Source organism: Bremerella volcania, assembly GCF_007748115.1.
Lineage (GTDB): Bacteria > Planctomycetota > Planctomycetia > Pirellulales > Pirellulaceae > Bremerella > Bremerella volcania.
Genome location: NZ_CP036289.1, coordinates 3,746,729 through 3,862,071, shown reverse-complemented (window position 1 = coordinate 3,862,071; position 115,343 = coordinate 3,746,729). Strand labels below are relative to the sequence as shown.

At 56.9% G+C, this 115,343-nt stretch carries 80 protein-coding genes and 1 riboswitch (1 of these 81 cut by a window edge); of the genes, 37 read left to right on the top strand and 43 right to left on the bottom strand.

Annotated features, from left to right (window positions below; all coding sequences use genetic code 11):
* Positions 1–194 carry the 3' end of a 3-oxoacyl-ACP synthase III gene (locus Pan97_RS15320; protein ID WP_144973989.1) on the top strand. The gene continues 925 nt to the left of window position 1, outside the view, so the window shows 194 of its 1,119 coding nt (coding positions 926–1,119); the start codon falls outside the window, past its left edge; its stop codon occupies positions 192–194.
* Between the two features lie 170 nt (positions 195–364).
* Here Pan97_RS15320 and Pan97_RS15315 read toward each other — a convergent pair whose 3' ends face one another.
* From Pan97_RS15315 to Pan97_RS15305, 4 genes are all read right to left on the bottom strand, one after another.
* Complete coding sequence (locus Pan97_RS15315) at positions 365–1,084, bottom strand: hypothetical protein (RefSeq protein WP_144973987.1); 720 nt, start codon at positions 1,082–1,084, stop codon at positions 365–367.
* Between the two features lie 102 nt (positions 1,085–1,186).
* Complete coding sequence (locus Pan97_RS26310; RefSeq protein WP_165698779.1) at positions 1,187–1,345, bottom strand: hypothetical protein; 159 nt, start codon at positions 1,343–1,345, stop codon at positions 1,187–1,189.
* A gap of 48 nt (positions 1,346–1,393) precedes the next feature.
* Positions 1,394–1,981 carry a DJ-1/PfpI family protein gene (locus Pan97_RS15310; RefSeq protein WP_144973985.1) on the bottom strand — a complete coding sequence of 196 codons (588 nt, stop codon included), beginning with the start codon at positions 1,979–1,981 and terminating at the stop codon, positions 1,394–1,396.
* 30 nt (positions 1,982–2,011) lie between these two features.
* Positions 2,012–2,260 (bottom strand): acyl carrier protein, encoded by a 249-nt coding sequence (locus Pan97_RS15305; RefSeq protein WP_165698778.1) that lies wholly within the window; start codon positions 2,258–2,260, stop codon positions 2,012–2,014.
* Positions 2,261–2,680: 420 nt separating this feature from the next.
* On the opposite strand from Pan97_RS15305, the gene Pan97_RS15300 reads away from it, so the two are divergent.
* The gene (locus tag Pan97_RS15300; RefSeq protein ID WP_144973981.1) at positions 2,681–3,205 is read left to right on the top strand and encodes an RNase H family protein; all 525 of its coding nucleotides are present in this window, start codon (positions 2,681–2,683) and stop codon (positions 3,203–3,205) included.
* Between the two features lie 81 nt (positions 3,206–3,286).
* Positions 3,287–5,497 (top strand): 1,4-alpha-glucan branching protein GlgB, encoded by a 2,211-nt coding sequence (gene glgB, locus Pan97_RS15295; RefSeq protein WP_144973979.1) that lies wholly within the window; start codon positions 3,287–3,289, stop codon positions 5,495–5,497.
* A 96-nt stretch (positions 5,498–5,593) separates the two neighbouring features.
* Here glgB and Pan97_RS15290 read toward each other — a convergent pair whose 3' ends face one another.
* Positions 5,594–8,062: a hypothetical protein gene (locus tag Pan97_RS15290; protein WP_144973977.1), complete on the bottom strand. Its 2,469-nt coding sequence runs from the start codon at positions 8,060–8,062 to the stop codon at positions 5,594–5,596.
* A 476-nt stretch (positions 8,063–8,538) separates the two neighbouring features.
* Here Pan97_RS15290 and topA point away from each other — a divergent pair, with 476 nt between their 5' ends.
* Positions 8,539–11,298 (top strand): type I DNA topoisomerase, encoded by a 2,760-nt coding sequence (gene topA, locus Pan97_RS15285; RefSeq protein WP_144973976.1) that lies wholly within the window; start codon positions 8,539–8,541, stop codon positions 11,296–11,298.
* 150 nt (positions 11,299–11,448) lie between these two features.
* Here the strand turns inward: topA and Pan97_RS15280 are convergent, their stop codons facing one another.
* Positions 11,449–13,089 carry a hypothetical protein gene (locus Pan97_RS15280; RefSeq protein WP_144973974.1) on the bottom strand — a complete coding sequence of 547 codons (1,641 nt, stop codon included), beginning with the start codon at positions 13,087–13,089 and terminating at the stop codon, positions 11,449–11,451.
* Positions 13,090–13,395: 306 nt separating this feature from the next.
* On the opposite strand from Pan97_RS15280, the gene Pan97_RS15275 reads away from it, so the two are divergent.
* The 4 genes from Pan97_RS15275 to Pan97_RS15260 all read left to right on the top strand — a co-directional run bounded on the left by Pan97_RS15275 (position 13,396) and on the right by Pan97_RS15260 (position 17,837).
* The gene (locus Pan97_RS15275) at positions 13,396–14,409 is read left to right on the top strand and encodes a lysylphosphatidylglycerol synthase transmembrane domain-containing protein (protein ID WP_144973972.1); all 1,014 of its coding nucleotides are present in this window, start codon (positions 13,396–13,398) and stop codon (positions 14,407–14,409) included.
* A 25-nt stretch (positions 14,410–14,434) separates the two neighbouring features.
* Complete coding sequence (locus tag Pan97_RS15270) at positions 14,435–15,403, top strand: glycosyltransferase family 2 protein (RefSeq protein WP_144973969.1); 969 nt, start codon at positions 14,435–14,437, stop codon at positions 15,401–15,403.
* The gene (locus tag Pan97_RS15265) at positions 15,387–16,985 is read left to right on the top strand and encodes a hypothetical protein (RefSeq protein WP_144973968.1); all 1,599 of its coding nucleotides are present in this window, start codon (positions 15,387–15,389) and stop codon (positions 16,983–16,985) included. Before Pan97_RS15270 ends, Pan97_RS15265 begins: the two co-directional genes overlap by 17 nt.
* A 126-nt stretch (positions 16,986–17,111) precedes the next feature.
* Positions 17,112–17,837, top strand: coding sequence for a peptidylprolyl isomerase (locus Pan97_RS15260; RefSeq protein ID WP_196782113.1), 726 nt, complete (start codon positions 17,112–17,114; stop codon positions 17,835–17,837).
* On the opposite strand, the gene Pan97_RS15255 is transcribed toward Pan97_RS15260, so the two are convergent.
* The 8 genes from Pan97_RS15255 to Pan97_RS15225 form a co-directional block, all read right to left on the bottom strand.
* Complete coding sequence (locus Pan97_RS15255) at positions 17,814–18,470, bottom strand: hypothetical protein (protein WP_144973966.1); 657 nt, start codon at positions 18,468–18,470, stop codon at positions 17,814–17,816. The genes Pan97_RS15260 and Pan97_RS15255 overlap by 24 nt on opposite strands.
* 341 nt (positions 18,471–18,811) lie before the next feature.
* Positions 18,812–18,964 carry a hypothetical protein gene (locus Pan97_RS26305; RefSeq protein ID WP_165698777.1) on the bottom strand — a complete coding sequence of 51 codons (153 nt, stop codon included), beginning with the start codon at positions 18,962–18,964 and terminating at the stop codon, positions 18,812–18,814.
* 384 nt (positions 18,965–19,348) lie between these two features.
* On the bottom strand, positions 19,349–20,626 hold the full coding sequence (aroA, locus tag Pan97_RS15250) for a 3-phosphoshikimate 1-carboxyvinyltransferase (protein ID WP_144973964.1): 1,278 nt from the start codon (positions 20,624–20,626) through the stop codon (positions 19,349–19,351).
* Positions 20,627–20,670: 44 nt separating this feature from the next.
* Positions 20,671–21,885, bottom strand: coding sequence for a PQQ-binding-like beta-propeller repeat protein (locus Pan97_RS15245; protein WP_144973962.1), 1,215 nt, complete (start codon positions 21,883–21,885; stop codon positions 20,671–20,673).
* Positions 21,886–21,908: 23 nt separating this feature from the next.
* Positions 21,909–23,048: a hypothetical protein gene (locus Pan97_RS15240; protein ID WP_144973960.1), complete on the bottom strand. Its 1,140-nt coding sequence runs from the start codon at positions 23,046–23,048 to the stop codon at positions 21,909–21,911.
* A gap of 101 nt (positions 23,049–23,149) precedes the next feature.
* A complete protein-coding gene (locus Pan97_RS15235) occupies positions 23,150–24,802 on the bottom strand; it encodes a hypothetical protein (protein ID WP_144973959.1) in 1,653 nt (550 codons plus the stop codon).
* Positions 24,799–26,772 carry a multiheme c-type cytochrome gene (locus Pan97_RS15230; RefSeq protein WP_144973957.1) on the bottom strand — a complete coding sequence of 658 codons (1,974 nt, stop codon included), beginning with the start codon at positions 26,770–26,772 and terminating at the stop codon, positions 24,799–24,801. Before Pan97_RS15230 ends, Pan97_RS15235 begins: the two co-directional genes overlap by 4 nt.
* A 226-nt stretch (positions 26,773–26,998) precedes the next feature.
* The gene (locus tag Pan97_RS15225) at positions 26,999–29,428 is read right to left on the bottom strand and encodes a hypothetical protein (protein ID WP_144973955.1); all 2,430 of its coding nucleotides are present in this window, start codon (positions 29,426–29,428) and stop codon (positions 26,999–27,001) included.
* A 453-nt stretch (positions 29,429–29,881) separates the two neighbouring features.
* Between Pan97_RS15225 and Pan97_RS15220 the strand changes: the two genes are divergently transcribed.
* Positions 29,882–36,073, top strand: a complete 6,192-nt coding sequence (locus tag Pan97_RS15220) for an alpha-2-macroglobulin family protein (protein WP_144973953.1) — start codon at positions 29,882–29,884, stop codon at positions 36,071–36,073.
* Positions 36,074–36,149: 76 nt separating this feature from the next.
* On the opposite strand, the gene Pan97_RS15215 is transcribed toward Pan97_RS15220, so the two are convergent.
* Entirely contained in the window at positions 36,150–37,562 is a 1,413-nt protein-coding gene (locus Pan97_RS15215) for a sulfatase-like hydrolase/transferase (protein ID WP_241676310.1), read from the bottom strand.
* A gap of 154 nt (positions 37,563–37,716) precedes the next feature.
* Here Pan97_RS15215 and Pan97_RS15210 point away from each other — a divergent pair, with 154 nt between their 5' ends.
* Positions 37,717–38,460, top strand: coding sequence for an SDR family NAD(P)-dependent oxidoreductase (locus Pan97_RS15210; protein WP_241676309.1), 744 nt, complete (start codon positions 37,717–37,719; stop codon positions 38,458–38,460).
* A 12-nt stretch (positions 38,461–38,472) separates the two neighbouring features.
* On the opposite strand, the gene Pan97_RS15205 is transcribed toward Pan97_RS15210, so the two are convergent.
* The 3 genes from Pan97_RS15205 to Pan97_RS15195 form a co-directional block, all read right to left on the bottom strand.
* Positions 38,473–39,714, bottom strand: coding sequence for an NAD(P)/FAD-dependent oxidoreductase (locus tag Pan97_RS15205; protein WP_144973949.1), 1,242 nt, complete (start codon positions 39,712–39,714; stop codon positions 38,473–38,475).
* A 33-nt stretch (positions 39,715–39,747) separates the two neighbouring features.
* Positions 39,748–40,179, bottom strand: a complete 432-nt coding sequence (locus Pan97_RS15200; RefSeq protein WP_241676308.1) for a MarR family winged helix-turn-helix transcriptional regulator — start codon at positions 40,177–40,179, stop codon at positions 39,748–39,750.
* A gap of 233 nt (positions 40,180–40,412) precedes the next feature.
* Positions 40,413–40,619: a hypothetical protein gene (locus Pan97_RS15195; protein ID WP_144973945.1), complete on the bottom strand. Its 207-nt coding sequence runs from the start codon at positions 40,617–40,619 to the stop codon at positions 40,413–40,415.
* A gap of 276 nt (positions 40,620–40,895) precedes the next feature.
* Between Pan97_RS15195 and nrfH the strand changes: the two genes are divergently transcribed.
* The 3 genes from nrfH to Pan97_RS15180 all read left to right on the top strand — a co-directional run bounded on the left by nrfH (position 40,896) and on the right by Pan97_RS15180 (position 44,019).
* Positions 40,896–41,453, top strand: coding sequence for a cytochrome c nitrite reductase small subunit (gene nrfH / locus Pan97_RS15190; RefSeq protein WP_144973943.1), 558 nt, complete (start codon positions 40,896–40,898; stop codon positions 41,451–41,453).
* 12 nt (positions 41,454–41,465) lie between these two features.
* Positions 41,466–43,055: an ammonia-forming cytochrome c nitrite reductase subunit c552 gene (locus Pan97_RS15185; protein WP_144973941.1), complete on the top strand. Its 1,590-nt coding sequence runs from the start codon at positions 41,466–41,468 to the stop codon at positions 43,053–43,055.
* Between the two features lie 217 nt (positions 43,056–43,272).
* Positions 43,273–44,019: a 2-oxo acid dehydrogenase subunit E2 gene (locus Pan97_RS15180; RefSeq protein WP_144973939.1), complete on the top strand. Its 747-nt coding sequence runs from the start codon at positions 43,273–43,275 to the stop codon at positions 44,017–44,019.
* Here the strand turns inward: Pan97_RS15180 and Pan97_RS15175 are convergent.
* The 3 genes from Pan97_RS15175 to Pan97_RS15165 form a co-directional block, all read right to left on the bottom strand.
* Entirely contained in the window at positions 44,016–44,558 is a 543-nt protein-coding gene (locus Pan97_RS15175; protein WP_144978442.1) for an HD domain-containing protein, read from the bottom strand. The genes Pan97_RS15180 and Pan97_RS15175 overlap by 4 nt on opposite strands.
* Positions 44,559–44,840: 282 nt before the next feature.
* Entirely contained in the window at positions 44,841–45,293 is a 453-nt protein-coding gene (locus Pan97_RS15170; RefSeq protein WP_144973937.1) for a carboxypeptidase-like regulatory domain-containing protein, read from the bottom strand.
* 50 nt (positions 45,294–45,343) lie between these two features.
* Entirely contained in the window at positions 45,344–46,411 is a 1,068-nt protein-coding gene (locus tag Pan97_RS15165; RefSeq protein ID WP_144978440.1) for a DUF1559 domain-containing protein, read from the bottom strand.
* A 386-nt stretch (positions 46,412–46,797) separates the two neighbouring features.
* Here Pan97_RS15165 and Pan97_RS15160 point away from each other — a divergent pair, with 386 nt between their 5' ends.
* Positions 46,798–47,235: a hypothetical protein gene (locus Pan97_RS15160; RefSeq protein WP_144973935.1), complete on the top strand. Its 438-nt coding sequence runs from the start codon at positions 46,798–46,800 to the stop codon at positions 47,233–47,235.
* 205 nt (positions 47,236–47,440) lie between these two features.
* A complete protein-coding gene (locus Pan97_RS15155; protein ID WP_144973934.1) occupies positions 47,441–48,562 on the top strand; it encodes a vWA domain-containing protein in 1,122 nt (373 codons plus the stop codon).
* Between the two features lie 9 nt (positions 48,563–48,571).
* Here Pan97_RS15155 and Pan97_RS15150 read toward each other — a convergent pair whose 3' ends face one another.
* Positions 48,572–49,345, bottom strand: coding sequence for a helix-turn-helix domain-containing protein (locus Pan97_RS15150; RefSeq protein WP_144973932.1), 774 nt, complete (start codon positions 49,343–49,345; stop codon positions 48,572–48,574).
* Between the two features lie 238 nt (positions 49,346–49,583).
* Between Pan97_RS15150 and Pan97_RS15145 the strand changes: the two genes are divergently transcribed.
* Positions 49,584–50,348, top strand: coding sequence for a hypothetical protein (locus Pan97_RS15145; RefSeq protein WP_144973929.1), 765 nt, complete (start codon positions 49,584–49,586; stop codon positions 50,346–50,348).
* 109 nt (positions 50,349–50,457) lie between these two features.
* Here Pan97_RS15145 and Pan97_RS15140 read toward each other — a convergent pair whose 3' ends face one another.
* The 3 genes from Pan97_RS15140 to Pan97_RS15130 form a co-directional block, all read right to left on the bottom strand.
* Positions 50,458–51,180: an SGNH/GDSL hydrolase family protein gene (locus Pan97_RS15140; protein ID WP_144973927.1), complete on the bottom strand. Its 723-nt coding sequence runs from the start codon at positions 51,178–51,180 to the stop codon at positions 50,458–50,460.
* A gap of 423 nt (positions 51,181–51,603) precedes the next feature.
* Positions 51,604–55,062, bottom strand: a complete 3,459-nt coding sequence (locus Pan97_RS15135) for a class I SAM-dependent DNA methyltransferase (protein WP_144973925.1) — start codon at positions 55,060–55,062, stop codon at positions 51,604–51,606.
* Positions 55,063–55,141: 79 nt separating this feature from the next.
* A complete protein-coding gene (locus tag Pan97_RS15130) occupies positions 55,142–56,314 on the bottom strand; it encodes a XylR family transcriptional regulator (protein WP_144973923.1) in 1,173 nt (390 codons plus the stop codon).
* Positions 56,315–56,758: 444 nt separating this feature from the next.
* Between Pan97_RS15130 and Pan97_RS15125 the strand changes: the two genes are divergently transcribed.
* The 16 genes from Pan97_RS15125 to Pan97_RS15050 all read left to right on the top strand — a co-directional run bounded on the left by Pan97_RS15125 (position 56,759) and on the right by Pan97_RS15050 (position 77,701).
* The gene (locus tag Pan97_RS15125; RefSeq protein WP_241676307.1) at positions 56,759–59,155 is read left to right on the top strand and encodes a PSD1 and planctomycete cytochrome C domain-containing protein; all 2,397 of its coding nucleotides are present in this window, start codon (positions 56,759–56,761) and stop codon (positions 59,153–59,155) included.
* Between the two features lie 65 nt (positions 59,156–59,220).
* A complete protein-coding gene (locus Pan97_RS15120) occupies positions 59,221–60,696 on the top strand; it encodes a DUF1501 domain-containing protein (protein ID WP_144973919.1) in 1,476 nt (491 codons plus the stop codon).
* Positions 60,697–60,857: 161 nt separating this feature from the next.
* A complete protein-coding gene (gene pckA / locus Pan97_RS15115) occupies positions 60,858–62,456 on the top strand; it encodes a phosphoenolpyruvate carboxykinase (ATP) (protein ID WP_144973917.1) in 1,599 nt (532 codons plus the stop codon).
* A gap of 121 nt (positions 62,457–62,577) precedes the next feature.
* The gene (locus Pan97_RS15110) at positions 62,578–64,026 is read left to right on the top strand and encodes a sulfatase (protein WP_144973915.1); all 1,449 of its coding nucleotides are present in this window, start codon (positions 62,578–62,580) and stop codon (positions 64,024–64,026) included.
* Positions 64,027–64,136: 110 nt separating this feature from the next.
* Positions 64,137–65,498 carry a nucleoside permease gene (locus Pan97_RS15105; protein ID WP_144973913.1) on the top strand — a complete coding sequence of 454 codons (1,362 nt, stop codon included), beginning with the start codon at positions 64,137–64,139 and terminating at the stop codon, positions 65,496–65,498.
* 351 nt (positions 65,499–65,849) lie between these two features.
* Positions 65,850–65,927: riboswitch (cyclic di-GMP riboswitch) on the top strand.
* Between the two features lie 180 nt (positions 65,928–66,107).
* Positions 66,108–66,308 carry a Flp family type IVb pilin gene (locus tag Pan97_RS15100; protein ID WP_105359717.1) on the top strand — a complete coding sequence of 67 codons (201 nt, stop codon included), beginning with the start codon at positions 66,108–66,110 and terminating at the stop codon, positions 66,306–66,308.
* 345 nt (positions 66,309–66,653) lie between these two features.
* Positions 66,654–67,220 (top strand): A24 family peptidase, encoded by a 567-nt coding sequence (locus Pan97_RS15095; protein WP_144973911.1) that lies wholly within the window; start codon positions 66,654–66,656, stop codon positions 67,218–67,220.
* Positions 67,221–67,360: 140 nt separating this feature from the next.
* On the top strand, positions 67,361–67,735 hold the full coding sequence (locus tag Pan97_RS15090) for a TadE/TadG family type IV pilus assembly protein (RefSeq protein WP_196782111.1): 375 nt from the start codon (positions 67,361–67,363) through the stop codon (positions 67,733–67,735).
* 187 nt (positions 67,736–67,922) lie between these two features.
* Positions 67,923–69,107, top strand: coding sequence for a Flp pilus assembly protein CpaB (gene cpaB / locus Pan97_RS15085; protein ID WP_144973906.1), 1,185 nt, complete (start codon positions 67,923–67,925; stop codon positions 69,105–69,107).
* Between the two features lie 59 nt (positions 69,108–69,166).
* Positions 69,167–70,807, top strand: a complete 1,641-nt coding sequence (locus Pan97_RS15080; RefSeq protein ID WP_144973904.1) for a type II and III secretion system protein family protein — start codon at positions 69,167–69,169, stop codon at positions 70,805–70,807.
* 95 nt (positions 70,808–70,902) lie between these two features.
* Entirely contained in the window at positions 70,903–72,150 is a 1,248-nt protein-coding gene (locus Pan97_RS15075; RefSeq protein WP_144973903.1) for a nucleotide-binding protein, read from the top strand.
* A gap of 315 nt (positions 72,151–72,465) precedes the next feature.
* Positions 72,466–73,785 (top strand): CpaF family protein, encoded by a 1,320-nt coding sequence (locus Pan97_RS15070; protein ID WP_144973901.1) that lies wholly within the window; start codon positions 72,466–72,468, stop codon positions 73,783–73,785.
* Between the two features lie 26 nt (positions 73,786–73,811).
* A complete protein-coding gene (locus tag Pan97_RS15065; RefSeq protein ID WP_144973900.1) occupies positions 73,812–74,777 on the top strand; it encodes a type II secretion system F family protein in 966 nt (321 codons plus the stop codon).
* A 7-nt stretch (positions 74,778–74,784) separates the two neighbouring features.
* Positions 74,785–75,756 (top strand): type II secretion system F family protein, encoded by a 972-nt coding sequence (locus Pan97_RS15060; protein WP_165698776.1) that lies wholly within the window; start codon positions 74,785–74,787, stop codon positions 75,754–75,756.
* 159 nt (positions 75,757–75,915) lie between these two features.
* Positions 75,916–76,446 (top strand): hypothetical protein, encoded by a 531-nt coding sequence (locus Pan97_RS15055; protein WP_144973898.1) that lies wholly within the window; start codon positions 75,916–75,918, stop codon positions 76,444–76,446.
* A 199-nt stretch (positions 76,447–76,645) separates the two neighbouring features.
* Positions 76,646–77,701: a tetratricopeptide repeat protein gene (locus Pan97_RS15050; RefSeq protein WP_144973896.1), complete on the top strand. Its 1,056-nt coding sequence runs from the start codon at positions 76,646–76,648 to the stop codon at positions 77,699–77,701.
* Positions 77,702–77,705: 4 nt separating this feature from the next.
* Here Pan97_RS15050 and Pan97_RS15045 read toward each other — a convergent pair whose 3' ends face one another.
* Positions 77,706–79,142 (bottom strand): hypothetical protein, encoded by a 1,437-nt coding sequence (locus Pan97_RS15045; RefSeq protein ID WP_144973894.1) that lies wholly within the window; start codon positions 79,140–79,142, stop codon positions 77,706–77,708.
* A 198-nt stretch (positions 79,143–79,340) separates the two neighbouring features.
* Here Pan97_RS15045 and Pan97_RS15040 point away from each other — a divergent pair, with 198 nt between their 5' ends.
* Entirely contained in the window at positions 79,341–79,961 is a 621-nt protein-coding gene (locus Pan97_RS15040) for an RNA polymerase sigma factor (RefSeq protein WP_144973892.1), read from the top strand.
* Positions 79,962–80,280: 319 nt separating this feature from the next.
* Here Pan97_RS15040 and Pan97_RS15035 read toward each other — a convergent pair whose 3' ends face one another.
* Entirely contained in the window at positions 80,281–81,339 is a 1,059-nt protein-coding gene (locus tag Pan97_RS15035) for an SHD1 domain-containing protein (RefSeq protein WP_144973890.1), read from the bottom strand.
* A 338-nt stretch (positions 81,340–81,677) separates the two neighbouring features.
* On the opposite strand from Pan97_RS15035, the gene Pan97_RS15030 reads away from it, so the two are divergent.
* From Pan97_RS15030 to Pan97_RS15020, 3 genes are all read left to right on the top strand, one after another.
* Entirely contained in the window at positions 81,678–83,114 is a 1,437-nt protein-coding gene (locus Pan97_RS15030; RefSeq protein WP_144973888.1) for an aldehyde dehydrogenase family protein, read from the top strand.
* A 165-nt stretch (positions 83,115–83,279) separates the two neighbouring features.
* Positions 83,280–84,635, top strand: coding sequence for a Gfo/Idh/MocA family oxidoreductase (locus Pan97_RS15025; RefSeq protein ID WP_144973886.1), 1,356 nt, complete (start codon positions 83,280–83,282; stop codon positions 84,633–84,635).
* Positions 84,636–84,690: 55 nt separating this feature from the next.
* On the top strand, positions 84,691–85,416 hold the full coding sequence (locus Pan97_RS15020) for a 3-keto-disaccharide hydrolase (protein ID WP_144973884.1): 726 nt from the start codon (positions 84,691–84,693) through the stop codon (positions 85,414–85,416).
* Positions 85,417–85,587: 171 nt separating this feature from the next.
* On the opposite strand, the gene Pan97_RS15015 is transcribed toward Pan97_RS15020, so the two are convergent.
* The 15 genes from Pan97_RS15015 to Pan97_RS14945 all read right to left on the bottom strand — a co-directional run bounded on the left by Pan97_RS15015 (position 85,588) and on the right by Pan97_RS14945 (position 112,938).
* Positions 85,588–86,763, bottom strand: a complete 1,176-nt coding sequence (locus tag Pan97_RS15015) for a helix-turn-helix domain-containing protein (protein ID WP_144973882.1) — start codon at positions 86,761–86,763, stop codon at positions 85,588–85,590.
* Between the two features lie 308 nt (positions 86,764–87,071).
* On the bottom strand, positions 87,072–87,980 hold the full coding sequence (locus tag Pan97_RS15010) for a DUF58 domain-containing protein (protein ID WP_144973880.1): 909 nt from the start codon (positions 87,978–87,980) through the stop codon (positions 87,072–87,074).
* A gap of 30 nt (positions 87,981–88,010) precedes the next feature.
* Complete coding sequence (locus Pan97_RS15005; RefSeq protein ID WP_144973878.1) at positions 88,011–89,042, bottom strand: AAA family ATPase; 1,032 nt, start codon at positions 89,040–89,042, stop codon at positions 88,011–88,013.
* Positions 89,043–89,103: 61 nt separating this feature from the next.
* The gene (locus Pan97_RS15000) at positions 89,104–92,736 is read right to left on the bottom strand and encodes a hypothetical protein (protein ID WP_144973876.1); all 3,633 of its coding nucleotides are present in this window, start codon (positions 92,734–92,736) and stop codon (positions 89,104–89,106) included.
* On the bottom strand, positions 92,733–94,406 hold the full coding sequence (locus tag Pan97_RS14995; RefSeq protein ID WP_144973874.1) for a DUF4175 domain-containing protein: 1,674 nt from the start codon (positions 94,404–94,406) through the stop codon (positions 92,733–92,735). The genes Pan97_RS15000 and Pan97_RS14995 overlap by 4 nt, the downstream gene beginning before the upstream one ends.
* A complete protein-coding gene (locus tag Pan97_RS14990; protein ID WP_196782110.1) occupies positions 94,403–96,877 on the bottom strand; it encodes a hypothetical protein in 2,475 nt (824 codons plus the stop codon). The genes Pan97_RS14995 and Pan97_RS14990 overlap by 4 nt, the downstream gene beginning before the upstream one ends.
* 10 nt (positions 96,878–96,887) lie before the next feature.
* On the bottom strand, positions 96,888–99,317 hold the full coding sequence (locus tag Pan97_RS14985) for a BatA domain-containing protein (RefSeq protein WP_144973872.1): 2,430 nt from the start codon (positions 99,315–99,317) through the stop codon (positions 96,888–96,890).
* Positions 99,318–99,353: 36 nt separating this feature from the next.
* Complete coding sequence (locus Pan97_RS14980) at positions 99,354–100,496, bottom strand: prenyltransferase/squalene oxidase repeat-containing protein (protein WP_174819547.1); 1,143 nt, start codon at positions 100,494–100,496, stop codon at positions 99,354–99,356.
* Between the two features lie 199 nt (positions 100,497–100,695).
* Complete coding sequence (locus Pan97_RS14975; RefSeq protein ID WP_144973870.1) at positions 100,696–104,958, bottom strand: outer membrane protein assembly factor BamB family protein; 4,263 nt, start codon at positions 104,956–104,958, stop codon at positions 100,696–100,698.
* Complete coding sequence (locus tag Pan97_RS14970) at positions 104,951–105,604, bottom strand: RNA polymerase sigma factor (RefSeq protein ID WP_144973868.1); 654 nt, start codon at positions 105,602–105,604, stop codon at positions 104,951–104,953. Before Pan97_RS14970 ends, Pan97_RS14975 begins: the two co-directional genes overlap by 8 nt.
* 186 nt (positions 105,605–105,790) lie before the next feature.
* The gene (locus Pan97_RS14965) at positions 105,791–107,143 is read right to left on the bottom strand and encodes a Gfo/Idh/MocA family protein (protein ID WP_144973866.1); all 1,353 of its coding nucleotides are present in this window, start codon (positions 107,141–107,143) and stop codon (positions 105,791–105,793) included.
* Between the two features lie 267 nt (positions 107,144–107,410).
* Positions 107,411–108,760, bottom strand: a complete 1,350-nt coding sequence (locus Pan97_RS14960) for a tRNA modification GTPase (RefSeq protein ID WP_144973864.1) — start codon at positions 108,758–108,760, stop codon at positions 107,411–107,413.
* Between the two features lie 24 nt (positions 108,761–108,784).
* Complete coding sequence (locus Pan97_RS14955) at positions 108,785–111,121, bottom strand: YidC/Oxa1 family insertase periplasmic-domain containing protein (RefSeq protein ID WP_144973863.1); 2,337 nt, start codon at positions 111,119–111,121, stop codon at positions 108,785–108,787.
* A gap of 259 nt (positions 111,122–111,380) precedes the next feature.
* A complete protein-coding gene (locus Pan97_RS14950) occupies positions 111,381–112,130 on the bottom strand; it encodes a metallophosphoesterase family protein (RefSeq protein WP_144973861.1) in 750 nt (249 codons plus the stop codon).
* 55 nt (positions 112,131–112,185) lie between these two features.
* Entirely contained in the window at positions 112,186–112,938 is a 753-nt protein-coding gene (locus Pan97_RS14945) for a metallophosphoesterase family protein (protein WP_144973859.1), read from the bottom strand.
* A gap of 330 nt (positions 112,939–113,268) precedes the next feature.
* Here Pan97_RS14945 and tsaB point away from each other — a divergent pair, with 330 nt between their 5' ends.
* A complete protein-coding gene (tsaB, locus tag Pan97_RS14940) occupies positions 113,269–113,949 on the top strand; it encodes a tRNA (adenosine(37)-N6)-threonylcarbamoyltransferase complex dimerization subunit type 1 TsaB (protein WP_165698775.1) in 681 nt (226 codons plus the stop codon).
* A 27-nt stretch (positions 113,950–113,976) separates the two neighbouring features.
* Here tsaB and hemL read toward each other — a convergent pair whose 3' ends face one another.
* Positions 113,977–115,266: a glutamate-1-semialdehyde 2,1-aminomutase gene (hemL, locus tag Pan97_RS14935; protein ID WP_144973855.1), complete on the bottom strand. Its 1,290-nt coding sequence runs from the start codon at positions 115,264–115,266 to the stop codon at positions 113,977–113,979.
* Positions 115,267–115,343 lie beyond the last annotated feature (77 nt).

Sequence of the window (115,343 nt, the reverse complement as noted above, 5' to 3'; positions counted from 1 at the left end):
CCGCCTTGCCGAACACGCTGGCCCTGGCGGCTCAAACGCAGTTCATCGAAGCCGGCCAGAACGTCGCCCTGCTGGGAATCGGTTCCGGCATCAACTGCGTGATGATCGGCGCCCAGTGGCAAACGACGATGGTCAGCGGCACCGGCGATATGCCGGCAGGCATGGAGCGATCCGGGGCGCTTTCGGCCAGGTAAACAATCCACCGCGCAAGTGGGTGGACGCAGGCCACAAGCGGCTCATGCATCGAGCGTGAACTCAGTGGAAAGTTCTTATCTTCGGTAACGTCGGTCCATGAGCCGCTTGTCGGCTTTGCCGACCCAGAGAGGAATCTCTCTAGGCCACCCAATGAGAAGAGTATTGCGAGCTACGGATTTTCCTCCGGTGCCAGCCACGCCGTAATTTCCGTTGACTCTTTGGTTGCCTTGCCAGGTGCTCCGGTTTTGGGGTCCTGCTTTTCGCGGCCGTGGGCAGTCATCTTCAGCAGGGTGACGTCCTGATCAGGCTGGAAGACTTTGGTTCCTTCCGATCGCATCAGGCCGCTGCTTGAAGTCGTCGCGTTGTTCAGCCAGCTCATGAAATCCTCGGGCAGTTGCCCCGAAGAAGAGGACGTGCTGGGGCCGTGGATGACGGTGATCTTCTGTTTCCACTCTCCTTCGGGGCCGCGGTAGATGGCCAGTTCAATCTGGTTCTCTCCTTCGCCGAGCTGCGAGGTGGAGGTCATCGAGCCGCCGGTCGAACGTTTGACGCTCATGTGCGACTTCATCGTCACGCCGTCCGGCACAAACACTTTCCAGCGCCAAACCAAATCTTCGTGCGTCGGTGCGGCGACGACATGAACCAGCGACTCGTCCGAGATCTCCAGATAGCCAGCCTCCTTGCGAAGCTTGGCGAGTTCGGCCTCCATGGTGGCCATCGCCTGGTTGTTCTCGTCCATCTGCCACGACATGCGGACGTGCGAGATGCCCAAAGCGGCGATCGTCAGTAATAGCAGAATCGTGAGCAGCGAGAAGCTCGTCCAGCGGTTTCGCTTGGGGCGGACCGACTCTGCAGTGGCTTCGTGGGCTTGTTGTTCGCTGGAGTTCATCTAGAAGTATTCGTCTCGACGGTTCTAGCGGAGCACGAGAGGTGACTACCAACTAAGCTACACGACCGCCGCGCACTATCAAGAGCCCACAGGGCTGTGGTATTATTCCATTTGTGGATCCATGGCATTCGTCGGATCGAGGCCATGTTCGGCGATGAACTGCCCAAGGTTCACCGGGCCTTCGAATTCGTTGGAATGAATTTCCGATCCGTCGTTCAGGGCCAACGTGAATCGCAGGAAGGTAGCGACTGTCTTAAACATCAAGCGGGTACTAAGCATTCGACCCGCGACACACAGCCCCTACGTTACCTACGGCTCGATCTTCGTCCCCAGGACTTCCAGGAACGAGCGGATCCACGCGGGGTGGGCTGGCCAGGCAGGGCCGGTGACGAGCTTGCCGTCGACATGCGCGTTGTCGAACGTGTCGCTTGGCGGGATGCTCTCGCCACCGCCGATGACCACTTCTGGACCGACGGCAGGGTAGGGGCAAACGGTCTTCCCTTTCAGCACGCCGGCAGCTGCCAGAATTTGCGGGCCGTGGCAGATCGCGGCGATTGGTTTGTCGTTGTCGGCGAAGTGCCGCACGACGTCGAGGACCTTGCCGTTCAATCGCAGGTACTCCGGTGCCCGGCCGCCGGGGATGACCAGGGCGTCGAACGAGGCGGCGTCGATCTCGTCGAACGTCGCATTAAGGCGGAAGTTGTGCCCTGGCTTCTCGCTGTAGGTTTGATGCCCCTCGAAGTCGTGGATGGCGGTGGCGACCGTGTCGCCTGCCTTCTTGTCGGGGCAGACGGCGGAAACATCGTGCCCGACCATCAGCAGCATTTGGAACGGAACCATGACTTCGTAGTCTTCCACGAAATCGCCCACGAGCATCAGTATTTTCTTGGCTGCCATAACAAGGTGTCTCTACTGAGGGAGGTTTTTTTAACGCGCCGCGCTATGATGTTGGATGAAATCGACGACGTCGCCTACCGACTGAATCTCGGCGAAGTCATCGTAGTTAATCGAGAACCCAAACTTCTTCTCGATCTCGCAGACCAGTTCGATCAACTCGAACGAGTCTGGCACCAGGTCTTCCGCGAGCGAGCTTTCCATACGAACGTTTTCAGGTCGGATGCGGCGAGTCTGCGAAATTTTCTCGCGCAACCATTCGAACACTTCACGATCTTGCACGGCGTAGGTCCTTTTGTCCAACGGCATCGGTGGGTATCGCCCGATGGGACGACCTCTCGCCTACGGCTGGCCGGGAGCGTAGTACGAGAGCATATCAGCAATTTCATTTTACCCATCGCGCTGTGGTTGGCCGCGAAGCCGCCCGCGCGATTGCTCTTGGGAAATCGCATAAAGGAAGTGGTCGGCATGATTTTAGCAGATCTTCTCCCATACTTTCGAGCCAACGTGATAGCGTTGGAAGCAGGTTTCCGCGATCCAATCGTGGAAACTAGGCTAAAAAGGTAAAGAAAAACGATTAGATAGAGTGTTGCGTGTAGGACATGGCTGCCGATAAGCAAGGCGTGGGAGCCAGCTTTGCTAGCAATTGGTGCGAAGGCGACCACATATGACGATTATTCCATCCCCCCTGGAAGAAAACCGATGAGAGAGAGCACTCCCCAATATCTCCTCGCAACCGGCTCGCGAAGTGACATTGAAGGTGGGCGTTGGCAGTTCGTGCTGCGGAGTTCCGACCGCACGTTCGAGATCGCCGAGTCCGACTTCGAGGCGAATCACTTTGGCGACCGTGTGGCGCTGTTGGCCGTGGTCCGCGGCCTGGAAGCCATCCCGGAGCCAAGCCGAGTGATGCTGCTGACCCCTTCACGCTACATCCTCAATGGGATTCGCCACGGGCTTTGCACCTGGGAAGACCAAGATTTCAAGATCGAACGACTCGGACGGCGTATCGCGGTTCGTAACCACGACCTGTGGTCGCGCGTCGCCCATGCCCGCCAGTTTCATCGTATTTCGGCCAAGTACTGCCGGTCGTCGCTCTCAGAAAACGAAGTCGCCGACACGTGGTCAGCGAGAACTTCGCTGGTCGACGACATCCAGCTGGCCCTGCGAAATGCCCAGCATGAGATAGAGGCCGGCTCGACACTAAATTCATTGGCTACGTGTGCTTAGGCCAGTTTTTAACTGCATACATCAATTGATCTCCCCCTAAGAGAAATCACTGACAGCCGGGGCATCGGCAAGGAGTAGGACGTGCATACCATTGGTAGTTTGGGTAAAATAACGGATATTATTGACGGCTGTTCAGACAGTCCGAGTCGGTTTCTGGGTCCTCACCCGGTCGAAGGTTCGGGCAACACAAAATCCGCGGCGGTTCGTGCCTACCTGCCGGGAAAAGAGCAAGCTTGGCTGTTCCATCCAGGACACGGTCAGAGCGTGCCGATGAAAATGATTCATCCGGCTGGACTGTTCGAAGTCATGTGTCCCATGGACGGGGTAACGGAAAAGGGCCAGTATCAATTACGAGTCGACAGCGGAAGCGGCCAGATGAAAACCTTGCACGACCCCTACGCATTTCCTTCGTACTTCACCGGTTTCGACCTTCACCTGTTAGGGGAGGGGAAGCATTGGAATTCGTACGACAAAATGGGTGCCCACATCCGCACCGTCAACGGCGTGACCGGCGTGAACTTCGCCGTCTGGGCTCCGAATGCCAAAGCCGTTTCGGTCGTCGGAGATTTCAACGACTGGGATGCTCGCAGCCATCAGATGAACCGCATCGGCAGCAGCGGCATTTGGGAACTCTTTATCCCAGGCATGGTCGCCGGAGAGAAGTACAAGTATCGCGTTCGCCAGTCCGATCGCGCGGTGGATAAGTGCGATCCTTACGGCTTTGCTGCTGAAGTGCCTCCCAAGACGGCTTCGGTCGTGGTGGATCTGAGCACCCACCAGTGGAAAGACCAAGCATGGATGGAGCAGCGTGCCGCCGAAGATCAACTCTCCAGGCCGATGTCGGTCTATGAAGTCCACCTGGGAAGCTGGCAGCGAAACCTGGAAGAGGAGCACGGCTGGTTCAACTACCGCCACCTGGCTCACGAATTGGTGAAGTACTGCCAGAAGCAAAACCACACGCACATCGAACTGATGCCCGTTTCCGAGCATCCGTTCACCGGAAGCTGGGGTTATCAAACCGTTGGCTACTATGCGATCACCAGCCGTTACGGTAGCCCGGAAGACTTCATGTACTTCGTCGACTACTGCCACCAGCATGGCTTGGCGGTGATTCTCGACTGGGTGCCGGCTCACTTCCCGAAAGATGATCATGGTCTGCGTCGCTTCGACGGAACGGCTTTGTACGAACACGACGACCCTCGTCGCGGCGAACACCCGGACTGGGGCACGTTGATCTTTAACTACGGCCGTAACGAAGTTCGCAACTTCCTGGTCTCCAACGCGTTGTTCCTGTTCGACAAGTACCACATCGACGGTCTTCGCGTCGACGCGGTGGCTTCGATGCTGTACCTCGACTACAGCCGCGAAGGGGGCAACTGGCTGCCCAACGAATATGGCGGCCGCGAAAACCTGGAAGCGATCTCGTTCCTCAAGGAATTCAACGAGCAGTCGCACCTGCAGCATCCCGGCGTGATGACGATCGCCGAAGAGTCAACCGCTTGGGGTGGTGTTTCCCGTCCGACGTTTGACGGCGGTCTGGGCTTCAGCCTGAAGTGGAACATGGGGTGGATGAACGATACCCTTCGCTACATGCGGAAGGATCCGATCTACCGCAAGCATCATCACGGCGAACTGACGTTCAGCTTGATCTACGCGTTCACCGAGAACTTCATCCTGCCGCTGTCGCACGACGAAGTGGTGCATGGCAAAGGCTCGCTGCTGGATCAGATGCCCGGCGACATGTGGCAGCGCTTCGCGAACCTGCGATTGCTGTTTTCATACATGTGGACGCATCCCGGTAAGAAGCTGATTTTCATGGGGGATGAAATCGCCCAGTGGAATGAATGGAATCTCGAAGCGGGTCTGCAGTGGGACCTTTTGGAATGGGAATCGCACCAGGGGATGCAGAAGCTGATTTCCGACCTGAACGCGATGCTCGTTCACGAGCCTGCTTTGCATGAGGTCGACTTCCAAGGGGATGGCTTTGATTGGATCGACTGCAACGACTGGCAGAACAGCACGATCAGCTATATCCGCAAAGGAAAGAATCCGGAAGACTTCGTCGTGGTGGTGTGCAACTTCACGCCTACCTCGCGAGAAGATTACCGCATGGGTGTTCCAATGCCAGGCACCTACAAGGAAGTCTTCAATTCGGACAACTCGCGTTACGCCGGTAGCGACGTGATCAATACCGATGAAGTCCACTCCGACAACATCGAATGGAACGGCCGCGAGAACTCGATCCAGTTCCGACTGCCACCACTGGCGACGGTGGTGCTGAAACGCGTTTAAAAAAGTAGGGCCCGCGACACGCTGGCCCTACACCTGCAATCCATAAAAAAGGGCCGGCAAATTTGCCGGCCCTTTGCTGTTTCTTGCAAGTGCGTTTTACGAACGCGACTCGAGATCCATCGGGTCGATCTTCCAATCGATACGCTTGGGATCGAAGAAGTCGAGCAGGATGGCTCGCGTCACGAGGTTCTCTTCCTGCGAGGCGTACTGCGAAACGCTGGCGGGCAGGGTGCCTTGGATGGCGGCCATCATGTTTTCTCGAAGCTCTTCGTTGGTTTCCGCTTCGGCGGTGATGAAGGCGACGTAGTAGACGTCTTCACCGACGTTCGGAGCGACCGTCGTGCTTTCGACTGGGGCGCTGAAGAGCGCTTCCATCGTCATCTGGCCAACGTCATCCACGCCAGGGATCGTCCCCAGCGACAGGCCCTGACCACCGGAAAGCTGATTGAAGTAGGTGATGTTCTCGGCCACGATCACCCCGGCCTTTCGCTCGGTGGCGGCCTTGTTCAGGTCTTCCTTCGACTTGATCTGCTCGGCCAGCTTTTCGGCAGCCTGTTTGGCCAGCTTGCCGGCTTCCTGCTGCTTCCAGGCGGCGACGACTTGATCTTTCACGTCGTCCAGCTTCGGAGCGTAACCATCCTTCATTTCCGTCTTCCAGTAAACGTACTGCACTTCGGCCTGGATGTTCTGGCGGAACATCATCGAGCTTTGCGAAGCCCCAGGGAACAGACGCGGCTGGAAGAGAGGGCTATTGGTTTGGAACGCTTCGGCGACCATCGAACGGTTGATCGTTCGCAGGCCGGAGGTCTGGTCGAAGGTGTAATCGACGTGGACCGCTTCCTGGGCCAGGGCCGACTGCGAAGCTTCGTAGAAGTCCATCAACGGCATCGCACCAAAGCTCAAGCCCATGCTGGTCGCCAGACGTTCGATTTCGTCGGTGTCGTAAGGGGACTTGGTCGACTTGGTTTCCAGGTAACGGAACTCTTCGTACTTGGCTTGCAGCACGCCGCGAATCTCGGCCAAAGCCTCGCTCATTTGCTTCTGAGCAATCGGCTGGGCCAGACGCGTACGAATCTGATCCTGCACTTCCGCCAATGGCTTGTACTCAACCGGGGGAGCTTCTGGCATCGGTGCGTCGGTCGCCGGAGCATCCGCGGCAGGGGCATCCGCAGCCGGGGTTTCCGTCGGAGCTTCCTCGGCCGGTTTGTCTTCCGGCTTGGCGTCTTCCATCGGGGCTTCGGCAGCAGGCTTCTCTTCGGCGGCTGGCTTTTCTTCGCCGTCTTCCTGCAGGAAGCTGACCAGTTGAACATTACCGTTGGTGACGTTCCGCGAAGATTCTTCCGCGGTGGGCTCTTCCTTGGCAGGCTCTTCGGCGGGCTTTTCTTCAGCCGGTTTGTCGTCCGCTGGCTTGTCTTCAGAAGGCTTTTCCTCGGCAGGTTTCTCTTCTGCCGATGGTTCCGGCTTGGCTTCTTCCTTCGGCTCTTCGGCAGGATCTTCTTCCTTCTTCATCTCCTCAGCCGGCTTCTGTTCGGATGCTGGCTCGGTCGATTCTTCCATCGGCTTGGCGTCTCCGGCAGCCGGCTTTTCTTCGCTCATCGGAGCCGGCGTTTCTTCGCCAGAGGGCTGTTGCGTGCTAGCCGGGGCTTCTGGTTCCGCCGATGGCAATACGGGCTTGCGGAACGAATCCTTGTTCTCTTCGTAGTACTGGGCGACCTGCTCGTCGGTGATCTCCGCCTTGGCGGCTTCGACGAAGTCGTTGATGTCCCCCTTCACGTACGCCAGCGAGATCTTGTCCATTTGCATGAAACCGATCTGGTTCATCGCCGGGTTGGCAGGCTGGTGCTTGTACTTGTTGAAGAGTTCTTCGATCTGGGCACTGCTCGGACTGCCCACCTGATCCATGAAATCCTTGGCCGAGACCGGGAACATTTCGGTCGAGATCGTGCGGTTCATGTTGCGGTAGGCGACCCAGGCCGAGCCAGGCGTCACGACGCGACCGTCGCGGAAGACCAGGGCCTGAAGCTTCTGGGCCGTGAGGACTTCGCGCAGCATCTCGAAGAAGTAGTCGTAATTCAAACCGGGGCCTTGGCCGCCGGTCACGGTGCTGAGAATCGCGTTGTAGTCGTAATCGCTCAGGCGTCCGCCCGACGATTCACGCATGAATTCGCGAACCGACTCGTCGTCGACCACCATGCCCAGCTCTTCCGCCCTCTTGACCCACGCGTAGTACAGCACGGCTTCTTCCGCACCGACCGGCATGAACTGCGGACCGCCTGGGCTTTGTTGGCTGGCGGGCACAATGCGAAGACCCGGGATTGGTGGCATGGGCGCTTTGGGTGAGCCCTGCAGGATCAGCGACTGCCCGATGGCTTCGGCCATCACGCGGGCGACGATATCGTATTTGTTGACGAGATTATCGATGTCGGGGCGGTAAAGTTCCTCGTCGTCGACCACGACCACAACGTCGCCGCGTTCGTTACTGGTTTGTTGCGAGAAGAAACCAAACTGCAGAATTGGCGGAAGGACGACAAAGGCGACCATCAACAGGGCGCCAAAAACGACCATTAAGATTTTCTGGTTATCGCGGAAGACTTTGAACGGAGTGGCCATTGTCACCTATCGAAAATTGGAACCGCCGATGGGGTGTTAAAATGTCCCGCCCCCTTGACATTAGGAGTCAAGACGCACTACTGATTGCTTTGCGGGAATGAACAATTCGAACGATTGTAGGGGCAATTGTGGTTTATACAATCCCAATCACAGCCCGCAAACGTAGCAGCGGCTTTCCTTTAGGGCTGTTTGTCGCAAATTTTGCGAAGCGCGGGAAAGCTTCACCAAATTTTCAGAGAACGAGCTGAGTTTTCAAAAAATTCGCGCCATCTGCAACGATTTTTCGTCTGGCGGAAAGCGTATGGCTCAACGTTAAATTTGACCAGCGGGTTTGGCAGATAAGAACATTACGTCGAAGCACCTTTGTTTTCACGTCAGGCAAAAAGCACCGCAGGCCGTAACGGCACTAGTCGCATTGTATTGGATCATTCATGGCGGAATCGGGTAACAGCAAGAAGGCCTTGGTAATCGTCGAGTCCCCAGCCAAGGCTCGGACGATCTCAAAATTTCTCGGAAAGAACTACCTTGTCGAGGCCTCGATCGGTCACGTTCGTGACTTGCCCCAGGGGGCGAAGGAAATCCCGCAGGAATACAAAGACCAGGAATGGGCCTACCTGGGGGTCAACGTCAACGACAACTTCGACCCGGTCTACATCGTTCCGACCGATAAGAAACAACAGGTCACCAAGCTCAAGAAGCTGCTGAAGGAGTCGGACGAACTTTACCTCGCGACGGACGAAGACCGCGAAGGGGAAGCGATCAGCTGGCATTTGCAGGAAATCTTGAAGCCGAAAGTCCCGGTGCATCGGCTCGTCTTCCACGAAATCACCGAAACGGCCATCAACGAAGCCCTGGAACACCCGCGTACCATCGACGACGGGCTGGTCCGCGCCCAGGAAACACGGCGTATTCTCGACCGCTTGTATGGCTACGAGGTCTCCCCGCTCTTGTGGCGAAAGATCAAACCGAAACTGTCGGCCGGCCGCGTGCAAAGCGTCGCGGTGCGTCTGATCGTGCAGCGCGAGCGCGACCGCATGGCGTTCCATTCGGCCACCTACTGGGACCTGGTCGCCACGTTTGAAGTCGACGGCCAGTCGTTCGAAGCGACCCTGGTCGAAGCGGACGGCAAGCGGGTTCCTTCCAGCCGCGACTTCGATTCGTCGACCGGCAAGGTCAACAAAGAAGGTCTGCTGCTGCTTGATGAAGAAGGGGCCAAGTCGCTGCTGGAACGCATTCGCAGTGCTGACTTCTCAGTCAGCAATCTCGAGAACAAGCCGTACACCAGCAAGCCGGCCGCTCCATTCACGACCAGTACGTTGCAGCAGGAAGCCAACCGTAAACTCGGCTTCACGGCTCGGCGGACGATGCAGGTTGCTCAGAGCCTGTACGAAAACGGTTACATCACTTACATGCGTACCGACTCGACCAACCTGGCCCAGGTTGCGATTGACGCGTCGCGCAAGCTGGTCGAAAGCGAATACGGCAAAGACTACCTGCCCGAAAAGCCTCGGGTCTACTCCTCGAAGGTGAAGAACGCCCAGGAAGCTCACGAAGCGATTCGACCAGCAGGCAACGAATTCCGCAAGCCGGAATCGCTCAAAGGAGAACTGAGCGCCGAACAGTTCAAGCTGTTCGAGATGATCTGGAAACGAACCGTGGCCTGCCAGATGGCCGATGCCCGCGGTCACCGCATTTCGATCAACATCGGCGGGGGAGAAGCGGTCTTCTACGTCAGCGGTAAGACGATCGATTTCCCCGGCTTTTTGCGGGCCTACGTCGAAGGTTCGGACGATCCTCAGGCCGAACTGGCCGACCGCGAAACGCTGCTTCCATCCGTGGAAGTAGGGCAGAAGGTCGATGCCAAAGAGTTCGATCCGAAGAGCCACACCACGCAGCCCCCCGCCCGCTTCAGCGAAGCTTCGCTGACCCGGAGCCTGGAAGAAATGGGGATTGGGCGTCCGAGTACCTACGCTTCGATTATCGATACGATTCTCCGCCGCGAATACGTCTTCAAGAAGGGGAACGCACTGGTCCCCACGTGGACGTCTTTTGCCGTGGTGGGGCTGCTAGAAGCGCACCTCGAGCGACTGGTCGACTACGACTTCACCGCGAAGATGGAAGACGACCTCGACAGCATCAGCCGCGGAGAAGCGGACGCCAACGACTACCTCAAGAAGTTCTACTTCGGCGTCGAGAATCACGGCCTGAAGCAGGTCATCGAAGAACGCATCAAGGACGTCGATGCTCGTAGCGTGAACTCGATTCCGCTCGGTGTTCCCGAGGAAGGAGAGCATCGCGACGAGGTCTTCGTGCGGGTTGGCCGCTACGGACCCTACGTCGAACAGGGCGAGCGCCGCGGATCGATCCCCGACGAACTGCCACCGGACGAGATCGACCTGGCCAGGGCCATGGAAATTCTCGAGCAGTCCGAAAAAGGGGAAGAGCCGATGGGCGAACACCCCGAGACCGGCAAGCCGATCTATCTGAAGACCGGCCGATTCGGCCCGTACGTGCAGATGGGCTCGCCGGATGACGACGAGAAGCCGAAGAATGCTTCGCTGCTCAAAGGGATGAACGCGGGGGACGTGAACCTGGAAACGGCGATCAAACTGCTTTCGCTGCCGCGCGAAGTGGGTCTGCACCCTGACGATCAGAAACCGATCGTCGCGTACAACGGGCGATTCGGTCCTTATGTGAAGTGGAACGACGAAACCCGTTCGCTGCCGGCCGATATTTCTCCGATCGAAGTCGAGATGGAGAAGGCCCTTGAATTGTTGGCCCAGCCCAAGACGCGGGGCGGTCGAGGGGCTCCGAAAGAACCGCTCAAGACGCTCGCCAAGTCGCCGGTGACTGAAGAAGTGATCAAGATCATGGATGGCCGCTACGGCCCCTATGTAACCGACGGCGAGACGAACGCCTCGCTGCCCAAGGGGGCCTCTCCTGACGAGTTGACGATGGAAGTTGCCTTGCAGCTTCTGGCCGATCGCGCCGCCAAGGGGGGCACCAAGAAAAAGAAGGCCAAGAAGAAGGCAGCCCCGAAGAAAGCCGCCAAAAAGACGGCGAAAAAGAAAACCACCAAGAAAAAAGCAGCCACCAAGAAGTCGGCTAAAAAGTCGACCACCAAGAAAGCGGCGACCAAAAAGACCGCCAAGAAAGCGGAAGAGTCGGCCAGCGACGAAGCTCCGTTCTAAGAGCTGCTGGAAGTTCGATTCGAAACGAAAAAAAGGCCATCGAAGCAACGACTTCGATGGCCTTTTTTCTTGGATTTTGTGGGGCCCGCGTGTCGCGGGTCGTGAAACGGGAACCAAGTATCCGACCCGCGACACGCGGGCCCTACCTGACTAGTCGTTCGACATCGTGCGCAGGTCGCGTACGTCTTCCAGCAGGTCTTGATACTTGTGTCGGAAGTCTTGCGAGATGATGAACATGTAGCCGTTGGCACAGAACGACAGGAGGAAGCCAAACGCCAGGAATGGCCACCACGATGGCAGTGTTTCGACTTCCTTCTCGACGATTTTCTCCACGACTTCCTTTTCTTTTTCGGCGTCGGAAACCGAAGCATTCGTAGTGGTGTTTTGAGGCTGCTGTTGGGCCGGTGGCGCCGTACCGGCCGGCTGATTCCAGGCAACTTGTGCGACCGGTTGCTGTCCAGCGTACTGCCCTTGGTAGTAAGGGGCCTGGGGGTTGTACGGGTAGTTGGGATTACCGTTGTAGTTGTACGGTGGCTGCCCATAACCGTTGTTCACGAAGTTGTTGCCGTACGGCTGCTGCTGAGGATTGTAGCCAGCCGGCGGTTGTTGGTTGTTGTACTGCGGCTGTTGATTGTTCTGCGCCGGTTGATTGTTGTTGGGCATTGGGCTGTAAGGAGCCGTATTGCCTCCGGTCTGGTTGTTGTTCCAGGCACCGGTCAACCAAGGGTTTTCGGTGTTCGGGTTGCTGCCTGATGGGTTGGTATTGTTCTGCGGTTGCTGCGATCCGTTGTTGGTTCCGGGGTAATTGTAGTTGCTGCCGTTGTTATTCGGGGGCGATATCCCGCCGGTTTGGCCTGTTTGACCGGTCCCTGGGTTGGTTTGATTGTTGCCATAAGCCGAACCGGTGTTCGATTGGCCGGTATTGGATTGACCGGTGTTATTCGAGACCCAGTTGTTGGAATCGGACGGCGAGATCAAATCCGGCGCACTTTGATTGGTGCCACCGGCAGGCTGATTGAAGCGGTACGGGTTCGTCGTGCCGGATGCAGAGTTGGTGGTGCCGGTGTTGTTGGCGGTTGTTCCACTATTTTGCGAGGTCGCACTCCAGTTGGTGCCGCCGGGGTTGGTGGTTCCGCCGCTGTACTGGCTACCGCTGGTGGCGTTACCACTTGTGCTGCCAGTAGGCGAAGCAGCCGAGCCCAGCGGCGTCGTTCCGCTGGTTTGCACCGCACTGTAAGGACTGCCAGGCGTGGCCGGTACCGAGAAACGCGATCCTGACGTCGTCGCGCCGCCATAGCGTTCTTCCGCACCAGGAATCGGCGGATAGCTCGTTCCGCCATTGGTCGCAGCCGTGTTGCTGCGCGTGCTGCTCGTAGGACTTGGCTCGGTTGCCCCGGATGGAAGCGTACGTGTTTGGCGGGGGATGTACTGAGCGAGTTCATCTCCCAATGCCGGCTTGGTATCGGCGGCGGAAGTCGTTTCCGGCGGAGCGGAGAGCTTCGGAGACTCGGTCGGCATCAGGCCGATCGGGTTGGTCCGCTCGTTGACCGCCTCTTCGTAGGCGGTGGGCAGAATCTTGGGTAGTTCTGCATCCCCAACCTGAACCCGGAAAACCTGAACGCGCTGCACGTTCGGAGGAAGACCGACCTGGATCGCTTCGCCCGCTTTGAGCTTCTCGAGCGCTTCCGGTTCGATCTGAATAATATATTCCAGCTGCCCTTGATCGGTGGGCTGATAGCCGAAATCGACGCCAAGAACGGCGGATGTAATTAATAAGCAGGCGGCGTACACAGTCTCATACTCCTCGCACAGCACGTGCATCATGCAACTTGTGCCGCTAATCCTAACTATTATTGGGGAAACGGGAAAGCGACATTTGACAGCATTCTTGCCGCAAGCATAGCCGCGAGGAGAATTCCCTATCTCGGACTTCGCTATGGCACTACGGAGGAAACGTCCTTGGGGTTCGCAGGCTGTTTGCAATAGACTATCATCGCCAAGTTATCCACATCCGCTATCAATGCCGCCAGAGACCGCGTTTTGGTTTCCCCAGCAAGCCCAGATTGCCCGGACGACACGCCAGCCAAAGGAGCGAAGGTGTGGAAGTCGCGCGCGATGAATGCAATTCAGCTCATTGTGATGGTGCTGGTTGCCTGGGGGATATGGCGAAATATTGAAAAAGCGATCGCCCAAGTTCAGCAACAAAATTTTTCTTTCGAAGAACTTCGTTGGCCCTGGATCGTGCTGGCAGGCGTCCTTTACCTGCTTGGCACCCTGCCGATGGCGTTGTACTGGTACCGGTTGATGAAGGCGATGAAGCAGGAACCGCGGCTGTTTAGCGCGGTGCGAGCCTACTTCATTGGTCACCTTGGGAAGTACGTTCCCGGGAAAGCATTGGTCGTCGTGCTGCGAACTTCGCTCGTGCAAGGGACCAATCTCCAGCGATCGGTTGTTGCTACGGCCGTATTCGCGGAAACGCTGACGATGGTTGCCGTGGGTGCGGTCTACGGCGCGATCTTGATCATTATCTGGTTCTCCGAGCAGCAATTATTATTGTGGACGGCGATTGGCATTGGCCTGGGCGCCAGCTTCGTGACGCTGCCCCCGGTGTTCCGCGCGTTGGTCCTCTTTTTGAAGGTCTCGCGGATTAATCCCGAGATCGAAGACAAGCTGGCGGGGCTGAGCTATGCCACGATGGCCTGGGGTTGGGGGGCGAACGTCATCGGCTGGACGCTGCTGGGAGGCAGTCTGTTTGCGACGATGGCGAGTATTCCCGATGCGGATACGCAAATGGCTGGCGGTCTGACGATGTTTCCCCTGTTGGCCGCGACGGTCTGCCTGGCGATGGTCGTTGGCTTTGTGACCCCCATCCCCGGTGGCATGGGCGTTCGTGAATACGTGATTATGGAAATGATGGCCCCGGCCTTTGGACCGGTGGTCGCGGTGGTGTCGGCCGTATTGTTGCGGGTGGCTTGGCTTTTGGCAGAGGTGGCGCTGGCGATTATCCTATATGGAATTCCCGCCAATGAACCTGCCACGGACGATGCGACTTTGGAGTCCCCTTCTTCCGAAGAAAGCTCGGCCACCGATCCCGCCCAAAACCCTGCATAACGAGTATGCTTGGAAAGTGAAGCAAATGAAGCTCTCCCTGGTGATCCCTGTCTATAACGAAGACGAGAGTCTCGACAAACTGCACGAAGAAATCTGCGAAGTCGTGACGGCCAATAACTACGACGTCGAGATCATCTTCATCGACGACGGCTCGAAGGATGAGTCGTGGAACGTGGTTACGAAGCTGGTCGAAAAAGACTCGCGCATCCGCGGGCTCAAGTTCCGCCGCAACTTCGGGAAAGCGGCCGGCCTGGATGCTGGTTTTCAGGAAGCCCAAGGGGACGTCATCATCACGATGGATGCGGACCTGCAAGACGACCCGCACGAGATCCCACGCTTCTTGGAACAACTCGCTGCCGGCTACGACGTGGTCAGCGGCTGGAAACAAGTGCGGCACGATCCTTGGCATAAGGTCGGACCGTCGCGGGTGTTCAACTGGATGGTCAGCACGCTCACCGGCGTCAAGCTGCACGATCATAACTGCGGGATGAAGTGCTACCGGGGCGAGATCTTCGACGAAGTCCGCTTGTATGGCGAACTGCACCGGTTTGTGCCGGTGCTGGCCGCGGCGCACGGGTGGAAGGTGGGCGAGATCGTCATCAACCACCGGGCTCGCCAGTTTGGCCACTCGAAGTACGGCGTGCGCCGCTTCCTGAAAGGGTTCCTTGACCTGACGACCGTGGCGTTCATTACGGGGTATGGTCAACGCCCGCAGCACCTGTTGGGTGGGATTGGCTTGTTGTTCTTTGCGATCGGCTTCCTGGGATTGTTCGGCTTGTCAGGGTGGTGGGTGTTCGACCGACTAGCCGAAGTCGAAGAGCCGATCGAACTGCACAAGCGGGCCATCTTCTACTACTCGATCGTCGCGCTTCTGTTGGGGACTCAGTTCGTCACGGTGGGCCTCTTGGCCGAAATCATTCGTTCGACGATGGCTCCGCAGACCAAGTCGTACTTCATCTCGCAAAAGGTAGGCGTGCGTGACGAAGCCAGCTAGAGTTCCTCGAAAGTCCGACAACACGTGGACCGATGCCGACCGTTTGCGCTGGGCCGTTTATTGGCTGCTGATCGCCGTGTGCCTGGGCAACGCGGTGGGACGCATCTTTGCCGTGACGGCCCAGCATGACCGGCATCCGTTTCTCAGCGCGAACGACCGCAGCCGCTGGGCGACCGTGCGATCGCTGGTCGATCACCAGACGTTCGCCATCGACGAGGTGATCAAGGACCGCTACTGGGATTCGATCGACAAGGTTTATCACCTGGGGCCTGATGGAAAGTACCACTACTACAGCAGCAAGCCGCCGCTGATGGCCTGCGTGTTGGCTGGCGAGTACTGGCTGATTAAGAACACGGTCGGCATGGAGATCTCCGAGCATCCCTACTACGTCGGCCGCGCGATTCTGATCGCCACCAACGGGCTGCTTTTGTTCGGGCTGCTTTGGGCGACGATCTGGATCGTCGAGCGCTATGCCAAGTCCGATTTCGCGCGCATAGGCATTGTGGCGACGGTTGCCTTCGGAACCTTTCTGACGACGTACGCCGTCACGATCAATAACCACAGCCTGGCCGCGATGAGTGTGGCGATCGCTTTATACTGTGGTCTTCGCGTCTGGTGCGACGACCGGGGAGACGCTCGGTATTTGCTCGGGGCTGGTTTCTTCGCGGCTTGTGCGGCGGTGAATGACTTGCCGGCGTTCAGCTTCTTCGGGCTGCTCGGCCTGGCGATGCTGATCAAGCGGCCGGTCGGAACGCTTCTTTACGGGGTGCCAGCCGCGGTGGTCATTTTGGGGGCGTCGCTGCTGACCAACTACATCGCGCATGATTCGTGGCGTCCGCCGTATGCCCATCGCGGCGATGGCGAGGTGCTGGGCATGCTGGAAACCAAGATGCATGGTTCGCTCGATAAGAATGAAGTTTCTCCAGAGCTGAAAGACGTTCTGGCAAAGCACGATATCAAGCTCAGCGACCAGGCCGAGATCATTACCCGCGAAACAGGCAACCGCTGGGTGGTGCTCGATCAAGGGATCGACCGTCGCTATGCCATCCAGCGAACCGACCAAAGTATTGAAGTCCGGGACTGGGATAACTGGTACGACTACGACACCAGCTATTGGAAGCCAGGCGTGAAGAAGGGGGTCGACAAGGGCGAGAAGTCGATTGGCCGCTACGCGTTTCATGTCACGCTGGGGCACCATGGGATCTTATCCCTGACGCCAGTGTGGTTTCTTTCTCTGTTGGGGCTCGGGCTTTGGCTTTCCGAGAAAGGGAGCTTCCGCCAGGTAGCCGGCTTCATCATTCTGCTGACCTTGATCTGCGTGCTGTTTTATATCTTCCGGCCGTTGAAGGATCGCAACTACGGCGGGATGACTTCTGGCTTTCGATGGGCTTTCTGGCTGATTCCGTTGTGGTTGACCGCGATGATTCCAGTGCTTGATCGCTGGAAGAATGCCCGCTGGGGGCAATTGTTGTTTGCCGTGCTGTTGCTGTTTTCGGCGATCTCGGCCAGCTATTCGGCGCTCAATCCTTGGGTTCACCCTTGGATGTATACGTACCTGGGTTATTTAGGGTGGATGGAGTAAGTACCTGGCGGTTGCCGAAACTCATGTTGCATGATTTTCCGAAATCCCGAAAATACCTCCACAAATTCCGACCCGAACCTGACCCGTTCACTTCACCCTCAGGCGTAGCGCAGGGAGGCGTGCTTGATGAAGTTCCCGCACTTATCATCGTCGGTAGCCGTTATCGGTTTTGCCGTTTGTCTTGGCCTGTTTACCGCAGGCTGCGGATCGTCCGATTCGGCCAATCCACCGGCTGTCAGCATCAATGACCCTGGCTCGAGTGGAACGGATATGACCTCGCACACCGTCTCGACGGATGTTCGCAGCGAACCAGGGAAGCGGTCTGACTTTCGTGGCGAAGAGTTTCCGGAAGTCGTTCTGACGACGACCAAAGGAGATATTCATTTGCGGCTTGACGCCAAGAAGGCCCCGGCGACGGTCGACAACTTTCTGACCAACTACGTCTCGACCAACCACTACGACGGAACGATTTTTCACTACGTGCAGCCCAAGGGAATGGTCCTGGGTGGCTTGTTCGACGCGAACATGAATCCTCGTGAAACCAAGAGCGAAATTCAGAACGAGGCCATGAACGGCCTGAAGAATAAGCGGGGCACGATTGCCATGTCACGCGATCCCAGCTTCATCCACAGCTCGACGTGCCAGTTCTTCATCAACTGTGCCGACAACACGATGTTCGATCACATCGGAACCGACGATTCCAGCAGCTTCGGCTACTGCGTATTCGGCGAGGTGATTGACGGCATGGACGTCGTCGACGCCATTAGCCGGGTCGAGGTTCAATCGAGCGACGGTTTCGTCAATCTGCCGCGAGAGCCGGTTCAGATTCTATCGGCCCAACGTGTCAAATGAGGTGACGGCGGTTGTCGATTCAGCCGCCGGAGTGTTGTAGACGCTTTCCAATACATCGAGCAAATGCTCGATCGTGTAGTTGCGCCGTCTGGGACTGGCCTGGGTGGCGTTTTCTACGCCATGCTCATCCAGCAGATCTTGCAGCCGCGCCGATTCCAGCGAAGGAAACAGCGGATCGGCCGGTATCCACGTTGGACAGAGGCTTTCCCCCCTGCCGGCCAATCGCATTAATTGGCGGATCGATTCGTGCGAAGTACACATCGCATCGATTCTCTGCAGCAGGAATGTCGGGTCGTCGGGAAATTTGCAAGCAGGCTCATGGGCGAGTTCATCGAGGATGAAGCGAGCGAAAAACTCACGATCATGGGGAAAGCTGCGAGCAATCTGATTGCGGCCTGGGATGTAGATATGCATCCCCCGCAGGGATTCCATCAGATCGAGAATCTGGCTTTGCGTCAGCAAGATGGGCTTGTTGCCGGTGCGTGCGTTGTAGAAGTACTGCCGAACGAGTCGTTTCAGCGTGGAAAACTCAGGTTGAACAGGCTCGGCGGACGCTGCAGCGCAGCAGGCGACCCAAATACAAAGCGCGCTTACCACGACGCGAGACGTGTGGTTAATCCTCAGCCAGTGCATGGTTTCCCCCGATCCTTTTGCACGTTTCAGGCAATTTTTTTTCTGGTTCTGAACTTTGCCTGCCCACTCTTAAGAAGGATAGATCACACTTAAATGATCGAAAGACATGCCCCTCGGAATAGGGGTAAAAAACTCTGGTACCCGAGATATCAACTGAATTTGGTCAATTTGGAGCGATTGAGGAGAAAGAGATGAATAGCTTTAATTTAGGTTTAGGTTCCCTAGTAGTGGCTATAAAGAGGTGTTGATATACCGTAGGCCAGATTTTTCGGTTGCTTTTCGTCAGTGTTTTCCTATACTGCTGGAACGTTGTCGGGCCTGTCGTCTCTCGGCAACACTTATCAGCAGTTGCGGTAGTAGGAGATGCCGTCGTGTGTAAAGTCACGTACTTCGTCCAACCCTGCCCCACGTGCGGCCGAAAGCTGCAGGTCAAGGTCGAGTATCTTGGCCTCGAAGTATCCTGCCAGCATTGCGGTGCCGGTTTTATCTCGCATGACCCGGATATGATCAGTCCCCCGCTGACAAACCCTGTGGAGGATGCACTTCACAAGGCCGACGCCTACCTCGGAAGAGGCCTGTCCGGCACGCAATTTCCAGCAACCTTCGGGTCGAACTAAGACTTGCGTTCGATCCGTGAAAGCCTCGGCTTGATCGCCGGCGCTGGCCATTAGCCGCTTCGTGCGGCTTTTTCTTTTTCTTGATCGTACTCAGCCCAAGACTAGAGCGTTTCCAACTCATCTGTAGCGTCTTTGGCTGGCTGCTGCCGCACGGGACTTCGTTGACCTGCATCGGCGAATCTAGAGGATTCGCCTGCTTCGGTCGCCTTGTCCAGCTTGCCTCGCCGACGCCCAGGACGCTACACCTAACTTGGAAACGCTCTAGCTGCCGCAGATCTTTGCCAGGTCCTCAAAGAAGTGAGGATACGTTTTGCTCGTACAGCCCGGGTTGAGGATCACGATTCCTTCTTGGCGAAGGCCGACCAGGGCCAGGCTCATGGCCATTCGGTGATCATTGTACGTTTCGATTCGAGCCGGCTGCGGCTTTCCTGGCGTGATGGTCATCCCGTCTTCCCGTTCGTCGACGGCCGCTCCGAGTTTGCGAAGCTCGCACGCCAGGTCACCGATCCGGTCGGTCTCTTTGTGGCGGTTATGGGCGACGCCGGTAATCGTGGTGGGGCCATCGGCAAACAGTGCCACGGCGGCCAGGGTTTGGACCGTATCGCTGATTTCGCCCATGTCGATGTGGATGCCGCGAAGCGTTCCGCCGGTGACGGTGATCTGATCGGCCTGGTACTCTACCTGGCAGCCCATCTGGGCGAGCGCTTCGCAGAAGCCGACGTCACCTTGCAGCGCATCGCGCGAGAGCCCTTCGACGGTAACCTGGCCGCCACTGACGGCGGCGGCTCCCCAGAAATAGCTTGCCGCGGAAGCATCCGGTTCGATGGCATACTCGCGCCCGCGATACGTTTGCCCGCCGGGGATGACGAAGCGGCGACAATCGTTTTCCTGGAGCGTGACGCCAAAGTCACGCATGATCTGCGTCGTCATGCGGACGTACGGCTGCGAAACCAATTCGCCGTCGACTTCCAGTTGAACTTCGCTGGAAGCGTAAGGGGCGGCCATCAAAAGGCCACTGAGGTATTGGCTGCTGATGTTGCCAGCGATGGTGGCCTTTCCGCCAGGCAGTCCCTGGGCATCAACAAGCACGGGAGGACATGCGTTGTCGAGTTCCGTACGGATGTTGGCACCTAGCTGCCGGAGCGCTTCGATCAGGTCGCCGATGGGGCGCTCGCGCATCCGGGCGATTCCGTCCAGGCGAAACGTGCCGGTGCCGAGGGTTGCCAGGGCGGTGAGAAAACGCATCGAGGTACCGCTGTTGGCGATGAACATCTCGGTATTATCGCCGCGAAACTTGCCGCCGTTGCCTTCGACGGTCAGCGTGTGGTTCGCCGGATCGTGGGCGATGGAAACGCCAATCCGACGAAGGCTGTCGATCATCACTTCCGTGTCTTCGCTTTCGAGCGCACCCGTCAGCGTCGATTGACCTTTGGCCAGCGCAGCGATAATCAAAGCTCGGTTGGTAAGACTTTTCGAGCCGGGGGGGCGAATCGATCCCGTAATAGGACCACACGGAGCAATGGCAATTTCAGCAACCACGGTGCATCTTCAAGCAAGTAAGGTAACGAGTTATGTCTTGTAGTTTACTGCTTGCCAGCGATCTTCCACAGGTGGTGATCTCCTTTGATGTATATCGCATTGTCGCCCAGGGCAGGCGTTGCCTGAATGTGTTCGCCCATGTCGATTTCTTCGACGATCTCCCCTTTTTTGCCAGACAGGTCGACCACCATGGCCAGCCCATCGTAATTGATGGCAATCAGCTTCTGGCCGGCGATGACCGGGGTGGCCCAGAATTTCCCCTTCAGACGCAGCGACCAATCAAGATCGCCGGTAGCAGCGTCTCCGCAGTTGAGCACTCCGCTGCCGTTGATGGTGTAGACCTTGCCATCGTGCAGGATGGGGCTCATGGAATTGGGATTCAGCTTGTTGGCTTCCCAGATGATCTCTGGCTTGACGCGAGGATCCTTCAAGTCGAGCACCGTCAGGCCTTTCGAGACGATGAAGGCCTGGTCGCCGGTGGTCAGGGAAGTGGAAATCGTCGACGCCCCGCCGCCGAGTTCCCACAGGACGACGCCACTCTTCGAGGAAACGGCCGTGACTCCGTCGCCGTTCTGCAGCAGGGCAACGCTCTCGTCCCCTGACTTGACGGACTTTAATGCAATGGGTGACGCCCAGTTGGCTCGTTCCGAGCGCGGCAGGAACCAACGCGTTTGACCGTTCTCGGCGTTGATCCCGGCAGCGAACGAATCGCCTTGGTTTTCGATCTGCACCACGACCGTATCGTCGAGCACGATCGGCGAACTGGCCATGCCGACGTCGTTACCCGCCTTGGGGTGTTCGTGACCGAGACCTCGGTACCACTTTAGGTTTCCATCCAGGTCCAGGCACAACAGGTCGCTGGAACCGAAGAAGGCATACACGTGCTTTCCGTCACTTACGGGGCTCGGTGCGGCAGGCGTTGTTTGCGGGTGACAGAACGTTCGGCCGGTTGCCCAGAAATTGCGTTGCCACAGCTTCTTACCGTCTTCGGCGGAAAAGCACAGCACATGCAGCTGTTCGAGATCGGCTCCATCGGCGGTGGTGACGATGACCTTTCCGTCGACCATGATCGGACTCGACGGCCCGCGGCCTGGCAGTTCGACCTTCCAGGCAACGTTCTCATCATCAGCCGACCACTTGTCCGGCAGTTCGCACGAGGCGGAGGATCCGGTGGTGTCGTTGCCGCGGAACTGTCGCCAGTCGGCAGCTGTGGTCGAAACGATCGCGGCCAGGCACAATAAACTAAGTAGGATACGCATCGGTCGGTTTCCGCGCTCGAGGGTTAAGGTTTCGCATCGGCAATGGCGGTGCCCAGGTGGTCGCACACTCGCAGTTCAAAGTGCCACACGTTGGTCCACGATTGGGTTTGCTCGTTCTGCACCAGCTTGACCAGAATCGTGTTCTCGCCTGGTTTCAGCTTGGCCTTGGCCGTGTATTGATCGAAGTTGTCGCCGGCATGGTAGACCTTGTCCGAGGCAACCAGTTCGCCGTTGACCCAGACTTTGGTCGCGTTGGGAGAACCCCATCGCAGTTCGACTTCCTGGGCTTCGTCGCTATCGAAGGTGGTGACGGCGTAGCCGACGACTTCCTTCACCGGGGCAAACGCCTTGTTGAAATCGACTCGCTTCTCGCCGGAGCCCAGCTGAAGCGGTTGCCACTTGGCGGGGGCAGGGATCTCGTCGATCAGCTTGCCGGGGTAGGAAGCTTCCAGGTCGATTTCTTTCTCCGGCGGATAGACGGCGTCGAAGCCATCTCCCTTGGCGAACTCAAACGCGGCGATTACGTGCCAGTTCTTGAGGAAACCGAAATGCTCGGTCGTATCGACTTCGACTTCCAGTTCCTTCAGCGCGTCGGCGATCAAGCTGGCCTGGTGCGCGTTGCGCGTGGCGGTCAATGCTTGTTGATAGATCGCGATGGCTTCTTCTTTTTGTTCGTCCTTGACCTTCGCCTTGGCGTCTTCCATCAGCCGATCGACAGCCAACAGACGCAGTTCCAAGGAAGCATCGTTTTCGAAGCCGGGGACCAGCTTCTTGGCCGCCTCTTCGTCCTGCTGCTTGAGTAGATGATACGCCACCGATCGCGACTTGGGAGCGTGCGTCTTGGTCTCGATGAACTCGATCAGCGTTTCATTGGCGATCGGCGTCCCTTCTTGCCGGGCCTTGTCGGCGATTGCCTCGACGGCACCTCGCAGCCAGTTGGCCGCCACGGGGCGATCTTGTTTCATGGCCGCCAACACTTCGGGAATCGCGTCGGCGTTCATCTGGCTAAGCTTGGTGACCGCTTTGACGGCCTCGGGATAACCGAGGGCTTCTTCGCTGATCGCGTTGATCTTTTGGGTCAATTCGGCTGCTTCGCCGGCAACCAGGGGCGTAGCGCTCAGCACCACGGCAATGCCCGCGGCAATAGATTGGTAAAGTCGCATCTTGGCTCAAATCGATCGAGGAAAAAGAGCAGGGGATTGCCCGATTGTAATCGATTGGCAAGCGTGAGGAACCATCGCCGCGGAAGTTTAACGAAGACAGATTAGAAGAGGATCGTTTCCGAGACGAACACGCCATCACGGCGAAGAGCCTCGTTATCGGAGAGGTTCAGCACCCCTAGGACTTCAAAGAAGGTCCGCTTGCCGGTCTTTCGCTGGTAGCGGAGGCCAAAGCCGTAAACGAAGTCGCCGTTGGGGGTTTGGAAGGCGATTTCCGGAGCGATCGATTCATCTTCGTGATGACGGAACAACTGGATTCCGAGCGAAGCCCCGTAGTTCTCTCCGAGGCTGGTACCCGTCGAGATCGCCACCAGTGGGTTCACGTCGAAGGCGGCTCGCAAACGGTTGAAGTTGCCCCCGGCGGCCGAGTTCCAGCCGTCGGTCGCGTAGAACACGTTGCAGTAAGCGACGCCTGACTCGATGCCCAGCGGATGGGCAGGCATCAGGTACGTGTAGTTCGTTTCCAGGACGAACAGTTCGCCTGACCCCGTGCCGGCTTCGTCGCCGAACTTGAACAGAGCCCGTGTCGCATAGTTCAGCCGTCCATGAAACTGGGTGCGGCTGATGGCAGCGAAGTGTTGATCTCGGCCGGCGGCATCAGGCGTTTCGACGTACAGATACGACCCTTCGTAGAAGACCTTTTTGTAGTCGACGCTGACGTTCGTTCCGTACATCCGGCTGCTGGCGTCCGCAACATTGTCGACGTCGCTGGCTGCGTAGATGGCCTGGATGTTGACGTTGCTGGTGTTCCCGACGAAGAGCGTGTTCTTGTTGATGACGGCCCCTAGGATTTCGTCGTTCATCAACAGTTGGTTGTGCAGCTGGAAAGGAAACTTGCCGCCAACCATGTGCAGATCGCGTACGGCGAACGGATCCATGAAGCCGGAGAACATGCTGTGCAGTTCGCCTTCGAACCAGAACCGCTGCGGCTCGCCGGTGCTGTTGTCGATGTAGCCGGCCGGATCGCTGAAGCGGTAGTACGATCCGCCTGTATTCCCATCGCCAATGGGACGGAACTGCAAATGAAAGCGTTCGGTCCCCGTTAAACGCAGGTCGAGGTCGACCAGCAGTTGATGCCCGAGGCCGTCGTTTCGCGTGTTGCCTTGCTTGAAGGCAATCGCACTGACCTGGTAGCCGCCGTAGGCGACGAAGCGCGGCTCCCAGTTGTAAGCCCCGGGGCCGAACCAGTCGAGCGAATACTGTTTGATCGGCTCTTCCCCTTCGAACTGCGTGAAGAGGGTGAAGGGTTCTGGGTCGATGTAATCTTCCGGCAGCCGCAGTAGTTCATAGTCTGCGTGCTCATCCTCGCAGGGCCAGCCCAGACGATCCCCTTCAGGGGCGTAGAGATACGATCCGCCATGCTCCCACAGTTCTTCATCCAGCGGTGGCAGAGGCTCGTCTTTCCACGCTTTGCTATTGGCATTCTCCGGCGTAGCCAGTGGCAATAAGTGAGGCGTTTCGAGGGGCGTCTCGATCGGTTCGGCCAGTGGAGGAAGCAGCCACTCGTGGATTGGCCCGATGTTGGTATATTCGACGTGAGGGATCGATAGGCGCACGAGTCTTTCGCCCGGCCCCGAGGCGGGGGGCTCTGCGAACAGGGACTCGTCCCCCAGCACGACCGAGCCGCAGCAAAGGATCGCTGAGCACCACGTCGAAGCGAGGAGTTGCTGAAGGATGGATTGCCGGCGCGCCATCATGGAGTGACCTCGATCGTGCCACACCATTCTTGCAGGACGACCACCTCGAGCAGATGCTTCAAGTGAGGCGTTCCGATGCGATCCAGAAGTGTTGGAGGAAGGTGCCGGAAATTGAGGCGTGCCGTGACGCGGTAGATGCCTGGCTCGTTGGGCAGGTGTACCGGATAGCTTTGCTCTTGCTTGGAGAGAGGAGCCAGGCTTCCCTTGGCGATACGGAATGTCGGCGGACGACCGAACGAAGCCGAGACGCCGTCGGCCGGACGCACGATGTTGATCGGCGTCAGGAAACGGTTCACCGAAAGAACAACCGAGTGATCGGTCCCTTCCGAGGTCAGCGCGGTGAACTTGTTTTGGAAATTGAGCAGGAACCGATCGTAGGGAACCTTTCCGGCAAGCACCGCGTGGCTGTGCTCGTCGCGGAGGTCGCCGTTGTCGTCGAGGTCGCCGGAACTGAAGACGACTCGGCCTTGTTCATCATGCACGATGACCGAAACCCATGCTTGCCGCTCGGCCGTGAACCCGGTGGGGAAGCTGTGCCCGGACAGTTTGCTTTTGACTTCGACGTCGATATGAACCTTGTCGCCACACCCGGCCGTCGGAGGGGCGCTCACGAAGAGGTCCGCTGCTTGGGACAGGACTTCGTAGCGCTTTTGAGCGGCGATGCGATTGCTATGGCGATTCTTCTTGCGAAGTTCCGTGATGGTTTCTTTCTGGTACTCGGTGAGCGTATTCCAATTGCGGTAATCGACCTCGTACATCCAGTCGAGCTTCTCGGGAAACTCGGTATCAGGCAGCAGCGAGTAGTCGGGACCAGCGAATGTATGATCGGTGAGCCGTCGCAGGGGAATCTGTTCTTCCGGAACGTCAGGCACGACCGCGGCGCGTCCGAGGGGACGTTCGCAGTCTTTGAAAGGAACGCCTTGCACGGGGCCCATGTGACACTGTTGGCAGGTAATCCCTTGCTTGGCGGCCGGGCTGTTTTGCCATTCGCTGAACGCTTCTTCAAGCCGTACGCCTTGCGGGTTGGTCACGTCGTGGCATTCGCCGCAGAACTGCGACGTCTTGATGTACGGCAGACCCTGGGACTCGTGCGTTCCCATCGCTTCGCCGCCTGCGGCATCGTCGAAGGGTCCATACATGCAGGCGTCTATCAGCTTGCCTGGTTCCACTGGAACGCGGCCGCTGGACTTGTAATGCTTCGTGCTCCGGCGATGGCAAGAGACGCAAGTGACCCCTTCCATCGAGATTCGCGAGCGATGGATGTTGCGCCGGTTGCCGTTTTCCCCCAGGGCGGTACCCACCGGCGTGTGGCAGCGCGTGCAGAAGGTTCCCTGCGTTCCGCTGGTACGTTCCATGAGGGTCAGGTTGAAGGCCTCGAACACGGGGCTATGCTGGGCATAGGCGTGCATTGAACGCGACCATTCGTCGTACTGCTTGGGATGGCACGACTGACACTGCTTGGCCGAAGGAAACTCCATCTCGGTCAGCGGGGTGATGTTGCAGTTCTCAGGCAGGGCGTACTCGAGGGCACCGTTCTCAATCCAACGGTAGATCGCTTCCTGCTGGCCGGTCGTGAGCCACTCCATCTTATCGGGGGGCATTTCCGGGGTGCGCGGCATGCCAGAGCCAGGCTGAGCATGTTCGTCCCATTCGATGTACATCATCAGGGCCGAGTCTTTCGGATTGCCGGGAATCACCAACCGATCTTTGCCAACCTTACCGGCCAGAAGCGCTTCGTACGTACTCATATCGAGCCGCTTCGTGTTGGGGCGATGGCAGCCACCGCACTTGTTGGCCAGCGTCATATAGACTTCGGGCCAATCGTAATCGTAGGGGTGCGGCTGGGAAATCAGATGAGGAATCGCTTCCACCGGCGAAGGAGCAGCTCCCCAGAACCACAACGCGCTCACCAGGCCTAGACCAAGGGTCAGAACCGCCAAATGGGAGGTTAATTTTTTGGCTGCGGGCATTCGGGCATCCTTCCCGTCGATCAATCGTGCTTAGGCCGTCCTTTGGCCAGAGCAACCAGGCATGCGTGCACTGCATCCCCTGATATCACTTGTCGGCAAGGGGAGGGGGGGAGTCTTAGCTAACTAAGTGAGCATGTAGCTTTTAGAATAATCGGAAAGGCTTAATACGAAGCTTCATGCTCGGCATCCGATTCCCCAAGAATTTCCCCATGATGGGGCGGTCCGGTTAAGGAGCCGAGCTGAGCTGCTTAACCGCTTCTACCAGATCTTTGTCTCGTGCTTTAGTTGCCGAGTCTTCCGCGATTTTTAACATCGCGCCAGCAGCTTTCGTCTGGCCATCCGCTTTCAGCACTGGTACATGCTTGATGGCGTGCTGGACAATGGCCGCGTGGACTTTGGAAGACATGCTCGATCCGGCTGCTAGCTGCATGGCCTTGAGATGCCATTCCCCCTGATCGATCGCAAAGCGGGTATGCCAGTCTTGGATGATCTGATCGCACGTGGCGAAGTCACCACCGCGCGCCGACTCGGCCAGTGCGTAGCGGAAACCAGCGAACTGCTGGGGAGAACCGTTGGGCATAGCCAGCGCGGCGGAAGCCATCTCTTGTCCGATCTTGGCGTGATCGTCCAAGCGCTGGGCCGATTGAATCCGCGAACTCCACTTTTCCTGAAATGCCGCGGCGGGTGCCGAGATGTCTGCCTCGGTGGGAATGGTTGCCTGCTCGATCAGGTCATCGGCCAACTTGTAGGGGTCTGCTAGCACGGCGGTCAAGCTGCTGATCTCTTCGTCGGGGAGAAAGGCGGTCGACCATTCTTCACGAGCCCGCTCGGGTCCGCCATCTGGGGTAACCAAAAGAAACGCGCCGATGATCTTCTTGGTGTCGGCCTGGGTGGGCAGTTCGCTTTCGGCCAGGAACTTGGCCAGCCCGGCGGGGATATCAGTAAGCGTGTACCGGCGGTTCTCGCCATTCATCCGAATTACCAGACGGTTGGCATCCGACTCGACGACACGAATCATCGTGCCGTTCACATCGAGATCGGAGTCAGGTGGAAGCTTGGTGAGGCGCGACGAAACGGCCTGCCAGAATTGCTGATTCCAATCCGCGATTTGTTTCAATTGGTTGAGCTTCTCTTGGTGCTTCGCCGCAGTAGCCAGGGGCGCGGCCTGGGCGAGCAGTTGCTGTGCCGCCGTAGCGTTTCGGTCGATGATCTGCTGACGTGCCTGTTTCATGAGGCCAGCCAGTTGATCGACCTGCGCATTGGAATTCGCAGACGCGGCTGCTGTGTTCTCCATGGGGGTCATGGAGGTGGGCTCGGTTGGGGTGGAAGTCATCTCGGTGGGCTTGGACGGCGTGCTGGAGGCCACCATGCTGCTGCCGAGATACTTCTTCTTGTCCGCCTCCAAGGCGGCCAAAGCGCTTCCGTCAGCACCCGACTTCGTCCACAAGTCACGGACATATTCGATGTCGGCCTTCAACGAAAGCAAAAGGTGAGAAGCTTCGATCCGCTGTTTGACGGTGTCTTCTCCCTTCAGGCGACTCAGGGCGATCGCTCGCTGGAAACCTTCGGGTAGTTCGCCCCGCTCGTACCCTTTGTTCTGGCCTGCGAAGCGAATAACGACGCGCATGTCATCAAGCGTGGTGACGGTGAAGGTCGTGCTGCCGACGGTGAGCTCTTCGTTTTCGCGTAGCGATGCCGTGCCTTCGTTGAGGGCCCTGTTGTAGGCCATCAGATCCTGGACGAACTGATCGACGCGCTCGAAGTCGGTCTTTCCTTCCGGTGTTTTGGGGGTCTTACGAACTTTGTCCAAAGCAATGGATGACTTGGCAAAGTCCTTTTCACGGATCCCCGCCCAGGCAGTTTCCAGAGCGGCTTTCAGTTCCGCTTGATCCTCGGCGGTGGCTTTCGGCTCGGGCGGCTTGCTGTTCATGGCCGGCATGCCAGCCATCGTTTCCTCCGGATTGCCTAATCCAGGAATCGAGTTGGCCAGATCGTTGGAAGTAGGACGAGTCCCGGATTTTGGTCCAGGAGGAGTCTTTCCTTTTGTTTCCTCGGTTTCTTCCTTGATGGGAGGTTTGGGGGTCGTGTCTTCCGGCTTGGGATCGGCTTGAGCGATGGGCTTATCAGCAGGCTCAGTGAAAACGTAGTAAGCTCCACCGGCGATCGCGGCGAGCAAAAGAAGCGCTGCCCCACCCATATACAAGCCGAACGCCGAATTCTTCGCGCGGCTTTTGGCGGAGGTCGCGGCGGTGGTCTTCTTGGCTTTGAGCTGAATGTCGCCGCTTGAATCAGAAGGTGCCGGGGAACTGACGGGTGCCGCCGCTTGGACCGGCGCCGCGCTAACGGGTTGAGCGGACGCAACGGGAGCGGCTTGACCACTGAAGTAAGCCTGCAATTGTTGATCGTAGGCTTGCTTTTGTGCCGGATCCAACAGGCAGTTTTGGGCCAATTGGATTTCCGAGATCAATGTTTGGCGGAGTGGCTCGTCGGCAGGGGCCATCGGAATTGAGGCGCGCGACATAGCATTTTGCGCGGCAACCAAGATTTTGCCGGTGTCTGCTTCGTACATGGGCAATCCCAACAGCGTATAGCAGTCGGGTCGACCAGTGACGTTCAGGCCCAACCACATTTGGTAGGGATTGGTAGCTTGAGTCATTCCTCGAAACTCGCAAGTACGTAATGTTTATTTCAAGGCTAGGTGCCGTTTTGCCAAATTGCCCGCCTGGGACCGGGGTTCGCCTCTGGTAGTACGACGAGGAAGCGACCGATTTTGTTTCATAAATCGGTTATATCGACAACGATGGGGGGATTATTCATTGTCAGGGGGGGGTGATGTCCCAATTGTAGCGAGTTCGAAGCGCGTGGAAAGCCATCTTCTCGCTCTCTTATGTTAGCGTCAACAAGCAAGATCTTGGACATCTGGGCAAACAAATTTTGGTAAGGGCGAAATCTAGAAAACTTCATAAAATATGAGTCGTAGAAAACATCAGTGCGAATCACGTTTTACTGAAATCGCATCGGGGTTTGGTATCGTCTACACCTGGGCAAGCTAATTCACTTTTCAACACCCAACGGAACATCGAAGATACCTCTTCAGAGGACACCCATCATGAACTATTCGCTCCAACGCACTGTCCCTTTAGCCATCCTTTGCAGTTGTGCTGCACTGATGACCATCTGGATCGGATCGCAAGCTAATCTGGCTCAAGGACCGGCGGGTGACGTGAAACAAATGGAAAAACTTTATCAGCAGGGAAATTACAAAGAAGCGTACGAGGCTGCCGAGAAGCTCTTCGTCGATCCTGCTCAAGATCCGAAAGAACTTGCTCGTACGATCTACGTCCCCGTTCAATCGCTGCAGCAGTTGGGGCGTTACCCTGAGGTTGATGCGTTCTTGGAAAAAACGGTCGAAGCCCAAAAAGACCAGTGGCGCGTTCTGCAGGCACTCGCCGCGCAGTACCAAAATCTGAATCACTGGGGAGTGATCAACGACAACGAGTTTCAACGCGGCCCGGTCCGTGGCGGTGGCAAACGGGTGAACAGCATCGATCGTGATCGCACCCGTGCCCTACAACTATATGTCGAAGCGATGAAGGCCGCCCAAGCCAAAGATGCCGAGCCTGACATGGCTTTGCTCTATGAACAAGTGACCGAGTTCTTTCTTCAAAACAACTACGGCCGCGGGGCCTGGCAACTGCAATATCTGACCGACGTCACGACCCTGCCTGACTACGACGAAAGCTACAACTACGGCGGATCGAATCAGGGGGCCCCGGTCGATGACGAAGGCAATCCGATTTACTACCACGTTCCAAAGTCTTGGAACGACGCCAAGAACGATGGCGAGCGGATGCGCTGGGCGATGGAGCAAGTGGGCGAGTACAACGCCAGTCGTACCGGCCTGGTGAAACTTCGCTGGGCCAGTTTTCTCAGCTCGCAGTTTGGCGTTCAGACGCTTCAGCAGTACCAATGGTTCTTTGCTCCGCGCGATGAAGACGACGACAACGAAACGCCGCATCTATTGGCGCTGGGAACGCTCAAGGACAACGAAACGATTGCCCGCCTGGCGACCGGCATCAAACGCTTCGAACTGCCGGACGAGTTCAATCACATCAAAGTCTGGCAGGAACTGATCAAGGAAGAAGATGCGCGGCGTGGGTCTGCGTACGACCAACTGGCGTCCGTCTTCGAGAATCGCCGGCAATACCCCAAAGCGGCCCAAACATGGCGGGATGCCATCCAAGACGTGGGGCCCGGCTCGAATGACCATCGCCGCAAGCGACTCGAACAAATCGTGAACAATCTCGGCCAGTTTCAGGGAGGTCAGGTCAACGCGGCCGGCCAAGGAGCGACGCTACAGTACTTGTTCCGCAACGGAACCGAAGTCGAATTCACGGCTCACGCCATCAAGATGGAAAAGTTGATTTCGGATGTGAAGCAGTATCTGAAATCGAACCCAGGCCGCATCGACTATCAGAAGGTCCAGTTTCAGCAGGTCGGCGAAAAGATCCTTTTTCAAAATGGGGGCAACGCCTATCTCGGGGATCAGGTTGCCAAGTGGAATCAGAAGCTTGACCCTCGCCCCGGTCACCTCGATCGCCGCATCGACGTGCATGCTCCGCTGAATAATGCCGGCGCCTACATGGTGACCGCCAAGATGAAGGACGGCAACGTCTGTAAGGTCGTCGTGTGGGTCGCCGACACGGTGATCGTCAGCAAGCAGCTCGACCAGAAGAAGTACTACTACGTCGCCGACGCGGTCAGTGGAAAGCCGATCCAAAAGGCGAACGTCGAATACTTCGGCTACAAGATCGAACAAGTTCGCAATCAGAATCGCTATAACGTCCTGACCAAGAACTTTGCTGAATTCAGCGACGCCGACGGTCAGATCATTCTGTCCGACAATCCGCTGACGCAGCAGTATCAGTGGCTGGTCGTGGCTCGGACCGATAAGGGACGTTTTGCGTTTCTCGGCTTTCAGCACATCTGGTACGGTCGTCGACACGATGCGACTTACAACCAGGTGCGTAGCTATGGGATCACCGATCGGCCTGTCTATCGGCCGAATCAAACGCTGAAGTTCAAGTTCTGGACGCGGCGTTCGCAGTACGATCAGGCCGACGTCAGCCAGTTCGCAGGCCAGTCGTTCAACATTCAACTGCGCGATCCGCAAGGGAACGAGATCTTCAACAAGCAGTTCACTGCTGACCAGTATGGTGGCATGGACGGCACCTGGGAGATTCCTTCCGACGCGAAGCTGGGTCAGTACAACCTTTACACCAACCATGGCAACATTCAGTTCCGGATTGAAGAGTACAAGAAGCCGGAATTCGAAGTCACGATCGATGCCCCCGAAAAGCCGGTCGAGCTTGGCGAAAAGATTACCGCCAAGATCAACGCCAAGTACTATTTCGGTTCGCCGGTCACCAATGCCACGGTCAAGTACAAGGTCGAGCGTTCGCCGTACAACCGCCACTGGTACCCGAGCGCGCGCTGGGACTGGTGCTTCGGTAACGGTTACTGGTGGTTCGCTTACGACTATCCGTGGTATCCCGGCTATCACAGGTGGGTAGGGTGCATTCGTCCGGCACCGTTCTGGATCGGGTGGTCGCATAATCCGCCTGAGCTGGTTTCCGAGCAGGAAGTCGAGATCGGTGAAGACGGGACGGTCGAAGTCGAAATCGATACGGCATTGGCCAAAGCCCTGCATGGCAACGAAGACCATCAGTACACCATCACGGCCGAGGTACGAGATCAATCGCGACGAACGATCGTCGGTACCGGCAACGTTTTGGTGGCTCGCGAACCGTTCATGGTTTACACGTGGGTCGATCGCGGCTACTACGACGTTGGTGATACGATTCATGCCCACTTCCTGGCGCAAACGCTCGATGCCCGCGATGTTGCCGGTAAGGGTCAGCTGAAACTCCTCAAGATCACCTACAACGAAAAGCAGGAACCGATCGAGACGGAGGTTCAGGCCTGGAAGGTCGAGATGAAAGGGGAGGGAAGCGTCGGCCAAACGATGAAGGCCACCGCCGCCGGGCAGTATCGGTTAAGTCTTACGCTGACCGACGAGGCGGGGCACACGCAGGAAGGTGGCTACATCTTCACGATTCGCGGACAGGGCTTCGATGGTTCGGAGTATCGTTTCAACGACCTGGAACTGATTCCAGATAAGAAGGAGTACCAGGCCGGCGATACGGTCAAACTTCAGATCAACACCAACCGAGTCGGCAGCACGGTGCTGCTCTTCGTGCGTCCTTCCAATAGCGTCTATCTGCCGCCGAAGGTGGTTCGTCTGACCGGCAAGAGCACGGTGCACGAAATCGCCGTCCTTAAGAAGGATATGCCCAACTTCTTCGTCGAAGCCCTGACGGTTGCCGATGCCCGCGTCCATGACGAGGCGAAAGAAATCGTGGTGCCACCGGAGACGCGCGTGCTGGACCTGCAGGTCGAAACCGACGCCAAAGAGTATCTGCCGGGCAGCGAAGGCACGATCAAGCTGAAACTGACCGATCACACCGGCGAGCCATTCGTCGGATCGACCGTCCTGACCATGTACGACAAGTCAGTCGAATACATCAGCGGCGGGTCGAACGTGCCGGATATCAAAGAGTTCTTCTGGAAGTGGCGCCGCCACCATTACCCGCAGACGGAACATAGCCTGAATCTGTATAGTTACAACCTGACCCCCAAGGGGCAATTGGCTCTACAGTACCTGGGCGCGTTCGGCCAAAGCGTGGCGGATGAGCTCAACGAACAGATGGACGATATGGTGATGGAAGGTGCCGCCATGGGATTTGGGGGTAGTGGCCCGAGCAGGCGTCAGTCCAGCATGCGTGGCATGATGTCCAAGAATGCCGTCGCTGATGCCGCCATGCCGATGTCTGCCGCCGCGGCTCCGATGGAGGAGTTCGCTCGCAAATCGGCGGACAAGTCCGGGCAGCAAATGGGGCAAGGGCAAGGGGAAGCCAACCTGGTGGAACCGACCGTGCGATCGAACTTCGCGGACACCGCTTTGTGGGTCGGAAGCGTCGAGACCAACGAGAAAGGTGAGGCAGAATTCAAGCTGGATATGCCTGAGAATCTGACTTCGTGGAAGATCCGCACTTGGGCGATGGGGCAAGGAACCAAAGTCGCCTCGGCCGAAAGCGAAGTAGTCACGCGGAAGAACTTGATCGTTCGCCTCCAGGCCCCACGTTTCTTCGTGCAGAAGGATGAAGTGGTCCTTTCGGCGAACGTCCATAACTATCTGAAGACCGAGAAGTCGGCAGTCGTTACGCTGGACATCCCTACGGAACTCATGTCGAGCGAAACGCAGCTGACGCAAAAGGTGACCATCCCGGCTGGCGGGGAAGTTCGCGTCGATTGGACGGTGAAAGTGACCCAGGAAGGGGAAGCCACCATCACCATGAAGGCGCTGACCGACGAAGAATCGGATGCGATGCAGCAAAGCTTCCCGGTTTACGTTCACGGCATGCTCAAGACCGAGTCGTGGGCAGGCACCGTGCAGCCGGAACAGAATTCGCAGAGCATCACGATCAGCGTCCCGCAAGATCGTCGACCGGAAGATTCTCGCTTGATCATCCGCTACTCGCCGAGCCTGGCAGGCGCGATGGTCGAAGCCCTGCCTTACATGATCGACTATCCTTACGGCTGTACCGAGCAGACCCTCAATCGCTTTGTGCCGACGGTCATAACCCGCAAGGTGCTGGGAGAAATGGGGATCGATCTGAAGTCGATTGCCGAGCATCAGAACAACCTGAATGCCCAGGAAATCGGCGATCCCAAAGAGCGAAACAATCGCTGGAATGCCGCTTGGGATGGCAAGCTCAAAAATCCCGTCTTCGACGACGCGGAACTTGAAAAGATGGTCAAGAGCGGCGTCCAACGGCTGACCGAGATGCAGAACTCGGACGGCGGTTGGGGCTGGTTCTCAGGCTATCACGAGCACAGCTATCCGCATACCACGGCGGTCGTCGTTCGCGGATTGGTAATGGCCGAACGCAACGGCGCGGCGGTCGTTCCCGATGTGATCCAGCGTGGCAAGCAGTGGCTGATCAACTACCAGAACCAGGAAGTTCGGAAGCTGCAAAATGCGGATGGAAAGAAGGATCCCTGGAAGTCGACGGCCGACAACCTCGACGCGGTGATCTTCGCCGTGCTCGCGGAACTTGATCACGATAACAACGCCATGCGCGGCTTCCTCTACCGCGACCGAACGCATCTTTCGGTGTACGGCAAGGCCATGTTTGCGTTGGCCCTGCACCAAGTTGGGGATGCCGAGAAGTTGGCCATGCTGCGTCGCAATCTCGACCAGTACCTGGTCACCGACCAGGAGAACGAAACGGCCTATTTGAAGATGCCGGCCGATAGTGCCTGGTGGTACTGGTATGGCGACGCGATCGAAGCCAATGCCTACTACTTGAAGCTGTTGGCTGCGACCGACGCCGATAACGTGACGGCTCGCCGATTGGTGAAATACCTGCTGAACAATCGGAAGCACGCCACCTACTGGAAGTCGACTCGCGACACGGCACTGTGTGTCGAGGCAATGGCCGACTACCTACGAGCCACCGATGAGCTAAACCCCGAGATGACCGTCGAGATTTTCATCGACGGCGAGAAGAAGGCCGAAACCGAGTTCACCAAGCAGAACCTCTTCACGGTCGACAACACGGTAGAACTCACCGGCATGCAGGTCACCGACGGCAAGCACAAGGTGGAGGTTCGCCGCAAGGGGGACGGTCCGGTGTACTATAGTGCCTACCTGACCAACTTCACGCTCGAGGACTTCATCACCAAGGCCGGTCTGGAAGTGAAGGTCGAACGACGCTTCTACCGCTTGGATCGCGACGAAGACGCGACCGCCAAGGCCGTCGGGGCTCGCGGACAGGCCTTGAAAGAGAAGGTGGTGAAGTACAAGCGAACTCTCTTGGAAAATGAATCGCAAGTCACCAGTGGCGATCTGGTTGAAATCGATCTCGTGATCGAGAGCAAGAACGACTACGAGTACTTGATGTTCGAGGACAAGAAGGCCGCAGGCTTCGAACCGGTCGACCTGCAAAGTGGTTACAACGGCAACGCACTGGGTGCCTATATGGAACTGCGTGACGAGAAGGTAACCTTCTTCGTGCGTCAGCTTCCACGCGGCAAGCACACGTTGACCTACCGCTTGCGAGCCGAAATCCCCGGCAAGTTCAGCGCATTGCCAACCGTTGCCCAGGCGATGTACGCACCGGAACTGGTGGGTAACTCCGATGAGATGAAGATCCGGATTAAGGATCTCGAGCACTAGTCGCTGTTGGAAGTGATGCAACGAAAAAGGGGCGATCAGGAAATGGATCGACCCTTTTTCATTTGAGCAACGGTGTTTACTTCGGTTCCCAGTCTTGGCCGTTATCCGCCGGCATCGACTTGTGCCAGGCGAGCAAGGTTCCTTTCAGCGATGCGACCACTTGGGGATTCTTCTCAGCGACATTGGTCGTTTCGCTCTTGTCCTGGTCCAGGTCATACAGTTCGACGTCGCTGCCATCATAGCTACAAAGCAGTTTCCACTTTCCGTCGCGGACGGCCAGGTCGGGAAGTTGCTGGCCTTCCAGTTCCGGTCGATCAGGCGGGCGGCGAAAACAGATGGGGGTCGAGTGGGAAGCGTTCGTTTTCCCCAGGAGAACGCCCGGCAAGGCTTCGCCGTCGAAAGTGACACCTTCTTTCGCACTCGTTCCGCAAATCGAAAGCAGGCTCGGTACCAGGTCGAACGCTGCAAAGACCGATTGGTCATTCGTGGTACCGCTCTTATCGGCATCGATCAAACCCGGTCCCCACACGATCAGCGGCGATCGGACGCCTCCTTCGTACAGGGTCGTTTTGTGGCCGCGATAAGGTCCCGCACTGCCGGCACCCAGTTCCGGGCCGTTGTCGGAACACATCAAAATCAACGTATTGTCACGCAGTTGCTCGTCGCTGCGAACGAAGTCGAAGAGCGTGCCTAACTGTTCGTCCATGGTTTCCAGCACACCCAAATAGAGTTGCCGTTTGGTTTGGTCTCCGCGGCGCTCTTTGGGAGGAAAGAACGGGGAGTGAACGTCGTCCGGCCAGACGTTCACGTAAAACGGCTTGTTGTTCGCTTTCGCCTCTTTAATGAAATCGATGGTTGCATCAACGAACGTCTGGGTGATCTTGTCACGCTTCTCCCAGGTGATCTTGCCACGTCCGAGCTTGTCGCTGCCAAGTGTGTGCAGTCGCGGCTTCTTGCCATCGTAAGCATCAAGCTCTGCGAGAACGCGGTCCCCCAGGCCTTCGAAGTTGGTAAGCGACGCATCGAAGCCATACTCGCTGATCAGCGGTGCCTCGCCCACGTCACGTTGACCTCCCATATGCCATTTGCCGAAGTGCCCGGTAGCGTAGCCTGCGTCGTGAAGCATATCGGCAAGCATTGGCGCGGTAGGGTCAAGCCACTGCGCCATGCCCCGCCGCTTGTTCAGTTGGCGATGGGCCAGGTAAGACGAGATCTTCCAGCGCTGCGGATACTGGCCAGTTGAGATCGCTGTGCGTGATGGCGAACAGATGGGCGAGTTAACGTAAAACTGCGTGAATCGAATGCCTTCTTCGGCCAGGCGATCGCAGTTCTCGGTGGTAGCGTCCTCGTTGCCAAAGCTCGAGAAGTCCCCCCAGCCCATGTCGTCGATGAATACCAGGATCACGTTTGGAGGACGCTCGGCCGCAGAGATGGGTGCTGTAACCAGGCAGCAAAGTAGCAGCAGCAAAGGCAAGCGTATGAGCTTCATGAGGTAGGTCCTTGCAGGAAAAGCGTCGGTCATGGGACCTGTCAATCTACCAAAAGGGAACTCAAATCCAATCAATTTCGCCGTTGCGTCGTTTCAGAACGTGCGGTTTTTGCCGAGGAATGCAAACAATGTCATTACGCACGAAAAGGTTCTCATGATGACGCACGATATGCCGGTTTCCATGGTGATTGGGGCAACCGGCGGGATCGGCTCTGCCACGGCCCGCCTGCTTGCTTCTCGCGGGTGTCGAGTACTGTTGGTATCTCATAACGAAGAGAAGCTTCAAAAGCTTGCCGAAGAACTGGATACCCCTTACTTCGTGGCCGACGCGACCCAGTTCGAGCAAGTCGAGGCGGCGGCCAAGCACGCACAAGAGAAGTTGGGTAGCGTCGACTCGATTATCAACTGCGTTGGATCGCTGATTCTGAAGCCAGCCCATATCACGACGCAGAAGGATCTGGAGCAGACCATCGCGCTGAACGTCACCACCGCATTCGCCGCGATTCGTGCGGCCAGTAGCGTGATGCGAGATTCAGGCGGGAGCGTCGTCCTGTTTTCGTCAGCCGCCGCTCGCATCGGACTTGCCAACCATGAAGCGATTGCCGCGGCGAAAGGGGCCGTCGAAGGTTTGGTCAAGTCGGCCGCGACAACGTACGCAGGCAAGAACATTCGTGTGAATGCCATCGCCCCTGGCCTGGTCGAGACACCCCTTACGGAAGTAATCTGGTCACGCCCAAGATCGGCCGAAGCCTCGAAGGCATTACATCCTCTGGGCCGGCTCGGAAAGCCTGAGGAAATTGCTTCACTTGCCGCTTGGCTCGTCGATCCTCATAACAGTTGGATCACCGGACAGATTATTGGCGTCGATGGAGGTCTGGCTGGACTAAAGACTGGCTAGGAAACGTTATGTTTATTCAGCCATCATTTCCGATTCTGACTTCATGGTGGCGATCGATTCAAAGACTTCGTCGAGGCTGTCTTTGAACAAATCACCAATCAGAAGATCCGTAATATCACCGCGATGGTTGGGGAAGCGACGAACGAAACGGCCGAAGTTGAAGCCGTCGTAATATTCGCAGACGAGCTTCCGCATCCGTTCCATCCCCACCATATACTCTCTTTCCCAGTGGGCTAGTTGGTTGCGACTGGTGTCCCCTTTCTTCAAGCCCTCGACGATCGCATCGGCGGCAAGCTCGCCTGACTTTAAAGCCAGTAACACGCCCGAGGAATAGAGAGGATCCAGAAAACCAAGGGCATCACCAATCAGAACCCAGCCATCGCCAGCGGCCTGCTTCGATTTGTAGGTGAAGTCCTTCGTGGCGAAGATCTTGGTGACCTGTTCGGCCCCTTCGACACGCATCTTCGCGGCAGGGCAGCGCTCGAGTTCTTCGGCGAAGACCTGTTCGTGCGAACCTCGCCCTTTGAACAGATAGTCGAAGTCACCCACGACGCCGATACTCACGATGTCGTCGTGAAGAGGAATGTACCAGAACCAGCCTTGCTTGTTTTCGACCTGCAGGACCGTCGTTGCTCCTTCATCGCGACCAGGGTCGCGTTTGGCGCCCTTGTAGTAGGTCCAGATCGAGCCCTTGTTCAGCGACGGGTCAGGGACTCGCAACTTCAGCTTGTTGATCAACATCGAGCTTTGACCACTCGCATCGACCACGACGTCGGCGTGGACGTCTCGTTTCTCGCCGTTTTCGTCCATGATTTGAATGCCGATGGCACGTTCTCCGTCGAAGAGGACGTCGAGCACGCGCACGCCTTCGTGCGTTTTCACGCCATGTTCCTCGGCGTTGCGAAGCATCATCTCGTCGAACTCGCTGCGACGGACTTGCCATGTCTGCGAGCAGTCGTGATCTTTGTTGTCGTGAAAGTAGAAGGGAGCCGATTGCTTGCCCGAGTCACTGACGAACTGAACGCTGTACTTCTTGATGAACTGGCTGTCCTTCAGCTTGGGCAGCATGTTCAAACGCTTGAGGACCCAGTACGTTTCAGGAATAAGCGATTCACCAATGTGAAAACGAGGAAACTTCTCGCGCTCGAAAAGTTCCACGCGGACGCCTTGCTGGGCGAGAAGGGTGCTGACGGTTGCTCCTGCAGGACCACCCCCGATGACGACGACTTGCGGCTTGTTCTGAATATCGATCATGGCTCAAAAGTACTTGTCCAGTGTCCGTCGCGACTATTCATCAACCAATGACAGGTTCGTTTCATCTTCGTGAGGCTCGCGGGCTTCTTTCAGCAGCGAGGCCAGAAGACGAAGTGCGTCAGGAGAAAGATGTCCCAATTGCTTTCGATGACAGTCGCGAACTTCCGAAGCGAGTTCTTCCAGCAGTTCCAACCCCTGGGGGGTAATGGTCACCTCGACCACCCGCCGGTTCTCAGGACGTCTCTCACGAGACAGTAAACCGCGTTGCTCGAGCTTATCTAACAGCCGGGTCATGTCCGGAGCACGAGAAATCAACCGTGAGCCCAGCACCAGCGTCGGCATCGAATCAGGATGCACCGACTTCAGCAGTCGAAGTGTGTTATATTGCTGGGCGGAAAGGCCGGCGTGGCCGAAGACCTGTTCCTCGAACGCTTTCAGACGATCGTAGGTACGCCATAAATTCAAAAAGACTTCCTGTTCCAGGGAGTCAAACTTCCTGGAATTGGCATGCGTTCGAGGCTTTTGCGGAGTCAGGCCCATACCCCCAGGATAGGCGTTTCTACAATAAACGTCAAGACAACTGTATTGGCCAGGCCATTGTATGGTAGCTATCTCGGCTTTATCCTAAGCGAGGGGGTGGCCAAAAAAAACGAGCCCAATGGGCCCGCTTTCATTTGGTTTGACTAGCGAACGGCGAGTTAGGGCAGCCCGGCTTCGTCCAGCACGCTGGTAAATTCCTGGTAGGAGCTTCGCACCCGCTGGCCAATTGATTCGCTCGCTTCGCGGATGGATTTCATGCCGCCGAGCATCTCTTCGACCATCGCCTCGATTTCGCTCCCGATCTGGCGAACCTGTTCGGCCGAATTGCGTTGATCGGCGGACGAAGTTTGGATGAAGCGATTCATTTCATCCCTCATCGCACACACCTGGCCGATGACTGACGCCTTCTGGCCAAGGTTCGACGACACTTGATGCGTATCTTGTCGAATTCGCGAGATCCGTCCGCTGATCTGATCGATTGTCCTGCGTTAGGGCGGCATGAAGAATCGCCTTCCCTATTGGAATTTGCTTGTTCGCCGATCACCTGATGGGTAACATGCCGAGTAATTCCTGCCCTTGAAGGTCGATTGTCTGCTTAGGGATAGCGCCCACGATTGAAGATATTAAGGGGAAGAGTCCGGATGACTCAGCGCGAGAACTCATCACCGCGGAGAGACCAGCGGTTCCGGCGCCGATACCCGAGAGCCAAGATCTACGCAGGACTGTTCTCTTCGTTTTTTGCCATCCTTCTCGGGGTGGTTCTCGGACTGGGAACATTCACCTTTGGCTACGGCAAAGGGGCGAGCTATCTCAGCAATGATCCCAAGAGTTGCGTCAACTGTCATGTGATGCAAGAGCCCTACGATACCTGGCAGAAATCGAGCCATCATGACGTCGCCGTTTGCAACGATTGCCATCTCTCTCACGACCCGATTGGTAAGTGGGTAACCAAAGCAGACAACGGCTTCTTTCATTCGTTGGCGTTCACCTTTGACGACTACCCCGATCCTTTGCGGATCAAGCCTCGCAATCGCCTGGTAACGCAGCATTCCTGTTTGCATTGTCATGCTGACTTTGTGCACAACATGCTCCCGGCGAGTCCAAACCGCGAGACGATGTCGTGCGTCCATTGCCATGCGGACGTTGGACATTCGCTTCATTCGAGGGTTTATCCCACTTTGGAACCTGACTCCCGTTGATAGGTATGCATCATGAGTTCTGACAACTCTTCCGGCAGTTCGAACCGTAGACCGTCCTTTGCTTCGTTGGCGGGACTGATGCTGTTGTTCGCCGTGGTGACGTTCGGCCTGGTGGCGCTGCTGACCAATATCTTCGAGAAGAAGCAGGAGGCTCGGGTACCGTTTGTCCGGCTGGAGGAAGTCGACGAAGTGACGACGGACCCCAAAATCTGGGGCGTCAATTGGCCGGACCAGTATGATTCTTACCTGCTGACGGTAGATTCCGAAGAGTCCGAATACGGCGGATCCGAGGCGTTGACGGCCAGCAAACTCGAGGCACATCCGTGGCTCAAACGATTGTACGCAGGGTATGCATTCAGCCTCGATTATCGCGAGGCCCGTGGCCATGCCTACATGCTTAGTGATCAAGAGGTGACCAAACGCGTGACCGAGCGGAAGCAAGCGGGGGCTTGTCTGCATTGTCATGCTTCGATCATTCCCACCTACCGCCGATTGGGGCTGATGGAAGAAGGTAACACCGAGGTCACCGCGGAGGATCTGGCCTCCGATTTCAATTGGCCGGCCGTGATGGCTGGCTTCAAGGCGATGAGCGCCATGGAATACGCCGATGCCCATGGCGAGCTAATGAAGACGCCCGATGGGACGTCAGGCGAGGGGAAAGCGCATCCGGTGAGTTGCGTTGATTGCCACGATCCCGAGTCGATGGCGATTCGAGTCACGCGACCAGGCTTCGTCCAAGGAATTGCGGCACTAGCCAAGAGTGACGATCCGGTGGTTCATCTACCGAGTATCGAGCGCTGGCGCGGCGGGAACCGAGAACGCGATTACGACCCGAATCTCGATGCCTCGCGACAAGAAATGAGAACGTTCGTCTGTGCCCAGTGTCACGTCGAGTATTACTGTGCGAGCAAAGAGACACTGTTCTTTCCTTGGGGTAATGGGCTGAAAGTAGAGCAGATCGAAAAGCTATACGACGATCACAAGTTCCCCGACGGCAGTGATTTCCTCGACTACAAACATGGTGAAACGGGGGCCAAGATCTACAAGGCTCAGCATCCAGAGTTCGAGCTATGGAGTCAGGGAATTCATGCCCGCAGCGGCGTGAGTTGCGCTGATTGTCATATGCCCTACGAACGAAAGGGGGCGATGAAGGTCAGTAGCCATAATGTTCGTAGCCCGATGTTGAACGTCAACCGATCGTGCCAAACGTGCCACAATGTGAATGAGGGTGAGTTGAAGCAGCGGGTCGAAATCATTCAGGCTAGAACGCAAGATCTGATCGAGCGATCGGCCGTCGCGATGACTTCGATGCTCGACGCGATCAACGCGGCCAAGGCAGCCGGTGCCACGGATGAGCAATTGGCGCCGATTCTGGAACTTCAAAAGAAGGGAATGTGGCGGCTCGACTTTATCAGCAGTGAAAACTCGAAGGGGTTTCACGCCGATCAGGAAGCAGCGCGGATCTTGGGCGAAGCGATCGACTACTGCCGGCAAGCGGAAATCGAAGCGATTAGGCTTCGCGCCCCGGATTCGCCGGATGTCGAGGTCGATGCGGTCGAGGTGAAAGGGATCACCCCAGACGATAAGGCACCCACTGGCTAGGTCTGCTAGCGAGTCCCTGATAGGAAAGCTGCTCTTGCTTTCGTGGTTTGGATTTTGGTATTCCCTGGGCTTCTGTCTGTTTAGGGGTCCGCAGGCGGACTCTGGTAATCCCTAACCAAGAATGGCGCCTTCTGTAACTCGGATGAACAACCCGAAAAGTCCAGTCCCTGCCGATCGTATTTCCACGCGAGGGTGGCTACGTTGGTTGCCGACGGGTATGCCAGCGCATCGGGCGCTGGTGACGGACTTGATGTGGTTGCACCGCACGATGCCGACGGTATCTCAGGTAAAGACATTTGATCTGAGTGAGCTACGCACGGTTCGCAAAGCATGTCCGCGTCGAATTTCCTGGGCGATCGCATTTCTGCGTGCCTATGCTTTGACGGCACTCGAGTTTCCGAGTCTTCGACGGACTTATTTGACGTGGCCCTGGCCCCATTTATATGAGCATCCCCAGACGGTCGGCAATTTGGTTGTATCGCGGCAAGTCAGCAGTGAAAGCTGGTTATTCTTCGCACCCATTGCCGACGCCGAGAATTTTACGCTCGACCGGCAGCAAGGGCTGCTCGAACGATACCAAACAGGGCCTGTGGAAGAGGTTTTCAAAAACCAGGTTCGCCTGGCGCATTATCCCTTCTTCGTGCGACGGCTGCTGTGGTGGTTGCGATTTCATGGTTCGCCTGGCAAACGCATCAAGCGGCTGGGTACGTTCGCGGTCACAACGGTGGCAGGGCAGGGGGTTACCATTCTGGACCCGCGTGCCCCGGTAACGTCGACGCTCACCTATGGCCCAATCAACGAGGCCGGACAGTGCAGCGTTACGATTGCCTACGACCATCGCGTGATGGATGGCAAGGAAGTGGCCGAGATCTTAATCGCCACCGAACGAATCATGCAGACGCGGATCGTGCGGGAATTTCACGAACTGGCTCAGTTGCATCGATCTCGAAGCAAAGCGGCTTAGTGCCGCCCGCCGGCGAAAGCCGGGAACTCAACTCCCCATCGCTCGGCAATCCACTCGGGAACCACATAAAACGTGGCACGCCCGTGCGCCCAATCGATCGTCTCTTTTCGCTTCGCCTCGTCGGTGTTGAGGTAATAAGGGTCGGGCTGCATGCCTACGCGTCCTAAGTCCAGTCGATCAGAATCCCAGCACGTTCCGATCGTGACGTCGGCATGATGCCGACAGTGCGTATGTCCACAGCATGCCTCGAATAGCTGCGCGAATTGAGAGTCGGATAACTCGAACAAGTCTCCGCGAAGCTGCTTGGCGAATTCGGCCCCACGCTGTCCGTGATCTGGATCGTGCCCCTCGTTTTGTCGCTTGGAATCATGAAATAAAGAGAATAACGCGACCACTTCCTTGTCGGCTCCACTCGCTTCCGCCAGTCGCTGGCCAATATCGTAGACACGTGCCCAATGCGCCAGACCGTGGCATCCCGTCAGGGGTAAGTCGTAATCTCGAACGATTTGTCGGGCAATCCCTCGCATGTCTATCGCCATTTCCAACTTCCTTAGTGACATGAACCTTATCCGTAACCGCCGCTCGCCTTCGCGGCGGTAACTGCGGAACAATGTATTGATCGTTGCCTGATTGGCAATTTCAAAAGACACGACTCGAATGCTAAAGTTCGCCCAGCATCCGACCGGCGAACTTGTCTAGATTTAGAAATAGCAACAAGTTGCGAGAATGCCCAGCAAATTGTTGCCGCTCGGCGGAGCGAGTTGTTAACCCGTTTTTCAAAACAACTTCATCAAGTCATGCCGAACTCGTAGCGCAAAAGGTCATGGTGACTTCAATTCAAAGTTGAGGTCGGTGTTACCGTCGTCGTCAATTTCTACGATCAGGTCACTCTGGGTGTTGTACTGGGGAGGGACCATCTCCTTGCCCTTGGGCACACGAGCTTCGGGGTTGGTGATCTCTGGCTGCGAGATCTTATTGATACGAACGCGGTATTCTCCCGGCTGAACGCCAGCATACGAGGCCGTGTACATCTCGAAATGGCCGGAGTCGTCGGTGTTGGCGAAGCCGCTCGATCCTCCGAGGCCATCTTCATTGACTTTGACATTCTCCGGCGTGAACTCAACATCGGCGCCCGCCAAAGGTGTTCCATCCAAGGTGATCGTTCCCTTGGCGGGAACAAGATGAAGACCCGCAGCGTTGCCACTACAACCGGCCGCGCTGGCGATGATCAGCGGCGCCGCCAGATAAAAAAATACCGTCAGGTTGATTCTCATAATGCGAAAACTCTCAGCGAGGAGCGACGTTCCGTTAGCAAACACGACCGTTAGAAATTGCTCAAGACCAAGCTGTCGTTGCGAGCCCCAAGTCGCTGATAGGTTCCAAAGTTGCTTTGATCGCCGGTGCCGTACGGGTTATTCGCGTCCCACGTGTAGCCTGGGTGATTGATCACCTCGCTGATGAAACGAACCGAGGCGTCACTCATCGCGAACATGGCGCCACCTGGGTGGTAACTTGCGAATGCTCGGCCGTACTTATCCGCATTGGTGATACGAGCATTGATCGCCGTGCGAGTCGAGCGAATGTGCCGGAAGGGCCCGGCTGATTGATCTACTGACTCGTCACCATTGATGTAGTCTGCTCGCGCTTGTCCCCCGGAAGCAACCGACCCGTAGAGAACGTTGTTCTTTGAGCCGACATTGTTGCTGCGCCAGCGAATCTCACCCAGCATCAGCGTGTTGGATGCACCATCTTCGATGTCTCGGAAAGAAATCGCCGAATTTTCAAAGAGAATCCCATTGCAGACGGTTCTGTGGTGTTGAAGTTCCGATCCCGGAGTGGCGCTTCGTTCGTAGCTCCCACGGCTGCCGGCATAGCTGCTGGTGGCGATATTGGCGTGGTAGCCCACCGTCGAAGAATCGGGCTGCGAGGTCGTTGTTTCAGGTTTGACGTCAGACGGACACGAGAAGATATCCAGCGGAGTGGAAACGGCATTGTGATTCGATGGCACACTGCCCCCGTGACTTCCGCCGGTCGATCCATAAACGTGATATTTGAAGTCGAATTGATCGTGGAGGGCCGACTGCTCGATCATGGGAAGGATCAGCGTTTGCCACGAGTACCCGCCGTCTTGACCGCCGGTGGTCGCAAAGTTGGGCGGATTGAAATCGGCGTCAATAAACCCAGGCGGGAAAGTGCCAAAGATATCGTGGTAGTTGTGAATACCTAATGCGAGATTCTTCAAGTTGTTCGAGCAACTCATTCGCCGAGCCGCCTCTCGTGCCTGCTGTACGGCCGGCAGCAGTAAGGCAATCAGAACACCGATGATCGCGATCACGACTAATAGTTCGACAAGAGTAAACGCGGCACGCCGGTCTTGAGAAGGGTGCGACATGGCTCACCTCCGATGGAAAGTGTTTTTGCTGAATAAGATATGAAAAAGAAGATAGATGCAATCTATCGCTCAAGCGGTCAACGCTCAAGTCAAAAAGTACCTCGATTAGAACAGATTATACCACCTTGCAGAAGGGTCAAGGGAAAGGAGCCGGCTAGATACCAACCAGTGGTGCCGAGGCAATCGGCCAGGACTTGTGTTGGATTGCCAACGAACTTCAAGCGTTGATGGGTAGGTTCCGCGTTTAGCAAGCAGTTTCTCATTTCGCCGTGAAAACCGATCCCTCTCAGCGTTTCCACTAAAGGTTTTTTGGGTGAGATTGCGTGAAATGAGTTCCGGCGAGTGCTACAACAAGGGGGAGAGGTGATTCCCTGGGAGTTGGATCGATGGAAGAATTTGAAAACGAGCCACCTCGAAAGACATCTTGGTTGCGATTCAGTATCCGCTCGCTCCTCTTCCTAACGCTGCTTGTGGCCGTCTTCCTGGCAGGCCGATATGGCAACCGTCATGTCTTCCCGTCTCAGCTGAGTGGGGCCTGGGAAGCGACGCTGCCAAAGGGATTCGTCCGAACGGTAACGGTGACTCACCTGGAAGAAGATCGCTTTCTTCTAACGTCAGGCGGCTCGGTTTTTAATGGCGTCTATCAGTGGCAAGGAGATCGACTGGTTGTCGTCCAGCCGGATGATAAGCGCATGAAAGGACTCGCCTGGAAATGGAATGACGGAAGCATGACGCTCATTGGCGAACCAGCCGGGACGCCAACCGGTTCCAGCTACTTAGGAACAAAGATGGAGCGTTTAGAGGAACAAGAGAAAGAGAAGTGAACCCATATTTTGGGACTGTGTTTTGGGTTTCCCGCTTTACGGAAGCGATCACAACGATATCCCTAAGGTTTTGTCGTTTTCTGGAATAATCCACGTCAGTTTCAGCGAACTTAAGACGTACAGAGGTAGCTAGTCGCGCAATTCTCTTCCTGCTTGAAATCAGACTGCCCACGGCCCGCCTTATGGCGTGCTGGAGTGATTTAGTATGTCCGAACATTCAACGGCCTCGCCTCAGGCCCACCCACGTCGACCAATCCAACAAGCTCAACCTCAGTCCGCTGACGTTGCAGATGCCTCGGATGCTACCGGCGAAGAAACTGCGCCCAAACGCAATTGGTGGAAGTTAGCCGCTCTGTGGAGCATGCCTGCCTGGCTGGTCAGTTTGTTGTTTCACTTCCTCGGCCTGACAGCGTTGGTGGTCGCGACGATCAACCCTCCGCCACTGCCAGAGACGCTCAATCTACTGGCGGCCAGTGACGAGCCTCTCGAAGAACTCGAAGAGATGGTCGTCGAGTTCGAGCCTGAGATCGAGCCAGAAATGGAAGTCGAGATGGAGGCTCCCGATATGTTGTCGGAGTCATTCGAACTGACGGCGCTGACGCCGGATGCCGCCATGATGAGCGAATCGATCTCGGTAGAATCACTGATGCCATCCAAGCCGGCAGACTTCGCTGGAATGGACCCGAACGGGCTCATGGCAGATCTGGATGGCATGGGAGCTGAAGTTGGCAAGATGGCAAAGTTCTTCGGCACCAAAGCCGAGGGGCAACGCATCTGCTTTGTGGTCGATAACTCGGCCAGTATGACCTCGGGCCGTATGGAGACCGCCCTGGTCGAACTCGACAAGGCAATCGACTCGCTGTCGGCCAAACAAAAGTTCTACATCGTCTTCTATAGCGATACGGCGTACCCGTTGTTTTATCCCACGCCAGCCATGGAAATGGTAAACGCCAACGACAAGAACAAAAAGCTTGTCCGAGACTGGCTGAGCACCGTTCAGATGTGCTGGCGAACCGATGGCCGAGATGCGATCACGCTGGCTCTCAATCTGAAGCCTGACTTGATTTACATCCTCGGAGACGGGGCATTCACCGACAAAGCGGATATTGAACTCGCGAATACGTCCCTCAAGGGGATTACCATTCACACCATGGGCATGCAGGTCAAGAAGCAGGATCGCGACAAGTTCGCCGCCATCGCGCAGGCTCACGGAGGGACCTACAAAGACGTAGGGATCACCGACGAAGGGAAACAGCTGATGAAGATGAATGGCCCCATTCCGCGAAATCAAAAGCGCAACGGCATCTGGGGCATTAAGCTGAAATAGACAGGCAATTTACTCTTGGTGGTCGGAGCCGACGACCATTTGAATGCGATAGCTTCGCCGATATTCCAAAGGGGTCATCCCCATGTGCTTACGGAATAGCCGACTAAACGTGCTTTGATCCGAGAAGTCGTGGTCGACCGCAATCTGACAGACCGAAAGCTCGGTCTTGGTCAAATCTTCTGCCGCCGAATTGAGCCGGGTGCGGATCTTGAAATCGCGGACGCTCATTCCGAACACCGCTTGGAATTTGCGATTGAGTTGCCGCGACGAGAGATGGGCTCTCTGCGCTAGTTCCTCGACCGTGGCCAGCGAGCCTTCCGGCGTTCGCATGTATTCCACGATTTCTTCAATTTCCGAAGCAGGGGCCGCCCAGCGCTTACCTGCTTTGTAGCTACGCATGACGCCGGCCACGCCAATGACCTGGCTGCCATCGGCGTTGAACAGAGGAATCTTACTGGTAATGTGCCAGTCGAGGATCTTGGTCTCGTTGTAGAAGACCTCGACCCGGTTGTTGATCGGTTGACTCGTTTCCATCACGAAGCAGTCGTCGGCGCGGTACTTCTTGGCAATCTCCATCGGGAAGAACTTGGAATCGTAAGCGCCGATGACGTCCTCTTCGCTTCGTGCGCCAAGCCTCTTAATCAGTTGTCGGTTGGCCCAGACCATGCGGCTTTCCCGGTCTTTGGTGAAGAAGAAGACGTCCGGGATCGCATCGTATAAAAACTGAAACTGGTGCCGGGGGCCCATCTCAGCAAAGAATTGCTGCTGAAAATCAATATGCATGGATAAAACCAAAGAACTCGACGATTCAGGAAGCTACTTTTCTACCATAACTCGGATCATCCCGTCATGCCGAATGTAAAAACCTGCGAGGCCTCAGCAGATCAGGGCATATTCCTGAGAGATAATCATGGATTTCAATATGGACTTCGAGAGATAATGGTGGTGTCGAAAATCCGCCGGGCCGGCACGTTCGTCCTACATAGCACACGACTTATTGAGAACAGTTTCGGAGCCTCTCATGCTTGCACGATACCTGCTTGCCGTTGTCCTAGCCACTTTGTCTGCCAGTATTGCCTTCGCTGCGGAACCTACCGAATTAGCGAAAGGGAAAATCGCTGATGCTTCCCTGGAAAAACTCGCTCCGAAATCAGGCTTTATCACCGACGCCAAAACCTTTGCCAAGCTTTGGAAAGCATGGCGCGCGGATGAAGCGGTGCCGGAGATCGACTTCAGCAAAGATTTGGTTCTTGTCGGCTTGGCAGACGGACCGAACCTGGTGATGTTCCAGCCGAAACTGCAAGATGATGGAGATTTGAAGTACGTTGTGGCGTCGACCCGTATGGCTGGCCCTGGCTTTGGGTATCGACTTGTGAAGATCAGCCGTAAAGGCGTCAAGACAGTCAACGGCCAATCAATCGAAGAAGGGATCGTGCAAGGGACGATCACGATTCCTGATTCATCAACCCTGGAAGAAGGTCAAACGATCGAGGTGAAACTCTTCGAGTTCGATCCGCTGCTGGCCGATGTGTCCGCCAAGCTGATCGACGAGAAGGTTCTTGCCGATTTCCAGCACGAAACCGGCAAGGCAACGGACATCCCCTTCGCGGTCGGCGCGGACTACGAAATCCAAAAGGAACGCCGTTACTACATTACCGTCTACGCCCTTCAAAACGGCGACCGTACGCACATCGGAGAAATCGAAGGGAAACGAGGACTCAACGTTGTGCTGCAAAATGGTGACCGATCGCCGGTCCATCTGATTTTTCGTCAGCTTAAAAAGTAAACGTATTCGATCAGTGTTCGATGCCTCGGCGTGGAATTGTGACGGAAAAGAGTGTTCGCGTCACCAATTCACGGGACTGCCTTTGAGGCTTGCTCGCTAGTTTCCGGGGCTAGTTCCCACGGTTCGACTGGAGTGCCGATTGAATTGCCTTGGCGACTTGCTCGGCCAGGGCCTGCGAACCAGCGTCGGTGAAGTGCACGTTTTTGGGACGCTGAAGTTTCTCGATCTGGGGTTCGCAGAAAGCGAACAAGTCGTTCACCGCCACGCCGTGTTCTTTCATGATCTTGAGAGCCGCCGCGTTGTATTTCGGCGGCGAATCGGTCTCGCGAAGAGGTCCGCTCGTATCGGGCACCACGGGTGTTGTCGTGGCAAAGATCAATTTCGCGCCACTCTTGTCCAGCCGCTGGACAATCTTTTCGAGGTTTGCCGCGTACTGATCGACCGTTGCCTGGACGGGATCTTTCGGGTTGTTGGAAACCGTGTTCCCGCCTGGCTCGGTGACGTGCTTCAAGTCGTGCAGTCCCCAGTTAAAGTGGATCACGTCCCACTTGCGATCACCCAGCCAACGATCGATCGATTCAACTCCTTTGGTCGTCCCGCCGCAATTCTCCGGCTTGTTTCCGTCGGCCGTATGGGGGCGAAAGACGTTGGCCTGACCTTTGAGAAGATCCCGCACTTGCAGCGTATAGCCGATCGAAATGGAGTCTCCCAGGATCAACACGTTGGGCAACTTGGGATCAGGCGTTTCGGCCCATTTGCCAGGCTTATCGGCGGCGGCCAAGGTTGTCGAAACGAGAAAGGCCAAGCAAAGAGCAGTCAAAAATTTCGGCATGATTTCGCTCGCATGAGGAGTGGTAGGCAGGACACAAGCTAATCGTAATCAATCCCGCAGCCGTGCTCAATCAAAGAGATGGTCGGCGGAGTCGACGATTTCCACGCGCGATTTGCCAGCGAACTTACGGCAGGGATGCCGCTTCCCAAGAGAAAAGACCTATCGACGAAGGAGTTGCTCAGATAGCTTTCTTACCCAAAAAGATGTAATCCAAGCTGGCAGTCGATCGGTCATGGACACTGGCGGGGTACGAACCCGCGGCAACCGGCCTGAGGGTTGATTGCCAAGTCGTTTCTTTTCAGCGCTGCTAAATGAGACAGGTTCCAGAGGTAAAGGTTCGCGCATGCAAAAAGCCGAGTTCGATTCAGCGATTATCGCTCAGACGCAAGCCGAGGCAGGCGATCTTGGGGCGCGCCAGGGCAGCTAAACCGCGAAGCGGCCGTCGTCGGTTACGCGGGCCTGGCCCACTTCGACCAGCGTTTCCAAGAGTTCGCCGACCAGCTTTTTCGGGGCCCGGGTGAACCCTTTGGCCAGGTCTTCGGCCAGGCAAGGGGAGCTCTGATCGTGCAGCGCCCGTCGCAGCACCCGCATCTGCTCTGGCAGCTTCTTGGGCCAGGGTTCCTTCTTGGTCTTGGCTGCCTGGGCGGCTTTCTTCGGCTTCGCTTCGGTCGCGGTTTCGGCGGCCAACTGCGTCTGCGAGGTTCCGCCGGGGTTCTGGAATTCAGGCCGCAGCCAACGCACAATCCCCCGGGCTTCCTCCTCGGCTCGCTCGTGATTCAACGCGACCAGCCGCTCGAGAATCTCTTCGTCACTCAAATCGGCCGGCCACCCGTAGGCCTCGAAGACGGCCGCGTCCAGATCGTCGTGAATCTGCTTCAAGACCGAAACCAACCCCTGCTCATGAATCTTCTGCTCCTTGGCAGTCAGCGTCTCACCACTGCGCAGCTTCTCCAGCACGTTATACATCCCGGTCATCGTCAGATCAGAATGCAGTTCCTGCTGCCGTTTGCGATGGGCGTCGAGTTGTTCGGCTAGAGTGCGGATGCGTTGTTTTTGGTCTTCGGTGGGGAGGGGGAAGGGGAAGGTTTCGAAGCATCGTGTCTTGTTGTATCGAGGATCGTTGCCTACTCCTAGGCGACCACCTACAGCAAGAGCCCACACAACATGGATCCAACTCGATAGTAAACCAAGCGTGAGAGCATCTTCGCTTGCAATTACTACAAGTGCATTATCTGGAGAGGTGGAATGATCAAGGAAAGAAAACAATCGATGTTTGGTGGTTTCAGGAGTAACAATGTATCGCGTAAGCCCCCTTAATGCTTCACGCAACTCAGGCCTGGGGCGACCATGTAGCCACCAGTTTTCACGAATAGCCTTGTCTCGGTTTTGATCACGCTCGGGTTTGACATGATTGACAATCCATTGGAAAACTTCTGGTAGTTCAACTTTGACTTGCTCAAGTGCTAATGGATATAGGTCAATCACCATGACGTCTCTGGGACGTTGTGTTAGGTCACGACCATTTCTGTACTCGCGAATCCATTTCTCGAATTTAGGGTCTGAATTTAGACCTAATTTACGAGCTTGTTCGCTCGTTACAATAAATCCTGATCCAAAAAGACAAACACCGCGGTTACTTAGATTTGAGTTCCCTGATAAACCTCGTACACTTGCGATGTCAACACCAATATGGAGATTGGACCATATCGGACCCTCGTCTGACTTAAATTGGACATCCTTCTCCAACTGGCCAATATCTTTTTCTTCAAGCACTCGCCAAAGACGTCCAGGAGACACGCCAGGTATACCAACAGTCATGGATATCCTAACGGCTGCACCATCGGCGCTGTCGACCCAAGGGTGATCAGGAATTGCGAATGCAATTGAGAGCGGATTTGATGCTTCTAGATGTGGCGCGACTACGCGACGATTAAACGTTTGCCGCAAGCTATTCGTTGCGATGAATCCAAACCGTCGAACTTTTTCGTGTCGCGTTAGCTCTGCCGCATTATGCCACCAGTACATTACAAAGTCGCAAGACTCGGGAAGTTCCTTATGAGTTCTGCGAATCGCTTCCGTGTAACCGCTTCCCAATGCGGATCGCATCATCGCCGGACCAATAAACGGAGGATTCCCCACCACATACTCCGCCTCGGGCCATTCCGCTTTGCGAGGGTTCACGTACCGCAGTTCCTGCACACGGGCCGTTTCGTCGGGGACTTCTTCGCCGGTGACCGGGTGGGGTTTGGTGGTGCGGCCGTCCCAGCGGGTGACCGGGTTGCCGTCGCCGTCGGTGACCGGTTCGACGCGGTCCCACGCCAGGACGGCGTCGCGGCATTCGATGTTGTGGAACTTGCGGATGATCGGCTCGTTCAGGTGGTCGTCGGGGCGGGTGCGGAAGTGCCACTGCAGGTACCCGATCCACAGCACCAGGTCGGTAATGGCCGCTGCCCGGGGGTTGACCTCGATCCCTAAAAACTGGTGCGGATCGATGGTGAGCAGCGGCAGCTGGCTATCGCCAAATTCCCGCAGTGCGTTGAGGACTTCCCCTTCCAGCCGCTTCATCAGCTCGAGCGCGACGTACAGAAAATTGCCGCTGCCACAGGCCGGGTCGAGGACGCGCGTTTCGCACAGCTGCTCGTGAAAGTCGCGAATCTGCTCGATCGCTTCCTTCGACTTCCCTTCGGTCCGCAGCTGCGCGGCGGCGGCGTACGTTTCGTCCCACTGCTCGCGCAGCGGCTCCATGATGGTCGGCATGACCAGCCGCTCGACATAGGCCCGCGGCGTATAGTGAGCTCCGAGCTTGTGCCGCTCGTGCGGATCGAGGGCCCGTTCCAGAAGCGTACCAAAGATAGCCGGTTCGACGTCTTGCCACTGGGCATGGGCCGCTTCGATCAGCAGTTCCAACTGATCGCGATTGAGCGGCAGGGCCTGTTGGCTTTCGAACAGTCCGCCGTTGAACTGCTTGATCTGCGTGCGCAGGATGGGGGAAAAGGGAGACCCGGAGTCCATGTCCTTCCACAACGCCTCGACCACGTGGGCGAACCCTTCCGGCTGCTCGCGGAGCGATTCCAGCAGCTGCGTGAACGAGCGAAGCGGGATCAGGTTCACGTCTTCGGCAAACATCGTGAACAGGCACCGCATCAGAAAGTGGGCGACGTCTTCAGGGGGATAACGCTTCTTGCCCTGGTCGTCGGTCTGCTCTTCCAGGCTCTTGGCCAACTTGGCCAGCCGCGAGGCAAGTTCCCGCGTTACCTTGGCCGTTTGCTTGCTGACGTCGAGCGAGTGGGGATCTAACCAGATAGCGCGGAACTTCTCGCGAACTTCTGCCTGGGCCAGGTCGGCCAGGGGAATGCGGAAGTTCTTGGGATCGGGAAAGGGCTGGTACAGTTTGCCGGTGCCGCTGAAATCGGCGTACAGATCGAAGCAGTGCCCCACGTCGGCCACGATCAGGAAGGGAGGCCACTCCGGCAGGGCCTTGGCGTATCCTTCGGCCTGTTTGCGGGCCTTGGTCATGGCTTCGTGCCAATGAGCCGTTCCCCGCTGGGCGGTGCCGGTCTTCAGCTTCTTCTGCTTGGTAACGGTGGCCAAGGCCTCGGCCTGTTCCACTGCTTTGCGTTCGGTTCCCTGCTTCGATTCGAGGACGAAGCACGCTTTGCGGTATAGATCGACGCGGCCGTAACTGGTGGTGCCGTCGCCGTTGTTGAACTCGACGGTCTTCTCGAACGTGTAGACGTTCAGGTCGTTGTCGGCGACAGTGCCGTCCGGATGCGGCACGTCGAGCAGATCGCAGAGCTCGGTCAGAAATAGTTGGCTGTTGGCAAGTTCCGCTCCGGCGGAATCTTTCCACCGCTGGATGAACGCTTCCGGTGTGTTACTCATGCTGGTCCCATCATGGGGGTAGGTGAACCCCAAGAAAATAGTCGACCAGGGCCAATAATGCGAGTGGCCAAGGCTTGGTTTACCGGAACCGGCGCGAGGCACCCTTCACGTTTTGCGTGCGATACTGGCCTGGCGTTTGGCCTAGTTCTCGTTTGAAGACGACGCTCATGTATTCTGGGTGGTCGTAGCCGGATAGGCCGGCGATGCGTTCCAGGGGGAGGTCGGTTTCTCGGAGCAGTTGTTTCACGCGTTTGAGCTGCACGTTGCGGATCTCGGCCTGAGGACTGCGCCCGATGAACTTGCGGAAGCGGCGCTCGAGAATGCTCCGCGACACCGGCACGTGCTGCAGGACGTCGACGACCGAGATGCCGTCGCACGCATGCTGACGGATGTACTTCACGGCCGACGCGACCAGAGGGTCTTCGATGGCCAGCACGTCGGTCGACTGGCGGGTCACGATGCCCAGCGGCTCGACCAGCTTGCTCATCTGGGTTGGTGCTTCCCCTTTCATCAGCCGATCGAGCAGAGCAGCTGCCTCAAAACCGATCCGCTGTGGATTGGGCATCACGCTGGAAAGGGGTGGATCGCACAGCTCGCAAACCAGTTCGTCGTTATCGACCCCGATCACGGCGACCTCTTCCGGAACGGCCGCGCTGATTCGGCGGCACGCATCCAACACGTGCTGGCCTCGCATGTCGTTGCAGGCCATGATGCCGATCGGGCGAGGAAGTCCACGCAACCAGTCGCAAAGTTGGGCTTGTTGTTGTTCCCAGGTCAGTGCCGAAGAGCTATCCCAGGGGCCTTCCAGCAGTTCGACGGGACCGGCGGTCTTCTCGATCGCGTCCTTAAAGCCTTGATAACGACGGCTCGACCAGTTGTGCCCGCTGAATCCGCAGAAGGCGAAATGACGGAATCCACGTTCCAGCAAGTGGGCCGCGCCCATGCGCCCGACCGCTTCGTGATCGGTGCCGATGTGAGGGAGACCCTGGTCCCCGTAAATGTCGGTGAGGTCGACGGTGGGAATGTTCCACGCCTTTAGCTGTTCAGCCAGGGCAGGGGTGGTGCTTCGCGTGATGATGCCGTCGCCGTCCCAGTTTTCCAACCATGCCGGTGGACGATAAGCGAGTTCACGTAGGTCGACGAACATCGACCAAGGCTCGTTGGCGACCACATAACGATTGATACCACGGAGGACCTCACGTCCATAAACGAGAGAGGTCTCAACAATGAGCATGACGCGACGACGATGCATGGAAAAGGGGCTCAGTCTACGATGAGGTTGGTTGTCTGAACAGAATTCCCATTATGGGCCGAAACGATTCTCAAACGCAATCGTGAGGTAATTGTTAGGACAAATTTTCTAAGAATTTCTTTCCGGCTCGAAGTAGGCTGAAACAGATAGAGAACCTCGGCTGCCGCGTGATTGTTAGCCTGATCGTAAGTCAAGTTGGCGCCGTCGATAGCAGCCGGGAAAAGGCTCTCAATACGTTTTCGGTAAATCTCATTGATTCACCTGCTGTCAAAGTGAAGAATAGAGTGAATGATGGAGTAAAGCTTCTCTTAAACCTAGCGATGCCTTGCCGAAAGCCCTCCGCTTCCGCGAAGCATAATCCTACCTCGACTACGCTGTAAGTTACTACATATGCTCTACTTAATTGATGTTGTGCGGTTCCGGTCAACTGCGTTGATGTGCTTGATGTTGCTGGTCTGCACCGGGATGGTTCAGGCCCAGGAGACCGCAGAGCCAACCGTCAAATTCAACCGCGACGTGAAGCCAATCCTGGCTAAGAAGTGTTTCGCATGTCATGGCCCGGCAGAACAAGAGAGCAGCCTCCGCTTGGATGAGCGGGATAGCGCGGTTGCTGAAGCAGATTCGGGCATGATTGCGATTGTTCCCGGCAAGGTTGAGGAAAGCGAACTCATTCGACGTATTACTTCTCACGATGAATTTGAGAGGATGCCCCCCGAAGGGGAGGGGGTAAAGCCTGAAGAGTTGGCGATTCTGAAAACATGGATTCAAGAGGGTGCTCAATTTCAAGGTCACTGGGCGTTTGAGCCTGTTTCCGATCCGAAGCTGCCGGTAACCAAGCACGAAGGATGGGTGCAGAACCCGATCGACCAGTTCATTCTCGCTCGCCTCGAAGAAAACGGTCTCGAGCCCAACGCGCCGGCCTCGAAGCGAACGCTGATTCGTCGTGCCTATTACAACCTGACTGGCCTGCCACCCACGAAGGAAGAAATCGAAGCGTTCGAGAAAGACGATTCCCCCGATGCCTGGAAGAACCTGGTCGAAAAGCTACTCGCTTCCGATCATTACGGCGAGAAGTGGGGGCGTCACTGGCTTGACCTGGTGCGTTTCGCAGAAACCAACAGCTACGAACGTGACGGCGTGAAGCCCAACGCTTGGAAGTATCGCGACTACGTGATTCGCTCGTTCAACGAGAACAAGCCGTACGATCAGTTCGTGGTCGAGCAGCTGGCCGGGGATGAGATTGAGAATCCGACGGTGGATTCGATTATTGCCACCGGCTATTACAAGCTGGGTGTTTGGGACGACGAACCGGCCGACCCGCTGCTGCATGAATACGACCAGTACGACGACATCATCTCGACCACCAGTAAGACGTTTCTGGGGATCACGATCGGGTGCGCACGCTGCCACGATCACAAGATCGATCCAATCAGCCAGGAAAACTACTACGAGTTCCTGTCTTTCTTCCGCGGAATGAAGCCGTACGGCAATCGTGGAGATGTTTCGTTCAGTCAGCGCGAGATCTCGTCGCCCGAGGTTATTTCAACTCACGAGAATCATCGACGTGAACGCGAAGCCGTCGAGAACCGCATGAACGAAATCGTTTCGGCGGCGATTGAGCAACTGCCCAAAGAAGAGCAAAAGGAAGTCAAGCGACAGCGTGATCCTAACCGCCGTCGCGAACGCATGGACGGCCGCATTGCGGAACTCGTTCCCAATGAAGCCTCGGAGTACGCCGAACTGAAACGCCAGTGGGATGCGGTCAAAGACAAGGAGAAGTATCTTCCGGCTCGTGAGTTTGCCCTGGCGGTGAACAAGGCCGACAAGACTCCTCCCGAAACGACGACCATGTTGCGAGGCAACCCGCACGTTCCTGGCGACAAGGTCGAACCAGGCTTTCCCAAATACTTCAAAGCGGCAAAGCCGCAGATCCCCGAACCGACCGCCGATCAGCAGACATCGGGACGTCGCCTGGTTCTGGCCAAGTGGATTGCCTCGGAAGAGAACCTGATGACGGCCCGCGTGATGGTCAATCGAATCTGGCAGTACCAGTTCGGTCGCGGCCTGGTGCGATCGTCGAGTAACTTCGGACAACTGGGAACGCCACCAACACACCCAGAGCTGCTGGACTGGCTGACCAAGGAGTTCATCCGCAGTGGTTGGGACATCAAGCACATGCAGCGTCTGATGATGCTTTCCTCGGCCTATCAAATGTCTTCGGCCGGAGCCGAGAAGGGACTGGCCCAAGATCCGGCCAACGATCTTTTCTGGCGATTCAACTCGCGACGTCTGACGGCCGAAGAAGTGCGGGACTCGATCCTGCTGGTCAACGGTCGATTGAACGACAAGATGTATGGTCACGGCTTCTATCCGAGGATCTCGGCGGAAGTGATGGCTGGCCAGTCGAAGCCAGGGGACGGCTGGGGTAATTCGTCGTACGAAGAACAGGCACGCCGCGCCGTTTACATTCACGTTAAGCGATCATTGCTGACGCCGATCCTGTCGAGTTTCGACTTTCCTGAAACGGATGCGCCTTGTGAAGATCGTTTCGTCACCACGCAGCCGGCTCAGGCACTGGGGATGATCAATGGCGACTTCGCCAACCAGCAATCGACCGAACTGGCCAAGCGTGTTCGCGAAACCGGAGCGACCACTCCGGAGGATCAGATCCGCGAGGCGATCCACTTCGTGATGGCTCGCGAAGCCAACGATCAGGACGTGAAGATTGGCATTTCGCTGATCAACGACTTGAAGAAAGATCACGGTCTCGATGACCAACGAGCTTTCGATTTGTACTGCCTGATGCTGATTAACTTAAACGAATTCTTCTTCCTGGACTAACGCTGTTTTCTTTAGAAAGCGGCGACTGTTCGGTGAATGAAATATATTTTGAAGGAAGGTGAATCATGTCGAACTCGGAAATGCCAAAACCAAGTTATTGTGGCAACACGCGGCGCGAGTTCCTGTGGAATGCCGGGGCGAAGTTTCCTGGCTTGGCGCTAACCTACATGCTGGCCAAGGATGGGTTTCTCGCCAACCAGGCGGTCGCTGCCGATGGTGTTTCGTCGTTCGATAATCCGCTGGCGGCCAAGCAGCCGATGTTTGAAGGCAAGGCCAAGAACGTCATCTTCCTGTTCATGTACGGCGGGCCGAGCCATATCGATACGTTCGACTACAAACCCAAGCTGTACGGCCTCGATGGCAAGACGGTTCCCGTCAAGACCAAGGGACGCGGTGGTGAAAAGAACGAAGGGCGAGTCGTTGGACCGAAGTGGAACTTCAAGCAGTATGGTCAGTCGGGGCAGTGGGTCTCGGACCTGTTTCCGAACCTCGCCACGTGCGTGGATGACATCGCCTTCTTGAAGTCGTGTCAGGCTGATTCGCCGATTCACGGCTCGGCCATGTTGATGATGAACTCCGGCCGTATTCTCAGCGGTTTCCCGACCCTCGGTTCGTGGGTTACCTACGGCCTGGGTACGGTCAATCAAAACCTGCCTGGGTACGTGGTCATGTTGGACCCGACCGGTGGTCCGATCAGTGGTGCCAAAAACTGGACGTGCGGCTTCATGCCGGCCAACTACCAAGGCACGATCTTCCGCAGCAAGGGGGCACCGATCATCGATCTGGCCACGCCGGAAGGGATGACCCGGGAAGCCCAGCGTCGTATTCTCGACGCGATGAAAGAGGCTAACCAGCAGCACTTCGCCTCGCGAGCCGACAATTCCGAGCTATCGGCTCGGATTCACAGCTATGAACTCGCTTACCGCATGCAGGAACATGCTCCGGAAGCGGTCGATCTCGAAACGGAATCGGAAGATACCAAGAAGCTGTACGGCATCGACAATCCACAAACGGAAGAATTCGGTCGTCGCTGCTTGTTGGCTCGACGCTTGGTCGAACGGGGCGTTCGCTTCGTTCAACTCTATTCCGGCGGTCACCACAACGACAACAACTGGGATGCTCACGGCGACCTGGAAAAGAACCATAATTACCACGCCGGTCGTACCGATAAGCCGATCGCGGGTCTGATCAAAGACCTCAAGCGAAAAGGGATGCTGGACGATACGCTGATCGTCTGGGGTGGTGAGTTCGGTCGTCAACCGACTGCCGAATATGAGAAGGGAACCGGTCGCGATCATAACTCGTACGGGTTCACCATGTGGATGGCAGGCGGCGGTATCAAGGGTGGTGTTTCTTACGGGGCCACCGATGAACTAGGGGCTTCCGCCGTCGAGAATCCCCTGCACGTCAAGCGAATTCATGCCACCATCCTGAATCAACTGGGACTCGATCCGAACCACCTGAGCTATTTCTACAGCGGCTTGGATCAGAAACTGGTCGGCGTGGAGCATACCGAACCGATCCACGAAGTCATATCGTAGATCTCGTTAGGACAACACGAAATACCCGTGAAAGCGTCTGGCTCACTGCGAGCGAGACGCTTTTTTGTTGCCCATTAAGTCGGGGTCGCGTCGTCTTGAAAACGGGGTAGAATACGGCAAGATGTGATGCGAGGCCTTCCTACCGACGAAGTGGTGCAGCGATGAGCAAGATCGATTTAAAAGGATTGGATATCGATGTCGAAGACGTACGCCGGAATATGGCCCCTTCGACCCTTTACGAAGAAGCCATCCGCGATGAGGAAGACGCCGCCATTGCCGATTCTGGGGCATTGATTGCCTACAGTGGCGAAAAAACGGGACGGTCCCCCAAAGACAAACGCGTCGTCGAAGCGGAACAATCGAAGGATGACGTGTGGTGGGGAGCGATCAACATTCCCATCGAAGACTATACCTACCGCATCAATCTCGAACGGGCTAAAGACTACCTCAATACCCGTAAAAAGCTCTACGTAATCGATGCATTCGCCGGATGGGATCCAAAGTACCGGTTGAAGATCCGGGTGATTTGCTCTCGCCCTTATCATGCGTTGTTCATGCATACGATGTTGATCCGGCCGACGGCCGAAGAACTGAAGAACTTCGGCGAGCCGGACGTGGTGATCTACAACGCTGGCCGCTTTCCGGCCAATCGCCACACGCCTGGGATGACCTCGAAGACCAGCGTGGACGTCAATCTGGAAGACCGCGAGATGGTGATTCTCGGCACGGAATATGCCGGGGAGATGAAGAAGGGGGTCTTCACGATGATGAACTACTACATGCCCAAGCAGGGTGTGTTGTCGATGCATTGCAGTGCGACCTGCGACCCAGATTCGAATCAAAGCAGTATTCTGTTCGGCCTTTCCGGTACCGGTAAGACGACCCTTTCGGCCGACCCGAAGCGGCTATTGATCGGCGATGACGAGCATTGCTGGAGCGACGACGGCGTCTTTAATATTGAAGGGGGGTGCTACGCCAAAGCGATCGACCTGACCCCGGACAACGAGCCTGAGATTTTCCAGGCGCTTCGTTTTGGGGCCGTGTTGGAGAACGTGGTCTACAACAAGGAAGACCATCATGTTGACTTCACCGATACCAGCATTACGCAGAACACGCGCGGGGCATATCCGATTGAATTCATTCGCAATGCCAAGATCCCGTGCATCGCTGGGCACCCGTCCGATGCGATCTTCCTGACCTGCGACGCGTTTGGCGTGCTTCCGCCGGTCAGCCGGCTGACGCCGGCTCAGGCCATGTACCACTTCATTTCGGGCTACACTGCCAAGATCGCCGGCACCGAAGTGGGCGTTACCGAGCCGCAAGCCACTTTCAGCCCATGCTTCGGAGGTCCCTTCCTGGTGTGGCATCCCGGCAAATATGCCGAGCTTCTGGCAGACAAGTTGAGGAAGCACAACACGAATGTCTGGCTCGTCAACACCGGCTGGACGGGCGGCGCGCACGGCGTTGGATCGCGGATCAAGCTGAAATACACCCGAGCCATTATCGACGCCATTCACAGTGGCGAGTTAGCCAGGGCGTCGACAGCGGTCGATCCCGTGTTTGGACTTCACGTGGTTCAGGAGTGTCCTGGGGTTCCCAGCGAGTTGCTCAACCCCAAGAGCACTTGGCAGGATCCGGCCCAGTACTTCGCGACGGCCTCGAAACTGGCGTCACTATTTATCGATAATTTTCAGAAGTACGCCTCGGGAGTAAGTGAAGAAGTACGTCAGGCAGGGCCTGTCACAGAAACTTCTGTCTAAAACCGGCTCGGCTCTGGGTGAATCTCGTCTCGATTCCGATTATGCTCATACATCGGCCTGCGCGGATTGAAACGTTTGGGCCCGTTGGCATCGCGAATCCCCCACCTGGAGATGAGACGGCATGACGACTCGAATCTTCCCTTGCCTGCTGCTTTTCTTATTGGTTTCAAGTTGCCTGGTTACGACTGCCCAGGCGGCCAATGCCAAGCGACCGAACTTTGTCTTCTTTCTGGTAGATGACCTGGGCTGGGCAGACCTGTCTTGCTATGGTAGCACTTTCCACGAGACCCCCAATATCGATGCGTTGGCCTCAAGTGGGATGAAATTCAACCAGGCATACACGGCATGCCCGGTGTGCTCGCCGACGCGGGCCTCGATTCTGACCGGCCGCCACCCGGTTCGTGTCGATGTGACCGACTGGATCCCTGGCAATGGAAACACGGGTAAGTTTCTTCAGGTCCATGACCGCGACGACCTGGCTCTCGAAGAAGTAACGATCGCCGAAGTGCTGAAAGGGAAGGGGTATCAGACCTTCTTCGCCGGCAAATGGCACTTGGGCGACGAAGGACATTGGCCCACTGATCAGGGGTTCGATACGAACATCGGCGGCAATCATAAGGGTTCCCCTCCTGGCGGCTATTATGCCCCTTGGAAAAATCCCACGCTTCAAGCGAAGAAGGATGGGGAATACCTGACCGAGCGTTTGACCGAGGAGTCGATTCATTTCCTGGAGACGCGCGACGCCGAAAAGCCCTTCTTGCTTTACCTCTGTTATTACAACGTCCACACCCCCATCACCCCCTACAAAAAGCGGGTGGAGCACTTCCAAGAGAAGGCCAAGGAGACCTTCGAGGGGAAGACCCCTACGATCGTCGAGCACAACGGACAGTCGCGGGCCCGACAGGATAATGCGGACTACGCCTCGATGGTTGCCGCGGTGGATCAGAGCGTGGGGGACATTCTCAATAAGCTCGAACAGTTGAAGCTGGACGACAACACGGTCGTCTGTTTCTTCTCCGATAACGGTGGTCTGTGCACGCTGCGTGGTCCTGGTCCCACGAGTAACTTACCGCTGCGAAGTGGCAAGGGTTGGTTGTACGAAGGAGGCGTGCGTAGCCCGATGATCGTACGAGCCCCCAGTGTGACCACGGCTGGAACCGTCTCGGAGGCACCGGTCGTGAGTACCGACTTCTTTCCAACGATGTTGGAACTGGCCGGCATGCCGCTGCAGCCCAAGCTACATGCCGACGGGCTGTCGATTCTTAACCTTTTAAAAGGAGAGAAATCGCCGGAAGCCCGTACACTTTATTGGCACTACCCCCACTACCATGGTTCGACCTGGACGCCGGGGGCTTCGATTCGTGATGGTGATTGGAAGTTGATCGAGTTTTACGAATATGACGAGGTCGAACTCTACAACCTGGCCAACGACCCCGGCGAACAGAACGACTTGAGCAAGTCGATGCCGGAAAAGACGACCGAGCTTCGCGAGAAGTTAAAGGCTTGGCAGAAGAAGATGAACGCCAAAATGCCACAACCGAACCCAAACTATCGCGGCGGCGCGAAATAGAACATTCCCCCTGGTTTGTGAAGGCTGCTAGCTGAGCTACAATCGAGCCCCAACATCCCGCCTGTTACTTAGCTATTCCACGTGAGATCACGCTACAAGGAACCTGGTTGATGCTGAATTCCAAGGTCATCGGACTCTCGGTGATGATGTTCCTCCAATTCTTCGTTTGGGGAGCATGGTACGTTACGGTTGGTAACTATATGAAGGCCCATGGTATGTTCGACCAAGTTGGTTGGGCTTATACCGTTGCCCCGATCGCAGCGATCCTTTCTCCATTCTTCCTAGGGTTCATCGCTGACCGCTATTTTGCAAGTGAGAAAGTCCTCGCAGTACTGCATCTCTTAGGTGCCGTTGCGATGTTCCTCGTTCCGACTGCGGCAAGCTATGGTCCGACCGCATTCATTCTGACTTTGTTGGTGCACACGCTTTGTTACATGCCGACCCTTGGGCTAACGAACACGCTTGCGTTCCACAATATTGAAGACCAGGAGAAGGAGTTCCCCGTCGTCCGTGTCTTCGGGACGATTGGCTGGATCGTTGCCAATATAACCGTGGGTACTGTATTTGGTGCCGACTACTCGGAAGTTCAGTTTTACATTACCGGTGTTGCTGGAGTCGTCCTGGGTTTATTCAGCTTTGCTTTACCGCATACGCCGCCACCATCCGCCGGACAGAAAGTTACGATTCGCGAGATTGCTGGTCTCGACACCCTTTCACTGCTGAAAGAGCGTTCCTTTCTCGTATTCATTCTCAGTTCATTTTTGATCTGTATCCCGCTCGCTGCATACTATGCGTTTGCCCCGGTTTATGCGGGTAAGGTTGGATTCTCGAGCCCAGCATCCGTCATGTCGTTCGGGCAAGGGTCCGAAATCATCTTCATGTTATTGATGCCCCTGTTTTTCTCTCGACTCGGTGTCAAGTGGATGTTATTCGTCGGCATGGCGGCTTGGGTTGTTCGGTATGGTCTCTTCGCTGCCGCTGACGACGGAAACATTTATGCGTTGGTGTTTCTGGGCATCTTGCTACATGGGATTTGCTACGACTTTTTCTTCGTTACGGGTTTCATCTATACCGACAAGAAGTGCACGAAAGAGATGCGTGGTCAGGCTCAGGGATTCCTGGTTCTGGTTACTCAGGGGCTTGGCTTAGGAATCGGCGCGCAATTAATGAACCGGCTGGTTGGTTACTACACACCGCAGGAAGCTAAGGAACTAGGTGCCGAGTCGGCAAAACTTGCCAAAGAAGCTTTTGCCATGACCGATGCTGAAGCTGCGAAACCCCTGTTTGAACAAGCTGACCAACTAGCAGCACAGGCGAGTGCTTTGATGAACTGGCAAATGATCTGGCTAATTCCATGTATTGCTGCCGCTGTCATCATGATTTTGTTTGGACTTCTCTTCAATGAGAAGGTTGACGCCTCGGATGAAGCGTCTGGCGACGCCGCCGATGAGGCTCCGGCGACCGAACCGTGACATTAAGCGCGAATCTTGGCATCAAATCGCTTTAAAAACGCCGCCACATGAACACGTGAGCGGCGTTTTTCGTAGGTGCGGGACACATTTCACCGTGCGTAAGTGCTTGTTCCTCAATGGGTTATCCTGCTCTTTGGGAAAATTCTGTGTGATTTGCTGAGATTTTCTAAAGCTCGCAGTTTGACACTCTTGAGACGTGACATAGGTTTCAGGTGTTCAGGGAGTGCACTGCACAACCTGGATGGCAACAGGATTCGTTGTCGGACATTACTCGTCTCATCTGGAACTCATCAACACCTAATTAGGGACTCGAGTTTCCTGGTGTGCGGGCAATGGTCTGCCGCCAATGTCCCCCGACAAAGGCAAACTGGTCGCGAGGCCAGGACGCAAAGCCAAGGACCACTTCATGGTGGTAGCCGGGCTGCCGAAGGGTTGACCAAGGACTTCATCGTCCACTTCCTGATGGCTGTGTATGGGACTGAGGCATTACTTTAGAGGACCGCATTCAACCGAGTTTTTGCAGACCAACGTGATGGAATCGTCATGGTTGAACAGCGGTAGTAAGCATCCTTAGTATTTTGCCGAATTAGGCAACGTTGGAGAATTCTCATGCAAGGTCTCATCCAGAAGGTACAGAACTTTCTCGTATCTGAAGACGGTCCCACCGCGGTTGAATATGCCGTGATGCTGGCTCTGATCGTCATCGTATGTCTGACCGCTATTCAAGCGATCGGTACCCAGGCGAACGCTACGTTCACCAAGATCGGTACGGACATGCAAACTGCCAACACCACTGGTGGTGCGGTATAAGACGCCTAACCAAACGACGCGTGTGCCGATTCGGCTCACGCGTTTTTTCATGAAACACTTGGAAAGCCCCGGGGCGCCCTATCACGGGGACCAACGGGGCTTTTCTCATTTTTCGGATTAGTTCGGTTGTAGCGGGATCAATGAATACCGCGCTGTGGAAACCTATTCCGGACAGGCAGAAATCGGCGAAAAAACGGACCTTAGTGGCCTCATGGCTGCCAGGATGAGCTACTGTTTTGTGCCGGAGCCTGCTGGCAGTGCTGCCGGAAACAAGTCGTGGTATCCCTTAAATTTGCGCATTTAGTGGTCGGCCTCGCATGAGACGCGCGAGGTGAGGAGAAAGTCATGGATCTTTTTGTAAGCTTGGCGGAAGCAATTGCGGAAAATTGGCCCGTTTGGGTCGTTACTTTTACCTTGATTCTGGCCGCTGTTATCGACGGTTTTGAATTGAAGGTTCCAAATTGGATCACCTTCCCCTTTGTTGCTAGCGGCTGGGTTTACAGCTTCTGCGCGTTTGGGTTGGAAGGACTGGGTTGGAGTTTGCTGGGCACCGTTGTCGGTCTGGTTCTGCTGCTTCCGGCCTATTCGATCGGTGGCATGGGCGCCGGCGACGTGAAGCTTCTGGCAGGCGTCGGAGCTTGGATGCACGGTACGCACACCTTCTATGCCTTCTGCATCTCGGCGATCGTCGGTGCGGTTCTGGCGGTCGGTATGGTTGCCGTTCGCAAGGCCTGGAAGAAGCACTCGAACAACGCTCGAATCATCCTGAACGAGATCATGACCATTCGTGATCCAAACCAGCTTTCGAGCATCGCAGCAGAGCGAAAGCCTACTATGCTGCTACTTCCTTACGGTATTCCGATCGCTATCGGAACCATTGGTTACTTCCTCTGGATGGGACTGCTTGTATGAGCCTGACACCTGCTGCATGCACAGACTGCGCAACCGAATCTGTTAAGGTAGGCGAAATGAAGAGGACTTTGCGTCCTCGACATTTCGGCCTTGATAAGGGATACCGATTATTCCGATTGAAACGATCAGGGGCAGCGGTAGTGGAGTTTGCCATTGTGGCTCCGCTGTTTTTCCTGCTGATTTTCGGAATGATCGAGTACGGTCGCATGGTGATGGTGCAGCAAGTGATAACCAACGCGTCACGCGAAGGGGCTCGCCGAGCTGTTTTGGACGGAGCGACTACCTCCGGGGTTGTCTCGGCGGTCAATGAATTCCTCGATTCGGCAGCCGTCGATAGTGGCGCTGCCGACGTCACTGTTTCTCCTGACCCGCCAGAGAACGCTGGGTTTGGCGGGGCCGTGACCGTAACCGTACAGATTCCGTTTTCCGAGGTCAGCTGGTTGCCGTCTCCCATGTACCTGGGATCGACAACCTTGGAAGCGAAGACCTCGATGCGGAGAGAAACCGTTCAATGATCGTTGATGCAATTTATTCCGATTGTTCGGGAATTGCCAAACGCATTGATCGTCCGACTCAGAACGTTACTTGTGAGCTTCTGACCTCGGCGTCCCGATGAAACCCCATACATCGCAATCGCGATGACAGGGGCCTGAGGAGCTAGCAGAAACCGGCAGGGAGGCTAGCTGAACTAAGGAAAAGCACATGCGTCCTAAATCACTGATTTTGATCATCATCGCACTCGGGTGCGGGCTCGTTGCCTCGATCGGCATCAGCCAGGTGCTCGAGCAGCAATCGGCTCAGCCGGTACCTCAAGTCGAAATGGAGAACATCTTCGTCGCGCTCGAGGACATCGACATCAACGAGCAGATCAAGCCCGAGATGATCAAGCTGGAGCCATGGCCAGCAGATAAAATTCCTGAAGGTGCGATTCGCGAGTTGGAGAACGTCGAAGACCGTCGTCCTCGTTCGCGTCTGTTCGCCGGCGAAGTCATTTTGGAAGGCAAGCTCTTTGGCTCGGACGAAGACCAGGGTGCCTCCAAGCTGATCCCGAAAGGGTATCGCGTTCACTCGGTTCGCGTGACCGCTGAAAGCTCGGCTTCCGGTTTGATTCTGCCCGGCGACCGCGTTGACGTGTTGGTTTATCTGCAAGTGATGAACCAGAACAAGCCAAGCCAAAAGAAGCAAATGACTCGCACGATTCTGACGAACTGCCGCGTCTTTGCTGTGAACGAACAAATTCATCGCGAAACCGATTCGCAGGGCAACTCGATTGCCGCCAAGACGGTCTCGCTGCTGGTGACCCCGAAGCAAGTCGAAATCCTCGTGCTTGCCTCGCGATTGGGAAGCTTGAGCTTGTCGCTGCGTCCACCAGATGAAACGGGTGACGACGAGTCGGGCACGACGGACGATGCCACCATCGCGGAGTTGCTGGGTATCACTGAGAATGCCGATCCCGACATGGACGATCAGCAGCCCAAGCAACCAGCTGTCGCTCAAGACAAAAAGCCATCAGGCGGTGGATTCCTCGATTTCCTGAAGAACTCGCAAGCCGCTCTCACATCGCCTACGGTTGGCGCCATGCCCGCCCCGCAGGAACCGGAATGGACGATGGATTTGCTCAGCCCGGATGGAGTGCGACGCTTTGAATTCGGCGAAAACGAAGAACTTCCAATGGAGGTGAGCCCCGGCTCGTCTTCAAGCCGATCGAGCACGATGCGAACGTCGATGCCAGCACCAATGCCGACTTTGCCGCCTGGCACGGTCGGAAAGCCATCGCAGCCAGTGGACCATGGTTCCGCGGACGGCGTGGATATGAAGCCCAGCGATAACGATAGTGACTCCATGCCAGCGGGGTCGGATACAGACTTTGGACCGGACGACGCCTAACACGTCCAGATTTTTCCACGGATTGGGAAATCGTAATTTCGGCGCAAGGAAGATCACGGATGATTACCAAGTACCGCTTCGCGCGACAGCTTGTCACGACCGCAGCTTTGATCATGCTGTCCGCACTAAGCGGAAGCGTTCAAGCTCAGAACGAGGCCCCCGGCGTCAACTTTCAGGTCGCCAATCCAAATCAGCGGTTGGAGATGATTGTTAACTCCAGCCGCATCTTTACCTTGGATGAGAAGATCCCCAAGGCTCAGGTCAACAACCCGGATCTCATTCGGTTGACGCCGCTGTCGCCGAACAAGATACAGGTCTCGGCCCTGAAGCCAGGCGTCACCCAAGTGAACCTGTGGGCGGAAGACGGCACGATCTTCACGGTTGACGTCATCGTCATCGGTGACGGCCGCGAACTGCAGATGCTTCTGGAAAGCGAATTTCCAAACGCATCCATCAAGGTTCGTCCGCTGGCCAGCAGCGTGGTGCTCTCAGGCTTTGTTGATCGACCTGACGCGATCAACCGCATCGTGCAGATGGCGGAAGACTATTACCCCAAAGTGATCAATAACATCACCGTGGGTGGCGTTCAGCAGGTCATGCTGAAGGTGAAGGTCTACGAAGTTTCGCGAACCAAACTCCGTACGATGGGCTTTGACTGGGCTGCGATCAGCGGGAACGATTACATCGTACAAAGCGTCAGCGGCATTATCTCCAGCGTCGCTCAAGGGGGCGGCACGATCGCCTCGACTGGTGCCGACACGGTTACCTTCGGCGTGATTGGCAATAACAGCTCGTTCTTTGGATTCGTCGAAGCACTGCGTCAGAACAACCTGGCCAAGTTGCTTTCCGAGCCAACCATCAACGCGATGAGCGGCCGTCCGGCCAGCTTCCTTTCCGGTGGTGAAGTGCCGATTCAGGTTGCTTCCGGTCTGGGTACGACTTCGATCGAGTTCAAGGAATTTGGTACCCGCGTCGACGTGGTTCCGATCGTCCTGGGCAATGGCAACATCCGTCTGGAAGTCCGCCCATTGGTCAGCGAAGTCGACTCCAGCCTGGCGGTCGATGGTACGCCTGGTTTCCGCACCCGTTGGGTCGACACGGCCGTCGAAATGAAGGCCGGTCAAACGTTTGCCCTGGCTGGTTTGATTCAGGAAAAGATCGAAACCGAAAACCGCGGTATTCCTTACCTGGCCGACATTCCCTGGGCCGGTGCCGCTTTCCGCCGCGTGCAGGATCGACGCAACGAAGTTGAGCTCCTGATCATCGTGACTCCAGAGTTGGTTGGTCCACTCAATCCAGGCGAAGAGCCATGTGCCATGCCAGGAACTTCAAGCGGTCCGCTCAACGATACCGAGCTGTACTGGCGAGGTTACATGGAAGTGCCTAACTGCGGTCCAGGATCGTACGAAACCGGCATGATCGGTCCATCGGGTCCTTCCGTGATCGAAGGAGAACTGATCGAGCCAGGCACCCCGCTGATGGAAGTTCCATCGCCAACCTCGGCCCCGGCACCGAAGTTCGAAACGAACACGCAGATGCGAGGTGTTCATACTCCTTCGGGACGACGAACGACTCCGGTATCGATTCAGCCAAACCCAGGCGTGCAACCTTCTTCCGGTCAATCGTCAACACCGGTTCAACCGACGGGGCCCATGCCCTCGATGATTGGTCCATCGGGCTATGATACGCTCGATTTTTAGCACGAACGCATATTTTGCGTACTAGAATTCCCTCAAAGCCCTGAGGGAATTCTTTTCGTATTGTTTCGTGTCGTGTCAGGAAAGTGCGTTTCGCTATGAGCAATGTATTACGAGTCGCCCTAGTCGATCCGAAGGACTCATCGCGAGAATCGTTAAAATCGACACTTCTCGGCATGGACATTGTATGGCTGGAAGCCGAGTGCTCGCGCTACGAATTCTTCGCCGACGTTGTCGGCCAGACGAATCCCGATATCGGTATCGTTGCGATCGACTCCGATCCTGAGAAAGCCATTCGTTTGATTCGTGAAGTGCACGAGAATACGCCTGAATGCAGCATCCTGGTCATCAGCGGTTCCAGCGACGGCCAGCTGATTCTCAAAGCGATGCGTGCCGGCGCGAAAGAGTTTCTCACGCAGCCGCTGGATATCGAAGATCTGGTGAGCGCCCTGGAACGCATTGGGCACCACCGCTTCGGTAAAGGTGAATCCAAGACTCGCGGCTGCAAGGTCATCACCGTATGTGGTGCGACCGGTGGCGTCGGCTCGACGAGCATGGCCGTCAACCTGGGCTGTATCCTTGCCGCTCAAGAAGGTAACAACGTCGCCCTGATCGACCTCGATCTGGCCCTGGGGGATAGCGATGTGTTCCTCGACACCATTCCCGATTACACGCTGCTGGACGTAGCACAAAACATCAAGCGACTCGACTTCAACTTGCTGAAGCGTTCGCTGACCCGTCATAGCAGCGGGCTTTACCTGTTGCCGCGCCCGGTACAATTGCAAGAAGAAGCTCCGATCAGCCCCGATGACTTGTCGCGAGTTATCGGTCTGATGAAAGCGACCTTCACCCATCTGATCATCGATACGTCGAAGTCGTACTCTTCGCTCGATATCGTGGCGATGCAGGAAGCGAACATCAACCTGATGACCATTCAACTGGACCTGCCGTGCCTGCGGAACGTGGTTCGTCTGATGATGAGCTTCAGCGAGATCGACGGGATGAAGGAAAAGACCAAAGTCATCGTCAACCGTGTCGGTTTGGATAATGGCGAGATCAGCCTGAAGAAGGCCCAGGAAACGATCGGTAGCGAGATCTACTGGCAGATTCCCAACGAGTACCGTGTGATGGTCGAAGTTCGCAACAACGGGGTGCCATTGATCGAGCAGGCTCCGCGGGCGGGGATCACCCAGGCCCTGATTGGTTTGGCTGAATCGCTTTCCGGCGATGGCACGAAGAAAAACGCCGGTGGAAAATCGGGAATTGGTCGATGGTTCGGCTTCCTCTCTTCGAAGGGGGAAAAGGCCGCAAAGCCGGAAGAATCGGAAGCCCAGGCAGCTGAATAATATCGCTGCATCAACACGCGTGGATTATCTCTTGCAATCCGCGAAGGTTATAGCGACCGCACATCCCGTGCGGTTTGCCAATTTCGTAAGTTCCTGCCTCTCGCGCAACTTTACGTGAGCTATGTTTTCAGGGACCGTAGCCTGGCGTTCGCTTAGCGCGGCCCCTGTCTCCTAGGGTAGCTCCGTCCAATGATCGACGATTTGCAACGAAGCGGTTGTCTCGATCAATCCTGTCGACTGGCTACTTCAAAGCGAGAAGTGTCACAGCGGTAAGAGAGTCCTTGGCAGCATTTCAGAAGACGAAGGAATCGGATCATGCGATCAGCGGCAACGGATCCTAAAGCATCGAACTCGAAACAAGCGGAATTCGAAAACCTCAAGCGTAAAATCCACGGGAAGCTTGTGGACAAGCTCGACCTTTCGAAGATCGGCGAGTTGGAAGGGGAAGTTCTGCGGCGAGAGATTCGCCTGGTGGTCGAACACCTGTGCGATACGGAAGAGACTCTGCTCAATCGCACCGAACGGGAACGTCTGATTGAAGAAGTTCTGGACGAAACGTTCGGCCTTGGTCCGCTGGAGTTGCTGCTGAAGGATCACGGGATCAGCGATATTCTGATCAACGGTCCGCACCAGATCTACTGCGAAAAGGGTGGCAAGCTCGAATTGAGCAGCGTCAAGTTTCGCGACAACGAACACCTCCTGCAAATTATTGACCGCATCGTATCGAAGGTAGGTCGGCGCGTCGACGAAACCTGCCCGATGGTCGACGCGCGTCTCCCCGACGGGTCGCGTTTTAACGCAATCATTCCGCCGCTTGCCCTTGATGGAGCGGCGGTTTCCATTCGTCGGTTCGGTTCCAACCCGCTGAAGTTGGAAGACCTTTTGAACTACAAAGCGTTCACGCCAGAAATGGTGATGCTGCTGGAAGGGGCCATCAAGGCTCGTTTGAACATCATCATCTCCGGGGGTACCGGTTCTGGTAAGACGACGCTTTTGAATACGCTGTCGAGCTTCATTAGCGGCGCCGAACGTATCGTGACGATCGAAGACGCGGCGGAACTTCAGCTGCAACAGGAACACGTCGTGCGGCTGGAAACACGCCCGCCAAACGTCGAAGGGAAGGGTGGCGTCACCGCGACCGACCTGGTGAAAAACGCCCTGCGTATGCGTCCTGAACGAATCATCATCGGTGAGTGTCGTGGTGCCGAAACGCTCGACATGCTACAGGCCATGAACACGGGTCACGAAGGTTCGATGACCACGATTCACTCCAATACGCCGCGTGACGCGATCGCCCGTATCGAAACGCTCATTTCGATGTCCGGCTTTGAATTGCCGGTCAAAGCGATGCGACAGCAGATCGCCAGCGCCGTCGACTTGATCATTCAGGCCAACCGTCTGCAAGGTGGTCCGCGACGCGTGACCCACATCACCGAAGTGATCGGGATGGAGCAGGAAACGGTCGTCATGCAAGACATTTATCGTTACGAGCAATCCGGAATTGATGAAACGGGCCGCGCACGTGGCCGCTTCATCTCGACCGGCGTTCGCCCCAACTTCATGGAACGTCTTGAATCGGCCGGCGTTCGCTTGCCGGCCAGTGCCTTCCGTGAACGTATGATGCTTGAAGACTAACCCAGTTACTGATTAGAGAAGCGATCATGTTGACGCTAATAGTACTCATTACGGTTTTCGTTGGTGTGGCCACCCTGGTCGGCGCGGTAGCGATTCTGTTTCGAGGGGAAGCCAACCCTGAGATCGAGAGTCGTCTCGAGATTCTGACCGGCAAGGGCAAAGCCGAAGGCGGCAAAGGAGAGCAGCAAGGGGGAGGCATCACCCGGCTCTCCGACGGCAACGATGGCGCCCTGGAAGAATTCATTTCGCGACACTTCAATCTTCGATTGTTCCTGGACCAGGCCGCCATGGAAACCTCCGTCTCCAACTTCATCATGCTGACCGCAGGGTTGGCGGGTGCTGGGGCCGTGGTCCCGTTCCTGTTGGGCTTGCCGTTCTACATCAGCCCGCTGCTGGCAATCATTCTGGGCGTCGGCCCCTTGGGCTACGTGTGGTTCAAGCGAGGCAAGCGTCTGGCCAAGTTCGGTAACCAACTGCCGGATGCCTTGGAACTGATCGCTCGTGCTTTGCGAGCCGGGCATAGCTTGGGTGCGGGTTTTCACCTGGTGAGCGAAGAAATGCTCGACCCGATCGGCGGCGAATTCCGCAAGGTGTTCGAATCGCAAAACCTGGGCGTGCCGTTGGAAGAAGCCATCGTCGACATGACCGAACGCGTTCCGAACCTCGACCTCAAGTTCTTCGGAACGGCCGTGATCCTGCAGCGTCAGACGGGTGGTGACCTGGCGGAAATTCTCGACAAGATCGGTCGACTCGTTCGTCAGCGTATGGAATTGTTTGGACAAATTCAGGCCCTTACCGGGGAAGGTCGAATCTCCGGCATCGTTTTGTTGGGTATGCCGCCGGCACTGTTCGCCGTGATGTGGTACCTCAACCCAACGTACGTGATGACACTGTTTACCGATCCCCTTGGTCAAAAAATGTTGGCCGGTGCCATCGTCATGCAATTGATTGGTGCCTGGGTGATTCAAAAGATTATCGATATCAAGGTGTAACCTAGCCATGTTTGATTCCGGTGCTAATGGCGTTCTGATCATTGCGGTAAGCGTATTCGGCTTGTTCGCGGCAGGGATCTATTTCCTCGCGGACATGTTGATGAAGGACAAAAGCCGTGCCGAAGACCGACTGGACGGGTTGAAAGACCCCTACCAGCGCGGCGGACGCAATGGCGAAAAGAGTTCCAAAGGAAACGCGCTGGGCAAAGTGCTGGAGAAGGCCACCCCTTCGCTGGCCAGGCCGCTGCAGCCAACCAACCAGAAAGACGCCCTGAAACTGAAGGACAAGCTCTCGCACGCTGGTTTTCGCAGCGAGGGTGCACCGACGACCTTTTTGGGTTTGAAGTTTGCCGGATTGATCGCCGGCCTGGTCTTGGGTGGTGGTACGTTCTTCGTGCTGGGCGACTTTTCGCTGTTCGGCATTTTGAAGGCCGCCCTTGTGCTTGGCTTCTTCTTCTATCTTCCAGAACTCGGTTTGTGGTATCTGGGCAAAACCCGCAAGGAACAGATCTTCCGTGGTCTACCTGACGCACTCGACTTGATGGTCGTTTGTGTTGAGGCTGGTCTTGGTCTCGATCAAGCCATGCGTCGCGTTGCCGAGGAAATGAAAAAGACCTACCGCGTGATCGCCGAAGAGTTCGGCATGTGCAACTTCCAGTTGCAGATGGGCCGCGCTCGCGTCGATGTTTTGCATGAACTCGGTCAAAGAACCGGCGTGGAAGACCTTCGCTCGCTCGCCGCGATCCTGATTCAGGCCGACAAGTTTGGTTCGAGTATCGCCCAGGCACTACGCGTGCAGAGTGATGCCATGCGAACCCGTCGCCGCCAGATCGCCGAAGAAAAGGCCGCCAAGACAGCCGTGAAGATGATCTTTCCACTGGTGTTCTTCATCTTCCCTGGCATCTTCGTCGTGCTCGTCGGACCAGCCGCGATCACGGTGATTCGCGAGATGCTACCAATGATGGCGGCCAACTCGTAGGCCTGAGTAGAGTTTAACGATTCTACGCGTCGTACGGGCCAGGCCTTCCGTTGTGTTGGCTTGGCCGTCTGATGGCCGATGGTTTCACTGAATGAACCATTGCGCCCTCGGTCAGCAGGGGCGCAACGACCCCCGAGACACCACGGAAGGCGGCCACGCATGAAGATCGGCACCCTCTTTACCCAATCCATTATGGCAACCTTGCTGTTCTGCTCCGTCAGTCAGGCGGGATGGAACGAGTTTTGGGATCGCGCCCACTTGGATTATGCCCGCAACAAATGCTGGCCATCTCCCTTTGTGGAACAAGACCGCGCTTCGGTCAACAACTACTACGCCCAAATGACGGCCACCGGCATTCGCCTGCAGAATACACTCAGCGATCATTACTTTGATCAAGAGAGCGGCGAACTCACCCGTGCTGGCATGATGAAGATTCGTTCGATCCTGACCAACGTCGAAGGTCGCCGCGATATTTTCGTAATGCAGGGATTTACCAGGCAGGAAACGGAAGCTCGAATCACTGCTGTCAAAGCTGGTTTGGCTGAAATGCTGGGCAATCCAGAAGCCGTGGCCATCTACGTGAGCCCTGATCAACCAACCGGCCGTGCTGCCGACTATATCGACGATATCTGGCGTCGCGAACGCTCCTCGATCCCCGCACCTCGCCTGCCAGCATTCGCCGAGCAGTAAGCTGAAACGACCGTCATCTCAGAGACCGCGGAAGCACTGCGCTCGTGGTTTGCGCAAATTGCTTGAGAAGCCAGGGCAAAATGCCGATGCAATGAATGGAGACTATTCATTGTGGGCACCCATTTGCTAGCGGGGTGCCTGCGGCCGACCCAACTCAGTGCATGGAGGCATAGGCCCAATTGGGCCCTGCAAGGGATCGATGCAAAAGAAAATCGCAATAAGCGTCTGGACCAACTGCGGACGCGACCTGATCTGCACAGGCCTGGCACTACAGGGTCTGTTTCTCGCACCTTCTTTCGGGCTTGGAGCGGATCGTCCAAAACCGATCCGTCAAGACAAGCCGATCGCTACCGATAGCAACGAAGGCAGCTCGTTTCGATTGATCCAGTTCACGGGTTCCGGCGAATCAGACGGCTCGGGTTCGATCAGCTCAGCTTTCAAGAAGGCTGGTGACTCGATCTCTGGCTTCTTCACATCCGAACCGCGACAGCCTCAGGTCGAAAATGACCCGATCAGCCTGTCGAGCATGCCGGACGAGATCAACGCCAATGTCTACCTGAGCGCTGCTCGGATGATGGAAAACAGCGGCAACTTCGAAGGTGCGGAACGTCAATACAAGTCGTGCCTGGAGAAATTCCCCAAAAGCCGCCTGGCCCAGATCAGCTACGCTCGTCTGCTGCATCGCACGCAGCGTCTGGACGAGTCGTTGGTGATCTACCAGATGGCCGACAAGGATCACCCGAAAGATCCGACGATTTGCAACGACATGGGATTGTGCCTGGCGCGTATGGGCCGCAAGGGCGAGGCGATGGCCAAGTTCCATCAAGCTACGCTGGGTGCCCCAGAAGATCCGCGATATCGCAACAACCTGGCCATGGTTCTGGTTGATGCCGGTCGGCCGGACGAAGCCCTTTCGCAGCTTGTTTATGCCCACGGCAAAGCCAAGGGACACTTCAACCTGGGCTTCTTGCTGTATCGCAAGGGAGACCATGATGGTGCCGTCGCCAACTTCGAGGCCGCTTTGCAACAGGACGCCAATCTGACGCAGGCCGCCGACATGCTGCAACGGATTCAAGGCAAGCAGATCGCCGGGCAAGACCCACGCACCGCTCCGATGCCCAAAACGAACACCATGTTCATTAGCGATCAACCTCGTCAGACAAAGTCTTCCCCGGTTGTGGTCCCATCGCAATCGTCGAAGATTCCACCCGCTCCGGAATCGGAGCCGCCGCGTCTTCTTCCACCGGTTCGCTAATCGGTCATGGCTCGCCAGTGGGCGATTGGGCTCGCTGGCATAGTTCGGCGAAGGTGTCCATGATGATGGGACCCACCTCATGGCTGCAGCTATTGATCTCGCCATACTGCGGCGCCCCTCGGCCGAATGCGTAGGGTGCCTCTCGGTCCCATTGTCTCTTAGGAATGATGTAGCCAATTTCGTCGTTGGCCAGACCTAGTAGCAGATAGGGTTCGTCCCCGATGAATCGGGTGATGTGGGGTTCGGGTGGTGCCTCGGGAAAGTCAACGTTCGCGTCCGCGGGGTTGGGGATCTTGCCAAAGACGAGTTCAGGGTAGAGTTCGCCGGGGATTCCGAGAAGTTTGACGTCTCCTAATTGAAGTAAGCTCACCTCGGTAATGGCAGCCGCTCGGTCAGGACGAAATTCCCGCGTGACGCGCTTGCCCCAACTTTCCGGCTGACCGGTCCACTCGTAGCTGACGCGGCGAATGACATTCAACGATCGAGCCAGGCGATAAAGGGGATTGTCGATCGGAATGGCAATTTCCTTGCGGAGGATGCGAAATGGGGTGAGATCGACAGGCTGACCTTTCTCCAGTGCCTCGGCCACCGCATCCGCGACCTCGTTGCCGTAGGCTTCGGCATACGCAAACGTCGTCAAGCGAACTGGCCAGCCTTTGTCATTGACAATGCCAGCGGCTGGCGGCGTCATGAGCCCGCCGATCGCCCCGCTGACGTAAACCGTTGGGCAATCGAAGTGTTGCTTCAGGCGTTTTTGGGTGTAGCAGGGAAAATCGGCGGTGATGGCCGTGTTTCGTGCTCCCAGCGATTCGGGGTGTGTCGTCCCTTGGACCAATAGTCCCAACGTCGATCCATCCATTTGGGAACGGAAACGCAGGACACGAATGGTTGGGTCGATAACGATGGGTTGACGTGTATCATGAACCAGGTCAGGTCGATCGATCGTGGCGAATTCAACGGTGACGGGTTGCTGAGATTGATCGAGTCGTTTGACCAGGTGCACGATCGTTTTCTCGACGTGCTGGTTGTACTGTTCGTCGACACCCCGTTTGATGAACGACTCGCCCCAGATGCCGATCGTATCTGGCCCTTCATGATTGTGCGTGCTACAGATGACCACGAAATCGATTTCGGGCAGTTGCTCTCGAATGGCGATCGTGGATGGGTAAGACCAGCCGATCAGGTCCAAACTGACAAGGGCAATCTTGGTTTGCCCGTCTGAAAGAAGCATGCCGCGAGCAAAGAGGGGATCGTGAACGCTTGTGGCGGCCCGTCCAGGATAATAGCCAGCCATCCAGACCGCTTGCGGGGCTTGAACGTCCGGCGTGATCTCGGCGCTGCCGATCGAAAAGTGGAGGTTCTCCGCCAACAGTGCTGGGCAAAGCCAGTAGTTTCCGATTCCCAGGAAAAGGATGGCGAGCGTTACGGAGAAAAATCGCACGAGTGGCCGTATCCCTAAGTTAGCGAGAAAAAATCTCAAATTGCCGTGTCCGACCAGTGGTTTTACTCTGGCATCCACAGGCGAAGAATTCAAGTCCTAATCCCATTGTCGGTGTCAAGGTGTCTCGTAAGTTGCGCGGAATAAGCCACAATATGGGAATGTAGACGACCAAGATGGCATCTGTTATTTTTGGCGATTATGGACAGCACCGGATCAGAACTGCCGACGAGCGCTTGGAAATCCGAAGAAGAGCTTATCGAAGCTCTTCAGCGGCAAGAGGACGACGCGTACGAATACTTGGTTCGTGCGTATAGCGGTCGTATGCTGGTGGTAGCGAAACGTTTCCTGGGACAAGACCAGGATGCCCAGGACGCGGTGCAAGATGCGTTTCTGTCCGCGTTTAAGGCAATCGAAAACTTCGAGGGAAACGCGAAGCTTTCCACCTGGCTGCATCGAATTGTGGTCAACGCGTGCCTGATGAAGCTGCGCACCAAGAAGCGGAAACCCGAAAAGCCGGTCGAGGATTTGCTCCCTCACTTCGTTTCCGACGGGCATCGCGATCGGGCGGAACCTTCGTGGGCGATTACCTTTGACACGGCTGTCCAAAGTCGCGAGACACGGGACTTGGTTCGCCAAAAAATTGAAGAATTGCCGGAAAGTTATCGAACCGTTTTGCTGCTTCGTGACATCGAACAATTAAGTACCGAGGAAACCGCGGCCCGACTCGACATGAGTGTTTCAGCCGTCAAGACGCGGCTGCATCGTGCCCGGCAAGCACTAAAAACTCTGTTGGATCCGCACATGAATGGCGGATACTAACGATGAAACTGACCTGCAAGGAACTATACGAATTCATGGGTGATTACCTCGAAGGTAATTTGCCCGACGATGTGATGTGCGTCATGAAAACGCACCTCTCACGTTGTCCGTGTTGTGAGCACTACCTGGAAAACTACCGGACGGCGCTACGTCTAGGGGTTTCGTGCTGCAAAGAATACGCAGAGGACGAAGTTCCCGCGTCTGTTCCGGAGCCGCTGATTCAGGCCATTCTCGAGGCCCGAAAAAAGAGATAGCGGAGCCTTACCGGGGAAGATCCCGCTACTGGTTGGTCTCTGCCATAGGCTGAACGGGGTTCGGCTTACGAACTGCCCATCTTACGAATAACGGCGACCACCACCCAGACGATCAAGCCGATCGGGATCGGTGCACCGTAGTACCACGGAACAGGTACCTTTTTCGTCGTCCGACCGAAGCGATCTGTTTCGGATGCGAAAAAGACGCCGCAATGCGGGCAGTTGTCACCAGCGCCGATGTTGCCGTCGATTCGCTTATGACAATTGCTGCACTCTTTGTACTCTTCCCACTGCGGCTGCATGCTTGGGCCACCCATGGGCGCATTCATGCGTGCCAGTTGTTCCTGGCGTTGCTGTTCACGCCGCTGGTTTTCCCGTTGAATTCGTTCTTCTTCCTCACGCTGACGGCGCTGCGCTTCCTCTTCGCGTTTGCGCTGCGCTTCTTCCATGGCGCGACGAGCTTCGGCCTGTTGCTTTTCGATCTCGCGACGATTTCGTTCGTGTTCTTCCTGCTGGCGCTTGGCGAAGTCATCCATCGCCGGCGGAGCATAGGCTGGCGGCGCGGCAACTTGATTGCCCATGCGTGGGTCGTAGGGGGCACTACCTCCAGCGATCTCGCCGGAACCACCGCCACCGGCAGGCGGGGGAGGAATCTGACTTTCCTCACCGCGGGCTTCCAGTTCAGTGCGCAAGTAGACTTGGTCTTCGTCGCTCAGATCATAAAACGAAACCTTGTGAGCCGTTCGGCCTTGCAGCAAGACTACCTGACCCTCGAACATCCGGACGTACTTGGCCTTGATCTCGTTGTCCTGATTGTCTTTCCACTGGCGATAGTCAAACAGATCGCTCTTGCGACGACGCCGAGACGGGGAGTCCTCTTTTTCCATCTCTTCTTTTTGCGAATCGATGTACTTTTGATCTTCGTCGCTGAATCGTTCAATCGGAATGGTGAACGTTTGCCCGTTCGACTTGATCTTCACCTTGCCATCGCTGGTGACTTCTTCCAACGACCCGGAAAGAGTCTTGCCCGACGAGTCGGTCCAGGTGCGGACTTCCGCCGCCATGACGCTGGAAAGAAGGCAGGCGAAAACAAAGAGTGAGATGGCGTTCGTGCTGGCTTTCATAGCAAGCTCCCACCGTAAGCTGGATGAATCACCGTCGCAGCAATCTTGCGCGGTGTATGTCTAAACGGAACGTTCAAGGAGGAAGCCCTTATCAGGTTCCCGTGATCACTCAGGAATTCTCAAATGGCAACCACGTGATATCCACCCAATTCCTGAGAGGTGCAACTACCCGATAGAGGTATCAAGATGATACAAATATCAGTGGTCTGATGTCAAATGTAAAATGTGGTTCTGTGGACTAAAATTAACCTCAACTACTTTCTCTTGGGGGGAAGCCGTAGGATGGGGAAAAGGAACAGGAAATCCAGTGCAAGCGCATGCACATTCATGAGGGCTTTATGTCAATTCGCAACGAGTATCCCGCTTATCTTGCCAATCAGCCAGTGACCCCCAACTTCGATTTAAACGTCGAGGATAAGTTCCGTCAAAGCATCGCCACCAGGGTGCCTCTCGCGGACGCTGGGTTGATGGAAAAGGCGATTGCCGCTGCCGATCAGGCAGCGCCGGCAATGGCCCAGTTGCCGTCGTATCACCGCCAGGCGGTTCTCAACCATTGCGTTCAGCGTTTTCAGCAGCGTAGCGAAGAACTCGCCGAGGCCCTTTGCGTGGAGGCAGGCAAGCCCATCGGAGACAGTCGCGGAGAAGTGACGCGGCTGATCGATACGTTCCGTGTCGCCGCGGAAGAGTCGACCCGGATGCTGGGCGAGGTCATGCCGTTGGATATCAGCCCCAGGGCCGCAGGATATCGCGGCATGTGGAAACGTGTGCCGATCGGGCCATGCGCATTTATCACCCCTTTCAACTTTCCGTTGAACCTGGTGGCTCACAAGGTCGCGCCTGCTCTGGCGGTCGGCTGCCCGTTCGTCTTGAAGCCGGCCAGTAAGACGCCCATCGGAGCGCTGCTGGTGGGTGAGATCTTGGCAGAGACTGATCTGCCGGAAGGGGCGTTCTCGATTCTCCCGGCCAGCCGCGACGCCGCCAACTTGCTAGTCACCGACGATCGGCTCAAAAAGCTGAGTTTCACGGGTTCGCAAGACGTCGGTTGGGGCCTCAAGGCTAAAGCTGGCAAGAAGAAGGTCACGCTCGAACTGGGTGGTAACGCGGCTTGCATTGTCGATGAAGGGACCAACCTGGAAGACGCCGTGCAGCGAATTGTCTTCGGGGCGTTTTACCAATCAGGGCAAAGCTGCGTGAGCGTTCAACGCGTCTTGATCCACCGCAGCGTCTACGACGCCACGGTGAAACTATTGTGCGACCGAGTCTCGAAGTTGAAAGTGGGAGATCCGATGGATAAGGAAACGTTCGTCGGTCCCATCATTTCGTCGTCGGATGCCGAAAGGATCGAAGCCTGGATTGAGTCCGCCAAGAAGGCCGGTGCCAAAGTACTGGTCGGAGGTACCCGTGATGGCATCCTGGTGCAGCCAACACTATTGGCCGATGTCCCTCAGAGCGAAGCCGTTTGCGCTAAGGAGGTCTTCGGACCAGTCGCCGTGGTGGCTCCCTTCAATACCTTCGACGAAGCTTTGGCGATGGCCAACGACAGCGATTTCGGATTACAGGTTGGTATCTTCACCCGCGACATTCAAAAGATCATGAAGGCCTGGGACACGATGGACGTTGGCGGCGTGATCATCGGTGACGTTCCTTCGTGGCGTGTCGATCACATGCCCTACGGGGGCGTCAAAGAGAGTGGCATCGGCCGAGAAGGGGTTCGGTTTGCCATGCATGACATGACCGAGATTCGCAATCTGGTCATCCGCTCGGTGCCAGATTAATCTGGAACTCAATTTTGGGAATTTCCCCCTGAATCTCTTAATTTGAGAGGGCGTACGCCTTATGATGGGCACAAAGGCGATATCTCGGGCCATTTAATCTAAAGTAATGCGCTCAATTCGGTTCGCCTGACTTCCCACCCACCTATCCCACCTCAAGGAACTCTCATGACCAAGCCCAGGTTCAATCGCCGTTCGTTCCTGAAGTCTTCCAGCGCGACCGCCGCCGCAGCATTAGCACTGGGACCTGTCTTGCATGTCAGCGGGCAAGAGACGGCTACTAGCGAGAAATTGAACATCGGAATCATTGGCGCTGGCGGACGAGGCTCCGCTAACACGGGTGGCGTCGCTGGCGAGAACATCTACACCCTGTGCGATACCAATCCCGAGGTTCTGGAAAAAGCCAAGTCGCGTTATCCTCAGGCCAAAACATGCAGCGACTGGCGGGAAGTGATTGCCGACAAACAAGTCGATGCCGTCGTCGTCAGTACGGCAGACCATCACCATGCTTTGGCTTCGATCGCCGCGATGAAGGCCGGTAAGCATGTCTACTGCGAGAAGCCTTTGGCTCACACAGTCGAAGAAGCCCGGCAGATGCAAAACGTCTACGCGGAAAAGAAGGGCTCGCTGGCAACCCAGATGGGAACGCAGATTCACGCGACCGAGAACTATCGACGCGTCGTGGAACTGATTGCCGCTGGGGCGATTGGTCCGGTCACCGAAGCTCATGTGTGGTGTAGCCGGACGATCAATCCAGTTGCTCCCGCGGTTCTGCCGGAAGAACCGATTCCCGAGGGCTTCAACTGGGAAACCTGGCTCGGACCTGCCGAGATGCGTCCCTACAACGGGGCGTATTGGAAAGGTGGCAACCTGAATTGGAATCGCCGCTGGGAGTTTGGCAACGGCGTGCTGGGTGATATGGGGAGCCACCTGATCGATCTTCCGTTCTGGGCGCTGAATCTGAAGTACCCGACGTCGATCCAATCAGAAGGCCCCGCAGCCGATCCGATCGCGTGTCCTCCCTGGCAGGTCGTTACCTGGCAGCATCCGGCCCGCGAGGGGAATGCTAATTGGACCAAACCGACGAAGGTTCTGTGGTATCACGGTCCGGAAGGGATGAAGCGTCGCAGCGAGTATCTGCAACCGTTGGTAGGTAGTGATACTGATATCAGCAAATGGGGCATCGGTGTCGCTTTCGTTGGCGAGTCTGGAATTCTGGTGGCCGACTACGGCAAGCTGGTCTTGTCGCCAGGCGAAAAGTTCAAAGACTACGCAGCCCCTGAGAATCGAATCCTGCCCAGCAAAGGTCACTATGCGGAATGGCTTCACGCGGCCAAGACCGGCGGCGAGTCCCTTTGCAACTTCAGCTACTCCGGGCCACTGATCGAGCATAACCTTCTCGGAAACGTCGCCCATCGGGCAGGAAAGAAGCTGGAGTGGGATGCTGAAAATTTTCAGATTACCAATGCTCCGGAGGCTGCCAAGCTGCTGACGAAATCGTATCGTGAAGGTTGGAGCATCTAGCGACGACACCTTGAAACAAACCGACAACCTACAAACCTATTTAAGGATTGAAGTAATGCAGATTCGACTGTTAACCCTGGTCATCGCCGCGGTGTTGACCACCGCTGGCGTGACGAACCTCCGCGCGGAAGAACCCGTTACCAAGGCCTTCGTCAACGGCGAAGGACCAGGCTGGGTTTCGTTGGGCAAAGATGACTTCACCAAAGTCAACAGCAACGACGATACATGGACCTTCCACGAGGACGGCTTGATCGAGTGCACCGGCAAGCCGGTCAGCGTAACGCGCAGCGTGAAGCAGTACACCAATTTCGAGCTGGTCTGCCAGTGGCGGCATTTAAAGAATGCCGGCAACAGCGGCATCTTCGTCTGGACCATTCCGTCCTCGCTCGAAAAACTGACCGGACCGGGGCTGCCGCAGGGAATCGAAGTCCAGGTACTCGATCTGGGTTACAAAGAGCAGTACGAAAAAGGTGGCAATCGTAAAGCCGATTGGTTTACGTGCCACGGCGACGTCTTTCCGGTTGGCGCGGCCAAGATGACCCCGTTTCCTCCGACCGCACCCAATGGCGCACGCAGTTTTCCTACCAAGGAACTCAGCAAGGGAACCGGCGAGTGGAATCACTACTACGTTCGGGCCATCAACGGAGAAGTTCGTCTGTGGGTCAACGGAGAGGAAGTCTCCGGCGGCACCGGATGCTCGCCAGCGACCGGCTTTTTGTGCCTGGAATCGGAAGGATCGCCGGTCGAGTTCCGCGGCCTGAAGATTCGCGAACTTCCGTAGTCGCAATCTAATCCGAAACATAATGAAAAAGGCCGTCCATGATCTGAACCATGGACGGCCTTTCTTTTTTGGGATTGGCAACGCGTGTGGCCTTAGAGCGTTTCCAAGTTAGGTGTGGCGTCCGGCGCGGCCGCAGCCAGCCAAAGACGCTACAGATGAATTGGAACCGCTCTAGATGGTCAGACGTCGTTGGATCGCCTTTGGGTCGATCGGGATGATCTTGGTGGTGGCCGAATAGTCGGCGACCAGCACGCTGCGGGCTTTCTTCTGCTTCTTCAGTTCGTACTGAATGACATAAGCGCCAATCTGCGTTCCATTGCCAGTGTAAACCGGCGGCCAGAATTCTTCCGGTCGGCTCGAGAGGGTCTTGGCCAGCAGTCGGGTGCCACGCCCTGAGTAACCGCCGAGCATCATTTCCAGACGCCCTTGCGATTCGTGATAGACGTAGATCAGGTAGGCGGGCTCGTAGGTGGTTTCGTCCCACTTGCAGCAGCCCCAACTGCCGTCTTCTTTTTCGTAGTAGAAGCCAGGCGTCTCGGGAGCGTAGCTCTTGGACAACTGGTCGCCGCCGCAGCAGGAACCAGGAAACTGAGCGTTCTTTTCGCGGTGACGAAGATAGATCGGAATGGCTCGCTGGCTCGGATCTTCGACTTCATCCTGGCTGATGAACGGTTCGGTATTGAACGCGCTGGCGAGTCCCAACTCGATCACCGGATTGCTACGAATACTTCCCAGGCTGATCAAAGCTTTGTCGCCATCGACGGCTTGGAAGCTGGAATAGACTTCATGACCGCGGCGATGCACCTCTTCGTCCTCGGCCTGACCCGGAGCCCAGACAAGCGTCTGGAAAAGGTCTTCCGGCTGAGGAATAGGCGTGTCACGCATCATGTAGCCGTCGCCGCTGAGCGAGACCATGTCGCGAGGCATGTCTTGCTGGCGATACTTGGCCGTACCACCCAGGGTGGAAATACCGGTGAGCAGTTGCCCCTGCAGGATCGTGTCGGAAGCAACCACCCAGGCACCCTCAGCCCAGTTTTCGTCGGCACGGATGCCAAGACACATCTCGACCCGCTTACGCCGGGCCAGCAGTTCCCAGAAGTTCTCTGGCTCGACGGCGAATAGCGCGCCGGGAAGCTGGTTCGCTTCGGCGTAGCCATGCTTAATCAGGAAGTCGCACACCTGGGCAAGCGCCGATAGCGGGATGTACTTCGCTTCGTTCTTTAGCAGGGAAGAAACTTGATGGCGATCCAATCCGGTGAAGTCGCAGATCGCTTTAATGGTGCCAGGACGTTTCTTAGGATCTGGCGAGTGATTCAGCAATTCTGCAAGGCGAAACGAGAATTTCATCGTGATTCTCCGAGCGTTTTTATGCTCTACCTAATCTTAGAATTAACAGAGTAAAATCTTCCCCAGGAAGACTGCATCACGCGTTGCCGCTTGCAAGCATCCTGAGAACCGGTGACGTAACCGCCATCGTACGTTACCTTAATGATGACTATCTTGCCTTTGATGTCAACGTGACTTTCTGCACCCTTAGGCAAAAAGTCCCCGAAAGTACCCTTTGAGGGTCTAGGAATTCCCGTCGTATGGCTTAATTGCCCGAAAAACGATGGATCGGCAAGTAAAGAAAAACTTTCGAGAAAATTCGCCGCGATCTAGATGCGGCGATTCTGCAGGCTTCGCTGGTTGAGGTATTCCCAGAAAATGGCCCCCGGGTTCTCCTTGGTGCATGCCAAGACATGATCGCAGTTGTTGCGGGTAGCAATGTCCGCAAGCTCAGCATTGAAGCGACTGACCGCTTTCAGATATGCCGACCGGATGTCTGCTGGTTGAGCAATGCGCTGGGCATCGATTTCCAGTCCCACGAAGCGGGTCATTCCATCGAGGTTGAAGTTCAACTCGTGATCGTGAATGACTTGCACCAGCACCACGTCATGCTTGTTGAAACGAATCCTCTGGATCGCGTTCTCCAGTGTCTCAAGGTCGCCAAAGAAATCGCTGAAGATCATCACGATTTCCCGCCGCGCCATCCGTTGGCTGAACTCGGACAAGCAGGCATGCAAATCGGTGGTGTCGTCGGCATCCGTTTCGTCGAGATGCTGCGACATCCGAATGATCTGGGGCAGAGCATTGCTGGCCGGAATGTGCCCGCGAATCTTCGTATCGAACGTCGTGAACGAAACCTTATCTCCCTGGCGAACGATGCTATGTGCCAGGCTGACCGCCAGCCGCGAAGCGAAGAGCATCTTCTGCGAAGCCTCTTCGCCGTATCGCATCGACTTACTGATATCGAGCATCAAATGGCAGACGAAGTTCGTCTCCATTTCGTACTGCTTGATGAAGTACTTGTCGCGCGTAAAGTAGACGCGCCAGTCGATATGTTTGGGGTCGTCACCGGGAACGTATTCGCGGTGTCCTGAAAACTCGACCGCAAACCCGGACGACGGCGACTTGTGCGCACCGGCCAGGTTTCCGCTCACCAGCCCCCGGGGTTCCAGGGAACGCCCAGAGAGTTGGCGAAGAAACTCGTAGTCGAGATATCGGGATAGAACGCCGCTATTCACTGGCACACCTTTTCAATCGAACGGAACAACTTAGGCTGCCGGGCAGGCGTAGGTTTTCTCGGACGAGACTTCTTCCAATAGCATTTCGATCAGCTTGTCGCTGGTGTAGCCGTTGGCCTGGGCCGAGTAGTTGGCCGCCAAGCGATGCCGCAGTGCCGGCTTGACCATCGCTTGCACGTCGCTGATGCTCGCGTGATAACGGCCGTACAAAATGGCTCGTGCTTTGGCACAGGTCACCAGCGTCAATAGACCACGCGGCCCGGCCCCCCAAGCCACCCATTGATTGACGAAAGAAGGAGCTTCGGGCGCTCCGGGGCGTGTCGCACGAATCAGGGCCCAGGCATAACCCAGCACCTGGTCGCTCACGGGTACGCGTTTGACGAGATCTTGAAACTGCACGATTTGTTCACCACTCATGCACGAGGAAATTTGTTCCTGGGCACCGGAGGTGATGCGGCGAGCAATTTCCCACTCTTCGGCACCACTGGGGTAATCGACCCGAATATGAAGCAGAAAGCGGTCCAACTGGGCTTCCGGCATCGGGTAGGTCCCTTCCTGTTCCAGAGGGTTCTGGGTGGCCAGCACGAAGAAGGGGCTGGGCAGCTTACGAATCGTTCCGCCGGCACTCACCTGGCGTTCCTGCATGGCTTCCAGCATGGCCGCCTGGGTTTTGGGTGGCGTACGATTGATTTCGTCGGCCAGAATCAGGTTGGCGAAGATCGGGCCTTCCAGGAATTCGTAGCGACGCTTCTTGGTTTCCAGATCTTCCTGAATGATCTCCGTGCCGGTGATGTCACTGGGCATCAAGTCAGGCGTGAACTGAATTCGTTTGAAGCTCAGGTGCAGCGATTCGGCCAGCGAGCTAACCAGCAGCGTCTTCGCCAGGCCTGGCACGCCTTCAAGTAGCGCGTGCCCGCGAGCGAACATGGCGACGAGAACTTGCTCGATCACGTCGGACTGACCGACGATTACCTTGGCCAATTCGTCGCGAAGCTTGCCATAGGCGTTTTCGCATTCTTGGACGGCGGCGACGTCGCTTTGGGAAATCGGATCGGATGCCATAACTGGGTGCCTCAACTCGAAGGACGATGGTTTTGATTTGAAGGAATAGGAGGAGCGCCTTTTAGTCGACGTTCTCGAAGTAACGGCGAAGTCGCTCTTCGTAACCAGGCGGAGGCGATCGCCGCACGCTGGCCCGAATCGATTGCTGAACGCCGGGTGGAAGTTTCGTGAACCACGGCTCTTTCTCAAACGAGCGAGCTACGGGATTACTGTTGCTGGTTGCTCCGGACGAAGCACTTTCTCCCTCGTTGGCTTCTTTACCGTCGGTAGCCTCGGTGGAAGTGCTCGCTTGGGAATTGGATGGTTGACTGCTTGTGGGTTGCCCCTGCATTGCATTCTGAGCCAAGGCGTCAGTCGGCGATGCTGGCTGTGAAGCGCTGGGATTGTCGAGCATTGCCGATGCCGGGGCAGACATGCCCAGCGGGTCGATCGAAGCGACCTGGTTGCCTTCGATCTGCCCATCGGCGATCAGTTCCGGCATTTGATCCCAGAGCGACTCCATCACCTCGGCCCCGGCCAGTGCCTGGGCAGTTACCTGTGGCGTGGGGGAAACCATCGAATTCCCCATTTCCGCCGATTGAGGTGGTTGTGCGGGACTGCCTGGCGATGGAGATTGCTGCGAAGCCATCTGCGAGGGACTGCCACTTTGCGGTGACTGACTGCCTGGCATCGGTGATCCCTGGGAACCTTCGGCAGGGCTGCCTGATTCTTGTCCTGGCTCGCCGGCGAGATCCCCTGGTTCAGGCGAACCGGCGGCGTCGGCGGGCTCACCCATGGCACCTTCTGCCGGCGTATTATTCATGGGTGACATAGGCACCGGCAGTCGCGACGCCGTATGCAAAGCTTCGCGAACCGGTTGATTGGCGATCTGCCCTTGCTGGGCCGCGTTGGCGGCAAGCTGCGTGGCCTTACGCTGCGAATTGGCAAATTGCCGCATCGATTCGGCAAGTTGGGAGGCAACTGGGTTCTTACTGGCCTCTGAACCCGCGTCTCCCTCACTCGCCGAATCGGCGGCGTTATCGGCGACGTTTTCTCCGGACGGCATCGGCTGCTCGCCCGCAGCACCCTCGGCGGCACCTTCGGGTGTTTCGCCCATATTGCCCTCGGCTGCGGCAGCTTCCGCATTGTTGGCCATGAACTGCTCGGAAAGCTGTTGAATCTTCTCACTCGAACCGGCGAGGTTATCCAACAGGGTGGCGATCTCTTCGGCGGCCTTTTTGTCGGCGGCAATCGGCTGACGACGCCCCGCCAACTCGGCACGAGCTTGTTGTACCTGTTCTTGTCGCTGCTGAGGTGTCGGTGCCTGAGACTCACCGCTGGTAGGGCTGTTGCCCATCGGCGTTTGGGGGTCGACGCCCACGGGGGTATTGGCCATCGGACTGTTTGCCATGGGAGATTGGCCCTCTGTGGAAGCTTCCGGCTGATTGCCAGCCTCACCGCTGCTGGGGGAAGCCGAATTCTCGCCAGCATTCGCATCCGAAGAAGCTTCCTGGTTGTTTCCCTCTTGGTTTGCGTTCATTGGGGAATTCTGTCCGCTGGCATCGTTCATGGCCATTTCATTCTGGCCAGCAGCGTTTTCCGGTGGCTTTCGCAGCCGGGCGGCCGCTTCGGGCGAGATCATCCCGGCCTCGTTCGCCAAGGCTTCCATCTGGGCCTGGGCTCCGGCAGGATCCTGCTGCTGGGGCATCGATCCTAGCGCGTCGTCGACGTTGTCGATCTGATCGAGCTGCTCGCCTGCGGTTTGGGCTAACTGATTGGCAGCTTCTTTCGCGGCTTCGCGAAGGGCCTTGGCGGCCTGGTTCAGCTTCTGTTGCGCTTCGCGCGATTGGGCCTGAAGCTCTTGAGCTTTTTTGCCGGTCGCTTCCGGCGACTGCTGCGGCTTGGCCATTTGCTTGGCGGCTTCGCTGGCTTTGTCGATTTGGCTTTGGGCTTGCTTCAATGCGTCGGCTGCTTGGGGAGCCGTATTCTTGGTCCCCTCGGCGACGCGGTTTGCCACGGCGGCGATGTCGCTTTGCGTTTCGGCCAGCGCCTCCATGTCTTGGTTTTGGCCTTGCTGCGGATCGTTGGCAACCTTGGCCGCGTCTCGTGAGATCTCTTGCTGTGCGGCGGCTGCCCGATCGAGGGCCTCGGCCGCTCGGGCTAATTCACCGATCTTGGTCGCTAGTTGTTGACGCTTGGCATCGGCAAGCGTGGAAGCAACGTTCTCCAGCGCCTGGCGGGTCGCATCGGTAGCGTTTTCCTGGGCTTGGGCGGTCTCTTCCTGATTGTCCGAGGTCGCTTGTTCGGCGGCGGCCGCGGCCTCGTTGGCGCTGGCTTTCGCTTCGGCGATCATCGGTTTGACGGCATCGGGAAGGTTCTCCGTCTTTGCCGCTTCCTCCAAAGCTTGCTTCGCTTCCTGTTGCATTTGAGCGACCGCGTTGGCGTTCTCGGGGTTCTTCTCGAACTGCTCTTCGGCGCTGGTCTGTTTCTCGAGTGCTTTTTCCAGATCCTGCTTCGCTTCTTCCAAAGCGGCGATCTGCTCGACACGCTCGTCGGCGCTGGCAACGTTGGGGGGAACGGCCTGTTCGATGAGCTGGTCTTTCAGCGTTTCGAGCTTGGCCAGCACTTCGTCCTGCTTTTCCACGGCGGCTTCTTGATCGGCTTCAAACAGCTCGGCAACGGCTTCGGCGGCCGACTGACTGGCTTCCTCCAGCGGCTTGACGTTCTCTGGCTGGCTGGTCATTTCTTTGGCGAGTTCTTCCAGCTTCTTCTGAATCGATTCCTGCTTCTGCGAGAGTTCGTCCGCTTTCTCTGGGGTCAACTCGGCTTGGGCGGTCTCTTCCTTGACGGTCTCCTGTTCGTCCTTTAGCTTCTCGATCTCGTTCATTGCCGATTCAAGGCTATTGTCGGCCAGGCCTTGGGCCTTTTGCAGATCTTCCAGAATCTTGTATAGGGCGGCCACGAACGCATCCTGATGGACGCTGGCGCCGGAGTATCGCCCTTCACGAATGCTGGTCAGCGCTCCTTGGACTTCTTCCGAGGCGTTTTCTTCTTTCAATATCTGCTGCCCGGCGATGGCCGAGTTGGCCAGCGATCCACCCCAGCCGCGCATGTCGAGCAAGGCTTCTTCCAGGTGATGGAACATCATGACCGCATCGGTCTGGCGCGACAGATTCGCCAAAGCGGCGGCGTCGCGCGATTCCATCGGCAACTGCGGCAGACCTCGGGTTTGGTCGGAAACGGTTTCCTGAACGGCAATCAGTTCCCGCACTTGAGCGTTCAAGCGAGCCAGCCGCATCCGGCGGTAAAGTCGCTGACGTTCGGCCATCAAGGTGAGCAGCACCTTGCGGACTTCGTCGCGTGCCTCGGTGATCGCCGTCACCCGTTCTTGTCCTTGAACTTCCTGGGCGAGGATCAGCTTCTGAACGACGCCCTGCATCTCGTTGCGGATCAGCTCGTCCAGGTTTTCCCGCATCTGCAGGATGTCGGCATAGATCGGAACTTCCGTCAGGCCGTTCTGCTTGAGCTGGGCTGCCTGAAGATCGAGCACCTGCGAGACCAACTGCCGCGTCAGGGCCTGGGCTTGCTGTTGGACGTACTGCTTGCGGCGCAAAAGGTTGACGTCGGTGTCTTGCGCAGTCGCCTCTGGCGGCAGCACGGCACCGGCCGTCATGACGAAGGTTAAAATCAAGCTGGCAAAAATCGAGCGTATCATTGGGTTTCTCCCAAGCCTAATTGCTGTTGGATCAACTCGCTCAGCATCTGTTCCGATTGCTTGTCGGCTTCCGCGATGGCAGCCAAGACCGTGCTTTCGTCACCAATTTCCAGATTAATCGGATCGCTTTGCCCTGGCATCTCGTGGGCGTTATCGCGAAAGTCGGTCGCCAGGAGCGTCACTTCGACGCGATCACCCACTTCCAATGCCCACGGGGAAAGATCAAGGGAAAATTCCCCTTCCAGTGAAGTCTGCGGAGGCTGATTCGCGGCGAAGGTCTTGAGGGGAACTTCCACCACGCGGGGGGCCGTCTGACCGTGATGAATCTTCAGCTGAAAGGCCAGGTTCGCCAAGCCAAAGTCATCCGACGCACGGTAGCGAACCACCGGTGATGCGGTCGCCAGGACGATATGGTGAATCGTTTGCAGCGAAGCGCTGGGAATCCGATCGGGCACCACGCGAATCGTTCCTCGAATCGGCGACGCCGGGGACAAGCCGAACTTGTCGACCGCGCTGAGCTGGTAGGTGACCGTTTCTTGAATGTTCGCGAGTGAAGCCTGCTGCCGATCAAGCTGCCAGGTGTTCTTCGCATCTGCGACCGGGGAAAGCTTGCTTACCGATTGCGATACGCCGCGCAGAAGGGTCAGCTGCGGAGCGTTCAGCTCGCGATCGGCCACGACCTGCAACGACACGTCACTTCCAGCCAGTACCGCAATGTGCGTCGAGGAGGAACTGTTGGCAAACTGAATGTTCTTCGCGTAGTCGGGCGGAGTCGCAGCAAGCTCAACCTTGAGTGCCGGCAAGGTGATGATTTCGATATTGAGCACCGGACTGACGGCATCGCCGGCGAAAACCTGGTACTGAATCGGTTGAATCAGTCGTGGGATCGCGTAAACGTACTCGCCGCGATCGTCATCGGTGGACTCGAGGGTCGCCGACGTCGATTCTCCCTTTTCATCTTCGAGCGTCACGCGACACGTCTTCGGCAAGACGCCTTGGCAGGCAATCGTCAGTTCGAGACCGCTGCCATAGCCGATCGGGATCGGCTTGGTCGGATCGCTCAGATCGACCTCTTGGCCATTGACTGAAATGGAGCTGATCAACGTTTTGGTGGGATAGTTGACGTTGGCCAACGTCAGCCGCTCGAAGAACGCGGAAACGTGCCGCGGAGCGAAAGCATAGGTCGCGGCGAACAGTATCGCGATCAACCCAACGACGAAGTACCGACTGGGTAGCCGGCGTGAATCGAATCCTTCGAAGATGTCGATCTCGTCCTTCAGTTCCGCGACATAGTCGACCACGGCTGCTTGCAGTTCGGACGATCCGATGGCCTGACCTTGTTCAAACTGAATGGCGGCAACCAGGTCGCCATCGATGCCGTGGGTGTGCTCGACCGAGATCGCCGTGTCGATGATCGACGCTCCCCAGCCACGCAGGGCGGAAATCGCATTTCCGAGGCCATAAGCCAGAACAGGAACGCTCACCAGCATCATCAGGCCGCGGTGTAGTGGGTTCAAGTTCAGACTGAAGTCCAACGTGAACCAAACCAACAGTGTGCCGGTGACCCAAAAGATAGCGGACGTCAGCGTCAGACCCACGCGCACGCGGTCGCGGGCATCTCTTAGTCGACGCAATTGCGTTTTCAGACTGCTAAGTTTCGAGGTGCTCATGCCAGGTTCGCTCGCTTTCGGGCAATCCATTCCGCCATCAATAGAGTCACCACGACAATGAACCATAGCGGCGTTCCCCAAATCGGGAAGCTGCGTGAGATTTCCTCGACGACCGGTTCCAGCTTGACGTCGTCGACCAGTTGACCGGCGTCCTGAAGTTCGTACGACTTGCCACCGGTTGAGGTGGCCATTGCTTTTTGAAGTGCCAGGTTTCGAGCCGGGTTACGTTGTTCGGCGGTGGCGCCGACGACGTCGAAGCGAATTTCGCTGGGCGATCCGTTGATCGGATCCGAGACGCGTGCGGTGAACCTGCCGGCCTCGAAAACCGGGACGCGGGCCTCAAAGCGGCCAGGTCGCGACTCGCTTAGCTGGATGAGCGACGGCTGGACGCCAGGCTCGTCCCCCAAAAAGACCTGAGCCTGAAGTCCTTCGGCTGGCAGGTCATCCATGGTGAGTGGATCGAAGTTTTCGTCGTAAGCTTCCACCGTCAGCAGAGCCCGGTCGTCAACCTGGTATTCCGGCTGGTCCATCGAAAGGACGAAACGCTTCTGGCTCCCCAGGGCATGACTCAACGCGAGTCGCGAAATTATCTGCGACCAGAACTGGCGATAGTAACGTTCGCCATGGATTCGGCGGAGCCGCCAAAGTTCGTTGAAGCCGATGTAGATGACTTCGCCGTTGCCGTAGCGCCGGGTCGCGATGAGCGGCTGTGGCGTTTTGCCGTCGGCACACACATCGGTCGGATGTTGAGCTAGGACATTGGCCTGCGAGTGAACGCCGAGCACTGGCTGATACCAGGGAAGTTCCCCCAGGTTTTCCCACGGCTTCAGCGGATCGACCGAGCTGCTGTCTCCTAACTGCATGATGTCGGCCTGTTTCCCCAGTGGCGTGATCTCCATGCGGAACGGCTTTGACGCGCGGATGGAAAGGGATCGATCGAGCTTCACCGGCAGCATGTCGGCGATCTCGGTATTGATTAGCTCGGAAGGACCATTGTTGGGACCGGAGACAATTACCAAGCCGCCGCCAAATTGCCCCACGAACTGCTTGAGCATACGCGAAAACCGTTCGTTGAGCGCCTCCGAGGGAACGTCTCCCAGGAAGATCACGTCGTTGGCAAAGAACTCGCTTCGCTGCGGCGTGAGGGTGGGGAGGAACATTTCATTCGCCTGACGCACTTTGGGGTCAGCCGAACGGAGGAAGGTACGGAAACCTTCCATGCCGACCAGGCGGTCACGGTGGAACACTTCTTTCACGAAACGCCATTCCCAGGTCGGCTCGTTCTCGATGAACGTCAGGCGGATGTAATCGTCCACGATATTGACGGCTCGCGACGACTGGTTGTTCTGTTCGCTGACTTCCCCTGGTAACACATCAACTGAGGCGGAAATCAGGAAACGGCCCGACTGCTGCGGAATGAAGGGAAACTCGAGGTATTGGATCGACGTATCGAATACGGCTGCCTGCGTACCGACGATGATGTCTTGGCCGCTTGGTTCCACGACCGACTCGCCCTGCATGGGACGCGCGGTGACGGTGACCTGGGCCGATTCCCCTTCGGCACCAGACTGGCTGACGCGAACGGTGATGGTGGAGCGTTCTGCCTTTTTCATCTTCAGCGGAGGCTGGATCTCGACTTGCAGGTCACGCGTCGAGACGGCACCGATTCCGATGGGGTAAATAGGAACGCCCAGTCGATCGAGTGGCGTCGGATCGTTGTGTCCACTGGAACCAAGCGGAGCCGTACCGGAGTTGTGGGCGAAGTCGCTGAACATCACCACGCCTCCCAGTCGCCTGGAAGATTGGTTACCGAGGTCGGTGATCAATTCACCCAGGGCAGTTACTTTGCCGTTGGTGGTCAGTTCGGCGGCAACCGCTTGGGGCGAGGATGGCTCGTCATCGTTGCTGGCACTCACGCGGCGGGCCACGCTGGTCGATTCACCGTCGAAGACGAAGTACTCGATCTCTAAATCGTGTTCGTCACGTAGCTGGTTGATCAGGTTGTCGTCCGCTTTTTCCAAGTACGCTTTCACCCATTGCTGTCGGGTCAGGGCAGGGGGAGCGGCCTGGCTACCGGTTCCTTCCGTTCCGACGGCTTTGCTCAGAGCCGACAACTCATCGGGCGTGAGGTTGTCGCGAATGTTCATGCTTTCGGTGCCGTCGAACACCAGGTAAAGCACGGGTTTCAGCATGCGGTTGGCGGTCAGGCGAACGGTAGGGTCGGCCAGGGTAACGACCAGCATCACCAGAATCAGGGCCCGGGTCGCGGCTAAGGCGGCGGCCGGCAACCGGCTGAGTCCCGTTTGAATCCGTGTGTAATACCAGACCGCGAAACCGATCGCCGCCAGGCAGCCGACTAGCAGCCAGGTTGGATCGACCGCCGCCCAGGGCGCAGCGAACGAGAAGCTAACGCCGTCGACCGATTCGACGTCGCTAATCCCGAGAAGCCAACCTATTACTTTTGAAATCATTCCGTTTCAATCACGATGAGGCCGAAGGGGCCGACTGCGAGCCAGAACGTCGATCAACGATCCAGGCCAACCACGACGGCATTGCCGCCACGGTCATTTCGACAATCAGTAAAACGATGACCAGCGCGATCAACCATTGCCACCACGAATGGCCGGACATCGGCAGACCACTGCCTCCGATCAGCTGCGCGCTATCCTGCCAGCGATATTGCGGCGGCAAGTTGAGACTGGCGAACTGATCTGGGTCGAGCCGTGCCAACTGCGATTCCCACGGCGTGGACGTCCCACTAATGGGAATGCGGAACTGCGAGCGTGCTTCGACCGCGTCGCCGGAGGCATCTGTTGGCTCTCGGTCCGACAGCCAATAGATGCCGGCCGAATCGAGGTTGTCGATCAGCACGCCCCGCGTTTCCTCGTTCAAAAAGCGAGGAGAAACCGAGCTGACGATGCCGCTGTCCGGGGCAATCAGTTGAATGCTGGAGTCACCCACGCCTGGCGGAATCGGCAGCAAAGCCGTTTCGCCGACGGCGAAGTTGTACCGCTGGAAGGTCGATGCCAGTTGATTTCGCAAGACGCGATCGAAGATCAATACCGCGTTGGTGCTCGGCAGGGTTGACCACTGGGAACTGATGCCGGAACTGAAAAAAACAATCCGGCCTGAGCCGACGTGCCGCTCGACGACGAACTCGACGCCGTTATCGAACTGGGCGATGGTGGTGGCAGGAATGTTTGCAGTCACGTTTTCGGCGTTGTCGCCTGACCGCTCGATCGTCGAGACAGGCGGCGTCCAGGAGAGCCACTTTTCTTCCAACGGCGGCAGGTTGCCGGCCTGGTTTGCAGCGGCTTGCGAGTCGTCTTCATCGGTGGGCACGACCGTCTTGAAGAAGAGCGCATCGGTGTAGAGATCAATCAGTTGCGTTTCTTCCAGGTCGGCCAGGCGGAAGTAAGAGTGGTCGAGCAGCCCCTTGCCTGAGATGCGGAATGGTTGGAGGTCATCGGAAAACTCGCTCAAGCTCTGGCCGACGGCGTTGGGCTGAAGCGGTTTGGGAAGAATGCCCTGACCGCCTTGCCAGGCGACATCATTCCAGGCATGTGGATCGAAGTCTCCACCGGCGGCAATCGCCAGTTGGCCCCCTTGCTCGACGTACGACCGAAGCATGCTGACCAGTTCGACCGAAGGGGACTCGATGCCGGCCACCACCGCCAGGCGAGCTTCCCTTAACGCCGCACGCAGCGGCTCTCCTTCGGCTTCACGCTGAGAAAGGTGGATCGGACGAATGAGGTGCTGCTCTTCGCGGCTCGACTCGGTTTGCGGACACAAGAGTTGCCGTAGAACCCATGTCTCGCCGAGTCGTCCTAACGCCGGGGACTCTTCCGAATCGCTCCATTGGTCGATGAAAACAACGGGAGTCGAGGCCACCAGCGGTACAACCAGCGAACGCGAGTCATCGGCCGGCAAGGCGTCGCCGGCGAGCGATACGGTCAAGGGAATCGAAGACATGCGGCTCGGGTCGACTTCCATCGCGTCGAAGACGTAATCAAACGCCAGCGTTTGAACCGAATCTCCTTCCGGGAAGTCGGCGAACTTGGTCTCGACTTCGTTGTCGCGAACTTTGAACGAGATCGCCACGTTCGATCGGGGTTCATCCCCCTGGTAGCGAACGCGGGCCACGATGCGGGTCGGCATGCCGACTTCGGCCATGCCATCCGGTAGGCCGAACTCTTCTACCCAGGCGTTGCCAGGCGTGCTGGCATCGGTGCCGACCAGGATCACCGGCATCTCTTCCTCAGGCGGATTGCCGCGAGCCAGACGTTGCCACTGCGATGCCTGTTGATCGCCGAACACGACCACGTAGGGAGAAAGAGACGGCGTCTGCTCGGCCAGTCGGCGGGCCTGATTTAGCGCGTGGGTCAGTTCGCCAGGGCCATCGGTGGCGACGATCTTGTCAATCGCATCGGCGGCATCGGTGCGGGAAGTAAACGGATCGGTAATGCGGCGCGACTGCGCACCACAAAGTGCAACCACCGAGATTTGACTCGCGGAGGGAAGCTTTTCCAGAAACTGCTTGGCCTGCTCGCGAGAGGTCTCGAAGGCGGAGCCTGAGATCGATTCGAGCGAGTTGCTCATGCTGTTATCGAGCACCAGAATCGCGTGCGGCGGCTTCGAGGTCCCTGGCAGCGCGGAATCGGTACTGGTGAAATAAGGACGGGCGAGTGCTAAACCGAACAGCAGCAGCGCCAGCGCCCGGAGTGCCATCAGCAAGAGGTCGCGAATTCGCAGCAGCCGTCGGTTCGACTGCATCGCTTCGAGCAGGAAGTCCATCGCGGCCCAGTGGATGGTGCGATAGCGATTCCGATTCATCAAGTGAATCAGCGCCGGACCGGCCATCATCATGGCGCCGGCAATCGCGAATCCAGAGGCTACGAAATAGGGAAACATAGGGGATGAGTATTGGGGGCTATCGTGACTTAGGGACTAACGGCCAGCATCTTGTTGGAACGACTCGATCCGCCCTTCTTGCAGGATGGGCAGATAACGATTGGGCATCGCCAAGATGAAACATCCAACCGCCGTACCATAGAGGTCGCCAGGCATGTTGTTGACGTGGGCGCCGGCATGCCACATTCCATGATATCTCAGATCTTCGGGTTTATTGAATTGCGAGTCGATGACCGCATCGCGAAGAGCCGGGTACGAACGCTTCCAGTCTTCGCCGCCGGTCTGATATAACGCTTGTCCAACGTAATACAGCGTGTAGGCATCGAAGGGAAGATGCCCGTTGTTCTTGTTCTTCTTTTCTTTCAGCTTGGCAATTTCGGCATGAATCACTTCCATGTTTTTGGCAATCCGCCAGTCGTCGTATTGGCCGAACTCTTGCAAGCAGACGACGCCGGCGGCAGCCATGGCCAGCGAGGCCTTGCCGCCGTGTCGCGTGTACGTGAACTGCCCGGGGTACTTCTGCTGTTCCGCTTCGGAAGCATCGCGTGAAACGCCCTCGGGGCTGTAGTGTTCGCGTACGCTTCCGATGGCCAGGTCGACCACTTCCGGGGCGACTTCAATACCGGTATCCATCGCACTTCGCAGTGCTTTGGCCTGCATCACGGCCAGGCTTAGATCGTGCCCGTTATCTCGCCGGACCGCGCGATAATCCCAGCCGCCATCTTCGGCCTGGGTGAACGCGATCAACTTGAGTGCGCGATCCAAGACCGGATTGATCCGTGAATCGTGGGTCATTCCGTGCGCTTGCCCCAGGACGAACGTCGTGAGCCCGTGGTTGTACATGTCACGCTGCGGATCGGCGACATTCAGCAGCCCGGAAGGACGAGGGCTGGAAAGAATCTTGTTGATGGCTCGGTCGAGTGGTTGCCCATATTTACCGCGCCCAGGGGCATGACCGTCGGCCATGAACGCCAGCGCCCCCATCCCAATCAGGCCCAGATCATCCGATTCCCAGTCTCCATTGGGGCCTTGGTTTTGGGCCAGCCAATTCAGACCGCGCTCGAGTGCTTGAGTGCTTTCAGGAGTGACTTCCCACTCCCCTTCGGCCATAGCGCGCGAGCTGTACACGGCGCCAAGCGTCAGGAGGGTCGAAAAAATCAGAATTCGGGAAAAGGACATATAGCCTGGCCCAGGAAAAGGGGGCGCCAGTAAAAACGGACGCTCGTCAATCATTTTTGGAAATTAGCCGTGCTAAGCGTCATCTCTGCATAGCTATGGCCCTGGGCATGGGAATCGTTTCGCGAAAAATAGGTCAGTCGACAAATTTCGGAAGAATTACCACCGGGCCGAGCCAGTTGCCAGACGAGGGCGCCGAGACCTACTGGACCACCATCAGCCGGCGTTCGTCCTTGTTCTTGTCTTCGCTTTGCCAGAAATGCCATTTGTCAGGCCCAAAGAAGAGGGGGCCAGCCGCTGGCAGTTCCTTGCCGGGTACCTCGATCGACTGAAGCTCGCTCGTTTCGCCTGACCGAACATCGAGACGCACCACTTGCATCGTCCCCTTTTGATCCTTCTCTTCCGGCCCCCGATAGGTCAGGCCAATCAAGGCGTCCTGGGTGATATGCCACGAGAGAAGGTTTTCAGGCTTGGCTACCTCAGACGTAACCTTGCCCCCTTCTGCCGATACCAGCAGCCATCGGTCTGGCTGTTCAACAAGCAGCGTCTGGTCGTCGAGCAGTTCGATCGATTGCACATCGGTCCCTGGCAGGGTCCAGCGGAGCGTGCCGGTCGCCACGTCGAAGCATTCCAGGCGAAGCGCACCCGCGTGGAACGAGATTGCCTGATCTCCCAGGATCTTAATGTTACTCAGCTGCTGGGCTGCCCACCGCGAATCGATCCTTTGGGGAAACGTCAGTTGCTTGCGGACCCATTGCAAGTGACCAGAGATATCGCACGATGCCAGCACGCCACCCAGATCGATCAAGAGCTGTTCGCGATGTGCGACCACGTTGCCAATTCCTCGGTCGAACCAGGTATCACGAATGCGAAACAGCGGATGGCTGTCGAGGATCTCGCCGGTGGATAGATCGACCCGCGAAAGTCGTACGGCATAGGTCGATTGAGAAACTTCCCGTAGCGTCACGATCAGCACGCGCCCCTGAACGGAAACGGGATCGGTGGCCAGGACCATCTGATCATCGAGATTCGTTACCCAACGCTGGTCCCCTGTTTCGCGATCGAACCCGTACAGAGCAAACCCTTTCTCATGAAGCATCCGCGTGACGACCATGTCGCCAACCAGCAAGGGGACGCAACGCGTGTAAGGAAAGGCGTGCGCCTTACCGCGGTCCTTGTCCTTCTCGGATCGCTTCCACAGTTCTTTCTGGTTTTTCAGATCGAGCTTCCATAATTCAAACCGATTGCAGAGGAAGGCCTGGTCGCCGGAGGACGTCATTCCGAGGGACTGGCCGTGCCAATCGACATGCGAATCACGCACGGCGGATGGAACTCGGTCTTGCTCGCGTCCCCACGATCCCCGCAGCACGACGTCGCTCGGTTGGATCGAGGCCATGGCCGGCCAGGCCGCATTGGCTGCTGGGTTGGCATCCGCTCCGGCGACTTCCTGCTGCGCTGCGTGGGTGCTGCGGATTACAGCCGTTTCATTGATCAAGGAGTTCGCTGAGAGGGTCTTCGAACCAATCGAAATCGATCCGTTCGGTTCTGCCTGGTCGCCTGACGGCATGTGCCCTAGCATGAGCAGGCGAGCATCAACCTTCGATTTCAACTCACCCTCTGCCGACCGAGCTGCTTTGATGTAGTGCTGTAGCGACGAGGCAAAGTCGCCAGCCGACGTGGCTTGATCGCCGAGCCACAAGTGAGCTTCGGCAGCGGCCTTGGTATCGAAGAACTGGAGCGTCACCAACTCGACCACCTTGCGATCGCCGCGCTGGATGGCGGAGTTCACACGCAGTTGAGCCAGGTCGGCATGTTCCTTTTCCATTTGATGCTGCAAGGCTTCATGATTTTGCACGGCCATTTGGATGGCAGCCGTCACCGAGAAGAGGTGATCGGGATCGCTGCCTGAGGGGGCCAGCCCTTCGGCGGCCGACTCGGGAATCTGCGTAATCAAGCGACACGCATCCGCGATCGCGTCACTATCCAGAGCGGCGTTGAGTTCCGCGCTGATGTTGTACGCTTCCTTGCTGAGGTCCTCGACCAACAACGAGGTCGAACGACCTTCGGTCAGGTAGTCGGCATCTTGATTGGCGCGATTCGAGTGACGTACGGCGATGCCGCCTGCCCAGTTAATAATGGGGAAGTCGCTTCGCACTTTGCGTGGGTCGTATGAGTAGTAGCGACGCATCGCTTCGCAGCTGTCAAGGATGTCGTTCCAGCGTTCCTGCTGAATTGCTACTAGCATCTCGGCGTTGAAGCGCTCTTGCGAGAAGTATCCCATCGGATCGCGATTCATCGTCGGCAGATTAAGCAGTTCGCGCCGGAATGCGGCGTAGTCTTGTCGCTCTGGGGTAGTCAGTTGCTCTTCGAAGAGCTGCCCCAGACGTTCTTCGCACCATCCGATAAAGCGTTTCTCACTGTACTCCAGTGGCCATGTCTTGGTCAGAGCGAGCATGTCCTTGATGACTTGCCGCTTGTCGGCATTGCTGGGGGCTGCCTCAATTGCTTCCGTACAAAGGTCCTTCATGTGATCGTACGAAGCTCCGACGCACGAAAAGCGACGCAGACGCGTGGCCAGGTCCGCAGACAGCTTCGATCCATCCGGCAAGGTAAACGGCTCGCTGGCGTAGGGAGACTCTCCCAACTCTTTCCAGTTGACCTGATCGACCTTCGCCCAATGCTCTTGAGGGAAGAGCCGCGTCAGTCCCGACAGCTCGCGCACTACCATCTTTTTAAGGGTGAGGCGGTGGTCTCCTTCGACTTTGGCCGACGAAATGCCGACGTGATTGTAGGTGCCCTTGGTATCGTTGTCCTCGCTGGAAAGCAACGCCCAGTGCTCGCCGTCGAGGCTGATCCAACCGCGAGTTTGACCTCCACCGGCCAGCAAGCGAACCCAAACGTGATCTCCCACTTGCGTTGCCGGATGCTCCAGCGGGTTGCGGTCCACCTCGTGCCCGGCATCCCAGATGTAAGAGAACCGCGCGTAAAGTTCATCCGTCTTGCGGTTCCGATTGAAGACGAGCCCATCTTGGGGAGACGGCACTTCCGCCGTTTCTCCCTCCTGGGGCGTTTTGGCAGGCTGCGTTAAGAACACGCCGTGCGATCGGTCGACGCCAGTTAGTTCCAGTTCGACCATACGCAGGCCGTAGCCGGGGATCGGTACGACGGTCCAGCTGTGGTTCTCGGGATTCTTGCTGACCAGCGACAGCGTTCCGTCGGCGTTCTTTTCCAGCGACGCCTGCTCGGCCAGTTTCGACTGCCAGGGGAGATCCGCCGTGCGGTCGATCACGACTTGCTGTGGGTATTGCGGTTGTGCCTCGGGTAGTGACGCGAGCGGCCAAAGATTCATGCGGCGAATAATCGACTCCCCTTCAACGTAGATACGATCGGGCGGCGAGGGCAGCGGTGTGCGGATGACTTCCACGTCGCCGCGGTAGAAGACCAGTTCGCTCGTCGTATCGTCGAAGAAGAAGGCCACTGGCTGATAATGCCGCGCCGGGCCCCGATGCTCACGGTAAGCATCGTTGGCCTGCAGTCGAAGGCTCTTGGGTTGGATGCCATCTTCCCCGGCGGTCATCGCATACGCATACCAGGGTGAATAGTCGTGTTCGTGGCGGACGATGCTCACGCCTTGGTCGCCACAGTAGAAATGAAACCGCACGCGATGCGTTTCCGACAATTCAAATCGCAGCGCCGCGTGTGAAGGGAACTTCCCCCGCAGGCGAAACCATCCCTTCATCTTCGTTTGGGGGCGATCGCCATCGCGAAACTCCTGGATTTCAGCGGGAAGCTTGGCGGAAGCTTTTGCCAGCCACGAATCGAATTGAGCGCGGGTCAACGAATCGCGGCGATCGGCGTCTGGCAGCGAGGTCAGATGGGCAAACGTCAGCGGGGGCACGTCACGTGGAACGAGGGCTTCTTCTTCAACAGGTACGTCTCGCGCTACCGGCTCAGGCTGAGGTTGTTTCTCGTCGGGTTTGTTGTTGTCCGCAGTTTGATCATCCCGGTGCGTCTCCGATGGATTCGTGTTTCCCATCGGCGAGGTGTCTGACGACCGCGCGGTAGTGCGCTGCGAAGGATCTGGCTTGCCGGTTGTATCGACCGTTGAGGGGGACGCGTCCGTTGCCGCGATATCGTTCGATTTCGACTCGATCTGAAGCTGATAGTAAACGCCGGCAGAAACGCCGACGAATAACACCAATGCAAGCGTCAGGCTTAAAACCAAACGCGAACCAGAATTCTGACGCTGCTTGCGTTGCATCATCTTTTGCACGAACTGATCTGGCGTATCGCCGGAGGCACCCAGCGCATCGACCAGGTGATGTTCCATCCGCAGACGCTCGGAGAGGGCATCGCGCAGTTGGGAGGATTCCGGCAACCGCGCGCGGAGATGGCGAATCTGGTCGAGCGTGAGGTCATCGATCGAGCTCTCTTGCACAAGCACGATCAGTTCTTGGTCATTCATCCGAGGCGATCCGCGACTTTCGTGTGACGCATTCTTTGAGGGCCTGACGGGCACGGAAAACGAGAAGCTTGACGGCCCCTTCGCTGCGCCGCATCTTTTCCGCGATTTGGGCCATTTTCAGACGAGCGAAGTAATGCATTTTCAATGCTTCGTGAGCCGAACTACCGAGCATCTCGATGCACGAATGAAGCCACCCGTGCACGATGCGATAATCGGAGCTGTCGTCCTCAGTCAGCGAGTCGAGTTCCAGGCAAAGCTCGGTCCACTCGACTTCCTTGCGGCGCTTGTTGCGGCGAATGTGTTCGCGGAGGACGTTCCGGGCAACGCCCAAGAGCCACGGCCGAACCGGCACATCGCCGCGAAAGCGAACCTTGCCGGCCAGACACCGCAGAAAGACTTCCTGGCACAGATCGTCGGCATCGGTCGGGTCGACCATCCGGGAACGGAGATAGCCAAAGACGAACCCTTGCTGTCGCTGGACGAAGGTCCCCAAGGCTTCGCGATCGTTGGACTGCAAGGCCTGAATCAGAAGCGCATCCTCTTCCGCGGCTTTTACACGGTCGTACTGCACAAAGGCGGATTCGGTCTGCGACGCGACATCTTGTGCGTCAGAAACCGTCTTTGTTGCGGAAGGGGGTAACGACATTACGGAACTCGGTAGGACTTATGCGGGCGTAGATCGAATGACCGATCGCAAGTCAATCATATAAGAACAAGGACAAATCCCGCAAACGATTCGCGAGATTCTTCGGGGAGGAACATAAGAAAGCGGAGCCATCCGGGGGACAGCTCCGCTTTTTCTTGTTGCAACAGTTATTCAGCGCGGTGCGAACTAGATCAGGTCAGCCCAACCTTCGCGGTACTTCGGCTTGATGATCTCCGCGACTTCCGGAGCGTTCTTGGCTTCCAGGTTCTTGGCATCCCATTCGATGACCTTACCCTTGCCCGATTCACCGGTGGTCCAGACCGACAGGTTACCCAGCAGGATGGTTTCCGACAGCGGACCGGCGTAGTTCGGGAAGTTCGACATGGGCTCAGGACCGCCCTTGATGCCATCGACGAATTCCTTGAAGTGACCCGGCGAACGCGGAATCGATTCGGCTGGACCTTCGTAGTCCTTGTACTTTTCTTCCGGCAGCAAGTGGAACTTGGCACCGTAATCGTTTGGCGAGTAGATCTTACCGGCGTCGCCGATCAACAGGCTGCCGCTGCTGGACAGCTTGCCGTTATCCAGCGGCAGGTCCTTGGTTAGTTCCGGAGCTGGCAGCTTACCGCCGTCGTACCAGTACATGGTAACCGGAGCACGACCGTCGAGTTCTGGGAACTCGAACTTGATGACCGACCACTTCGGATAGGTTTGGCCGTTGTGGCCGGACGATTCGGCTTCGACCGAGATCGGATCACGCAGGTTCAATGCCATGAAGGCCATGTTGAACGTATGGCATGCCATGTCACCGAGAGCACCGGTACCAAAGTCCCACCAACCACGCCACTTGAATGGGTGATAAGCGTCGGCGTATTCACGGTAAGGCGCTGGGCCGATGAACATTTCCCAATCCAGCGTTTCTGGAATGGGTTGTGGTTCCGGCTTGGCAATACCTTGCGGCCAGACAGGGCGGTTGGTCCAGACGTGAACTTCGTTCACGTTTCCGATGCCGCCACCTTGGATGATTTCCGCAGCACGACGAACGCCACGTTCGGCCGTACCTTGGTTACCCATCTGAGTCACGACCTTGTTTTCCTTAGCGATTTCGCCCAGGCGACGTGCTTCCCAGATGCTGTGGGTCAGTGGCTTCTGCGTGAAGCAGTGCTTGCCCATCTTCATGGCCATGGCCGAAGCAGGAGCATGCGAGTGGTCTGGGGTACTGACGGTGACGGCGTCGACCTTGTCGCCCATTTCGGTCAGCATAGCGCGGTAGTCAGTGTACTTCTTCGCGTCCGGGAAGCGAACACCCGCTTGTTCCAAGCGTTCTTTGTCGATGTCGACGATGGCCACCATGTTGCCGGCGCGTCCAGCATCATTCGAATCGCTCGAACCTTTACCGCCGATACCGATGCTGGCGAAGTTGATCTTCTCGTTAGGGGACTTCGTCTCTTGGGCCTGCACACCACCGGCAGCCCAGAAGCCAGCACCGGCAGCCGCCGTCAGCTTCATGAAGTTACGACGATTCTCGTTAGAACGCATGTACTTATCTCCTCGTTGATTTGCAAATCCGTTGCTTCTGTCGGGCCTGGTGCTCAAGAAAGAATTACAAAGCGGGCAAGACCGAAGAAGCGGTAATTAGCGAAAAAGGAAAGGCTGGAAGGGAAACTAAGGTGGCAGGATAGGACGACAACTTGGCCGTGACCGCACGCAAAGTACAGACCCCTCGTGTGCCGCCTAAGTTGTCAACTTAGCGATTAGATAAGCTTTATGCAATCAAACCCGGCACAAAATTACAAGATTCTCGGGCTATTTTCCAATGCAAAATCGGGAAAAGATCACGTCCAGTATGTCATCCGTATAGACCGCGCCCACAACCTCTGAAAGCTGACCGATGGCGTAACGAATCTCAGAAGCGATCAATTCCTCAGAGTGATATCCCGCGATGCCATCCAAACAGGTGGCAAGTGCCCCCAGCGTCTCTTCAATCGCGCCCAGGCAGCGGATCGCTGAGCTGGGGACCAACGTATCCTCCGTCAGCTCCAACTCCGTAAGTTTAGCCACGATGGCTTGTTGGAGAGCTTCGATGCCAGTTTTCGCCTTCGCGCTGGTCGCTTGCGAGGCGAATGCCGGGCACTCTGTTTCCAGGCAGTCGCATTTCGTGGCCACGATCAGCAACTGATCCGCGGGAATGCGCCGGCTCAGCTCACGGTCTTGCTCCAACATGCCTGCCTGGGCATCGACGCATAGAATTCCAATGTCACAATCTTCGGTGGCAAATCGGGTTTGATCGGCCATGAATTTTCGGATCACGTCGCCTTCCGGTAGTTCGTGCCCAGCCGTATCGACCAATTCGAGATCGACGTTCTGCCAGTGAACCTTGCGAGTAATGAAGTCGCGCGTGGTACCGGAGACTGGTGACGTGATTGCCTCGTCCGATCCGGCCAGGGCATTGAACAAGCTGCTCTTGCCGGCATTGGGCAGTCCCAGCAGAACGACCTTGGGGATCGACTGGTTGGTCGATCGCGACTGAATCTGATCGCGAAGTCGAGCGAGCGAGTCGTATATGCAGGTGACGCGCTCGCGGAGTTCTTCCATCTCGATGAACTCGATGTCTTCTTCCACGAAATCGAGACCTGCTTCCAGCAGCGCTAACAGCTCGATCAGATCATTGCGTGCGTTTTGCAGTGGGCCAGATAGTCCACCAGAGAGTTGCCGCAGCGCCGATTGGAACCGCTGCTCGCCATGGGCGTCGATCACTCCCAGCACCGCTTCAGCCTGGGTGAGATCGAGCCTGCCGGCCAGAAAGGCTCGCATCGTGAATTCGCCTGGCTGAGCCAAACGTGCCCCCGCGCGGCGCAGGTCGATCAACACGAGGTCGGCGATCGCGCGGCTTCCCAGCAGATGGATTTCGACCTGCGGCTGCCGGGTATAACTGCGTGACGTGGGCCAGATCCAGAAGTCGGCCAACAGCGTTCGCTCGCCAGGCAGGCAGATCTCGCGCTGGATGACTTGCGAGCCGCTGAACGTGACGTCATCAGGCCGCAGTGTTACGCTTAGCGCGAGGCGGACGGCCTCCGCGCCGCTCAGGCGGACGATGGACCTGCCGCCGATACCTGGCGCGGACGATATCGCGACGATCGTTTGTTCCAGGTCCATAGCTATGCAGCACCTTGCAGGTTGCTACTTTTTCTTCTTCGCCTGGCGGACTTTCGGCTGCTTGATCTCTTCCTTCTTCGCCTCGACCACCACTGGGATGTTCTTCGGCTTGGGAAGCAGCTTCCGCTCGACGATGCCCCAGATGCTGGAGGTGATGAAGTAGATACACAGGCCCGAAGGAACTTTGAAGAACATGACCCCCATGAAGATCATCATGATGGTCATGATCCGCTGCTGCATCGCTTGTTGTTCGTCTTGCGGCGGCGGCATGAACAGCTTCTGCTGCACGAGGAACAGCGACACGGTGACCAGCGGCAAGATGTTCAGGTAAGGACCCAGGCTCGGGAAGCCGGTCGGACGTGAGAGGAACTCCGGCATCCAGTTGGCCCAGTACAGCAGTTGATCGGGAGCGGCCAGGTTCGAGCACCATGCCAGGCCTGGAATCAGCGGTGCTTGACGCAGTTGGAAGTCGACCGCCAGTGCCCGGTAAAGCCCCAGGAAGATCGGCAATTGAATGAACATCATCAAGCAGCCACCCACCGGGTTGAAGTTGTGCTTCTTGAACAGTTCTTGCTGCGCCTTGAGACGTCCTTCCGGGTCGTCTTTGTATTGATCGCTGATGCGTTTGATTTCCGGAGCAAGGGCCTGCTGAATCTGCATGTTCTTGGCCTGCTTGCGGCTGATTGGGTGCATCGCACCACGCACCATCAGCGTCAGCACGATGATCGCCAGACCATAACTCCCAAGCACGGAATACAACCCGTGCAGCACGACCAGCAAGATCGACGAGACCGGGCTGAACCAACCATAGTATTCGACCTTGCCAAGCCCGTAGTGCTGCAGCACGTCGGTCTTCTTCGGCCCGGCAAAGATACGGAACTTCTGGTTGACCGTTTGCCCGCCGCCGATTGGATAGGCTCGGCTTTGCAGGGTGAACGTGCAGTCCGTTTTCGGTTCGTACGATTCATCGATCGGAGCGATCGGAGCCGCGGTGGCCTCGGCCAGATCGATCGAGTTCGAACTGTTCTCGTGATCCAACAGCAACGAACTGTTGAAGTACTGGGCGTCGACGCCGGCATACTTCGTTTTGACGTTGGTGTCTAAGTTGTAAAGGGGCGTCTGAGGATCGGCCCCTTCCTTCTGGGCTTGCTCGACCAGGTCGTACACGGTGAACAACCGGTAGTCGCTGCCATCTTCCGATTCCCACGTCACGTCGCGGATGCCGGCGGTGCCGAAGCCGTGGCTGATCTTGTGGGCGTACCACCAACCTTCCAGCGGCAGCCCCGTGGGACCGAGCTGCTTGTAGGCCACGCTGAGCGACTCTTCCGACTCGTTGTGCAGTTCCAGGTCGTAGTCGATATGGAAGCCCTCGGCGTCGGTCATCTCTTCGGTGACCTTGGTCAGCTTAAACTTCTTAACCAGACGCAGCTTGCGGTTGTCTCCCAATTGCTTCAGGTCGCTGGGGAACAACGTCATCTCGAAGTGGACTTCGTTCTCTGAAACCTGCGTGGTCTTCCAATTGCCATGGATCAGCGACGGCAGGCCTTTGATCTCGGCCAGACTTTTGTACTGGGCAGCCCCTTCCCGCGCGGTGAGCGAACCGACCTGGGCGAGCGTCGTCAGGTAGGCAGGCGGGTGGACGTATTCCTGCGGCAGGCCATTGGCCCCGGTGATGGTCGAGACGTCTGGCTTAATGACTTCAATCGGGTGTTTGCGAAGCGCCGCCGTAAAGACGATCTTCTCCGGCTCTTCCCCTTCGGTTGCCGAAGGACGCTCAACAGTGACTTCGATCTCACCGCGCGGTTTCGTGCCGCGCATCGCTTCCTGGAAGCTCTTGATATCGCTGATCGGTTGATCGTTGACCGAGACGATCGTGTCGCCGACTTTCAAACCGTTGGCGGCCCCTTCGGTCTTGGCGATGGCCTGGGCGGCCGGCGTGCCGGGACCGATGACGTTGATCTTCACGCCGTGGCCATCGGTTTCGTCGAAAGCCAACTGGCCGAGATAGCCCCCGTCGTCGTCGTGCTCGTAGCTTTGATAGTTGGGGTTACTCAGTTCCACGCGGTGAACCGACGCCCCTTTGGAATCGAGCGTCACCAGCATGCGGTATCCGTCTTCCGGATTGACCGAGCCGAGCGTCGCGAACTGGCGATCGTAGGTGACCTTGTCTTCTTCTGCCGGAACATCGTTCCCATCGCCGGGCTTGCCGTCCTTGGGGCCGTTCGCATCGGTATCGACCTCGACAATCTCCTCTCGCGCATCGTCCGGCTTCTCCTCCGGCTTGTTCATGTTGCTCAGGAGGTTGAATGTCAGCAGCAGCGAAGCGGCAAGAAAGATGAACGTGATGTGGCGCCGTTCCACGAGCGAAAGTCCTTGCGATGAAAACCAAAAATGAATCTACCGAATCATTTGGAAATGATAGGGTGACGGGGACAGCCCCAGCGGTGCAGCTTTTAAAGAGGTGGATTACCTCCTTATTTGCAAAGTGCCGGGTGTCGACCAATCCGCCCTATTCTCGCGTTTAAGTGCGGTCTTGGAAACGCCACAAGGCTTCTTCGCCACCAGATACGCGACATTTGCCGAAAAACGGGTGAGTTAGGCAATATATCGCGAAAAGAAATTAGTGTCCCTCGTAGAGACGCTCGCCTTGAGAGTCGTCCAACTCGTCGATCGCGCGGATTTTTTCCGCTACCGTGTCGATCGAGTACTCGACGCGGCGGAATTGGACCGTTTTTTCATCCACGATCACGTAGCAGCTCCGCGGATCGCCATCGCGCGGCTGGCCGACGCTGCCCACGTTGATCATCGCCTTGTCCCCGTTGAAGCGATAGGTGCTGTTCTCGAAGTCGGTCGGGCACATGAACTGGGCCGACTCGTAAAACACGCCAGGGACGTGCGTATGTCCTTGAAAACATACATTCGGAACGAGTGCGAAGATCTTTTCCAGCTTCTTCGGGTTGTAGATATCTTCGGGGAAAACGTACTCGCACAGCGGATTGCGGGCCGATCCGTGCACAAACAGACGGTTGCCTTCAGTGTGCGTTCGCGGCAAGCCACACAGGAAGTGCCAGCGGCCGAGGGTCGTGTCCTGATCTTCCCCACTTTCCAGCTGTTTCCGCGTCCAAAAGATGGCCTGCTCGGCGCCGTGGCTGAAGCCTTCCGGGTCGAATAGCGCTGCCTGATCGTGATTGCCCAGAATGCACAGATCGAACTTCCGCACGATATCGACGCATTCCCGAGGGTTCGGACCGTAGCCGACGACGTCGCCCAGGCAAAAAATGCGATCGACGTCTTGCGACTCAATATCTTTCAGAACGGCCTGAAGGGCATCGAGGTTGCCATGAATGTCGCTGACAACTGCAGTTTTCATCGTTGTCTCGATCTTGCTGAATGCTGATTCGCCATGCGAGCAGGCCCAAGCGTCCTTATCGACCGTCTCGCAGCCGGTCACCCAGCATGTTGTCTAACTGAGGCGTGTCATAGATCTTTTTGGCCGTGACGTCGGGGTCATATTCGACGCGGCGGAAGACGATCGATTCATCCGTGAGAATCACGTAGCACGACCGCGGGTCACCGTCGCGCGGCTGGCCGACGCTACCGACATTGAACAATGCCTTCTCGTCGCCGAAGCGGTACTCGTGATCGCACTCGTCCGGGCCGAAAAACTCCAGGCTCGGCGTGAAAACGCCGGGAATATGCGTATGGCCTTGGAAACTGAACTGCTCGACGCGCTCGAACAGGTTTTCCATCTTCCGCTGGTTGTAAACGTCTTCCGGGAAGACGTATTCGTTGGTTGGATCACGCGGCGAACCGTGCACGTATAGTCGATTCGGTTCGACGTGCGTTCGCGGAAGTTCCCCCAGGAAATCCCATCGCTCGTTCACCGCGGCGGCACCGCCCGAAGAGTTGTCGATTTGATCGCGCGTCCACAGAATGGCACGGAATGCGACCGGGTTAAAACCTTCCGGGTCGAACAAGGCAGCCTGATCGTGGTTGCCCAACAGGCACATGGCGCACTTGCGGCGAACCAAGTCCAAGCACTCGACCGGGTTGGGGCCATAACCGATGACGTCGCCCAGGCAATAAATCTCGCTGATTCCTTGCTGGCGGATGTCGTCCAAGACCGCGTTCAAGGCTTCCAAATTACCGTGGATGTCGCTGATGAGGGCACGTTTCACGCCCGACTACCTTTCCGATTTTCAAGGTCTGGAGTCGATCCCGCCGCTTGCCAGCAAAACATTCATTTTTTGCCGTCGCAGGGGTCAGTATTTAGGGAAGCCGTCGCAACCTGATATAGGATATAAATTTAGGTGGCAGGTCTCTGGCGGTCAAGATAACCCAAAGACAATGCTGGCAGTCCACCACCATTGCCCCGAAAACGCCTGCCAACTCGATTGCCCGACCGACATCAGGTAAGATCGGCGAAAATAACCTGTGGGCGCCAATCCATTCTATTCATGGTAATCCGCGAACATCGCCATCCTACCCCGGCTGAAGGAACTCTCCGCTTGAAGACGCTCGCTATCGACACCTCGACCCGGCAAAGCTCGCTCGCCTTGTTTCAGGGGAGCGAACTGGTAGTCTCCCAGTGGCTCGATCCGACCTTGCCCACCACCCAGGCCATCACGCCGCTACTGGCCCAACTGGTCGAGGAAGCAGGCTGGAAGCCAACCGAACTTCAGCTGGTGATCGTCGCCCAGGGGCCAGGCTCCTTTACGGGGCTTCGTATCGGCGTAATGACTGCCAAGACAATCGCTTACGTCTCGGGTGCCACGACGGTCGGAGTGAATACTTTGAGGGCCATTGCCCATCGCTGCGACGACAACGTCTCGCGCCTGCACGTGGTGATGGACGCCCAGCGGAAGCAGTTTTTTCACGCCGCCTACGACCGCAACGACGCCGGCAGCTACGTGGAAGTGCAGCCCACGCAAATCGTGGACGACAAAGAGTTTCTAGCAGCGCTCACGCCTGGCGAATCGATCACTGGACCTGGCCTGAAGAGCAAGCTTTCACTGGTACCGGAAGGCGTTCGCGTCGTCGACGAAAACGAATGGTCCCCGACGGCCGAGGCGGTCGGCCGTGTCGGCATCACCGACTTCCTGGCTGGCCGTTTCGACGACTTCTGGAACCTGAATCCCAACTACTACCGCAAAAGCGCAGCCGAAGAAAAGCTGGAAAGCGAAGCATAGACCAACATGGTTCCCGCCCCGCTACGTTTACTTCTTGAGCGCGGCGAGCGCTTCCTTCGCGGCATCGATCGTCTTGGCGATATCCTCGTCGGTGTGTGCGGCCGAAACGAACAACGCTTCGTACTGGCTGCACGGCAGGTAGACCCCTCGTTCGATCATCTCCCAGAAGAACTTCCCGTAACGCGCCGTGTCGCACTTGGCGGCGTCTTCCCAGCTGCGGACCGGCTCGTTGTGGAAAAAGAGGGTCAACATGCTGCCGACGCGCCCGGTGACCGTCGGCACGCCAGCTTCGGCGGCGGCAGCGGTGAAGCCTTGTTCCAGCAGCTTGGTATGCGAGTCGAGCTGCGGGTACGGGTTGGTGTCCTTCAACGTCTGCAGCGTCGCAATGCCGGCCGCGGTCGCCAGGGGATTGCCGCTGAGGGTCCCGGCCTGGAAGATCTCGCCTGCCGGTAGAATGTGCCCCATGATATCGGCCCGGCCCCCATACGCCCCGATCGGTAGTCCGCCGCCGACGATCTTGCCGAGCGTCGTCAGGTCAGGCGTAATGCCGAACAGCTGCTGGGCGCCCCCAATCGCCACACGGAAGCCGGTCATCACTTCGTCCATGATCATCACCGCGCCGTAGTGGTCGCAGTGCTCGCGGATCTTTTCGAGGAAGCCTGGCATTGGCGGGACGCAGCCCATGTTGCCGACGACCGGTTCGAAGATCACCCCGGCGATCTCGTCCGGGTGATGCTCGAACAGTCGGTCGAGCGCGTTGCAATCGTTGTACGGCAGCACGATCGTGTCTTGCGCGGTCCCCGGCGTCACGCCTGGCGAGTTCGGCACGCCGAGGGTCGCCGCCGCGCTGCCGGCGGCCACCAGTAGGCTATCGACGTGCCCGTGATAGTTGCCGCTGAACTTGACGATCTTGTTTCGCCCGGTGAACCCCCGCGCCAGGCGAATGGCGCTCATGGTCGCTTCGGTCCCGCTGTTCACCAGGCGAACCCGTTCGACGGAAGGGACCAGTTCGATGATCAGTTCGGCCAGCCCGTTCTCGCGCTCGGTCGGAGCCCCAAAGCTGGTCCCCTGATCGACGGCCGCATGCAAGGCCTCGCGCACGGCCGGGTGCAAATGCCCCAGAATCATCGGCCCCCACGACCCGATGTAGTCGATGTACTGATTCCCATCGACGTCCACCAGGTAAGCCCCCTGACCCCGCTCAAACACGATCGGCTCGCCCCCCACGGCCCCAAAAGCCCGAGCCGGCGAATTCACCCCACCCGGCATCAAATGCTTGGCTCGAGCAAAAATCTCATGGCTCTTGGTGCGTGACATGGGTTGGGTTCCTGTGGGCTGAGGGTCTTGGGGGGATTGGGCTCCTTATGTTTTAGCAGAAGGGGAGGGTGGGGGAT

Bases quoted from the DNA above. Each gene is read 5' to 3' on its own strand.
- Pan97_RS15315 (WP_144973987.1), bottom strand. From the start codon at position 1,084: ATGAACTCCAGCGAACAACAAGCCCACGAAGCCACTGCAGAGTCGGTC.
- Pan97_RS26310 (WP_165698779.1), bottom strand. From the start codon at position 1,345: ATGTTTAAGACAGTCGCTACCTTCCTGCGATTCACGTTGGCCCTGAAC.
- Pan97_RS15310 (WP_144973985.1), bottom strand. From the start codon at position 1,981: ATGGCAGCCAAGAAAATACTGATGCTCGTGGGCGATTTCGTGGAAGAC.
- Pan97_RS15300 (WP_144973981.1), top strand. From the start codon at position 2,681: ATGAGAGAGAGCACTCCCCAATATCTCCTCGCAACCGGCTCGCGAAGT.
- Pan97_RS15290 (WP_144973977.1), bottom strand. From the start codon at position 8,062: ATGGTCGTTTTTGGCGCCCTGTTGATGGTCGCCTTTGTCGTCCTTCCG.
- topA (WP_144973976.1), top strand. From the start codon at position 8,539: ATGGCGGAATCGGGTAACAGCAAGAAGGCCTTGGTAATCGTCGAGTCC.
- Pan97_RS15270 (WP_144973969.1), top strand. From the start codon at position 14,435: ATGAAGCTCTCCCTGGTGATCCCTGTCTATAACGAAGACGAGAGTCTC.
- Pan97_RS15260 (WP_196782113.1), top strand. From the start codon at position 17,112: ATGAAGTTCCCGCACTTATCATCGTCGGTAGCCGTTATCGGTTTTGCC.
- Pan97_RS15255 (WP_144973966.1), bottom strand. From the start codon at position 18,470: ATGCACTGGCTGAGGATTAACCACACGTCTCGCGTCGTGGTAAGCGCG.
- Pan97_RS26305 (WP_165698777.1), bottom strand. From the start codon at position 18,964: ATGCGAGATAAAACCGGCACCGCAATGCTGGCAGGATACTTCGAGGCC.
- Pan97_RS15245 (WP_144973962.1), bottom strand. From the start codon at position 21,885: ATGCGTATCCTACTTAGTTTATTGTGCCTGGCCGCGATCGTTTCGACC.
- Pan97_RS15240 (WP_144973960.1), bottom strand. From the start codon at position 23,048: ATGCGACTTTACCAATCTATTGCCGCGGGCATTGCCGTGGTGCTGAGC.
- Pan97_RS15235 (WP_144973959.1), bottom strand. From the start codon at position 24,802: ATGATGGCGCGCCGGCAATCCATCCTTCAGCAACTCCTCGCTTCGACG.
- Pan97_RS15230 (WP_144973957.1), bottom strand. From the start codon at position 26,772: ATGCCCGCAGCCAAAAAATTAACCTCCCATTTGGCGGTTCTGACCCTT.
- Pan97_RS15225 (WP_144973955.1), bottom strand. From the start codon at position 29,428: ATGACTCAAGCTACCAATCCCTACCAAATGTGGTTGGGCCTGAACGTC.
- Pan97_RS15220 (WP_144973953.1), top strand. From the start codon at position 29,882: ATGAACTATTCGCTCCAACGCACTGTCCCTTTAGCCATCCTTTGCAGT.
- Pan97_RS15215 (WP_241676310.1), bottom strand. From the start codon at position 37,562: ATGAAGCTCATACGCTTGCCTTTGCTGCTGCTACTTTGCTGCCTGGTT.
- Pan97_RS15210 (WP_241676309.1), top strand. From the start codon at position 37,717: ATGATGACGCACGATATGCCGGTTTCCATGGTGATTGGGGCAACCGGC.
- Pan97_RS15205 (WP_144973949.1), bottom strand. From the start codon at position 39,714: ATGATCGATATTCAGAACAAGCCGCAAGTCGTCGTCATCGGGGGTGGT.
- Pan97_RS15195 (WP_144973945.1), bottom strand. From the start codon at position 40,619: ATGAATCGCTTCATCCAAACTTCGTCCGCCGATCAACGCAATTCGGCC.
- nrfH (WP_144973943.1), top strand. From the start codon at position 40,896: ATGACTCAGCGCGAGAACTCATCACCGCGGAGAGACCAGCGGTTCCGG.
- Pan97_RS15185 (WP_144973941.1), top strand. From the start codon at position 41,466: ATGAGTTCTGACAACTCTTCCGGCAGTTCGAACCGTAGACCGTCCTTT.
- Pan97_RS15180 (WP_144973939.1), top strand. From the start codon at position 43,273: ATGCCAGCGCATCGGGCGCTGGTGACGGACTTGATGTGGTTGCACCGC.
- Pan97_RS15175 (WP_144978442.1), bottom strand. From the start codon at position 44,558: ATGGCGATAGACATGCGAGGGATTGCCCGACAAATCGTTCGAGATTAC.
- Pan97_RS15170 (WP_144973937.1), bottom strand. From the start codon at position 45,293: ATGAGAATCAACCTGACGGTATTTTTTTATCTGGCGGCGCCGCTGATC.
- Pan97_RS15165 (WP_144978440.1), bottom strand. From the start codon at position 46,411: ATGTCGCACCCTTCTCAAGACCGGCGTGCCGCGTTTACTCTTGTCGAA.
- Pan97_RS15160 (WP_144973935.1), top strand. From the start codon at position 46,798: ATGGAAGAATTTGAAAACGAGCCACCTCGAAAGACATCTTGGTTGCGA.
- Pan97_RS15155 (WP_144973934.1), top strand. From the start codon at position 47,441: ATGTCCGAACATTCAACGGCCTCGCCTCAGGCCCACCCACGTCGACCA.
- Pan97_RS15150 (WP_144973932.1), bottom strand. From the start codon at position 49,345: ATGCATATTGATTTTCAGCAGCAATTCTTTGCTGAGATGGGCCCCCGG.
- Pan97_RS15145 (WP_144973929.1), top strand. From the start codon at position 49,584: ATGCTTGCACGATACCTGCTTGCCGTTGTCCTAGCCACTTTGTCTGCC.
- Pan97_RS15140 (WP_144973927.1), bottom strand. From the start codon at position 51,180: ATGCCGAAATTTTTGACTGCTCTTTGCTTGGCCTTTCTCGTTTCGACA.
- Pan97_RS15135 (WP_144973925.1), bottom strand. From the start codon at position 55,062: ATGAGTAACACACCGGAAGCGTTCATCCAGCGGTGGAAAGATTCCGCC.
- Pan97_RS15130 (WP_144973923.1), bottom strand. From the start codon at position 56,314: ATGCATCGTCGTCGCGTCATGCTCATTGTTGAGACCTCTCTCGTTTAT.
- Pan97_RS15125 (WP_241676307.1), top strand. From the start codon at position 56,759: ATGTTGCTGGTCTGCACCGGGATGGTTCAGGCCCAGGAGACCGCAGAG.
- Pan97_RS15120 (WP_144973919.1), top strand. From the start codon at position 59,221: ATGTCGAACTCGGAAATGCCAAAACCAAGTTATTGTGGCAACACGCGG.
- pckA (WP_144973917.1), top strand. From the start codon at position 60,858: ATGAGCAAGATCGATTTAAAAGGATTGGATATCGATGTCGAAGACGTA.
- Pan97_RS15110 (WP_144973915.1), top strand. From the start codon at position 62,578: ATGACGACTCGAATCTTCCCTTGCCTGCTGCTTTTCTTATTGGTTTCA.
- Pan97_RS15105 (WP_144973913.1), top strand. From the start codon at position 64,137: ATGCTGAATTCCAAGGTCATCGGACTCTCGGTGATGATGTTCCTCCAA.
- Pan97_RS15100 (WP_105359717.1), top strand. From the start codon at position 66,108: ATGCAAGGTCTCATCCAGAAGGTACAGAACTTTCTCGTATCTGAAGAC.
- Pan97_RS15095 (WP_144973911.1), top strand. From the start codon at position 66,654: ATGGATCTTTTTGTAAGCTTGGCGGAAGCAATTGCGGAAAATTGGCCC.
- cpaB (WP_144973906.1), top strand. From the start codon at position 67,923: ATGCGTCCTAAATCACTGATTTTGATCATCATCGCACTCGGGTGCGGG.
- Pan97_RS15080 (WP_144973904.1), top strand. From the start codon at position 69,167: ATGATTACCAAGTACCGCTTCGCGCGACAGCTTGTCACGACCGCAGCT.
- Pan97_RS15075 (WP_144973903.1), top strand. From the start codon at position 70,903: ATGAGCAATGTATTACGAGTCGCCCTAGTCGATCCGAAGGACTCATCG.
- Pan97_RS15070 (WP_144973901.1), top strand. From the start codon at position 72,466: ATGCGATCAGCGGCAACGGATCCTAAAGCATCGAACTCGAAACAAGCG.
- Pan97_RS15065 (WP_144973900.1), top strand. From the start codon at position 73,812: ATGTTGACGCTAATAGTACTCATTACGGTTTTCGTTGGTGTGGCCACC.
- Pan97_RS15060 (WP_165698776.1), top strand. From the start codon at position 74,785: ATGTTTGATTCCGGTGCTAATGGCGTTCTGATCATTGCGGTAAGCGTA.
- Pan97_RS15055 (WP_144973898.1), top strand. From the start codon at position 75,916: ATGAAGATCGGCACCCTCTTTACCCAATCCATTATGGCAACCTTGCTG.
- Pan97_RS15050 (WP_144973896.1), top strand. From the start codon at position 76,646: ATGCAAAAGAAAATCGCAATAAGCGTCTGGACCAACTGCGGACGCGAC.
- Pan97_RS15040 (WP_144973892.1), top strand. From the start codon at position 79,341: ATGGACAGCACCGGATCAGAACTGCCGACGAGCGCTTGGAAATCCGAA.
- Pan97_RS15035 (WP_144973890.1), bottom strand. From the start codon at position 81,339: ATGAAAGCCAGCACGAACGCCATCTCACTCTTTGTTTTCGCCTGCCTT.
- Pan97_RS15030 (WP_144973888.1), top strand. From the start codon at position 81,678: ATGTCAATTCGCAACGAGTATCCCGCTTATCTTGCCAATCAGCCAGTG.
- Pan97_RS15025 (WP_144973886.1), top strand. From the start codon at position 83,280: ATGACCAAGCCCAGGTTCAATCGCCGTTCGTTCCTGAAGTCTTCCAGC.
- Pan97_RS15020 (WP_144973884.1), top strand. From the start codon at position 84,691: ATGCAGATTCGACTGTTAACCCTGGTCATCGCCGCGGTGTTGACCACC.
- Pan97_RS15015 (WP_144973882.1), bottom strand. From the start codon at position 86,763: ATGAAATTCTCGTTTCGCCTTGCAGAATTGCTGAATCACTCGCCAGAT.
- Pan97_RS15005 (WP_144973878.1), bottom strand. From the start codon at position 89,042: ATGGCATCCGATCCGATTTCCCAAAGCGACGTCGCCGCCGTCCAAGAA.
- Pan97_RS15000 (WP_144973876.1), bottom strand. From the start codon at position 92,736: ATGATACGCTCGATTTTTGCCAGCTTGATTTTAACCTTCGTCATGACG.
- Pan97_RS14995 (WP_144973874.1), bottom strand. From the start codon at position 94,406: ATGAGCACCTCGAAACTTAGCAGTCTGAAAACGCAATTGCGTCGACTA.
- Pan97_RS14990 (WP_196782110.1), bottom strand. From the start codon at position 96,877: ATGATTTCAAAAGTAATAGGTTGGCTTCTCGGGATTAGCGACGTCGAA.
- Pan97_RS14985 (WP_144973872.1), bottom strand. From the start codon at position 99,317: ATGTTTCCCTATTTCGTAGCCTCTGGATTCGCGATTGCCGGCGCCATG.
- Pan97_RS14980 (WP_174819547.1), bottom strand. From the start codon at position 100,496: ATGTCCTTTTCCCGAATTCTGATTTTTTCGACCCTCCTGACGCTTGGC.
- Pan97_RS14975 (WP_144973870.1), bottom strand. From the start codon at position 104,958: ATGAATGACCAAGAACTGATCGTGCTTGTGCAAGAGAGCTCGATCGAT.
- Pan97_RS14970 (WP_144973868.1), bottom strand. From the start codon at position 105,604: ATGTCGTTACCCCCTTCCGCAACAAAGACGGTTTCTGACGCACAAGAT.
- Pan97_RS14965 (WP_144973866.1), bottom strand. From the start codon at position 107,143: ATGCGTTCTAACGAGAATCGTCGTAACTTCATGAAGCTGACGGCGGCT.
- Pan97_RS14960 (WP_144973864.1), bottom strand. From the start codon at position 108,760: ATGGACCTGGAACAAACGATCGTCGCGATATCGTCCGCGCCAGGTATC.
- Pan97_RS14950 (WP_144973861.1), bottom strand. From the start codon at position 112,130: ATGAAAACTGCAGTTGTCAGCGACATTCATGGCAACCTCGATGCCCTT.
- hemL (WP_144973855.1), bottom strand. From the start codon at position 115,266: ATGTCACGCACCAAGAGCCATGAGATTTTTGCTCGAGCCAAGCATTTG.